Source organism: Goodfellowiella coeruleoviolacea (assembly GCF_024171785.1).
GTDB lineage: Bacteria > Actinomycetota > Actinomycetes > Mycobacteriales > Pseudonocardiaceae > Goodfellowiella > Goodfellowiella coeruleoviolacea.
In genome coordinates this window covers 340,207-452,355 of the sequence record NZ_JAMTCK010000006.1, presented here as the reverse complement: position 1 = coordinate 452,355, position 112,149 = coordinate 340,207, and the positions used below count along the sequence as shown (strand labels likewise).

The 112,149-nt window shown below is 72.0% G+C and carries 107 protein-coding genes and 1 pseudogene (1 of these 108 only partly in view); 53 read left to right on the top strand and 55 right to left on the bottom strand.

Translation table 11 applies throughout. From position 1 onward, the window contains the following. Nucleotides 1–86 precede the first annotated feature (86 nt). Both LX83_RS15940 and LX83_RS15935 read left to right on the top strand, forming a co-directional pair. The gene (locus LX83_RS15940) at nucleotides 87–830 is read left to right on the top strand and encodes a DUF5919 domain-containing protein (protein ID WP_253771961.1); all 744 of its coding nucleotides are present in this window, start codon (nucleotides 87–89) and stop codon (nucleotides 828–830) included. An 8-nt stretch (nucleotides 831–838) separates the two neighbouring features. Beyond that, on the top strand, nucleotides 839–1,309 hold the full coding sequence (locus LX83_RS15935; RefSeq protein WP_253771959.1) for an NUDIX hydrolase: 471 nt from the start codon (nucleotides 839–841) through the stop codon (nucleotides 1,307–1,309). A gap of 1,106 nt (nucleotides 1,310–2,415) precedes the next feature. On the opposite strand, the gene LX83_RS15930 is transcribed toward LX83_RS15935, so the two are convergent. From LX83_RS15930 to LX83_RS15905, 6 genes are all read right to left on the bottom strand, one after another. Next, a complete protein-coding gene (locus LX83_RS15930; protein ID WP_253771957.1) occupies nucleotides 2,416–3,021 on the bottom strand; it encodes an SMI1/KNR4 family protein in 606 nt (201 codons plus the stop codon). Between the two features lie 134 nt (nucleotides 3,022–3,155). Beyond that, nucleotides 3,156–4,463, bottom strand: coding sequence for an SGNH/GDSL hydrolase family protein (locus LX83_RS15925; protein WP_253771955.1), 1,308 nt, complete (start codon nucleotides 4,461–4,463; stop codon nucleotides 3,156–3,158). Between the two features lie 153 nt (nucleotides 4,464–4,616). Then, entirely contained in the window at nucleotides 4,617–5,159 is a 543-nt protein-coding gene (locus tag LX83_RS15920; RefSeq protein ID WP_253771953.1) for a hypothetical protein, read from the bottom strand. A gap of 249 nt (nucleotides 5,160–5,408) precedes the next feature. After that, on the bottom strand, nucleotides 5,409–6,329 hold the full coding sequence (locus LX83_RS15915; protein ID WP_253771951.1) for a DNA-processing protein DprA: 921 nt from the start codon (nucleotides 6,327–6,329) through the stop codon (nucleotides 5,409–5,411). Nucleotides 6,330–6,590: 261 nt separating this feature from the next. Then, nucleotides 6,591–7,400 (bottom strand): TrmH family RNA methyltransferase, encoded by an 810-nt coding sequence (locus tag LX83_RS15910; protein WP_253771949.1) that lies wholly within the window; start codon nucleotides 7,398–7,400, stop codon nucleotides 6,591–6,593. A gap of 107 nt (nucleotides 7,401–7,507) precedes the next feature. After that, the gene (locus LX83_RS15905) at nucleotides 7,508–8,335 is read right to left on the bottom strand and encodes a maleylpyruvate isomerase family mycothiol-dependent enzyme (protein WP_253771947.1); all 828 of its coding nucleotides are present in this window, start codon (nucleotides 8,333–8,335) and stop codon (nucleotides 7,508–7,510) included. Between the two features lie 153 nt (nucleotides 8,336–8,488). Between LX83_RS15905 and LX83_RS15900 the strand changes: the two genes are divergently transcribed. Continuing rightward, on the top strand, nucleotides 8,489–9,826 hold the full coding sequence (locus LX83_RS15900; protein WP_253771945.1) for a hypothetical protein: 1,338 nt from the start codon (nucleotides 8,489–8,491) through the stop codon (nucleotides 9,824–9,826). A gap of 84 nt (nucleotides 9,827–9,910) precedes the next feature. Here the strand turns inward: LX83_RS15900 and LX83_RS15895 are convergent, their stop codons facing one another. Further along, entirely contained in the window at nucleotides 9,911–11,437 is a 1,527-nt protein-coding gene (locus LX83_RS15895) for a sodium:solute symporter family protein (RefSeq protein WP_253771943.1), read from the bottom strand. A gap of 383 nt (nucleotides 11,438–11,820) precedes the next feature. On the opposite strand from LX83_RS15895, the gene LX83_RS15890 reads away from it, so the two are divergent. The 3 genes from LX83_RS15890 to LX83_RS15880 all read left to right on the top strand — a co-directional run bounded on the left by LX83_RS15890 (nucleotide 11,821) and on the right by LX83_RS15880 (nucleotide 15,441). Next, entirely contained in the window at nucleotides 11,821–12,660 is an 840-nt protein-coding gene (locus tag LX83_RS15890) for a response regulator transcription factor (RefSeq protein ID WP_253771941.1), read from the top strand. Between the two features lie 83 nt (nucleotides 12,661–12,743). Further along, nucleotides 12,744–13,415, top strand: a complete 672-nt coding sequence (locus tag LX83_RS15885; protein WP_253771939.1) for a LysE family translocator — start codon at nucleotides 12,744–12,746, stop codon at nucleotides 13,413–13,415. A gap of 190 nt (nucleotides 13,416–13,605) precedes the next feature. After that, entirely contained in the window at nucleotides 13,606–15,441 is a 1,836-nt protein-coding gene (locus LX83_RS15880; RefSeq protein ID WP_253772064.1) for an acyl-CoA dehydrogenase, read from the top strand. An 83-nt stretch (nucleotides 15,442–15,524) separates the two neighbouring features. Here LX83_RS15880 and LX83_RS15875 read toward each other — a convergent pair whose 3' ends face one another. Together LX83_RS15875 and LX83_RS15870 are read right to left on the bottom strand one after the other, a co-directional pair. After that, a complete protein-coding gene (locus tag LX83_RS15875; protein WP_253771937.1) occupies nucleotides 15,525–16,106 on the bottom strand; it encodes a maleylpyruvate isomerase N-terminal domain-containing protein in 582 nt (193 codons plus the stop codon). A 94-nt stretch (nucleotides 16,107–16,200) separates the two neighbouring features. Further along, a complete protein-coding gene (locus LX83_RS15870) occupies nucleotides 16,201–17,100 on the bottom strand; it encodes an NAD(P)-dependent oxidoreductase (RefSeq protein WP_253771935.1) in 900 nt (299 codons plus the stop codon). 156 nt (nucleotides 17,101–17,256) lie between these two features. Between LX83_RS15870 and LX83_RS15865 the strand changes: the two are divergent. Further along, a pseudogene (locus tag LX83_RS15865) lies at nucleotides 17,257–18,231 on the top strand (GlxA family transcriptional regulator); the annotation flags it as partial. Nucleotides 18,232–18,267: 36 nt separating this feature from the next. Here the strand turns inward: LX83_RS15865 and LX83_RS38690 are convergent. Continuing rightward, nucleotides 18,268–19,290: a YncE family protein gene (locus tag LX83_RS38690; protein WP_253771933.1), complete on the bottom strand. Its 1,023-nt coding sequence runs from the start codon at nucleotides 19,288–19,290 to the stop codon at nucleotides 18,268–18,270. 123 nt (nucleotides 19,291–19,413) lie between these two features. On the opposite strand from LX83_RS38690, the gene LX83_RS15855 reads away from it, so the two are divergent. Continuing rightward, complete coding sequence (locus LX83_RS15855; protein WP_308203984.1) at nucleotides 19,414–20,307, top strand: LysR family transcriptional regulator; 894 nt, start codon at nucleotides 19,414–19,416, stop codon at nucleotides 20,305–20,307. A gap of 15 nt (nucleotides 20,308–20,322) precedes the next feature. Here the strand turns inward: LX83_RS15855 and LX83_RS15850 are convergent, their stop codons facing one another. The 3 genes from LX83_RS15850 to LX83_RS38685 all read right to left on the bottom strand — a co-directional run bounded on the left by LX83_RS15850 (nucleotide 20,323) and on the right by LX83_RS38685 (nucleotide 21,306). After that, on the bottom strand, nucleotides 20,323–20,748 hold the full coding sequence (locus LX83_RS15850; RefSeq protein WP_253771932.1) for a DUF6010 family protein: 426 nt from the start codon (nucleotides 20,746–20,748) through the stop codon (nucleotides 20,323–20,325). A gap of 222 nt (nucleotides 20,749–20,970) precedes the next feature. Further along, nucleotides 20,971–21,156, bottom strand: a complete 186-nt coding sequence (locus LX83_RS15845) for a DUF397 domain-containing protein (RefSeq protein WP_253772059.1) — start codon at nucleotides 21,154–21,156, stop codon at nucleotides 20,971–20,973. Nucleotides 21,157–21,171: 15 nt separating this feature from the next. Next, nucleotides 21,172–21,306 (bottom strand): Scr1 family TA system antitoxin-like transcriptional regulator, encoded by a 135-nt coding sequence (locus LX83_RS38685; protein WP_407649589.1) that lies wholly within the window; start codon nucleotides 21,304–21,306, stop codon nucleotides 21,172–21,174. A 39-nt stretch (nucleotides 21,307–21,345) separates the two neighbouring features. Between LX83_RS38685 and LX83_RS15840 the strand changes: the two genes are divergently transcribed. Then, nucleotides 21,346–21,588 carry a hypothetical protein gene (locus LX83_RS15840; protein WP_253771931.1) on the top strand — a complete coding sequence of 81 codons (243 nt, stop codon included), beginning with the start codon at nucleotides 21,346–21,348 and terminating at the stop codon, nucleotides 21,586–21,588. A 94-nt stretch (nucleotides 21,589–21,682) separates the two neighbouring features. On the opposite strand, the gene LX83_RS15835 is transcribed toward LX83_RS15840, so the two are convergent. Next, a complete protein-coding gene (locus LX83_RS15835) occupies nucleotides 21,683–21,850 on the bottom strand; it encodes a hypothetical protein (protein WP_308203983.1) in 168 nt (55 codons plus the stop codon). 93 nt (nucleotides 21,851–21,943) lie between these two features. Here LX83_RS15835 and LX83_RS15830 point away from each other — a divergent pair, with 93 nt between their 5' ends. Then, nucleotides 21,944–22,510 (top strand): TetR/AcrR family transcriptional regulator, encoded by a 567-nt coding sequence (locus LX83_RS15830; protein WP_253771930.1) that lies wholly within the window; start codon nucleotides 21,944–21,946, stop codon nucleotides 22,508–22,510. Between the two features lie 57 nt (nucleotides 22,511–22,567). On the opposite strand, the gene LX83_RS15825 is transcribed toward LX83_RS15830, so the two are convergent. Further along, a complete protein-coding gene (locus tag LX83_RS15825) occupies nucleotides 22,568–23,557 on the bottom strand; it encodes a zinc-dependent alcohol dehydrogenase family protein (protein WP_253771929.1) in 990 nt (329 codons plus the stop codon). A gap of 95 nt (nucleotides 23,558–23,652) precedes the next feature. Here LX83_RS15825 and LX83_RS15820 point away from each other — a divergent pair, with 95 nt between their 5' ends. Continuing rightward, nucleotides 23,653–24,390, top strand: coding sequence for a TetR/AcrR family transcriptional regulator (locus LX83_RS15820; protein WP_253771928.1), 738 nt, complete (start codon nucleotides 23,653–23,655; stop codon nucleotides 24,388–24,390). A gap of 18 nt (nucleotides 24,391–24,408) precedes the next feature. On the opposite strand, the gene LX83_RS15815 is transcribed toward LX83_RS15820, so the two are convergent. After that, a complete protein-coding gene (locus LX83_RS15815) occupies nucleotides 24,409–25,683 on the bottom strand; it encodes a cytochrome P450 (RefSeq protein WP_253771927.1) in 1,275 nt (424 codons plus the stop codon). 195 nt (nucleotides 25,684–25,878) lie between these two features. Here LX83_RS15815 and LX83_RS15810 point away from each other — a divergent pair, with 195 nt between their 5' ends. Next, nucleotides 25,879–26,859 carry a TetR/AcrR family transcriptional regulator C-terminal domain-containing protein gene (locus LX83_RS15810; RefSeq protein ID WP_253771926.1) on the top strand — a complete coding sequence of 327 codons (981 nt, stop codon included), beginning with the start codon at nucleotides 25,879–25,881 and terminating at the stop codon, nucleotides 26,857–26,859. 209 nt (nucleotides 26,860–27,068) lie between these two features. Beyond that, complete coding sequence (gene guaD, locus LX83_RS15805; RefSeq protein ID WP_253771925.1) at nucleotides 27,069–28,529, top strand: guanine deaminase; 1,461 nt, start codon at nucleotides 27,069–27,071, stop codon at nucleotides 28,527–28,529. 66 nt (nucleotides 28,530–28,595) lie between these two features. Here the strand turns inward: guaD and LX83_RS15800 are convergent, their stop codons facing one another. Beyond that, nucleotides 28,596–29,489 (bottom strand): MBL fold metallo-hydrolase, encoded by an 894-nt coding sequence (locus tag LX83_RS15800; protein WP_253771924.1) that lies wholly within the window; start codon nucleotides 29,487–29,489, stop codon nucleotides 28,596–28,598. Nucleotides 29,490–29,571: 82 nt separating this feature from the next. Here LX83_RS15800 and LX83_RS15795 point away from each other — a divergent pair, with 82 nt between their 5' ends. After that, nucleotides 29,572–30,444 carry a LysR family transcriptional regulator gene (locus tag LX83_RS15795; protein WP_253771923.1) on the top strand — a complete coding sequence of 291 codons (873 nt, stop codon included), beginning with the start codon at nucleotides 29,572–29,574 and terminating at the stop codon, nucleotides 30,442–30,444. A 29-nt stretch (nucleotides 30,445–30,473) separates the two neighbouring features. Here the strand turns inward: LX83_RS15795 and LX83_RS15790 are convergent, their stop codons facing one another. Beyond that, complete coding sequence (locus tag LX83_RS15790; protein ID WP_253771922.1) at nucleotides 30,474–31,121, bottom strand: class I SAM-dependent DNA methyltransferase; 648 nt, start codon at nucleotides 31,119–31,121, stop codon at nucleotides 30,474–30,476. 84 nt (nucleotides 31,122–31,205) lie between these two features. Beyond that, complete coding sequence (locus LX83_RS15785; protein ID WP_253771921.1) at nucleotides 31,206–31,694, bottom strand: carboxymuconolactone decarboxylase family protein; 489 nt, start codon at nucleotides 31,692–31,694, stop codon at nucleotides 31,206–31,208. Nucleotides 31,695–31,863: 169 nt separating this feature from the next. On the opposite strand from LX83_RS15785, the gene LX83_RS15780 reads away from it, so the two are divergent. Both LX83_RS15780 and LX83_RS15775 read left to right on the top strand, forming a co-directional pair. After that, the gene (locus tag LX83_RS15780; RefSeq protein WP_407649585.1) at nucleotides 31,864–32,100 is read left to right on the top strand and encodes a hypothetical protein; all 237 of its coding nucleotides are present in this window, start codon (nucleotides 31,864–31,866) and stop codon (nucleotides 32,098–32,100) included. Nucleotides 32,101–32,202: 102 nt separating this feature from the next. Further along, nucleotides 32,203–33,297: an aminotransferase-like domain-containing protein gene (locus LX83_RS15775; RefSeq protein WP_253771920.1), complete on the top strand. Its 1,095-nt coding sequence runs from the start codon at nucleotides 32,203–32,205 to the stop codon at nucleotides 33,295–33,297. 153 nt (nucleotides 33,298–33,450) lie between these two features. Here LX83_RS15775 and LX83_RS15770 read toward each other — a convergent pair whose 3' ends face one another. Together LX83_RS15770 and LX83_RS15765 are read right to left on the bottom strand one after the other, a co-directional pair. Next, on the bottom strand, nucleotides 33,451–34,635 hold the full coding sequence (locus LX83_RS15770; protein WP_253771919.1) for an LCP family protein: 1,185 nt from the start codon (nucleotides 34,633–34,635) through the stop codon (nucleotides 33,451–33,453). Continuing rightward, the gene (locus LX83_RS15765) at nucleotides 34,632–35,153 is read right to left on the bottom strand and encodes a SigE family RNA polymerase sigma factor (protein ID WP_253771918.1); all 522 of its coding nucleotides are present in this window, start codon (nucleotides 35,151–35,153) and stop codon (nucleotides 34,632–34,634) included. The genes LX83_RS15770 and LX83_RS15765 overlap by 4 nt, the downstream gene beginning before the upstream one ends. A 442-nt stretch (nucleotides 35,154–35,595) precedes the next feature. On the opposite strand from LX83_RS15765, the gene LX83_RS15760 reads away from it, so the two are divergent. After that, nucleotides 35,596–36,090, top strand: a complete 495-nt coding sequence (locus LX83_RS15760; protein ID WP_253771916.1) for a YcxB family protein — start codon at nucleotides 35,596–35,598, stop codon at nucleotides 36,088–36,090. 48 nt (nucleotides 36,091–36,138) lie between these two features. Here LX83_RS15760 and LX83_RS15755 read toward each other — a convergent pair whose 3' ends face one another. After that, complete coding sequence (locus tag LX83_RS15755) at nucleotides 36,139–37,578, bottom strand: M20/M25/M40 family metallo-hydrolase (RefSeq protein WP_253771914.1); 1,440 nt, start codon at nucleotides 37,576–37,578, stop codon at nucleotides 36,139–36,141. Between the two features lie 445 nt (nucleotides 37,579–38,023). On the opposite strand from LX83_RS15755, the gene pdhA reads away from it, so the two are divergent. The 3 genes from pdhA to LX83_RS15740 are packed head-to-tail and all read left to right on the top strand — an operon-like array spanning nucleotide 38,024 to nucleotide 41,735. Continuing rightward, the gene (gene pdhA / locus LX83_RS15750; RefSeq protein ID WP_253771912.1) at nucleotides 38,024–39,241 is read left to right on the top strand and encodes a pyruvate dehydrogenase (acetyl-transferring) E1 component subunit alpha; all 1,218 of its coding nucleotides are present in this window, start codon (nucleotides 38,024–38,026) and stop codon (nucleotides 39,239–39,241) included. Continuing rightward, a complete protein-coding gene (locus LX83_RS15745; protein WP_253771910.1) occupies nucleotides 39,241–40,263 on the top strand; it encodes an alpha-ketoacid dehydrogenase subunit beta in 1,023 nt (340 codons plus the stop codon). The genes pdhA and LX83_RS15745 overlap by 1 nt, the downstream gene beginning before the upstream one ends. Before the next feature lie 11 nt (nucleotides 40,264–40,274). Further along, complete coding sequence (locus tag LX83_RS15740; protein WP_253771908.1) at nucleotides 40,275–41,735, top strand: dihydrolipoamide acetyltransferase family protein; 1,461 nt, start codon at nucleotides 40,275–40,277, stop codon at nucleotides 41,733–41,735. A gap of 322 nt (nucleotides 41,736–42,057) precedes the next feature. Here LX83_RS15740 and LX83_RS15735 read toward each other — a convergent pair whose 3' ends face one another. The 3 genes from LX83_RS15735 to LX83_RS15725 all read right to left on the bottom strand — a co-directional run bounded on the left by LX83_RS15735 (nucleotide 42,058) and on the right by LX83_RS15725 (nucleotide 45,191). After that, the gene (locus LX83_RS15735; RefSeq protein WP_253771906.1) at nucleotides 42,058–43,047 is read right to left on the bottom strand and encodes an alpha/beta hydrolase; all 990 of its coding nucleotides are present in this window, start codon (nucleotides 43,045–43,047) and stop codon (nucleotides 42,058–42,060) included. Between the two features lie 132 nt (nucleotides 43,048–43,179). Continuing rightward, nucleotides 43,180–44,394 carry an acyl-CoA dehydrogenase family protein gene (locus LX83_RS15730; protein ID WP_253771904.1) on the bottom strand — a complete coding sequence of 405 codons (1,215 nt, stop codon included), beginning with the start codon at nucleotides 44,392–44,394 and terminating at the stop codon, nucleotides 43,180–43,182. Between the two features lie 143 nt (nucleotides 44,395–44,537). Continuing rightward, entirely contained in the window at nucleotides 44,538–45,191 is a 654-nt protein-coding gene (locus LX83_RS15725; protein ID WP_253771902.1) for an SCP2 sterol-binding domain-containing protein, read from the bottom strand. Nucleotides 45,192–45,289: 98 nt separating this feature from the next. On the opposite strand from LX83_RS15725, the gene LX83_RS15720 reads away from it, so the two are divergent. Next, nucleotides 45,290–46,069: a TetR/AcrR family transcriptional regulator gene (locus LX83_RS15720; protein ID WP_253771899.1), complete on the top strand. Its 780-nt coding sequence runs from the start codon at nucleotides 45,290–45,292 to the stop codon at nucleotides 46,067–46,069. A gap of 9 nt (nucleotides 46,070–46,078) precedes the next feature. Here LX83_RS15720 and LX83_RS15715 read toward each other — a convergent pair whose 3' ends face one another. Then, nucleotides 46,079–47,092 (bottom strand): MaoC family dehydratase, encoded by a 1,014-nt coding sequence (locus LX83_RS15715; protein WP_253771897.1) that lies wholly within the window; start codon nucleotides 47,090–47,092, stop codon nucleotides 46,079–46,081. A 31-nt stretch (nucleotides 47,093–47,123) separates the two neighbouring features. Next, complete coding sequence (locus LX83_RS15710) at nucleotides 47,124–48,476, bottom strand: 3-oxoacyl-ACP reductase (protein WP_253771895.1); 1,353 nt, start codon at nucleotides 48,474–48,476, stop codon at nucleotides 47,124–47,126. Between the two features lie 81 nt (nucleotides 48,477–48,557). Here LX83_RS15710 and LX83_RS15705 point away from each other — a divergent pair, with 81 nt between their 5' ends. Then, a complete protein-coding gene (locus LX83_RS15705; RefSeq protein ID WP_253771893.1) occupies nucleotides 48,558–49,865 on the top strand; it encodes an acetyl-CoA C-acetyltransferase in 1,308 nt (435 codons plus the stop codon). A 419-nt stretch (nucleotides 49,866–50,284) separates the two neighbouring features. Here the strand turns inward: LX83_RS15705 and LX83_RS15700 are convergent, their stop codons facing one another. After that, on the bottom strand, nucleotides 50,285–50,911 hold the full coding sequence (locus LX83_RS15700; RefSeq protein WP_253771891.1) for an SIMPL domain-containing protein: 627 nt from the start codon (nucleotides 50,909–50,911) through the stop codon (nucleotides 50,285–50,287). Between the two features lie 177 nt (nucleotides 50,912–51,088). Here LX83_RS15700 and LX83_RS15695 point away from each other — a divergent pair, with 177 nt between their 5' ends. After that, complete coding sequence (locus LX83_RS15695; RefSeq protein ID WP_253771889.1) at nucleotides 51,089–51,247, top strand: hypothetical protein; 159 nt, start codon at nucleotides 51,089–51,091, stop codon at nucleotides 51,245–51,247. Nucleotides 51,248–51,400: 153 nt separating this feature from the next. Here the strand turns inward: LX83_RS15695 and mctP are convergent, their stop codons facing one another. The 3 genes from mctP to LX83_RS15680 form a co-directional block, all read right to left on the bottom strand. After that, entirely contained in the window at nucleotides 51,401–53,056 is a 1,656-nt protein-coding gene (mctP, locus tag LX83_RS15690; RefSeq protein WP_253771887.1) for a monocarboxylate uptake permease MctP, read from the bottom strand. After that, the gene (locus tag LX83_RS15685) at nucleotides 53,053–53,349 is read right to left on the bottom strand and encodes a DUF3311 domain-containing protein (protein WP_253771885.1); all 297 of its coding nucleotides are present in this window, start codon (nucleotides 53,347–53,349) and stop codon (nucleotides 53,053–53,055) included. Before LX83_RS15685 ends, mctP begins: the two co-directional genes overlap by 4 nt. Nucleotides 53,350–53,560: 211 nt before the next feature. Then, nucleotides 53,561–54,292: a GntR family transcriptional regulator gene (locus LX83_RS15680; protein WP_253771883.1), complete on the bottom strand. Its 732-nt coding sequence runs from the start codon at nucleotides 54,290–54,292 to the stop codon at nucleotides 53,561–53,563. Nucleotides 54,293–54,530: 238 nt separating this feature from the next. Between LX83_RS15680 and LX83_RS15675 the strand changes: the two genes are divergently transcribed. From LX83_RS15675 to LX83_RS15660, 4 genes are all read left to right on the top strand, one after another. Beyond that, the gene (locus tag LX83_RS15675; protein WP_253771881.1) at nucleotides 54,531–54,806 is read left to right on the top strand and encodes a hypothetical protein; all 276 of its coding nucleotides are present in this window, start codon (nucleotides 54,531–54,533) and stop codon (nucleotides 54,804–54,806) included. A 47-nt stretch (nucleotides 54,807–54,853) separates the two neighbouring features. After that, nucleotides 54,854–55,468 (top strand): 5-oxoprolinase subunit B family protein, encoded by a 615-nt coding sequence (locus LX83_RS15670; protein ID WP_253772057.1) that lies wholly within the window; start codon nucleotides 54,854–54,856, stop codon nucleotides 55,466–55,468. Nucleotide 55,469: 1 nt separating this feature from the next. Beyond that, nucleotides 55,470–56,507, top strand: coding sequence for a 5-oxoprolinase subunit C family protein (locus LX83_RS15665; RefSeq protein WP_301328252.1), 1,038 nt, complete (start codon nucleotides 55,470–55,472; stop codon nucleotides 56,505–56,507). A gap of 977 nt (nucleotides 56,508–57,484) precedes the next feature. Continuing rightward, entirely contained in the window at nucleotides 57,485–58,459 is a 975-nt protein-coding gene (locus LX83_RS15660; RefSeq protein ID WP_253771879.1) for a septum formation family protein, read from the top strand. 223 nt (nucleotides 58,460–58,682) lie between these two features. On the opposite strand, the gene LX83_RS15655 is transcribed toward LX83_RS15660, so the two are convergent. From LX83_RS15655 to LX83_RS15645, 3 genes are all read right to left on the bottom strand, one after another. After that, nucleotides 58,683–58,847, bottom strand: a complete 165-nt coding sequence (locus LX83_RS15655) for a hypothetical protein (RefSeq protein WP_253771877.1) — start codon at nucleotides 58,845–58,847, stop codon at nucleotides 58,683–58,685. A 229-nt stretch (nucleotides 58,848–59,076) separates the two neighbouring features. After that, nucleotides 59,077–59,796 (bottom strand): helix-turn-helix transcriptional regulator, encoded by a 720-nt coding sequence (locus LX83_RS15650; RefSeq protein ID WP_253771875.1) that lies wholly within the window; start codon nucleotides 59,794–59,796, stop codon nucleotides 59,077–59,079. Between the two features lie 66 nt (nucleotides 59,797–59,862). Further along, nucleotides 59,863–60,888 (bottom strand): alpha/beta hydrolase, encoded by a 1,026-nt coding sequence (locus tag LX83_RS15645; RefSeq protein WP_253771873.1) that lies wholly within the window; start codon nucleotides 60,886–60,888, stop codon nucleotides 59,863–59,865. 630 nt (nucleotides 60,889–61,518) lie between these two features. On the opposite strand from LX83_RS15645, the gene def reads away from it, so the two are divergent. Further along, the gene (gene def, locus LX83_RS15640; protein WP_253772053.1) at nucleotides 61,519–62,067 is read left to right on the top strand and encodes a peptide deformylase; all 549 of its coding nucleotides are present in this window, start codon (nucleotides 61,519–61,521) and stop codon (nucleotides 62,065–62,067) included. 74 nt (nucleotides 62,068–62,141) lie between these two features. Here the strand turns inward: def and LX83_RS15635 are convergent, their stop codons facing one another. From LX83_RS15635 to LX83_RS15615, 5 genes are all read right to left on the bottom strand, one after another. Beyond that, nucleotides 62,142–63,962, bottom strand: a complete 1,821-nt coding sequence (locus tag LX83_RS15635; RefSeq protein ID WP_253771871.1) for a phosphoenolpyruvate carboxykinase (GTP) — start codon at nucleotides 63,960–63,962, stop codon at nucleotides 62,142–62,144. Nucleotides 63,963–64,312: 350 nt separating this feature from the next. Then, entirely contained in the window at nucleotides 64,313–65,053 is a 741-nt protein-coding gene (locus LX83_RS15630; protein ID WP_253771869.1) for a hypothetical protein, read from the bottom strand. 124 nt (nucleotides 65,054–65,177) lie between these two features. Then, nucleotides 65,178–67,010, bottom strand: coding sequence for a dynamin family protein (locus LX83_RS15625; protein WP_253771867.1), 1,833 nt, complete (start codon nucleotides 67,008–67,010; stop codon nucleotides 65,178–65,180). Beyond that, on the bottom strand, nucleotides 67,007–67,390 hold the full coding sequence (locus LX83_RS15620) for a nucleotide exchange factor GrpE (protein ID WP_253771865.1): 384 nt from the start codon (nucleotides 67,388–67,390) through the stop codon (nucleotides 67,007–67,009). Before LX83_RS15620 ends, LX83_RS15625 begins: the two co-directional genes overlap by 4 nt. Nucleotides 67,391–67,673: 283 nt before the next feature. Then, nucleotides 67,674–69,233 (bottom strand): dynamin family protein, encoded by a 1,560-nt coding sequence (locus LX83_RS15615; RefSeq protein ID WP_253771863.1) that lies wholly within the window; start codon nucleotides 69,231–69,233, stop codon nucleotides 67,674–67,676. 289 nt (nucleotides 69,234–69,522) lie between these two features. On the opposite strand from LX83_RS15615, the gene LX83_RS15610 reads away from it, so the two are divergent. Together LX83_RS15610 and LX83_RS15605 are read left to right on the top strand one after the other, a co-directional pair. Next, nucleotides 69,523–70,680, top strand: a complete 1,158-nt coding sequence (locus tag LX83_RS15610; protein WP_253772051.1) for a sensor histidine kinase — start codon at nucleotides 69,523–69,525, stop codon at nucleotides 70,678–70,680. A gap of 57 nt (nucleotides 70,681–70,737) precedes the next feature. Beyond that, nucleotides 70,738–71,394, top strand: coding sequence for a response regulator (locus LX83_RS15605; RefSeq protein WP_253771861.1), 657 nt, complete (start codon nucleotides 70,738–70,740; stop codon nucleotides 71,392–71,394). A 114-nt stretch (nucleotides 71,395–71,508) separates the two neighbouring features. Here the strand turns inward: LX83_RS15605 and LX83_RS15600 are convergent, their stop codons facing one another. Then, on the bottom strand, nucleotides 71,509–72,531 hold the full coding sequence (locus LX83_RS15600; protein ID WP_253771859.1) for an esterase/lipase family protein: 1,023 nt from the start codon (nucleotides 72,529–72,531) through the stop codon (nucleotides 71,509–71,511). 520 nt (nucleotides 72,532–73,051) lie between these two features. Between LX83_RS15600 and LX83_RS15595 the strand changes: the two genes are divergently transcribed. From LX83_RS15595 to LX83_RS15585, 3 genes are all read left to right on the top strand, one after another. After that, entirely contained in the window at nucleotides 73,052–74,014 is a 963-nt protein-coding gene (locus tag LX83_RS15595) for an ABC transporter ATP-binding protein (RefSeq protein WP_253771858.1), read from the top strand. Nucleotides 74,015–74,018: 4 nt separating this feature from the next. Then, entirely contained in the window at nucleotides 74,019–74,780 is a 762-nt protein-coding gene (locus LX83_RS15590; protein ID WP_253771857.1) for a hypothetical protein, read from the top strand. Between the two features lie 437 nt (nucleotides 74,781–75,217). Then, nucleotides 75,218–75,733, top strand: a complete 516-nt coding sequence (locus LX83_RS15585) for a hypothetical protein (RefSeq protein WP_253771856.1) — start codon at nucleotides 75,218–75,220, stop codon at nucleotides 75,731–75,733. A gap of 81 nt (nucleotides 75,734–75,814) precedes the next feature. On the opposite strand, the gene LX83_RS15580 is transcribed toward LX83_RS15585, so the two are convergent. Beyond that, on the bottom strand, nucleotides 75,815–76,825 hold the full coding sequence (locus tag LX83_RS15580; protein ID WP_253771855.1) for an amidohydrolase family protein: 1,011 nt from the start codon (nucleotides 76,823–76,825) through the stop codon (nucleotides 75,815–75,817). Nucleotides 76,826–76,881: 56 nt separating this feature from the next. Here LX83_RS15580 and LX83_RS15575 point away from each other — a divergent pair, with 56 nt between their 5' ends. The 13 genes from LX83_RS15575 to LX83_RS15515 all read left to right on the top strand — a co-directional run bounded on the left by LX83_RS15575 (nucleotide 76,882) and on the right by LX83_RS15515 (nucleotide 91,123). After that, the gene (locus tag LX83_RS15575) at nucleotides 76,882–77,364 is read left to right on the top strand and encodes a MarR family winged helix-turn-helix transcriptional regulator (protein WP_253771854.1); all 483 of its coding nucleotides are present in this window, start codon (nucleotides 76,882–76,884) and stop codon (nucleotides 77,362–77,364) included. A gap of 243 nt (nucleotides 77,365–77,607) precedes the next feature. Further along, the gene (trmB, locus tag LX83_RS15570) at nucleotides 77,608–78,243 is read left to right on the top strand and encodes a tRNA (guanosine(46)-N7)-methyltransferase TrmB (protein ID WP_456356010.1); all 636 of its coding nucleotides are present in this window, start codon (nucleotides 77,608–77,610) and stop codon (nucleotides 78,241–78,243) included. A gap of 396 nt (nucleotides 78,244–78,639) precedes the next feature. Further along, on the top strand, nucleotides 78,640–79,869 hold the full coding sequence (locus tag LX83_RS15565) for a sensor histidine kinase (RefSeq protein ID WP_253771852.1): 1,230 nt from the start codon (nucleotides 78,640–78,642) through the stop codon (nucleotides 79,867–79,869). Between the two features lie 136 nt (nucleotides 79,870–80,005). Next, nucleotides 80,006–81,172, top strand: a complete 1,167-nt coding sequence (locus LX83_RS15560; RefSeq protein WP_253771850.1) for a VanZ family protein — start codon at nucleotides 80,006–80,008, stop codon at nucleotides 81,170–81,172. Between the two features lie 99 nt (nucleotides 81,173–81,271). Beyond that, on the top strand, nucleotides 81,272–81,673 hold the full coding sequence (locus tag LX83_RS15555; protein WP_253771847.1) for a hypothetical protein: 402 nt from the start codon (nucleotides 81,272–81,274) through the stop codon (nucleotides 81,671–81,673). A gap of 309 nt (nucleotides 81,674–81,982) precedes the next feature. Then, nucleotides 81,983–84,565 carry an ATP-dependent chaperone ClpB gene (clpB, locus tag LX83_RS15550; RefSeq protein WP_253771845.1) on the top strand — a complete coding sequence of 861 codons (2,583 nt, stop codon included), beginning with the start codon at nucleotides 81,983–81,985 and terminating at the stop codon, nucleotides 84,563–84,565. Nucleotides 84,566–84,884: 319 nt separating this feature from the next. Next, nucleotides 84,885–85,568 (top strand): type III secretion system chaperone family protein, encoded by a 684-nt coding sequence (locus LX83_RS15545; RefSeq protein WP_253771843.1) that lies wholly within the window; start codon nucleotides 84,885–84,887, stop codon nucleotides 85,566–85,568. Between the two features lie 23 nt (nucleotides 85,569–85,591). Continuing rightward, nucleotides 85,592–86,371, top strand: coding sequence for an SDR family NAD(P)-dependent oxidoreductase (locus LX83_RS15540; RefSeq protein WP_253771841.1), 780 nt, complete (start codon nucleotides 85,592–85,594; stop codon nucleotides 86,369–86,371). 432 nt (nucleotides 86,372–86,803) lie between these two features. Next, nucleotides 86,804–87,394: an orotate phosphoribosyltransferase gene (pyrE, locus tag LX83_RS15535; protein WP_253771839.1), complete on the top strand. Its 591-nt coding sequence runs from the start codon at nucleotides 86,804–86,806 to the stop codon at nucleotides 87,392–87,394. Nucleotides 87,395–87,721: 327 nt separating this feature from the next. Further along, nucleotides 87,722–88,114, top strand: a complete 393-nt coding sequence (locus LX83_RS15530; protein WP_253771837.1) for a DUF2784 domain-containing protein — start codon at nucleotides 87,722–87,724, stop codon at nucleotides 88,112–88,114. Beyond that, a complete protein-coding gene (locus tag LX83_RS15525; RefSeq protein ID WP_253771835.1) occupies nucleotides 88,071–88,724 on the top strand; it encodes a TrmH family RNA methyltransferase in 654 nt (217 codons plus the stop codon). The genes LX83_RS15530 and LX83_RS15525 overlap by 44 nt, the downstream gene beginning before the upstream one ends. A gap of 41 nt (nucleotides 88,725–88,765) precedes the next feature. After that, nucleotides 88,766–89,956, top strand: a complete 1,191-nt coding sequence (locus LX83_RS15520) for a glycoside hydrolase family 76 protein (RefSeq protein ID WP_253771833.1) — start codon at nucleotides 88,766–88,768, stop codon at nucleotides 89,954–89,956. 255 nt (nucleotides 89,957–90,211) lie between these two features. Beyond that, nucleotides 90,212–91,123: a PfkB family carbohydrate kinase gene (locus tag LX83_RS15515; protein ID WP_253772049.1), complete on the top strand. Its 912-nt coding sequence runs from the start codon at nucleotides 90,212–90,214 to the stop codon at nucleotides 91,121–91,123. Nucleotides 91,124–91,327: 204 nt separating this feature from the next. Here LX83_RS15515 and LX83_RS15510 read toward each other — a convergent pair whose 3' ends face one another. The 4 genes from LX83_RS15510 to LX83_RS15495 all read right to left on the bottom strand — a co-directional run bounded on the left by LX83_RS15510 (nucleotide 91,328) and on the right by LX83_RS15495 (nucleotide 96,231). Continuing rightward, the gene (locus LX83_RS15510) at nucleotides 91,328–91,630 is read right to left on the bottom strand and encodes a hypothetical protein (RefSeq protein ID WP_253771831.1); all 303 of its coding nucleotides are present in this window, start codon (nucleotides 91,628–91,630) and stop codon (nucleotides 91,328–91,330) included. A 412-nt stretch (nucleotides 91,631–92,042) separates the two neighbouring features. Continuing rightward, a complete protein-coding gene (locus LX83_RS15505; protein WP_253771829.1) occupies nucleotides 92,043–92,867 on the bottom strand; it encodes a YceI family protein in 825 nt (274 codons plus the stop codon). Further along, entirely contained in the window at nucleotides 92,864–95,674 is a 2,811-nt protein-coding gene (locus LX83_RS15500) for an MFS transporter (RefSeq protein ID WP_253771826.1), read from the bottom strand. The genes LX83_RS15505 and LX83_RS15500 overlap by 4 nt, the downstream gene beginning before the upstream one ends. Continuing rightward, nucleotides 95,671–96,231: a MarR family winged helix-turn-helix transcriptional regulator gene (locus LX83_RS15495; RefSeq protein ID WP_253771824.1), complete on the bottom strand. Its 561-nt coding sequence runs from the start codon at nucleotides 96,229–96,231 to the stop codon at nucleotides 95,671–95,673. Before LX83_RS15495 ends, LX83_RS15500 begins: the two co-directional genes overlap by 4 nt. Before the next feature lie 201 nt (nucleotides 96,232–96,432). Between LX83_RS15495 and LX83_RS15490 the strand changes: the two genes are divergently transcribed. Continuing rightward, nucleotides 96,433–97,845, top strand: coding sequence for an FAD-binding oxidoreductase (locus tag LX83_RS15490; protein ID WP_253771822.1), 1,413 nt, complete (start codon nucleotides 96,433–96,435; stop codon nucleotides 97,843–97,845). Nucleotides 97,846–97,886: 41 nt separating this feature from the next. On the opposite strand, the gene LX83_RS15485 is transcribed toward LX83_RS15490, so the two are convergent. Continuing rightward, nucleotides 97,887–99,104: an FAD-dependent monooxygenase gene (locus LX83_RS15485; RefSeq protein WP_253771820.1), complete on the bottom strand. Its 1,218-nt coding sequence runs from the start codon at nucleotides 99,102–99,104 to the stop codon at nucleotides 97,887–97,889. Further along, on the bottom strand, nucleotides 99,101–100,501 hold the full coding sequence (locus LX83_RS15480; protein ID WP_253771818.1) for an MFS transporter: 1,401 nt from the start codon (nucleotides 100,499–100,501) through the stop codon (nucleotides 99,101–99,103). Before LX83_RS15480 ends, LX83_RS15485 begins: the two co-directional genes overlap by 4 nt. Nucleotides 100,502–100,936: 435 nt before the next feature. On the opposite strand from LX83_RS15480, the gene LX83_RS15475 reads away from it, so the two are divergent. Continuing rightward, on the top strand, nucleotides 100,937–102,163 hold the full coding sequence (locus LX83_RS15475) for a sensor histidine kinase (protein WP_253771816.1): 1,227 nt from the start codon (nucleotides 100,937–100,939) through the stop codon (nucleotides 102,161–102,163). Between the two features lie 55 nt (nucleotides 102,164–102,218). Beyond that, on the top strand, nucleotides 102,219–102,956 hold the full coding sequence (locus tag LX83_RS15470) for a response regulator (RefSeq protein WP_253771814.1): 738 nt from the start codon (nucleotides 102,219–102,221) through the stop codon (nucleotides 102,954–102,956). A gap of 48 nt (nucleotides 102,957–103,004) precedes the next feature. Here LX83_RS15470 and LX83_RS15465 read toward each other — a convergent pair whose 3' ends face one another. Then, entirely contained in the window at nucleotides 103,005–103,466 is a 462-nt protein-coding gene (locus LX83_RS15465; RefSeq protein WP_253771812.1) for a MarR family winged helix-turn-helix transcriptional regulator, read from the bottom strand. 135 nt (nucleotides 103,467–103,601) lie between these two features. Between LX83_RS15465 and LX83_RS15460 the strand changes: the two genes are divergently transcribed. Then, the gene (locus LX83_RS15460) at nucleotides 103,602–104,801 is read left to right on the top strand and encodes an MFS transporter (protein ID WP_253771810.1); all 1,200 of its coding nucleotides are present in this window, start codon (nucleotides 103,602–103,604) and stop codon (nucleotides 104,799–104,801) included. A gap of 107 nt (nucleotides 104,802–104,908) precedes the next feature. On the opposite strand, the gene LX83_RS15455 is transcribed toward LX83_RS15460, so the two are convergent. The 3 genes from LX83_RS15455 to LX83_RS15445 form a co-directional block, all read right to left on the bottom strand. Then, nucleotides 104,909–105,598 carry a DedA family protein gene (locus LX83_RS15455; protein WP_253772047.1) on the bottom strand — a complete coding sequence of 230 codons (690 nt, stop codon included), beginning with the start codon at nucleotides 105,596–105,598 and terminating at the stop codon, nucleotides 104,909–104,911. A 171-nt stretch (nucleotides 105,599–105,769) separates the two neighbouring features. After that, on the bottom strand, nucleotides 105,770–106,519 hold the full coding sequence (locus tag LX83_RS15450) for a hypothetical protein (protein ID WP_253771808.1): 750 nt from the start codon (nucleotides 106,517–106,519) through the stop codon (nucleotides 105,770–105,772). A gap of 33 nt (nucleotides 106,520–106,552) precedes the next feature. Then, on the bottom strand, nucleotides 106,553–107,137 hold the full coding sequence (locus tag LX83_RS15445; protein ID WP_253771806.1) for a SigE family RNA polymerase sigma factor: 585 nt from the start codon (nucleotides 107,135–107,137) through the stop codon (nucleotides 106,553–106,555). Between the two features lie 193 nt (nucleotides 107,138–107,330). Here LX83_RS15445 and LX83_RS15440 point away from each other — a divergent pair, with 193 nt between their 5' ends. Further along, nucleotides 107,331–107,621 (top strand): YciI family protein, encoded by a 291-nt coding sequence (locus tag LX83_RS15440; protein WP_253771804.1) that lies wholly within the window; start codon nucleotides 107,331–107,333, stop codon nucleotides 107,619–107,621. Nucleotides 107,622–107,710: 89 nt separating this feature from the next. Here LX83_RS15440 and LX83_RS15435 read toward each other — a convergent pair whose 3' ends face one another. The 3 genes from LX83_RS15435 to LX83_RS15425 all read right to left on the bottom strand — a co-directional run bounded on the left by LX83_RS15435 (nucleotide 107,711) and on the right by LX83_RS15425 (nucleotide 110,380). Further along, nucleotides 107,711–108,604: an SDR family oxidoreductase gene (locus tag LX83_RS15435; RefSeq protein WP_253771802.1), complete on the bottom strand. Its 894-nt coding sequence runs from the start codon at nucleotides 108,602–108,604 to the stop codon at nucleotides 107,711–107,713. Between the two features lie 132 nt (nucleotides 108,605–108,736). Further along, a complete protein-coding gene (locus LX83_RS15430) occupies nucleotides 108,737–109,669 on the bottom strand; it encodes an aldo/keto reductase (protein ID WP_253771800.1) in 933 nt (310 codons plus the stop codon). A gap of 87 nt (nucleotides 109,670–109,756) precedes the next feature. Further along, on the bottom strand, nucleotides 109,757–110,380 hold the full coding sequence (locus LX83_RS15425) for a TIGR03086 family metal-binding protein (protein WP_253771798.1): 624 nt from the start codon (nucleotides 110,378–110,380) through the stop codon (nucleotides 109,757–109,759). A gap of 312 nt (nucleotides 110,381–110,692) precedes the next feature. Here LX83_RS15425 and LX83_RS15420 point away from each other — a divergent pair, with 312 nt between their 5' ends. After that, complete coding sequence (locus LX83_RS15420) at nucleotides 110,693–111,541, top strand: LLM class F420-dependent oxidoreductase (RefSeq protein ID WP_253771796.1); 849 nt, start codon at nucleotides 110,693–110,695, stop codon at nucleotides 111,539–111,541. 33 nt (nucleotides 111,542–111,574) lie between these two features. Here the strand turns inward: LX83_RS15420 and LX83_RS15415 are convergent, their stop codons facing one another. Then, nucleotides 111,575–111,859, bottom strand: coding sequence for a DUF427 domain-containing protein (locus tag LX83_RS15415; protein ID WP_253771794.1), 285 nt, complete (start codon nucleotides 111,857–111,859; stop codon nucleotides 111,575–111,577). 238 nt (nucleotides 111,860–112,097) lie between these two features. Here LX83_RS15415 and fbaA point away from each other — a divergent pair, with 238 nt between their 5' ends. Next, nucleotides 112,098–112,149: the start of a class II fructose-bisphosphate aldolase gene (gene fbaA, locus LX83_RS15410; RefSeq protein WP_253771792.1), read on the top strand. The gene runs 983 nt beyond the window's last position; the window shows 52 of its 1,035 coding nt (coding positions 1–52); its start codon is at nucleotides 112,098–112,100; its stop codon lies off the right edge, out of view.

Genomic DNA, 112,149 nt, shown 5'->3' with positions numbered 1-112,149 from the left:
CCCCAGGACAGGAGCACCACACCGCAGGACGTCTGCGGACGTCCTGATACCGTGAAGACGTCCCCAGGCGTGCGAAGGGGGTTGGCGTGCCGAATGAACGGCTACGAGATGCCCTGCTGCGCAACGGTTTGGACCTGGCGCACGTGGCCCGGGCGGCCGGGGTGGATCCCAAGACAGTGGAACGGTGGATCACCAAGAACCGCACGCCGTACCCAAAGCACCGCTACGCGATCGCATCGCTCGTGCGCGAGTCGGAGAACTACCTCTGGCCTGACGCTGCCGCTCCACAACGCAAGGCGGAAGCCGCCGAATCCGAAGTGGTCAAGGTTTACCCGCATCGCCACTCCATCCCGGCCGAGGTCTGGGACCGCCTGATCGGTCAGGCCGCGGAACGGGTCGAGGTGTTGGCGCATGCCGCTCTGTTCCTGGTCGAGCGCCCGACATTCATCAAGGACCTTGCGGAGAAGGGCAGGAACGGGGCCCGGATCAGGCTGCTGTTCGGCGATCCGGCAAGCCGGGAAGTGGCCAGGCGCAGTGACGAGGAAGGGCTGGGGAAGGGGACGCTGGGCGCTCGGATCCGCAACGCGCTGGCCTTCTACCGGCCCTTGGTGGATGTTGCCGGAGTGGACATGCGTTTTCACAAGACAACGCTGTACAACTCGATGTTCAGGTTTGACGACGAGATGATCGTCAACACCCACGTGTATGGCTGCCAAGGGGCGCACGCGCCGGCATTGCACCTCCGAAACCTGTCCGCTGGTGATCTGTTCGAGACGTACGCGGAGAGCTTCGAATCCGTCTGGCGACTGTCGAATCCGGCCACCTTTTAGGAGCTGGCATGGCTCGTGAGGATTTCTTCCATGATCCCGGTGCTCCGCAGGCCAACAGCGTTAAGCCCGCGGTGAGTGCTTTCGTTCTTGACGACCGCGACCGGCTGCTGATGATCCGGCGTACCGACAACGATCGGTACGCCATACCAGGTGGTGGCCAGGAACCTGGCGAGACCCTGTCGCAGACCGCCGTGCGCGAAGTGAAGGAAGAAACCGGGGTAGATATCGAGGTTGTCGGGCTGATCGGTCTTTACTCGAATCCGGCTCATGTCATCGCGTATGACGACGGCGAGGTCCGGCAGGAATTCTCCATCTGCTTTCGGGCCAGGCCTGTTGGCGGTGAGCTGACCACCAGCAGTGAGTCGAGCGAGGTCTGCTGGGTCGACCGCGACGCGCTTGACGGGCTCAACATCCACCCGTCCATCAGGCTGCGAATCGAGCACGGGTTCGAGCGCCGGCCGACGCCTTATTACACCTGAGCGTCGGCTCGGCGCTGCCACCTACGGCAATACCGGGTAGTGCGGCGGCAGCAGCGCCTGCTCTACCGCTCCAAATTATCCCTTGTTGGCGTTAGTAGTGTTTGGCGACGCCCAGCTTGCCACGTCATCGCCCTCAGTGTGAACGCTATTCCAGGCGAGTGCAGCAAGGGCGGGCAGGGCTGGAACGGGATCAGGAGTACCTGTGCTCTGCGCCTGGCTCTTCCTGTATTGCCCCTCCTCCTGGAGGGAACGAAGCTTGCCGTACAGAATGCGACTAAGGGGAGGAAGGGAACCCCACCTGTCAATAATAGCTTCATCGCTAAATCGTGGATCGGAAGTCAGCCAGTTTGCTAGGTCTGTCTTCGCGAAGCCCTTATTCGGGTCGCCTTCGGGCGGGTTGTTAAAGAGGCCTTTAAGTGCCTCAAGGTACGCATCAATCGGCCATTTGACGAGCTGGTATCGATCCTTCAAATCGTGACAGTCCGGGCAAGCGGGGACTGTTTGTGTCCCCTTTGCTGACCTCGGGATCGGGAAATGGTCATGGTCGTGACGGCCAATTGGTATGTCACAGTAGAAGCAGTGTGTACAGCCGCATCTTAGGCTACGTATCTGTTGGCAAGCCTCTTGTGGAGTCAACTGTACCTTTCCCGTGAAGGATGATGGAACGAGAGAGTAACTGCGCTATCGCCCAACAGTGTCGCTGGCGAGCAGTTGCGACATGATGTTGGCGAGTACGTTCCTCCGCATGCTGTGTGTGCAGCGCTGGTCCAGGACGACAGAAGAGTTACCGCCGCTGTTGCCCCCAGTAGTGGCTTGACCAGCCCCGCTAGGAGAGGAGCCCACGGAACGACCTGCTTACGCTCATGTAGTGACCAGAGAGGGTTGTGCGTAGCCCGGCGCTACGTCGCTCACAGCAACTCGCCCCTCGAACTACTGCGCTATAGCTCATGGCTGCATGCTGTCACGTCGCACTGACAATAAGGCTCGCCAAGAGGCCGGCGCAGGGTTTAGCCGTGGTTAGTGCGGGAGAACGTGTGCTGAGAAGGGTGAGCCGGTTGGTTGGGTGCGTCACGTCCGGGTGCTGGTAGCTATCTCGCTGGACGGGGTCAGTCGCGGTGGACCACCCAGCCTTCGAACTCGTTCCAGTCGTTGACCAGGGGGACGCACGGGGGTTCGTCGCCGCCCTGGGCGGCGTGGTCGAGGAGGGCGGGTTTGCCGGACTCCATGGCCTGGGCGACGTCGTCGAGCATGGTGGCCACGTCGGGCCACAGGGGGACGCGCAGGCCCCAGTTCTCGTGGTCCCACAGGAAGATCGCGCCGTGGTGCTGGTTCGGGCGGAGTTCGATGACCAGGTTGTCGCCGCCGCCGTTGGACGCGATGGGCAGCAGGCCCGGGGGGAACAGGTTCGGGTCGTCCGGGTCCTCGTCGGCGGCGGCGTTGAGCCAGATCGCGCGGTCGCGCAGGGCCGCGGCGGGTTCGATCAGGGCGGCGCCACCCTGGGGCGGCAGCCAGTAGTCGGCGCTCACGTTCTCCAGCTGCCAGAGCGAGACCAGGTCCGATGGCAGTGGCAGGCCCAGTTCCCGTGCCACCGCGTCGATGTCCGCCTGGGCCGCGGGGGACATGAGGTGGGCCGGTTGGCCATCGCTGTGGGAGCGCAGCCAGGTGTCGATCCGTTGCCACGACAGCAGGATCTGGTGATCGACAGAGTTCACGCGGGCAGCATCCCAGGCGATGCTGACGGCCCTGTCCGCGGTGGACAGACTGTGGCGTTGTGGTCATCGGAAATTGATCTGTCAGCCCGAAATCATCCCGTCAGGCGGTCGCGGCTGACCGGTTTCCGGTGTGGTCAGAGGGTGGTGAGGTCGATGGCGGCGGCGATCGCGTGGTAGCCGGTGTCGTTGGGGTGCAACCCGTCCACGAACACGTAACCGGGGCGTGGGGCGGCCGGATCGGTGGGGTTGGCCAGCACCTGGGCGATGTCCACGACCGCGTCGAACGCCCCGCTGGTGCGGATCCAGGTGTTGACCTCCTCCCTGGTCCGCTCCGCGTTCTCGTCCCAGAACGGGAACTTCGCGCCCTTGAGCGGCAGGATGGTGGCGCCGATGATCTTCACCCCGCGTGCGTGCGCCGCGCGCACCAACTCCTGGTAGCCCTCGATGAGCTGCTGGCCGGTCACCCGCGGGTTGGGCCGGATGCACCCGTCGTCCATCTGCGGGGTGCCGATGTCGTTGCCGCCGAGGTGGACGAGCACCGTGCGCACGCCGGGGCGGTCCAGCACGTCCCGCTCGAACCGGGCAAGCGCTTTCTCGCCCCCGCAGGTGGCGTCGCTGAGCAGCTTGTTGCCGCCGATGCCGGTGTTGACCACGCTCAGCGGCTGCTGCGCGGCGACCAGGCGTTCGGCCAGGTCGTCGGACAGCCGGCTGTCCGAGTTCACCGTCGAGCCGACGCCGTCCACCAGCGAGTCACCGAACAGCACCACCGTGCTCCGCGCCCGGCTGGCACCACCGGCCACGTCCACCCCGCTCAGGTAGAACCAGGAGTCCGCGGTCTCGGTGAAGGCGTCCGCGGCGGGATCGGTCAGGTGGTCACCGGCGGCGCGGTAGGACGTGGCCGTGGCCGACCGGTGGAAGGTGGTCGGCCCGGTCGGCTCGGCGAAGTGCGTGGTCACGCTGAGCCGTTCCAGCGGCGCCGTGGTCAGCTTGACCGCGTCGCTGACCACCTCCTGGCCGGGTGGGATCACCACCGACGCGGATCCGGCGAAGGCCAGCCGCTGCTGGCTGTCCGGCCACACCACCGCACCGTCACCCGTCCTGGCGATCGCCGCGCCAGCCACCTTCAGCGGCTGGGTGCCGTACTGGTTGGACAGGTGGACGCGCACGCTCGAACCACCGGTGCTGAGCCGGATGGTCTGGCGCAGGGTGTGGTCGGCGAACCCCTGCTGCGACCAGGCACTGGCCGGTGTCTGGTCGAGGGGGATGGGGAACTGCATGGCGCTGCCCCAGGCCGCGGTCCAGTTGGTCGCGGCGGCGTCCCCGTTCGGCTGGCCGGGGGCGCCCGCGTCGGCCGTGGACACACATCCCGCCGCCGTCGCGGCCAGCACCAGTGCGGTCATCACCAACATGAGCAGGCGCCTCGACAACGTGGGTACGGCCACCAGCGGGTCTCCTCGGCTGTGCGACAACGGGTCGGCGGTACGGGGAGTACATCACCGATTCCTGACAGCGCACACAGAGGCTCCCCACTGGAGTGGGAAGTTTTTGGCCCCACCGGGACCGGCGGCCGGGTCAGTGGGTGGGGCGGCGGACGGTCATTCCGACAGCAACCGGCAGGTGCCGGACGGTACCGGGCAGACGAACGGGTCGTAGGGGTCGGTGCAGCTGTCCAGCAGCGCGCGGTGTGCGGTCCACCCGTTGTCGCACCAGCGACCAACGCACAGTGCGGTGACCCGGGCCGCGCCAGCGTCGTGCAACGCGACGGCGGCCGACTGGATGTTGCCGCCGGACACCCAGGTGTCGTCGACGAGCAGAACGTGGCCGTCACGTGTTCGCGCCCGGTACTTCGCCGGCACCACGAACCGGTCGGCGCGCACGACTCGCTTGGCCGCGATGCCTGGGCCCGGGGCCAACAGCAACCGGTTGGCGGGCCCGAGACCGGCCACCTGACGGGCCAGTGCGGCGACGGGGTGGTCCGGTCCGCCACGGGTCGCCGAGGGCACGAACGTCACCGCGGTCCATTCCTGGCCCACCGCCTCGACCATGCACCGCCCGTGCAGTTCCGTGGCCGCCATGACCATCAGTTCGAGGTCGTTGGCACACCTGCGCACGGGTGGCGTGCGCTTGTAGGCGCGCACGGTGTGGGCGGACTGGTGGACACGCTGCCAGCGGCCCAGCCACGCACGTAGGTCAGCAGCACGACCAGGTCGGCCAGGCGGTCGCCGAATCTGGTTCGGCGGCCGGCGCACTGCGGGCAGAACGCACCACCACCGGTGGGCACCGCGCAGGTCGTGCACGTCTGCCCGGGCAGGTGCCGGGTGTTGCGGAAGAAGCCACCGACGCGGCGGGTGAGTTCGTGCCGGATGACCTGCGGGCGGCTCCGGTGGTCATTCACGGGGCGGCGAGAGCAGTGCGGCGATCTGCTGCTCGTCGGCGAGGACGCCCTCGACGTGTTTCACGGCTTCAGCCGGGTCACGCGCCACGAACACGTCTGGCTGGCCGAGCAGTGCCTGGCCCCAGTTCGTGCCGGCGGCCACCGCCTCCATCAGGATGACCGGCCGGCCGTGCGCCACCGCGGCCCTGGCCTGGATGCGGGCGCCGCTCAACTCGCTGGCCGCGACGACGATCGTGGCCAGCCCGTAGCCGCTCATGGTGGCGTTGCGCAGGGGGAACGACTGCCTGGTGGGCGCGGCGTCCGGCCAGAACTGCGAGATGACCAGCCCGTCCCCGGCGATGCGGTCCTGCAGCGCGCGGTTGCTCGCCGGATAGGCGCGGCGGATGCCGGTACCGATCACGGCGACTGTTCGGCCGCCGGCAGCCAGGGCCGCTGTGTGCGCGGCGGTGTCGATCCCCTCGGCGAGTCCGGACAGGACGGTGAGGCCGCGTTCGCTCAACGCGGTGGCGATTGTCGCGGCCACGTCGAGGGCCGATGCCGGTGCGCTCCTGGAACCGACGACCGAGACGGCCCGGTCCGCGTCGACCAGCCGTCCCCTGGTGAACAGGACCGGCGGCATCTCGTGCACCTCGCGCAGCCGGGCGGGGTAGTCCGCGTCGGCGAAGGTGAGGAAGCGGAAGTCAGCCGTGCGCCACGCGGCGACGTCCCGGCGGGCGGTGTCGAACTCGGCCGCCAGGTCTGTCCCGGCGTCGCCGACACCGAACAGGGCCGGCGGGCAGTACCGGTCGAACAGCGCCCGGGCGCTGCCCAGGTCGGCGACCTCGGCGGTGATGCGCGACCAGCTCATGCCCTGGGGACGCGCCCGCAGCAGCGCCACGAGTGCGGCCCGCTCGTCGTCGTCCCATGTGCTCACCCCGGCCAGGGTAGGAGACACAGCCAGGGTAGGAGACACGGCCAGGGTAGGAGACACGGCCGAGCCGCCGCCGAGCGCGCACGACCGCGGCCTGACTGGGATCACACCGGACGGCATGGCACCTCACTCTCGTCACACGGGGCCTGTCTCCGGAGCGGTAACACGGCGCACCGAAGGCGAATCCCACGGTAGGAGAACAGGTGTTCGAAAGCCAGGGTCCGCGGGCGGGTGCACCCGAAAGTGGGACGTGCGGCGGCCGGGTCAGTGGGTGGGGCGGCGTTGGCGGGCGGTCTCGTAGAGCAGGACGGTGGCGGCGGCCGCGGCGTTGAGGGAGCTGGCGCTGCCGCCGATGGGGATGCGGACGACCTGGTCGCACGCGTCCCGCCAGGCCGCGCTCATGCCGCTGGTCTCGTTGCCGATCACCAGCAGGACCGGGCCGGTCAGGTCGCAGTCGGCGATGTCCAGCTCGCCGGTCTCGTCCGTGCCGATCACCCGGACGGGGTGGTTCGGGGCCTGGGTGGCGCGCAGCCAGTCGACCACGGCCCTCGGCGCGGACTCGCGGACCGTGGGCAGGGCGAACAGCGATCCGGTGCTGGCCCGCACCGCCTTGGGGTCGTAGACGTCGGCGGCGTGGCCGGTGACCACGACGCCGGACGCGCCGAAGGCGTCGGCCGAGCGGACGATGGTGCCGATGTTGCCCGGGCTGGTCGGTCGGTCGAACACCAGGCCGAGGAAGTCCGGCCGGACGGGGATGCGGGTCAGCTCGTCCGGGCGAGTGGCGACCACGGCCAGCAGCTCCGGGGTCTGCTCGTCCTTGGCGCCGAGTTCGCGCAGCAGGTCCGGGGCCATGTGCACCCGGGTGGCGTCCGGGTGCTGGTGCAGCACGTCCCGCGCCCACCCGGACAGCCGCTGGTCGATCGGCTGGATCAGGGTGCGCACCTGCCAGCCGTGCGCGACGGCCATGCTGATCGGCCGCACGCCCTGGACCACGAACTCGCCCAGCCGCTGGCGCTTGGTGCGGTTGGTCAGCAGCGCCTGCCACTGCTGGAAGTTGGCGTTGCGCGTGGTCACCGTCAGCGCTTTCGACCCCACTGGCCACCCGTTCCTTTCCGTTCCGGCCGCCGGCTGAGCGAGCCCCGGCTGGGCGAGCCGGCCGCCGCACAGACGCTACGGCCTGCTCAGATGATGATCGACACGAGTCGGCCGGCCGCAGCGGTGAGCGCGGGGTCGCCGCTGGTGCGCAGGTCCGCGTCGGCCGGTGCGAGGTTGCGGGTGCACAGGCGCCAGAACGTGTCCGCGTCCGTGGCCAGGGTGGCGTCCGGTGCTGCCACGCCACCGCGCCGCAGGGTCCACCGCGCGTCCTGGCGGGTGGCCGTCCAGGAGCCGCCGCTGTCCCCGGTGACGGTGAACACCACGGTCGTGCCGGCAGCGGCGGGCACCGCGCGCAGGCTGTGCGGCAGGCCGCGCATGAACGTGTCCACGACCGGTGCGCGGAACTCGGGCTCGTCGAGCCGGGGCGCGCCCACCGCCTCGCGGATCTGCTGCTGGTGCACCCAGCACTCGGTGTACTCCCTGGCCACGTCCAGCCACACCGGTGCGGGCTCCGGCCCGGCCCAGGACACGCTGCCGCCGAGCGCGGCCAGGTCGAGGCCGTCCCAGTGCGCGCACAGCTCGGCGCCCGCCGAGGCGAGCAGTGCGACGAGCACGCGCGGGGACAGCCGGACGGCGGCGCGCACCCACTCGTCGTTGATCCGGTGCAGGAACGCGGTGAACTCCTCGCCCGGCCGGGGTGCCAGCGGCTGGTGCTGGTCCCGGTCGCGGGACAGCCGGCCGAGGACGTTGCCGAGCAGGTGGTTGGCGATGTCGCGGACGGTCCAGCCGGCGCAGGCGGTCGGCGCGTTCCACTGGGTCGGTGACAGGTCCGCGAGCAGGGCGAGCAGCCGCTGGTGGGTGTCGCGCAGCACCGGTCGGGCGTCGAGGGGCGGTCCCCAGGGTGAGTCGCTCATGCGGCTCAGCAAAGCGGGGCGGTGCCGGCCCGGTCCACGGCATTTCCCGACCGGGACTCAAGGTGAGAAGTTAACGAAAAATGGTGTTGTTTTGGTGATAAATCGTCCAAATGCCGCTATCCCAGCCGCTGACCACTGGATATACCCGCAGCTATGCGACTACGTCCCATCCGGACCGCGCTGGCCGGCCTGGCCGTCGCGGCCACCGCGCTCGTCCCGACCACCGGCACCGCCCTGGCCGCGGACGACCCCCGGCTGTCCCAGATCACCGCGCGCAGCGGCACCGACTTCACCATGACCGCCGACTTCGGCCTCACCAGCTACGCCAACGCGCTGGCCAACAAGATCGGCGCCGACACCGTGCACACGGTGCTCACCACGGCCAACCGGTCCACCAACGACTGCAACACCAGCCGGCGGGGGGCCCAGCCGGAGTACTACGCCCGCACCGACATCCCGCTGCCCGACGACGCGCTGCTGCACTCGGTGGACCGGTTCTGCTGGGAGGACGACGACAGCGCCAACAACAACTGGGCGCCGCAGGGCGTGACCGGCAGCTCGGACGCGGACGACGACGGGCTGTGGGACACCGACCGCGCCATGGTGGTGTCCTGGCACTACTCCGCCACCAACGCGGGCACCTCCTACGACAAGGGCGCGCGCGTGTCCCTGGTGGACCGGACCACCGGCAAGTACCGGCACGTGCTGCTGGTGGAGCCGACCAGGACGAGCACGCCGAACTTCAAGGCCGTGGGCATCCACGCCGGCGGCATCGCCTGGCTGGGCAAGTACCTGTTCGTCACGGACACCTCGGTGGGCATCCGGGTGTTCGACATGTCCAAGTTCCTCTGGGTGGACGCCAGCCAGCAGAGCTGGGTCGGCCTGCACGGCGGCACCTACTACGGCCACGGCTTCTCCTACGTGCTGCCGCAGATCGGCGTGTACAGGCAGGTGAACACCCCGGCCAACAGCGGCGGGTGCGTGCCGACCACCACGGCGCTCTGCTACGCCTCGCTGACCCTGGACCGCAGCACCACGCCGGACACCCTGGTGGTGGGCGAGTACCGGGCGAACGTGGACACCGCCAACCCGAACGTGGCCGGCGGCCGGGTGGTCCGCTACCCGGTGGCGGCCGACACCAGGCTGTTGACGCTGACCAGCGGCAAGGCCGTGCCCTACGACGCGGTGACCAGCCCCAAGTCCAACGTGCAGGGCGTGCAGACCTGGAACGGCGCCTACTACCAGGGGCGCAGTTCGGCCAGCAAGCACAGCTTCATGTACGCGGGCCGGGTGGGCGGCACGGCGATCTCGCGGTGGAGCTGGGCGATCGGCGGCGAGGACCTGTACCACGAGCACAGCGGCACGGGCGGCTCGATCAGCGCGGGCAAGCTGTGGACCGCCACCGAGCACTACCTGGACGAGAACGGCAACGTGATCGACAAGCGGATCGTGTTCGCCGTGCCGCTGGCCGAGATCGTGCCGGGCTCGTGACACCCGGGCGGCACCCCTGACAGCGGGCGGGGGCGTCCCCCGTGTCTGGGAAACGCCCCCGCCCCTGCTGGACCAGTTCGGCGGTCAGGCCGGGGACAGCGCGTCCGGCTTGCCCTTCTCGGGCACGGCGTCGCCGTCGTCGCTGTTCAGCGAGTCGACCAGGGCGTCCCGGTCGGCGCTGCGCTCCGGCCTGATCAGGCCGATGCCGACGTAGACGACCAGCGACACCAGCACCGGCGCAGAGACCAGCAGGCCCTTGCTGATGTCACCGCCGGTGTTCTGGGCGATGTAGAGCCCGGCCCACACGGCCAGCCCGACCAGCACCGAGGTGGTCGCGGCGAGCGAGCCGGAGCGCTTGAACCACGGCAGCAGGCCGAGGATCAGCGGGATGGCGATCGGGCCGACCGTGGCCGCGGTCAGGTCGACCACGACCTTGAGCACGAAGCCCTGGCCGCCAGAGGTGATCGCGATCAGCATGCTGACCCCGATGAACACGAACGTGGTGATCCGGGCCGCCTGGAGCTTGGCCTTCTCGGAGAACCGGGCCGCGCCCTTCCAGATCCTGGGCAGCATGTCGCGCGTGATCACCGCGGAGATCACGTTGGCGTCCGAGGAGACCATGGCCATGGTGTGCGAGAAGAACCCGGCCAGCACCAGGCCGATCATGCCGGCGGGCAGCATGGCCTCGCCCATGGCCACGTACGCGTCGTCGGCCTTGTCCAGGCCGGGCACGATCAGCGGCGCCGCCCACATCGGGAAGAACAGCACCAGCGGCCACACCAGCCACAGCACGCTGGACAGCGCGGCCGAGCGGCGGGCCAGGCTGCCGCTGGGCGCGGCCATGTAGCGCTGCGCCAGGTTCCACATGCCGCCGTTGTACTCCAGCGTCTTGATCACGAACAGCGCCATGAAGAAGGTCAGCGTGTAGGGGCCGTTGAGCGGCCGGCTGTGGTCGGGCGGCAGCTGTCCCCAGATCTCCCACAGCCAGCTGATCCCGCCGAAGTAGTTGATCACCGCGCCGAACATGACGATGCCGGCCAGCGCCTGGATGATGAACTGCCCGAAGTCGGTGAGCGCGTCCGCCCACAGCCCGCCGATCACCGAGTAGATCATGGTGACGCCGCCGATGATGATGATGCCCACGGTGACCGGGATGCCGGCGAAGCCCTGCAGCAGCACGGCCACCGCCGCCCACTTGGACGCGATGTCGACCACCTTGAGCACCGAGCCGGCCCAGGCCATCACCTGCTGTGACGGCACGTTGTAGCGCCTGGCCAGGTACTCCAGCGGGGAGGCCACGTCGTACTTGGCGCGCAGCCGGTTCCACCTGGCCGCGAACAGCCAGGAGCCGACGCCGATGCCCACGCCGATGGTCAGCGCCCACCAGATGTACACGGTCAGGCCCAGCCGGTAGGCCTCACCGGCGAAGGCCACGAACATCACCGCGCTGTAGCCGGACATGTGGTGCGAGATGCCGGACAGCCACCACGGCATCTTGCCGCCCGCGGTGAAGTAGTCGATGACGTTCTTGATCCGCCCGCGGGACCAGACGCCGATCGCCACCATCACGAAGAAGTACCCACCGACGACGATCCAGTCGAGGGCGCCCATGAGACCTCCCAGGTTGGCGCACAGGTGCGCCCGCAGGGCACCGGAGGCGACGAGCGGCGGTGTCGGGCGGGGCCGCCGCGCGGCAGGCTCCACCCGCGTGCGCCTCGGCGTCCGCACGGGTCTGTGACGTAGGTCTAACGAGCCCGTGACCGGCGAGGGAAGACCCGCCTCGTGAACTGAGTCATAGTTGTGACTCTTGGTCACATATGTGAACTCAGGGGTTGTGGTGGCCGCTCAGGCGTGTAACTGTTACTTGGAACACACGTAAATCCCCCAATCGGGGGTAATACCGCGATTTTTTGGACGGCGCTCCTCTCCTCACTCGACAGGAGGACGAAGGACCTCGGCCCTCCCGGCAGGCAGTGCGAGAGATCGGAGGACGGATGCGAGGCGGCACAACCCCCGGCGTCAACCCCCGTGTTCCCAGCCAGAACGGTCCGGCGGGCCACAGCGACGGCACCCGCACGGTGCAGAGCAACCTGAGCGTGGCCCTGGTTGACCCGGTTCCCCTGTTCCGAGAGGGCATGTCCGCGCTGGTGCTCAGAACACCGGGACTGCGCTGGATCGGCTCCACCGGCCACCTGCACGCGGCCATGCTGCTGCATCAGCGGTACCGGCCCGACGTGGTGCTGATCGACTCGTCCCTGGACCCCAGATGTCAACTGGCCCAGGTGCTGGTCAGCGGCGACCAGCACCTCACCGTGCTGTGCCTGGTCAACGAGCCGCAGCGGAGCGCCCAGTTCATCGGGCGCGCGCTGGGCGTTGGCGTGCACGGGCTGGTGCGGCACCGCGCCGAGCCCGGGCAGATCGTCGAGGCGATCCGCCGCACCCACGCCGAGCGCGGCTACCTGGACCCGGCACTGGCCCCGCTGGCCAGGAGCACGGCCGCACCGCGCTCGACCTCGGGCGCGCCCAGCCTGTCCCGCCGCGAGTTCGAGGTGCTGCAACTCATCGCCGACGGCATGGAGAACCAGGCCATCGGCAAGGCGCTGTTCGTGTCCGTGGAGACCGTGCGCACCCACGTCAAGGGCATCCTGCGCAAGCTGCGCGCCAGGGACCGCACGCACGCCGTGGCCCTGGCGTTCCGGTCCGGGCTGCTCACCGCGCACGGCGAGGAGCACGCCGAGGCCAACCGGGAGTGGGCGCGCGTGCCCGAGCAGGTGCCGGCGCAGTCGGTGACCGCGCTGCGCTCCATCGGCGGGGGCTCGGCCACCGCCGGCTGATCCAGTATTCCCGGCCGACCCCGCAAGGGATCAGACTCACAAATAGCTGGTCAGACACTTGGTCAACTAGTCAGACTCCGCGCATGGGTGTGGTAACTGGCGCGTTCGTCCTGACCTGCGTGCTCGTGGTGGTGGCACCGGGTCCCAGTCTCGCCGTGATCATCGACCAGACGCTGCGCGGCGGCCGGTCCGCCGGCCTGGTCACGGTGGCCGGCAACGTCAGCGGTCAGGTGGGCTGGGCGCTGGCCTCGGTGCTCGGGCTGACCGCGCTGGTGCGCACCTCCGAGATCGCCTTCGTGGTGCTCAAGGTGGCCGGCGCGGTCTACCTGTGCTGGCTGGGCGTGCAGTCACTGCGCCGCGCCCGGCGCAACTACGTCGCCCCGTCGGCCGCCGCCACGCCAGGACCTGCTGAACCGGTCAGGGTTGGGGGGACCGGCCGGCGGCGCGGTCTGGCCAGCTCCTACCGGGCCGGCCTGCTCACCAACGCGACCAACCCCAAGGCCGCCGCCCTCTACCTGGCGCTGTTCCCGCAGTTCCTGCCGGCCGACGGCAACGCGCTGCTGGACACCGCCACGCTGGCCGGCACCCAGATGCTGATCAGCGCCGTCTGGTACAGCCTGATGGTGCTGGTCGTCGGCACGGCGCGGCTGCTGCTGGCCCGCCCCCGGGTGCGCGCGGTGATCGACGGGCTGACCGGCGCGGTGCTGGTCGGCCTGGGCATCCGGATGATCACGATGAGCCGCGCCGCCGTCTGAGCGCGCGCCTCGCCCGCCTCCCCCGGGCAGGGGATGAACCGCGCACCGATCGCATGATCCTCGTCGCTCGCCGGGGCCTGCCCTTGCTGAGGTTACTGCCAGGTAATACCCTGTTGTTACCGGCCAGTAGGGGACAGCCCTGCCGGGGACCAGCGCAGACAGCGCACGCGTTTCAGGGGTGAGCGACGAGATGGGCCACTACAAGAGCAACATCCGGGACCTGGAGTTCAACCTCTTCGAGGTGTTCAAGGTCCAGGAGACCCTCGGCACCGGGCCGTTCGAGCAGAGCGACGAGGACACCGTGCGCGGTGTGCTCAGCGAGCTGAACAACCTGGCGGTCGGTCCGCTGGCCGACTCCTTCACCGACGGCGACCGCAACCCGCCGACCTTCGACCCGAAGACGCACACGGTCACCTTGCCCGAGTCGATCAAGCGCTCCTACCAGGCGGTGTGGGACGGCGAGTGGTACCGGCTGAGCCTGACCAACGAGCTGGGCGGCTTCGGCATCCCGTCCACGGTGAAGTGGGCCGCGGCCGAGCTGATGCTCGGCGCCAACCCGCCGGTGTTCATGTACATGAGCGGCCCCAGCATGGCCACGGTCGTCTACCGCAACGGCAACGAGCAGCAGAAGCACTGGGCCCAGCTGATGATCGACCGCGCCTGGGGCAGCACCATGGTGCTGACCGAGCCGGACGCCGGCTCCGACGTGGGCGCCGGCCGGACCAAGGCGGTGCTCCAGGAGGACGGCAGCTGGCACCTGGACGGCGTGAAGCGGTTCATCACCTGCGGCGACCAGGACATGACCGAGAACATCATGCACCTGGTGCTGGCCCGGCCCGAGGGCCCGGGCATCGAGGCCAAGCCGGGCACCAAGGGCCTGAGCCTGTTCCTGGTGCCGAAGTTCCACTTCGACCCGCAGACCGGTGAGCCGGGCGAGCGCAACGGCGTGTTCGTCACCAACCTCGAACACAAGATGGGCCTGAAGGCGTCCAGCACCTGCGAGGTGACCTTCGGCCAGCACGGCGTCCCGGCCAAGGGCTGGCTGCTCGGCGACGTGCACAACGGCATCGCGCAGATGTTCGAGGTCATCGAGCACGCCCGGATGATGGTCGGCACCAAGGCCATCGCCACCCTGTCCAGCGGCTACCTCAACGCGCTGGAGTACGCCAAGGAGCGGGTGCAGGGCGCGGACATGACCAGGATGACCGACAAGACCGCGCCCCGGGTCACCATCACCCACCACCCGGACGTGCGGCGCAGCCTGATGCTGCAGAAGGCCTACGCCGAGGGCCTGCGCGCGGTCTACCTGTACACCGCCACCTTCCAGGACCAGATCCTGCTCGGCGGCGAGAACACCGAGCTGGCCGAGGCCGTCAACGACCTGCTGCTGCCCATCGTCAAGGGCGTCGGCTCGGAGCGGGCCTACGAGCAGCTGGCCCAGTCCCTGCAGACCCTGGGCGGCTCCGGCTTCCTGCAGGACTACCCGATCGAGCAGTACATCCGCGACTCGAAGATCGACTCGCTGTACGAGGGCACCACGGCCATCCAGTCGCTGGACTTCTTCTTCCGCAAGATCGTCCGCAACAACGGCCAGGCCCTGACCCACGTGGCCGGCGAGATCCAGAAGTTCCTGGAGTCCGAGGGCGGCAACGGCCGGCTCAAGGAGGAGCGCGCCCTGCTCAAGAGCGCGCTGGAGGACTTCCAGGGCATGCTCGGCGCGATGATCGGCTTCCTGACCGCCAGCCAGGAGGACGCGCGCAACATCTACAAGGTCGGCCAGAACACCGTGCGGCTGCTGATGAGCGCGGGCGACCTGCTGGTCGGCTGGCTGCTGCTGCGCCAGGCCGAGATCGCCCTGGCCGCGCTCGGCGGCGAGGTGTCCGACAAGGACCGCGTCTTCTACGAGGGCAAGGTGGCGGTGGCGTCGTTCTTCGCCAAGACCGTGCTGCCCGAGCTGGCCGGCCGGCGCAAGGCCACCGAGCTGACCGACAACGCCCTGATGGACCTGCCCGAGGCCGCGTTCTGATCGGCTGAGGTGACCTGAGGGCACCGGAAACCCGGCGGGGCGCGCACTGCCCCCGCCGGGTTTCTGCTGTGTTCGACGGGGAATCAGCGCACCCGGCCGTCCCACTGCCACTGCCGCCGGCGCGGCAGGCCGGGCAGGGCGGTCCGGCCGGTGCACCACAGCAGGGTCTGCGCCGGGGCGTGTCCGGTCGGCGCGTCCGGGAAGATCCGCTCAACCACGGGCGCGCACAGCTCGTCCGGTGGTGTCCAGGCCACGCCCAGGGTGGCGGCGATGTCGTGGGTGTGCATCAGCAGCTCGGTCACGCCCATGGCGGCGAAGCCGGGACCGTCCGAGTGCCCCCACGGGTGCCAGGCGCGCGTCTCCGGCGCGGCGTCGCGCACGGTGCTGGCCAGCAGGGTGGCCGCGATCCGGATGCCCTCCAGGCACGCCGGGATCGGCGCCTGCGGGTCCAGTGAGCCGAACAGGGTGATGTAGCGGTCGACGGGCCGGGCGATGAGCAGGCCGGCGTAGCCGAGCACGCCCAGGGCGAGGTGGTCCAGCGTGGCGCGGCAGGACCAGTCCAGGCCGCCCGCCGGGCGGACCCAGTCCTGGTCGGCGCCCTTGACCAGCACGTCGGTGCTCACCGCCGCGGCCGAGGTGACCAGCTCGGGCCAGGAGAGTGTCATCGCGGGATGTCCTCGCGTTCCTCAGTACCTTGTGGACAGTCAAGACAGGACAGTCGGGACAGGACGGTTGAGTTGGGACGTTCGCCCCTGGCTCTCAGGCCGAGGCCGCCGGCCGCAGCACGTCGATCAGCCGGGCGTAGCTGTCCTGGTTGTGCCCGTCGGCGGCGGCCCGCTCGATCATCGACAGCAGCAGTTCGGGCAGGCTCCGGTCCACACCCCGCGCCTCGCTGGCGTGCACCAGGTGCTGGATGGCCGCCACGTGCACGTCCAGGCTGGCGTCGTCACCCGGGTAGCTGCCCTGGTCGACCTGGGGCGCGTAGGTGGTCATGAACCCGGCGATCGCGGTCATCCAGCGCAGCGCGATCGGCGTGTACGCGGTCGCGGCCACCCCGTCGGCCCCGGCCACCGCCACCCCGTGCAGCCACCCGGTCAGCGTGGACCACATCAGGCCGAGCAGGGCCGTGTCGTACAGGCACGCCAGACCGGGGTCGGTGCCCAGGTTGATCGGGTCGCCCAGCGCGGCCAGGGTGTCCCGGTGCGCGGCGAACGCCGCCGCCGACCCGCCGTAGAGGAACATCATGTCCTGGCCGCCCACCCCCGGCGGGGTCGTCATGATCGCGCCGTCCAGGTACTCGGCGCCGTGCCCGGCCGCCCACTCGGCCATCTCCCTGGCCTGCTCGGGCGAGCCCGAGCACAGGTTGACCAGCACCCGCCCGGCCAGCGTCTCGGCCACCGGCTCCAGCTGCTCGCGCGCGGCGGCGTAGTCCAGCACGCACACCACCACCAGCTCGCTGGCCGCCACCGCGTCGGCCACGGTCGCCGCCCTGGTCGCGCCCTTGGCCACCAGGCTGTCGGCCCTGGCCGCTGACCGGTTCCACACGGTGGTGGCGTGGCCGCGCGCCAGGAACGCGCCGGCCAGCGCCGATCCCATGGCGCCGAGGCCGATGACGGACACCGGGGTGCGGGCGGCGTCGGCGGAACCGTGCTCGTTCATGTCCTGCTCCAGTTGGTCGTGCCTGATCGGCTGAACGGCGCTGATCCGGTGTCCCGGATGGCCGTACCACGACCCTCGCACCGCGCCGGAACCGCGACCAGTGGCAGGACTGACCACATTCGCAAAATTCCTGCCGACCCACGTAGGGTCGCGGTCATGCGCCCTGGCTCCGTCGCGGTCGCCATCACCGCCGACATCCACCCGTGGGACCTCTACGAGCTGAGCATCGTCTGCGCGGTGTTCGGCACGCCCCAGCCCGACCTGGCCGACCCCTGGTACGACCTGCGGCTGTGCGTGGCGGAGCCGGACGGCGCGCCCACCCAGGTCGGTTTCGGCTTCGGCCTGCGCACCACCCACAGCCTGGCCGAACTGTCCACAGCGGACACCGTGATCGTGCCGTCCGTGCCGAACGCCTGCGTCGAGGGCGATCGGGAACTGCCGCCCGAGCTGATCGCCGCGCTGCGTGCGGCCAGTGCCGCCGGCGCGCGCATGGTGTCGCTGTGCAACGGCGCGTTCGCCCTGGCCGCCGCCGGCATCCTGGACGGCCGCCGCGCCACCTGCCACTGGATGCACGCCGGCATCCTGGCCAGCCGGTACCCGGCGGTGCGGGTGGACGACTCGGTGCTCTACGTGGACGACGGCGACGTGCTCACCAGCGCCGGCGTCAGCGCCGGACTCGACCTGTGCCTGCACCTGGTGCGCCGCGACCTGGGCGCGCACCTGGCCAACCAGTTGGCCCGGCGCATGGTGGTGCCCGCGCACCGGCCCGGCGGACAGGCCCAGTTCGTGGACCTGTCCGTGCCGGTCGATGACGACGACAGCCTGGCTCCGGTGCTGGAGTGGGCTCGGGAATGCCTGGACCAGCCGCTCACCGTGACGGATCTGGCCCGCCGGGCCGGGATGAGCGCCCGCACGTTCCACCGCCGGCTGCTCGCCGCCACCGGGACCACGCCGTTGCAGTGGCTGCTCAACCAGCGGCTGGCCCGGGCGCAGCTGCTGCTGGAGACGACGAACCTGCCGATCGAGCAGGTCGGCGAGCGCAGTGGGCTGGGCAGCGCGGCCAACCTGCGCCGGCACTTCACGCTGCACGTGGGCGTGTCGCCGACCGAGTACCGCCGCGCCTTCCCGGCCGCGGACCGCAATGCCGACCGCGGGTCGGGCCGGGACTCAGTCCGCCGCGCCGATGTGGGCGAGCCCGTGCGCGCCGGCTCCGGTGGCGAGTTCTTTGATCACCTGGAAGGTGGTCAGGTCGACCACGGTCACCGTGCCCGAACCGCTGTTCGCCACGTAACCGACCGTCCCGTCCGGCGACGAGCCGATGGTCAACGGAGTCCGGCCGATCGGGACGCTGGCCAGCGGCTCGAACGTGCTGGCCGAGTGGACCAGCAGGGAACCGTCGTGCACCACGAACTCACCGTCCACCATGTCCAGCCTGGCCTCGCCGACCAGCAGCGTGCCGGTTGACGTGACGTGCACGCCGGCCAACCGGTGTTGCGCGGGAATGGTGTGGACCACGGTGTCGGTGGCCGTGTCGATCACGCGGACCCCGGGTTCCCCGGCTGGCGCGCCCGGCACGTTCGCCGGCCCGGCGACGAAGACGTGCCGCCCGTCCGGTGCGACCGCGATGCCCTCGCTGCCCGGCACCGCGACCTTGGTGACCAGCCTGCCCGCCGCGATGTCCACAACGGACACGAACGGCGCTTCCTTGTTGGCGGTGTAGCACTTGGCGCCGTCCGGCGTGACCGCGAACCAGTGCGGCCCGTACGCGTCCACGTCGATCCGCTTCAGCACCGTCCGGCGTTCGGGGTCGATGACCAGCACGGCGCCGGAGTGCGTCCCGTTGTCCTCCACGCTCACGTACAGCAGGCCCCGATCGCCGTCGTAGTACAGGCCGTGCGGCCCGTGCTCGGGCGAAAGGTCAATCAGGTCAACGACTTTTCGCCGGTCCGCGTCCACCACCGAGAGCACGGTGCCCCGGCCGGTGTTGCCCGCGTACCAGCCCGAGTGGTACGTGTGACTGACGTAGAGCAGCCGCCGCTTCGGGTCGAAGCACATCTCGTGCGGCTCCGCGGTCACCTCGACCACGTCCAGCCGCTCACCCGTGTCCAGGTCGTGGAACCCGAGTGCGCAGTCGCCCTGGCTCACCACCGCGAGCACCGTTCCCGTGAGTGCTCCCGTTCCCGTGGTCATCACAAAATCCTCCTGAGCGTTGACGTCCCGAGGGGTGCTCGGTGATTCCGACGCTAGGGAGTGGAGCCGATTAACTCCAGTGCAAGCTCGGTAATGACTCGTTCCACCTGTGATAATCGGCGGGTGGAATCGCTGGACATGAACCTGTTGGTGGCACTGGACGCGCTGTTGGCGGAGAACAGCGTCACAGCCGCGGCCGACCGGCTGCACACCTCCGCGCCCGCCATGAGCCGCACCCTCGCCCGCATCCGGCGGGTGCTCGGCGACCCGGTCCTGGTGCGCGCCGGCCGCCACCTCGTGCCCACCCCACGCGCCCTGGAACTGCGCGCCGAAGTGCGCGCGCTGGTCGAGCGGGCCCACGCGGTGCTCACCCCGGCCGGCGACCTCGACCCGGCCACGGTCACCCGCTCGTTCGCCGTGCAGGCCAACGACGGCCTGGTCGCCGTCGCCGGCACCAGGCTGATCGCGGCCGTGCGGGCCGAGGCGCCCGGGGTGACGCTGCGGTTCCTGTCGGAGAGCCTGGAGGGCACCAGCGCGCTGCGGGACGGGCGGGTGGACCTGGAGATCGGCGTGATCGGCCACGTCGAGCAGGAGGCCCGCGTGGAACAGCTGCTCACCGATCGGATGGTCGGCGTGGTGCGGCCGGAACACCCGCTGGCCAGGGGCCGGGTGACACCCCGGCGGCTCGCGGCGGCCGATCACGTGGTGGTGTCCAGACGGGGCCGGTCGCACGGCCCCATCGACGACCGCCTGGCCGAGCTGGGCCTGCAACGGCGGGTCGTGGCCACCATGCCGAGCCTGTCGGCGTCCCTGCTGATGGCCCGCGACATGGACGTGGTCTGCCTGGCCTCGGCCAGCCTCGGCAGTGCCACGGTGAAGGCGTTGGGGCTGCGCATGTTCGAGCTGCCCCTGGACCTCCCACCACTGGCGATCGGCATGGCCTGGCACCCCCGCAACGACGCGGACCGCGTGCACCGCTGGCTGCGCGACCGCGTCCGCCAGGTGCTCCGCCCCTGACGCGGGCGCCCGGGTTCAGGCGGCGGGTTGGTCGCTGGTGGCCGCGCGCCGCGAGAAGCGGGCGCGGATCAGCGCGAACAGGTTCGGGCCACCGGCGAAGCACCAGATGGCGATCACCGGGTCGCAGATCGCGCAGCCGAACGAGGAGTCGTGGGCGAACGGCAGGATCGGCGTGCCCTTGATGTGGTGGACGACGTCCCAGGCGGTGTGCATCAGCCAGGCGATGCCGATGAACGTCCACGACTTCAGGCCGATGTAGGCGACCACGGTCGCGGCGACCGTGAACGCGGCTTCCCACGGACCCACCCCGCCGCTGCTGAGGTAGGCCGCGCCCGCGCCACCGACGAAGACGGCGTTGAACGGCCGGCGGTGCTTGTCCGGGATGAACGAGTTGACGAAGGCGTAGACGATGCCGATCAGGATCGGCGCGATGACGGACATGGTTCTCCTCAACTGACTGGAGAACCCGACGCTAAGCATCCCCAGGCCGGGCCGGAACTGGCTGGATTGCCACATTGCAACGGATTCTCGCCAGCGCGCGGCGGCCACGCCCCGGCATCTGCGACCATGCTCGACGACACCAGGACGACCAGCCCCAACCCCCAACCCCCGACCACCTCATCGCCCGTTCAGGGGTTCGCGAACGTGCTGGACTGCCGGTGGTCAGCCGTTGAGGCGGCCGGCCTTCACCGCGTGGCGGAACCTGGTCAGTTCGGTCTGGCTGAAGGTCAGCACCGGTCCTTCGGGGTTCTTCGAGTCACGCCCGGCGGTCATCGTGTGTGCCAGTTCGACGCAACTCGACTCCTGTCCGCTCCGGCTGGACTTCTTCCAGCGGGTTGACGCGGGCAGCTTGTCTCCATTCGATCAGACCAACTTGGCTATGAAGTCGTCTGACTCCTGTGGGTTCACAGCCAGGGCGCGAACCTCGGCTTCCGCGGTCTGGTACGCCCGCACGTCGTCCTCTTCGGTCAGGAAGACCCCGGAACGGTGGTGCTCCAGGTGAACCGCGCCGGTGGGAACCGCTAGTCACCGAGGAACGTGACGGTCTCGGCGAGCGGGGCGCGCAGCGTCGCCGAGGAGATCGTCCTCTGTGGACAGAGCGCGGGGTTCGCGGAGCTGGCGCTGGTCAACGGGGTGGTGGGGATCGTGGTCGCGCCGCGCGGTCAGCTGGTGCTCGCCCGCACCGTCGCGGTCGAGGGTGAGCGGATCACCGAGTACGAACTCGTCGCCGACCCGAACCGGCTCCGGCGACTCGAACTGGCCGCACCCCGCTGGCCGTAGCTGTCCTGGCCGGGCCGGAACCGTTGGCTCACCGTTGTTCCGGCTTGTCAACGACCAGCGGCCCGCCTGGTGGGCCGAACGAGACCGGGGTGGGTCAGGCGGCGGCGCGCAGGTGCTCCCGCGCCCACTGCGCGAAGCTGGTGAGCGGGATGCCGAGGTCCCGCGCGAACTCCGGGCGGGCCGGCTGACCGACCACGTTCAGCCACTCGTGCGAGGCGCCCATCGCCGGCATGCCGGCGGCCAGGGCTTCCGCCTCGGTCATGTCCGGCGAGGACGCTAAACGGCGGGGCCCGCCGTTTTGGTTGCCGCTACGATATGGCGGGGTTCGCCACTTAGCAACCTCGGAGGTGACGCCGTGTCCGACCACCAGCGCGCCGACGCCAGGCGCAACTACGCGCGCATCCTGGCCGTGGCCGAGGACGAGGTCGCGGCCCACGGCGCTGGCGCCTCCCTGGAGCAGATCGCCCGCGTCGCCGGGGTGGGCTCGGCGACCGTGCGCCGGCACTTCCCCACCCGCCAGGCGCTGTTGGCGGCGGTCTCGCACAAGCGGATCGAGGCGCTGTGCGCCCGCGCTCGCGAGCTGACCGGCACGGGCGACAGCCGGGCCGCGCTGCTGGAGTGGCTGGGCGAGGTCGTCGCCTACTGCGTCGCCGCCCGGGGGCTGGCCGAGGCACTGGCCTACGAGCCCGCCGAGGGCGACTCGCTGTACGAGAACAGCTGCTCGGCGGCGCTGGAGGAGGCGGGCGGCCCGCTGCTGCGCCGCGCCGCGCGGGACGGCGCGGTGGCCCCGGACGTCAGTGTCGCGGACCTGATCACGCTGATCGTCGGCATCGTGCTGGCCACCGAGCACCACCCCGATCCCGGCGCCCAGGCCGACCGGCTGTTCCGGCTGGCCGTGGCGGGACTGAGTCCGACGGGCTGACCGGGGGCCGGGGGTCGGCGGCGGTCAGCCGCGTGCGGCCTGGGCGCGTGGGTCGGGTCAGTGCTGGACGGTCACCACGATCTTGCCGAGCTGGTTATTGGCCTCCAGGTAGCGGTGCGCCTCGACGATGTCGACCAGGTCGAACGTGCGGTCCACGATCGGGGCCAGCGTGCCGGCGCGCAGGCCCGCGTTGATGAACGCCTCACCGCGGCGGCGCTGCCCCTCGTCCTCCAGCAGCAGGTTGAGGCCGTAGCCGACGATGTGCAGCGGCCAGTTCAACGGCAGGGGCGCGGGCCGGGTGTCCAGCCAGCCGTAGACGATCAGCATGCCGCCGCGCGCCACGGTGGTGGCCAGTTCGGCCAGGCCGGGGCCGGCCACCGGGTCGAACACCAGCCGGGCACCCTGGCCGTCGGTGAGTTCGCGGACCCGCTCGGGCAGGTCGCCCTCGGCCGTGGTGAGCACGTGCGCGGCACCGGCCGCCAGCAGCCGGTCCCGCTTGGCGTCGGTGCGGGTGACGGCGATGGGCACGGCACCCACGTGGTTGGCCATCTGGATGGCGGCCACGCCGGCCGCGCTGGACGCGGCGGTGATCAGCACGTGGTCGCCGGGCGCCATCCGGCCGACCTCGACCAGTGCGCCGTACGCGGTGAGGTAGGACAGCCACACGGCCGCGCCGGTGACCGCGTCCACCTCGGCGGGCCGGTGCAGCAGGTCGTTGGCGGACACCACGATCCGCTCGGCGTACACGCCGCGGTCGGACATGGACCCGGACACCGCCAGCACGCTCACGGTGTCGCCGGGCCGGTGGTCGGTCACGCCGGGGCCGACCGCCTCGACCACGCCCGCGGCCTCACTGCCGAGCCGGGAGTTGGGCAGGGTCGCCGGGTAGTAGTAGCCGCCCGAGCGGAACAGCGCCTCGGCCCGGTTCAGGCCGATGGCCTCGACGCGCACCAGCACCTCGCCCGGGCCGGGATCGGCCACGGGCACGTCCACGACGCGCAGCACCTCCGGCCCGCCCACCTCGTCGAACAACACGGTCCTGGTCATGGTCGCCGCCCCCTCGCTCGTGCGCCGCTCGTTTTCTATACGGCGTGCAGAATTCACAGCAGTGCACTCTAATCGAACCCTGTAAGGTGTCAAGGGTGGACGAGCACACGCAGCGCAGACGGGCCCGGCTGCGGGCGCGAACCACCGCCGAGATCAAGGAGACGGCGCTGCGGCTGCTGGCCGAGGGCGGTCCGGACGCCATCTCGCTGCGGGCCATCGCCCGGGAGATGGGCATGAGCGGCAGCGCGGTCTACGGCTACTTCGCCACCCGGGACGCGCTGCTGCGCGAGCTGATCAACGACGTGTACGCGTCCGTGCTGGACCGGGTGGAGGCCGCGCGGGACGCCGTGCCCGCCGACGACACCGGCGGCCGGATCGCGGCCTGGGGGCTGGCCCTGCGCGAGTGGGCGCTGGCCAACCCGACGGGGTTCCGGCTGATCTACGGGGACGTGGCCGCCACCGTGCAGGCCGGCTCGTTCTCGGCGGCGGCCAAGCGCGCCTGCGTCGGGCTCACCGAACTGGTGGCCGCCGCCTGGCCGCACGTCCGGGACGGTCAGGCCGAGCACGCGCACGAGTGGTCGGACTTCGCGGCCACCTCGGCTGCGGTGGTCCAGGAGGCACTGCCCGGCCTGGACCCGGGTGTGTTCGGCCTGGCCCTGCGGGTGTGGGGGCGGATGCACGGGCTGATCAGCCTGGAGGTCAACGGCCACCTCGGCCCCCAGCTCGAACGGTCGGACAAGCTCTACCGCGCGGAAATGCTCGACCTGGTCAGGTCACTGGGCCTGTCGCCGCGGGCCCTGCCGGTGGTGGGACCCACCTCGGCGGAGCGGTGACCACGGCGGTGGAACCGCTCACCAGCTGACCGGCAGCCGGTACACGCCGTAGATGCCCCGGTCCACGCGCAGCGGCACCTCCTCGGCCGGCACGGCCAGGCGCAGCGCGGGGAACCGGCGGAACAGCGCGGTGAAGCCGACGCGCAGCTCGACGCGGGCCAGCTGCTGGCCGAGGCACTGGTGCACGCCGTGCCCGAAGGCCAGGTGGCCCCGTGCCGAGCGGGTGATGTCCAGTTCGTCGGGGCGCTCGAACCGGTTCGGGTCGCGGTTGGCCGCGGGCAGCGACACGCACACCGCCTCGCCGGCCCTGATCAGCTGGCCGCCCAGCTCGACGTCCGCCAGCGCGGTCCGGTTCATCTCGTACTGGACGATGCTCAGGTGGCGCAGCAGCTCCTCGACCGCGCCGCCGGCCAACCCGGGATCGGCGCGCAGCGCGGCCAGCTGGGCGGGGTGGCGCAGCAGCGCGAACGTGCCGAGGCCGAGCATGTTGGCCGTGGTCTCGTGGCCGGCGACGAGCAGCATCATGGCGATGCCGGCCACCTCGGTGTCATCCAACCCGGTGTCATCCAACCCGGTGCCGTCCAGCCCAGCGGCATCCAGCCCAGTGCCGTCCACCCCAGCGGCATCCAGGCCGGTGCCGTCCGGTCCGCCCCTGGTGACCAGGTCGCTGATCAGGTCGTCGGCCGGGGCGGCCCGCCGGCTGGCCGCCAGCCCGTGCAGGAAGCCGAACATGGCCTCGCCGGCCGCGTCCGCCGCCGGGCCGGCGGCCAGGCTGAGCATGGCGCTCGCCTGCCGCTCGAAGGTCTCGTGCTGCTCGTAGGGCACGCCGAGCGGCTGGCAGATCAGCTGGGTGGCGACCGGCAGCGCGAACACGTCCACCAGGTCGACCGGCGGGCCGTGCTGTTCCATCGCGTCCAGCCGCTCCTCGACGATCCGGCTGACCTCCGCTTCGAGCTGGTTCATCCGGCGCACGGTGAACTGGCCGGTGAGCAGCTTGCGGTAGCGGTGGTGCTCGGGCGGGTCCATGAAGATGAACATCCCGGGCACGGGTGGCTCCGGCTCGCGCTGGCGCAGCGGGGAGCGCAGCAGGTCGCCGCGCGAGCTGAACCGGGGATCGGCCAGCACCTGGCGGGCCAGCGCGTGGTCGGTGACCAGCCAGCCGGCCGAGCCGTCGGCGAAGACCAGGCGGCTGACCGGCTGCTCCGCCCGCAGCCGGGCGAGTTCGGCGGGCGGGTCGAACGGGCAGGTCCTGGTGGTGGGCAGTGCGGCGGGCGGGGACGCGGTGTCGGACATGAGTACACCGTACAAATACTGCGTACATCGTCAACTGTACTAGTTCGCCGGCATTGTCGCGGCGAGCCCGCCCCAGGTGGATGTCCCGGGAAAGCAATCGGAAACCTCGTTGGTGACCGGGGCGGGCGGGGGCACGCCCGAGTCGTGCCGCTCGCGTTTCCGGCCAGGCTGGTGTACTAGTACTGGGGTGTGCTGGTGGCGGGACGGGGAGGCGACGTGAACCGGGTCGACGAGCGGGGCGAACCGCCCTACCTGCGGATCGCCGGTGAGATCCGGCGCCGGATCAGCGACGGCGAGCTGCGGCCGGGCGACCGGGTGCCCTCGGCGCGGCGGATCACCCAGGAGTGGGGCGTGGCCATCGCCACCGCCACCAAGGTGCTGGCCACCCTGCGCCAGGAGGGGCTGGTGCGGGCCGTGTCCGGGGTCGGCACCGTGGTGGCCGACCCCGCGTGCCACCGCGCGCCGGCGGCCCGGCGGCAGCCGCGTGCCCCCGAGGGCGAGCTGTCCAGGGACCGGATCGTGCACGCGGCCCTCGGTCTGGCCGACGCCGAGGGGCTGGCCGCGCTGTCCATGCGGCGGGTCGCCACCGAACTGGGCGCGGCCACCATGTCGCTGTACCGGCACGTGTCCGGAAAGGACGAACTGGTGCTGCTGCTGGCCGACACCGCGTTCGGCGAGGCCCGGCTGCCGGAGCACCGCCCGGCGGGCTGGCGCGCGCAACTGGAACTGGCCGCGCGGCTGGAGTGGGAGCTGTACCAGCGGCACCCGTGGCTGGCGCAGGTGATCTCGGTGGGCAAGCCGCAGCTGCTGCCCAACATGATGCTGCACGGGGAGTGGCTGGTCCGCGCCCTGACCGGGGTCGGTCTCGACGCGGCCACCATCACCTACGCCTACATCACGGTGTTCAACTACGTGCGGGGCGTTGCGGTGAACCTGGCGACGCAGACCGAGTCCGAACGGGACACCGGCATGCGGGACGCGGAGTGGATGGAGGCCAACGGCGACGCGGTGCTGTCCGCGATGGCCAGTGCGGGCACGGTGCCGTCGCTGGTCGGCCTGTTCACCCGCAACGAGGTCGACTACAACCTCGACGGCCTGTTCGAGTTCGGCCTCGGCCGGCTGCTCGACGGCATCGCCGCGCTGATCGGCACGCCCGGACCGGACGCGGCCGGCTGATCGGCACCGCCGGCCGGGCCGTGCCGGCTGATCGGCACCGCCGGCCGGGCCGTGCCGGCTGATCGGCACCGCCGGCCGGGCCGTGCCGGCTGATCGGCACCGGTCAGGTGAATCAGGGCGCCCAGGTGTGGCGTTGCCCGGCACAAGATCGAATTCGCCTCGATACTGGCGCCGTGACTCCTGGTAACCGCTTGGCTACGCTCTCCGCAGTGGGACGCAGGCACTTCCTGGCCGGCCTCGGCCTGGCCGCCACGGCTGATCTGATGACCTCCATGGCCACTGCCAACGCCAGCCCCCGGCAGCCCACCGACCGCGCGGCCGACCCGGACGCCGACGCCGCCGACCCGAGCGGCTGCGACCGCACCGTGGTGTACGGGTGCCTGCTGCACTTCCTGGACGATCCCGGTGACCCGCCGGCCGAGCAGGCGTGGGAGCTGTTCGAGGACGGCGCGCTGGTCATCGAGAACGGCAAGGTGGTGTGGCTGGGGCCGGTGCAGCGGCTGTCCGACCAGCACACCGCCGACGCCAAGGTGATCGACCACCGCGGCCAGCTGGTGCTGCCCGGTTTCGTGGACACCCACGCGCACTACAGCCAGGTCGACGTGATCGCCAGCTACGGCGAGCAGCTGCCGCAGTGGCTGGACAAGTACGTCTACCCGGCCGAGTCCCGGTTCGACCAGCCCCGGCACGCCGAGCTGATGGCCAGCTTCTTCCTGGACCGGATGCTGGCCGCCGGCACCACCACCGCCAGCGTGTTCCCCACCGTGCACGCCAACTCGGTGGACGCGTTCTTCGCCGAGGCCGAGCGGCGCAACCTGCGCGTGCTGTGCGGCAAGGTGCTGATGGACCGCGAACCCCACGCGCCCAGCCACCTGCGCGACCTCAGCGTGGCGCAGGCCAGGGAGCAGACCCTGGACCTGATCGCGCGCTGGCACGGCCGGGGCCGGCTCGGCTACAGCATCACGCCCCGGTTCGCACCCACCTCCACCGAGCAGCTGCTGCAGATGGTCGGCCAGCTGCGCCAGGAGCGGCCCGACCTGTGGCTGCAGACGCACGCCGCCGAGAACCGCGCCGAGGTCGACCTGGTGCGCACGATGTTCAACGCCCGCTCCTACATCGACGTCTACGACCGGTTCGGCCTGCTCGGGCCGCGCTCGGTGTTCGCGCACTGCGTGCACATCGACGACCAGGACCGCACCCGGCTGGCCGCCACCCACTCGTCCATCGCGCACTGCCCCACGTCCAACCTGTTCCTGGGCAGCGGCCTGTTCCAGCTGGCCGAGGCGCGCGGCGCCCGCGTGCAGGTCGGGCTGGGCACCGACATCGGCGGCGGCACCAGCTACTCGCTACTGCAGACCCTGAACGAGGCGTACAAAGTCCAGGCGCTGCAAGGAAAACGGCTGTCCGCGGCGCGCGGCTTCTACCTGGCCACCCTGGGCGGCGCGCGGACGCTGCAACTGGACCAGCAGATCGGCAACTTCCAACCGGGCAAGGAAGCCGACTTCGTCGTGCTGGACTGGGCCGCCACCCCGGTGCTGGCCCGCCGCACCGAGGTCGCCACCAGCTTCCAGGAGCGGCTGTTCGCGCTGATGACCCTCGGCGACGAGCGCGCCGTGGCCGCCACCTACGTCATGGGCAAGCGCCACCACTCGGCACCCGCCCGCTCGTGACCCGCGCACCGGTGGCCGGGACGCGGCAGGTCCCGGCACGGGCGGTGCGGCCGGGGGCCCGGCGGGTCAGCCGTGCTCCGCACAGAAGCAGCCGACGCCCCTGCTGATCCAGTCCCGCCCGGTCCACTCCGGGTGCCGCTGCACCATCAGCGCCTCGACCTCGGCGGCGATCGTCTCCTCGCTCATCGCCGAGTCCCGCCGCGCCCACGTCTCGTCGAGCAGCAGTTCGAGGTAGTCGCGGACGTCGGCGAGCACCCCGGGGCCGGCGACGGCGCCGTGGCCGGGCACCACCACCCTCGGGTCGGTGGCGATCAGGCGGTGCATCACCTCGATCCACCCCAGCCCGGAGACGTCCACGTCGTGCGGCGGGAACCACGGGAAGATCGAGAACTGGCCGGCCTCGACCAGGTCACCGGTGAACAGGACACCGGCGTCGGGCACCAGCACCACCTGGTCGCCCCTGCTGTGCGCGCGTCCCGTGGCGCGCAGGCGCACCACCCGGCCGCCCAGGTCCAGGTCGTGGTGCTCGGCGTAGACCACGTCCGGCGCGACCAGTTCGACACCGTCCAGCGCCCGCGCGACCGGCGCGCCCAGCCCGCGGAACATCTCCAGGTAGCCCGGCCCCCTGCCGGCGAGGTCCTCGGCCTGCGCGCGGTTGACCAGGTAGGTGGCCGCGCCCGCGAAGACCTGCGCGCCGAACGCGTGCTCGGGGTGGAAGTGCGTCGTGGTCAGGTACAGCCTGCGGCCCCTGGCGTACTCGGTGGCGAAGGTGAGCAGCCGCTCGGCGTTGCGCGGCCCCAACCCGGTCTCGACGACCAGCACCGAGTGGCTGCCGCCGATCACGCCGACGTTGGGCACGAGGCCCACGCCGCCGTCGGGGATCACCACCAGGTCGCGGTCGAGTTCCTCGGCCCGGTTGACGTCGACGACCGGATCGTGCGTGAGTGGTGCGAAATCCATGTCCCGACTGTCACGCCGCCGCCCGGCCGGCGTCCAACACCCATCCGGGCAACCCGATGCCGCACGGGTATCGTCGCTGGTCGTGGAGTTCCGGTTGCTGCACTACTTCGTCGCCGTGGCCGAGGAACGCCACTACGGGCGCGCGGCCGCCCGGCTGCACATGACGCAGCCGCCGCTGAGCCGGGCCATCAAGCAGCTGGAAACCGACCTGGGTGTGGTGCTGCTGCACCGGTCGGCCGCGGGCGTGGCGCTGACCGCCGCCGGGCAGACCCTGTACGCGGAGGCCACCGCCCTGCTGGAACAGGCGGAGCGGGCCCGCGCGCGGGTGACCGCGGCGGCCGGGGCGGCCACGCTCACCGTCGGCACGCTCGCCGACACCGGCCGGGAACTCGGCACCAGCGTGGCCGCGGCGTTCCGCCGCCGCCACCCCGAGGTGGCGATCCGCTTCCGCGAGGCCGACTTCACCGACCCCACCACCGGGCTGCGCGCCGGGCTGGTCGACGTGGCGCTCACCCGAACTCCCTTTGACGACACCGGGATCAGCACGCGCGTGCTGCGCTCCGAGCGGGTCGGGGCGGTGCTGCGCACCGACGACCCGCTCGCCAACCGCGGTCCCCTGCGGCTGGCCGACCTCGCCGACCGGCCCTGGTTCCAGCTGCCGGACGGCACCGACCCGATCTGGCGCGCCTACTGGAACGGGGCGGCACCGGTCGGGGAACGGCCCGCCGGCCCGGTGGTGCGCACGGTCACCGAGTGCCTGCAAGCCGTGCTGTGGAACGGCATGGTCGGGATCGCGCCGCTCAGCCACGCCCTGCCCGACGGGCTGACCGTGGCACCCCTCACCGACATGCCGCCGAGTCGCCTCGTCGTCGCCTGGGCGAGCGCGCGGGAGAACCCGCTGGTCCGCTCGTTCGCCCAGCTCGCCGGCACCGCGCACCGGTCGGCGCGGGCGTAGCGCCCGCCCACACCGGCCGCAGGCGTTGGTCAGCCCTGGGGCGGCTTGCGCATCAGCAGGTGCGCCTGGTGGAACTGCCGCTCGCCCTCGCGCGGCTCCCGCCGCAACCGGCCCACCTCGACGAACCCGGCCTGCCGCAACAGCTCCGCGAGGCTGTCCGGCGACCACCGGTAGGCGAGCGTGACCTTGTGGTCGAACTCCTGCGGCCGCGGGTCGTCGCCGGCGAAGAACCCGAGCAGCAGGTGGCCGCCTGGCGCGAGCACCCGGTGGAACTCGGCGAACACCACCGGCAGTTCCGCCGGCGGGGTGTGGATGGTGGAGAAGTGCGCGAGGATGCCGCCGAGCACCCCATCGCCGATCTCCAGCGCGGTCATCGTGCCCTCGTCGAACCGCAGGTGCGGGTGGTCCTGGCGGGCCCGGGCGATCATCGCGGGGGACAGGTCCACCCCGAAGGTGGTGAGCCCGAGGTCGTGCAGGTGCGCGGTCAGCTGGCCGGGGCCGCAACCGAGGTCGGCGACGGGTCCGGCGTCGTGGGTCCGCACGAGTTCGGCGAACGCGGCCAGCATCGCGCGTTCCAGCGGCAGGTCCGCGAGGAAGTCGCGGACGAGTTCCGCGTAGACGGTGACGACGGCGTCGTAGGCAGCCCTGGTGGTGGACTGGGTGGTGGATTGGGACACGGCCGCACACCGTACCCGCGGCGGCGGGCCGCGACCCGGCCCCGGACCGGGGTGGTCCTGGGCCGGGCCGGGATCCGCCCGTGATCAGTTCGCCGTGGCGGTGGCGAACATGCCGGGCTGGTAGGAGCCGCCCTGCTGGCGCGTGATCACGGCGAGCCGGTTGGCCGCGTTGATCTGGGCGACCAGCGCGACCAGCGCGGCGATCTGGTCGTCGGTGTAGTGCTCGCGCACCCGGGCCCAGGTCTGGTCGGACACGCCGGGGTGGGCGTCGGCGAGCCGGGTGCCCTCCTCGGCGAGCGCCAGCGCGGCCCGCTCGGCGTTGGTGAACACAGTGGACTCACGCCAGGTGGCGACCAGGTTGAGCCGCACCGCGGTCTCACCGGCGGCGGCGGCGTCCTTGGTGTGGACGTCGGCGCACCAGCCACAGCCGTTGATCTGGCTGACGCGCAACTGCACCAGTTCCTGAGTGGACTTCGGCAGCGCCGACTGGATGATCACCAGGCTGGCGTTGCCGAACCGTTTGGCGAACTTGCCGCCGAGTTCGTTGTCGAACAGGTTGAACCGGGAAGTCATGGCACTGTCCTCACGTGGTGGTGTCGGGTGGGCTGGTCCGCGGCGGCGCCGCGCGACGACCACCAGATGCCGGCGGCGCGCGCCGTGTGACAGCACGGGACCGGTGACGGCCACCACACGCGGGCCGACCACTCGCGCGACCGGACCGGGCGGTGGCACAGCCCGGGCGGTGTCACAGACCGGGCGGGTCCGGTGTCTGGCGGCGAGCGTGGCCCCGGTGCTGGCCCGGATCGCCGCGGCGGCCCTGCGGCCGGCGCAGGTCAACGGCCACCCGGCGCTGGTGCTGCGGCGGGACGGGGAGATCGACACCGTGGTGGCGGTGCGCGTCGAGGGCGGCCTGATCACCGGGCTCTACGCCGTGCGCACCCCGAGAAGCTGGCGCACATGCGGCACGAGACCAGCCTGAGCCGCTGAACCCCGGGGGCGCTGAGCTGGTGAACCGAGGGGGCACCGCGGGCCGGCACAACTCGCGGGCCCGGCCGGCGGTGCTGGTTATACGCTCGCGCCCATGACCCCGGATGCGTTGATCCCGTTCACCCGCGGCGCCCCGTCGCTGGACATCATCGACACCCAAGGGCTGGCCGAGGCGACGCAGAAAGCGTTCAGCACCGACCCGGCCGGCACGTTCGGCTACGGCACGGCCGGCGGCTACCTGCCGCTGCGCGAGTGGATCGCGGAGCAGCACGGCGTGGACGTGGACCAGGTGCTGGTGACCAACGGGTCCATGCAGGCCGACGCCTTCCTGTTCCAGACGCTGGTGCGGCCAGGCGACGACGTGGTGGTCGAGGCCCCCACCTACGACCGCACCCTGCTCAGCCTGCGGCAGCGCGGCGCCACCGTGCACGCGGTCGACCTGGAGACCGACGGCGTCGACGTGGCCGCGCTGCGGTCCCTGGTGGACGGTGGGGTGCGGCCCGCGCTGGCGCACATCATCCCCAACTTCCAGAACCCGGCCGGCTACACGCTCAGCGCGGCCAAGCGCACCCAGCTGCTGGCGCTCGCCGCCGAGCACGGCTTCGTCGTGTTCGAGGACGACCCCTACGTGTCGATCCGGTTCGAGGGCGAGCCGCTGCCCACCATGCTGTCCCAGGACACCGCCGACACCGTGGTCTACGCGTCGTCGTTCTCCAAGACGGTCGCGCCCGGCCTGCGCTGCGGCTACCTGGTCGGCCCGAAGAAGGTGCTGGCGGAGGTCATCAAGCTGGCCACCAACACCTACATCTCGCCGAACATGGTGTCCCAGTCGATCGTCAACGAGTACTGCCGCTCCGGCCTGCTCGACCGGTCGATCAGCGTGGTGCGGACGGCCCTGCGCGAGCGGCGCGACGCCCTGGTCGCCGCGCTGCGCCGGGAGCTGCCCGAGGCGCGGTTCACCCCGCCGCAGGGCGGCTACTTCATGTGGGTCGAACTGCCCGAGGGCGTGCTGGTCGACCGGCTCGCCCCGGTCGCGCGCGAGCACGGCGTGGCCTTCGTCAACGGCACCGACTTCCTGCTCGACGGCGGCCACAACGCGGTCCGGCTGGCCTTCGCGGGCCTGTCGCCCGAGCAGATCGACACCGGCATCACCCGGCTGGCCGCCGCCGTTCGGGCACTGGCCGGCTGACCCCGAAGGCGGGCCGCGCGCCCGGGTTCCGCCCGCCGTGACCGGCCGGTGCCGCGAGGAGTGCCCCCGCGGTTGCCGGCCGGTTCCGGTTCTCCCTGGTGCGCCAACCGTTTTCGGCGTCCGATCTGTCCGATGTGGTCGGTTCGCGGGCGGTCAGTTCGCGCAGGGCACGTACTCGGTGGTGCCGGGCGCGGCGGTGTCCCCGGGTGCGGTGTTGCCGGGTGCGGTGTTGCCACCGGACGGGGTGCTGCCACCGGGGTCGGCGGTGCCACTGGTGCCGGCGGTGTTGCCGGTTCCCGCGGTGCTGCCGGTACCGGTGGTGAACGCCTGGACGAACGAGCGCACCTGGTCGGGCACGACCTCGACGGCATGGCCGCCATCCGGCACCACCAGGCTCTGGTCGCCGACCGGGATGGTGGCCATGCGCAGCGAGTCCACCCGGAGGCCGCGCACCTGCTCGGCGAACCCGATCAGGTCCCAGCCGGGGTCCACGCGCACGCTGTCCCGGACCGCCGTCAGCAGGGCGGTGCGGCTCTGCTCGTCGGTCAGGACCGTCCCGGTCACCAGCTTGCGCACCAGCGCACCGGTGAACGCCTGCAACCGGGCGATCCGGTCCAGGTCACCCCGGGGCAGGTCGCGGCGCTGCCGGAGGAACTCCAGGGCCGCCGGCCCGGACAGCTCCTGGCGGCCACCCGAGACGACCTGGCCGGAGCCCGGGTCCACGACCACGGTCCGCTCGCACACCGCGACCCCGCCCACCGCGGTGCTCAGCCGGTCGAAGCCGGCCATGTCGACCAGGGCGTAGTGGTCGACGCCCACCCCGGTGAGGTCCCGCACGGTCTCGATCAGCTTGCCCGTGCCGGCCTGGGCGGCGGCCGTCTCGTCCCGCCCCTGGGCCAGCGCGTCCTCCCGGGCGCGGCGGTAGACGGAGTTCAGCTTGGCCATGCCGTGGCCGGGCACGGTCACCCACGAGTCGCGGGGCAGGGACACGACCGAGGCCGATCCGTCCGCGCCCAGGTGCGCCAGCATGATCGAGTCGGTGAGGCCGAACTCGTCGAACCCGGCCAGCAGGATGTTCTGGTTCACCGCTGACCCGTCCGCGCCGGCCACCGCGCCACTGTGCGCCACCCCCAGCCGGGGCAGGGCGACAACGCCGAGTGCCGCGGCGGCGACGGCCGTGACCGCCGTGGCCACCAGGACCGGGCCGCGGCGCCACCAGCTCGTGGCGTGCCGCCCGCGCCGGTGCAGCTCGTCCCGGACGAGTTGGGGGTCGACGGCCCGGGCGGCCTCCTCGGCCAGCGCCTCCCGGACGAGGTGTTCGGTGGGGTCGAAGCTCATGTGATCGCCTCCCGCAGCCGTGGCGTTCCCACGGCGGTGTCGGCCGCGCGCAGGGTGCGGAGCGCGCGGGAGATGTGGCTGCGCACGGTGGCGGCGGTGCAGCCGAGGACGGCGGCGATGTCCGCGTCACTGCGGTCCTCGTAGTAGCGCAGCACGAGCGCGGCCCGCTGCTTGCGCGGCAGCACCGCGATGCGGGCCCGCATGGCGTCCCGCTCGGCGCACCGGTCGGCCGGATCGGCGGTGGGGGTGCCGAGCGCGTCGAGCGTGCGGTGCTCCGCGGCGACGTCCCGGCGGGCCCGCCGGCGCCGCCAGGACAGGTACTCGTTGGTGATCATCCGCCGCACGTACAGGTCGGGCGCGGCCATGGCGCCGATCCGCGCCCAGCGCACCTGCGCGCGCACCAGCACCTCCTGCACGATGTCCTGCGCCAGGTGGGGATCGCAGGCCAGGGCGGTGGCGTAGCCCAGCAGCCGGTCTAATCGCTCGGCGACGAACTGGTCGAACCCATCACGCACCATCGCTCCCTTCGCAGCCCAGTGGTTGCCGGACCGGAAAACGCCCCGCCGCACCCCGGATGTGCACTCCACCCGCGATCAATTCCCACAAGCAAACCCGCGAGTCGACGTTGCAAACCCCGCGAGTTGCACGTTCAGGCAGCGCGAGTCGACGTTGCAAACCCTGCGAGTTGACATCTCACGCAGGCCCAAACGGGTGACGCCGCGTTGATCGGCCCAGCTCAGGGCCGCCCCAGGGCTGCCAACACCAGCAATTAGCCCATTGGTTGGATTTTCCGCCCAGGCCATTGACAATGATCGCACCTTGTCGGGGGCGACTGATCACCACGGCTCCGGGCGGCGGGTGCCGAGGGACGGGGCCGCGACGACCGGGCCGCCCCTCGGGGCCGAGCTGCCCGCGCCAGGCGTGCCGACCAGGCCCCCACGGCCGACCGGAGACACCAGCATGTACGTGACCACCACCTACCAACCGGACCGCAAGGAGATCAGCCGGGGCGTGCGCCGCACCCTCCGCCCTGCCCGGGTGCTGGTCTGGTCGGCCTGCGGCCTGCTCGTCGTGCTCACGGCGCTGAGCGTCGCGCTCTTCGAGCGGTACCAGGTGGTCGTCGTCTGCCTGGCGGTGGCGGTCGCGGGCGCCGTGGCGCTGGAACTCGTGCCCGGGCTGGTCATCCGCAGGATGGCCGCCAGGTTCATCCGCCCCACCCACGTGCTGATCACCGAGCACAGCTACCGGGTGGAAACCGACCTGGACAAGGCCGAGTACAACTGGCGGGGCTTCCACAAGGTCGAGGAGACGCCGGAGTTCTTCGTGCTCCACCAGACCAGGCGGACCATCGCCACGCTGCCCAAGCGGGCCTTCCACCCCGCGCAGGTGGCCGAGCTGAGCGCGTTCTTCCGGCAGCTGCCCACCGCCACGAACCCGGCGCGGCCGGTCGCGTGAGTCCCGCCCGGCCAGCCGGGTGAGCGCCGGCCGGGCGGGGGTGGCCGGTCAGGCCGTGGCGCCGGCCCCGGCGTGGGCGTCGAGGATGCGGGCCACCGCCTCGGTGACCTGGACCGCGTAGTCGACGTGCAGCCACTCGTCCGGCACGTGCGCGTTGCTGTCCGGGCCGAGCACGCCGGTCACCACGAACTGGGCCTTCGGGTAGGCCTCGTGCAGCAGGCCCATGAACGGGATGGACCCGCCCAGCCCGCTGGCCCGCCACGGCGCGCCGAACACCTCGTCGCCGGCCTGGTCCAGGGCGGCGCGCAGCCAGGGCGCCAGCGTCGGGGCGTTCCAGCCGGCGCCGGTCTCGGTGTGGCTGATCTCCACCTGCGCGCCGTAGGGCACGTCCGTGGTGAGCGCGGTGCGCACCGCCTCCAGCGCCCGGTCCGCGTCCACCGTGGGCGGCAGCCGGAAGCTCAGGCACAGCGTGGTGAACGGGCGCAGCACGTTGCCGGCGTTCTCCGGGCTGGGCAGGCCGTCCGCGCCGATCACCGACAGGGTGGGCCGCCAGGCGTTGTTCAGGGCCAGCTCGACCTCGTCGGTGGCGACCAGGGACACCCCGGGCACCACCGGCCAGTTGGTCATCGAACCGGGCGCGGTGGCCACGGCGTCGCGGATCTCGGCGAGCCGGTCGGCGGGCACGTCCGTGTGCATCTCGGCCAGCCGGACCTCGCCGGTGCCCGCGTCCTCCAGCCGGTCCAGCAGCTGCCGGACGATCCGGAACGAGCTGGGCACCAGGCCGCTGGCGATGCCGGAGTGCTGGCCGACCTCCAGCACCCGCACGGTCAGCCGCACCTGCACCAGGCCGCGCAGCGACGTGGTCAGCCACATCCGCTGGTAGTCGTTGCCGCCGGCGTCCAGGCAGACGACCAGGGACACCTCGCCCAGCGTCGCGCGCAGGTGCTCCAGGTAGGCGGGCAGGTCGGGGCTGCCGGACTCCTCACCGGTCTCCAGCAGCAGCACGCACCGGGCGTGCCGGCCACCGGCCGCGCGCACCGCCTCGATGGCCGCGCTCGCCGCGAACCCGGCGTAGCCGTCGTCGGCCGCGCCCCGGCCGTAGAGCTTGCGGACGCCGTCCTCCTCGCACAGCACCGGGCTCCACGGCCCCAGGCCCTCGGACCAGCCGCCGACCGGGGGCTGCTTGTCCAGGTGGCCGTAGAGCAGCACGGTGCCGGCGTCCTCGGCGCCCGCGCTGGCCGGCACGTCGACCACCAGGACCGGGCTGCGACCGGGCAGCCGCACGACCTCGACGCTGGCGTTGGGCAGATCGCGGCCTGTCAGCCAGGCGCGCATGTGCTCGACGGCGGCGTCCAGGAAGCCGGTCCGCTCCCACTGCGGGTCGAAGACCGGGGACACCGCGGGCACGGCCACCAGGTCGGACAGGCTCGGCAGGATGTCGTGATCCCACAGACGGCGGACGGTCTCACGCAGCACAGGTCGGTCCATGGCCCGATCCTAGGTTCCCCCGAGGGCGCCAACCGCCGCTGCCGTCCCACGTCCCGGACGCCATGACCGGCTGTCACCGCCGTTGACCGTGTGTGTTTGACCACAGCCGATCCGGTCGCCATCCCACCGTTCCGGGGTGCCGGAACGGGTCCGCGGAGCGTGTGCGAATGCGAAAACGGCCCGCCCGAGTGAGTGCTAGCGGTCCCGAAGATCGGACTCCCTACGGTCGCTCTTCCTATTGTTTTCCCAGCTCAGGGGCATGTTCAGGGGATGAAAACCAAGGCTGGACCTGACTAAGGTGACCGGGACCATGCCAGGATGGTGGCGAGAACCGTCAGCGCTGACGGTTGCTGCTCGCTCCTACCTGGGCGGCGGTAGCCGGCGGCGTCGCCGTTTCCGGACCGTCACAAGCGGCTGGAACGGCCTTGACAGAGGAGAAGGCGCTATGTCGTCCCCCGAGCAGTGGACGCGACCGCACCCGGATGGTGCGCCTGCCGCTACCGCTGGCACACCAACAGCGGAACAGGTGATCGCGGGCTTGCGAGCAACAAGCGAAGGCGGTGCCGAGCTGGTGCAACTGCTGACCCCGGAAGGGGAGCGGGTGCACCACCCGGACTTCGACATCGACATCACGGCCGAACAACTGCGCGGGCTGTACCGCGACATGGTTCTGGTCAGGCGGTTTGACCGCGAAGGCAACGCCCTCCAGCGGCAGGGGCAGCTCGGCATCTGGGTGCCGCTGCTCGGCCAGGAAGCCGCGCAGATCGGCGCGGGCCGCGCGCTGACCGACCGCGACATGGCCTTCCCCAGCTACCGGGAACACGGCGTGGCCTGGTGCCGCGGGGTCAAGCCGACCGACCTGCTCGGCATCTTCCGCGGCACCGACCACGGCACCTGGGACCCCTACGAGCACCGGTTCCAGCTCTACGTCATCGTCATCGGCAACCAGGTGCTCAACGCCACCGGCTACGCCATGGGCCAGCGCTTCGAGGGCAAGGTCGGCGACCAGGACGGCGAAGCCACCATGGTGTTCTTCGGCGACGGCGCCACCAGCCAGGGCGACGTGCACGAGGGCTGCGTGTGGGCCGCCGTGTACGACGCGCCCGTGGTGTTCTTCTGCCAGAACAACCAGTGGGCCATCTCCGAGCCCACCGAACGGCAGAGCCGCCTCCCCCTCTACCAGCGCGCCCGCGGCTACGGCTTCCCCGGCATCCGGGTGGACGGCAACGACGTGCTGGCCACCCTCGCGGTCAGCAGGTGGGCGCTGGACCAGTGCCGCACCGGCAACGGCCCCGTGCTCATCGAGGCGTTCACCTACCGGATGGACGCGCACACCACCTCCGACGACCCCACCCGCTACCGGCTCGCCGACGAGCTGGAGGCGTGGAAGCTCAAGGACCCGATCGAGCGGGTCCGGGTGCACCTGGTCAAGCAGCAGTGGGCCGACCAGGCGTTCTTCGACGAGGTGCAGGCCGAGTCCGACGAACTCGCCGCCGGGTTCCGGGAGTTCTGCGTGAACATGCCCGACCCGCCGCCCGGCCGGATCTTCTCCGAGGTCTACGCGGACGAGCACCCGGTGCTCGCCGCGCAGCGCGACGAGTTCCTGGACTACCTGCACGGTTTCGCCGACGCCTCGACTGGTGCACAGGGTGGTGAGCACTGATGGTGGCTCCTGCGATGGACCGCACGGTGAAGACAGCGTCCGCGACGCAGAAACTGACCATGGCCAAGGGCCTGAACATGGGGTTGCGCGCGGCCATGGAGGCCGACCCCAAGGTGCTGGTGATGGGTGAGGACGTCGGCAAGCTCGGCGGCGTCTACCGGATCACCGACGGCCTGCAGAAGGACTTCGGCGAACAGCGCGTGCTGGACACCCCGCTGGCCGAGTCCGGCATCGTCGGCACCGCCGTCGGCCTGGCCATCCGCGGCTTCCGGCCGGTGTGCGAGATCCAGTTCGACGGGTTCGTGTTCCCCGCGTTCGACCAGATCGTCAGCCAGCTCGCCAAGCTGCACTTCCGCAGCCAGGGCAGGGTGAAGATGCCGGTGGTGATCCGGATCCCGTTCGGCGGCGGCATCGGCGCGGTCGAGCACCACTCCGAGTCACCCGAGTCGTACTTCGCCCACACCGCCGGGCTGCGCGTGGTGTCCTGCTCCAACCCGCTGGACGCGTACTGGATGATCCAGCAGGCCATCGAGTGCGACGACCCGGTGATCTTCTTCGAGCCCAAGCGGCGCTACCACGAGCGCGCCCAGGAGGTCGACCTCAGCGTCCCGCCGCAGCCGCTGTTCAGCTCGCGGGTGCTGCGCCAGGGCTCGTCGGCCACCCTCGTCTGCTACGGCCCGATGGTGCGCACCTGCCTGGACGCGGCCACCGCCGCCGCCGAGGACGGCATCGACCTGGAGGTCATCGACCTGCGCACGCTGTCGCCGCTGGACCTCGACCCGGTGTTCGCGTCGGTGCGCAAGACCGGGCGGCTGATCGCGGTGAGCGAGGCGCCGCGCGAGTCGTCGCTGACCGCGGAGATCGCCACCCGCGTGCAACAGGAGTGCTTCTACTCGCTGGAGGCCCCGGTCCTGCGGGTCACCGGCTTCGACACGCCCTACCCACCGAGCAAGCTGGAAGACGACTTCCTCCCGGACCTGGACCGGGTGCTGCACGCCGTTGACCGTTCGCTGGCCTGGTGAGGGGGCTTCACATGCCGCAGATCAAGCACTTCCCCCTGCCCGACGTCGGTGAGGGGCTGACCGAGGCGGAGATCCTCACCTGGCACGTGGCCCCGGGTGACACCGTCACGGTGAACCAGATCATCGTGGAGATCGAGACCGCCAAGGCCGCGGTGGAGCTGCCCTGCCCGTACGCGGGCGTGGTCACCGAACTGCTCGCCGAGGTCGGGCAGACCGTCGAGGTCGGCACGCCGATCATCAACATCGACGTGGACCCGGGCGGCGCCGCCGCCCCGGCCGGTGCCGCCGCCAACGGCACGGCCGCCGGTTTCGCGGTCAACGGCACCACCACCGAGGCCGGCCAGCAGGCCGGCGCCGAGCAGGTCCTGCCCAACCTGGTCGGCTACGGGCCCAAGTCGTCGTCCGCCACCCGGCGGCGGCCCCGCAAGGACGCACCCGCGCCAGCGGCGGCGCCGGCAGCGGTGCCGGCCGCCGCGACCGCGACCGCGGCGCCGGTGGCCCCGCCGGCTCGGGTGGCACCACCACCGCCGCCGGTCGCACCACCGGCCCCGACCCCCGCACCGGCGCCGGCCCCGGCCGCGCCGGCCGGTGGGCCCGGCCTGGTCCCGCTGGCCAAGCCGCCCGTGCGCAAGCTGGCCAAGGACCTGGGCGTGGACCTGCACGCGCTGGCCGGCTCCGGGCCGGGCGGCGTGATCACCCGGGAGGACGTGCAGCGGGCCGGCGAGCCGACCTCGGGCGCGGTCCAGGGCGCGCCCGGCTACGACGCCGCCACCCGGGAACGGCGGGTGCCGATCAAGGGCGTGCGCAAGGCGACGGCGCAGGCCACCGCGGACAGCGCGTTCACCGCGCCGCACGTCACCGAGTTCCTGACGGTGGACGTGACCCCGATGATGGAGCTGCGGGCCAGGCTGAAGAACCACCCGGAGTTCCGCGACGTGAAGCTGACCCCGCTGGCCTTCGCGGCCAGGGCGGTCTGCCTCGCGGTGCGCCGCACCCCGGACGTGAACGCCACCTGGGACGAGGCCGCTGGCGAGATCGTCTACAAGGACTACGTGCACCTGGGCATCGCCGCGGCCACGCCGAGGGGCCTGATCGTGCCCAAGGTCCGCGACGCCGACCAGCTGTCCCTGGCCGAACTGGCCCGCTCGATCGAGGAACTGGCCACCACCGCGCGGGCCGGGCGCACCACCCCGGGGGACATGGCGAACGGCACCATCACCATCACCAACATCGGGGTGTTCGGCGTGGACACCGGCACGCCGATCATCGCCAGCCCCAGTGAGTCGGCGATCCTGGCCCTCGGCGCGATCCGCGACATGCCGTGGGTGGTGGACGGCCAGGTGGTGCCGCGCAAGGTCTGCCAGCTCGCGCTGAGCTTCGACCACCGCGTGGTGGACGGCCAGCAGGGCTCGCGGTTCCTGGCCGACGTGGGCGCGCTGCTCGCCGACCCGGCCCTGGCCATCACCTACTGAACACCTACTGAACAACTGGGGAGGACCGGGCACGTGCGAGTGCGTCAGCCACGTGCCCGGTGCCCGGGACGAGACGCGGTGCCCGACGAGACGCGGCGCCCGACGAGACGCGGCGCCCGGCCCACAAGGGGGAGGGGGACCGGGCACCGCGAGTGAGCTGTGGTGGGCGCACACCACAGTTCACGTCATCCGTATCGCCGGCCCGGTGCTTTCGTGTACACCGCCGAAATCCGGCGCACACCACCCGTGCTGGGCAATCGCCAGATCATCGCATGCCGTGTGTTGAGCGCCACAACTGCCGGTGGCTCGGGGTGTTCGGCGGTCAGGCGGCCAGGACACGGCGCAGCCAGTTGATCCGGCTGGCGCGGGCCTCGCGGGCCAGCGGGGTGTGCGGCACCACGCCGTCGAAGTTGTGGCAGCCGCCGGCCCAGATGTGCAGCTCGGCCTGGCCGCCGGCCTGCCACAGCCGGGAGGCGTAGGCGACGGCCTCGTCGCGGTAGGTCTCCACCGAACCGGCCTCGACAAAGGCCGGGGGCAGCCCGGACAGGTCGGTGGCGCGGGCCGGCGCCGCGTACGGGGAGACGTCCGGACCACCCGCGGCGGCGCCGAGCAGGGCCGACCAGCCGGTGGCGTTGGAGATGCTGTCCCACACGCCCTCGCCGACGAGTTCGGTGCTGGACGGGGTGCTGGCGCGGTCGTCGAGCATCGGGCACACCAGCAGTTGCCCGCGCAGGCGCGGGCCGACCCGGTCCCTGGCCAGCAGGGCGGTGGCCGCGGCGAGCCCGCCGCCCGCGCTGCCCCCGGCGACCACCAACCGGTCGGGGTCGATGCCCAGCTCGGCCAGGTGCTCGCCGACCCAGACCAGCCCGGCGTAGCAGTCCTCGACCGGCGCGGGGTGCGGGTGCTCCGGGGCGAGGCGGTAGTCCACGCTGACCGCCACCAGGGGGATCGCCGCCATCCACGCCAGCACCCAGTCCAGGCCGGTGTAGTTGCTGCCGGCGACCATGCCGCCGCCGTGGATGAAGTACAGGCCGGGCAGCGGGCCGGCCGGGTCGGTTCCCCCGGGGTGGCCGGTGTCCTTGGGGCGCAGCACCAGCAGCGGCACCTCGGTGCCGTCCGGCCCGGGAGCGGTCAGCTCCTCGGCGTGCACGTGCTCGCGCAGCTCGGCCAGGCCGCTGCTGTGGCCGGCCGAGGTGACCTCGCGCAGCCGTCCGATCAGGTCCGGGGTGATCGACGGCGGCAGCACCGCGTTGACCGCCGGCAGCGCCTTGGCCACCTCGGGATCGAACGGGGGATGCACCCGTCGTGCCATGTCCACACTCCTCCTCGGGTGCGCACGCCCGGTCGTCGGGCGCGCGCCAGGGCCGCCGCCGCGATTGTGCCGGTGCGGCGGCGGCGTGGCCGAGCGGATTACGCCGGGCGGATCACGTCGGGCGGATCACGCCTAGCGGATGTGCCTGCCGGAGATCGCCCGGGAGATCACCAGGCGCTGGATCTCGCTGGTGCCCTCGAAGATGGTGAAGATCTTGGCGTCGCGGTGCATCCGCTCCACCGGGTGTTCGCGGGTGTAGCCGGCGCCGCCGAGGATGTGGATGGCGCGTTCGGTCGCCCAGACCGCGACCTCGCCGGCCTTGAGCTTGGACATGGAGCCCTCGCCCGCGGTGAACGGGACGTCGCTGCGGCCCATCCAGGCCGCCCGCCACACCAGCAGACGGGCCGCGTCGATCTCCATCCGCATGTTGGCCAGGTCGAAGGCGATCGACTGGTGTTCGACGATGGGCCGGCCGAACGCCTCGCGCTGCTTGGCGTAGTCCAGCGCGTACTCGTAGGCGGCGCGGGCCACGCCCACGGCCATGGCGCCCACGGTGGGCCGGGTGGTCTCGAAGGTGGCCATGGCGGCCTGGCCGCCGGCGCGCTGGCCCTCCCTGGCCCTGGCCAGCCGCGCCGCCAGGCGTTCCCGCCCGCCCAGCACGCAGCGGCCGGGCACGCGCACGTCGTCGAAGAACACGTCGGCGGTGTGCGAGGCGCGCAGGCCGTGCTTGCGGATCTTGCGGGTGCTGTGCACGCCCGGGGTTCCCGGCGGGACGATGAACCCGGCCTGGCCGCGCGCGCCCAGTTCCGGGTCGACCACGGCGGTCACCACGTGCACGTTGGCGATGCCGCCGTTGGTGGCCCACGCCTTCTGGCCGTTGATCACCCACTCGTCGGTGGCCTCGTCGTAGCGGGCCCTGGTGCGGTAGCCGGCCACGTCCGAGCCGGCCTGCGGCTCGGACGCGCAGAACGCGGCCAGCTTGGGGTCGTCCTCGTCGCCGAAGCAGGCCGGCACCCACTCGACCAGCTGCTCGGGTTCACCGGCGGCGAAGATGCCGGCCACGGCCAGTCCGGTGCCCATCAGGGCGAGGCCGATGCCGGCGTCGCCCCAGAACAGCTCCTCGGTGGCGATCGGCAGGGACAGGCCGGTGGGGTCGGAGAACCAGGTGGCCAGCGACTCGAAGCCGTAGACCCCGAGCTTGGCCGCCTCCTTGATGACCGGCCAGGGGGTTTCCTCGCGCTCGTCCCACTCGGCGGCGGCGGGGCGGATGACGTCCTCGGCGAACCCGTGCACCCAGTCGCGCAGGTCTGTCTGGTCCTCGTTCAGTTCCAGGGAGAAGCCGGCCATGGTGTTCTCTCGCTCCTTGGTTGGCGGCAGCCCGCTCGGCGTGGCTCGGGCGGCCGCGCCTCGGCGACCGCGCCGTGGGGGGACTGTGCCTCGGTGGGACTGTGCCTCGGGGGACTGGGCATTGGGGGGACTGGGCCTGTGGGCTAGGCCTTGGGGATGGTGAACAGGTTGGTCAGCCCGGCGGCGAAGGCCAGGTCGCCGGCGACCTTGAGCTTGCCGGTCATGAACAGCACGGGCGCGGACGCGTTGCCGGTGACCAGCTTGAGGAAGTCGACCGGGGTCAGGGTGACGGTGGCGCGGGGTTCGCGGGAACCGTTCTTGCTGACCGCGCACGTCTCGTTCTCGATGACGGTCTCGTAGCGGTCGTAGCCGTCGTCGGTGGCCGCACCGCTGATCCGCCAGTGCACCACCGCCTTGGTGGACCCGGCGCGGTCGGCCCGGAAGTGCACCTCCATCCGGCGGAACACCTCGTCGAGGATGCGTTCCCGCAGCACCGGCTGACTGGTCACGGCCTCGATCTGGTCCTTGCCGGCGCGGGCGATCAGCCGGGCGAAGTTCTGCGGGTCCAGCTGGCTCAGGTTCACCGCGGCCCCGGCGTCGGCCAGGTCGCCGAGCACGGCCAGCAGGTCGACGAACTGCTCGCGGCTCAGCTTCTTGGGGTCGATGGCCCTGGCCACCACGTCGATGTCGAGTTGCCTGGCCGCGTCCGAGGCCGGGTCGAGCCGGCGCAACGTGGTGATCAACTCGTCGGGGCTCAAGCGCGCAACGGCGTCGGGGCTGAGATCGATGTTGGTCATGGCAGCACCTCCATACCTACTGACGAGTAAATCTACTGGCGAGTAGGTAGGCTTGCAAGCTGCTGTGGATAATCTGACCTCAGCCTTCAGGGGGTGCCATGCACACCGACACGCGGTCCGTCGGGCACGCACACGCGCGAACAGCAGAGCTGACAGACCTGGGAGGGGACACGAGCAGGGACGACACCACCGCCGACCCGCCAGCGGCGCACGCCGCGCCACCGAGACGGCCCCGGGCCAAACGGCTGCCCCGCGCGGTGCGGGAACGGCAGATCCTGGACGCGGCCGTGGCCGTGTTCTCCCGACACGGCTTCCACGCGGCGTCCATGGACGAGATCTCCGAGGTGGCCGGGATCTCCAAACCCATGCTCTACGCCTACCTCGGCTCCAAGGACGAACTGTTCGCCACCTGCATCCGCCGCGAGGCCACCCGGCTGATGGAGACCATCGCCAGCGGCGTGGACCCGGCCGACGCGCCGGACGTCCAGCTGTGGAGCGGGCTGCGGGCGTTCTTCGGCTTCGTCAGCGAGCACCGGGACAGCTGGCGGGTGCTGCACCGCCAGGCCAGCTCCCAGGGCGGCCCGTTCGGGGAGGAACTGGCCGAGATGCGGCGCAGGGCGATCACCCTGGTCGCGGCGCTGCTCGTGCGCTGCGCCAGCAACCAGGGCGCCGCCTACACCCAGCGGGACACCGACAGCATGGCCGCCGCACTGGTCGGCGCCGGCGAGTCGCTGGCCGACTGGTGGCTGGACCACGCCGAGGAGTCGGCCGGCGCCACCGCGGCCCGGCTGATGAACATGATGTGGATGGGCTTCGGCGACCTGGTCGAGGGCCGCGTGTGGCACCCGCCCGCGCACAGGAGCACTGGCGAGGACTGACCGGCGGCGCTAGCCGGGACCGACCGGGCCGACCGGGCTGACCCGCCCGAGCAGGTGCGGTGTGGCCGTACCGGCCTGGCGCAGCGCGAAACCCCAGCCGCGGTCCGGGTGCTCGCCTCGGCTTTCACCACGGCCGTTGTCACGGCCGTCCCCGGGGCCGTCCCGGTGGTCCTCCCGGTGGTTGTCCCCTGACCAGCGGGACAGGGTCACGGTGGCGGGCAGCAGCACCGGGCGGGCGAACCGCACGTCCACGGTGCAGGCGTCGGGCAGGCTGTCCTGGAGCGCGGCCAGGCAGCGGGCCGTGGTCCACATGCCGTGCGCGATGGCCCGGGGGAATCCGAACAGCCGCGCGGTCACCGGGTGCAGGTGGATCGGGTTGCGGTCACCGGAGACCGCCGCGTACCGCCGGCCGGCGTCCCCGGCCACCCGCCAGGTGCCGACCACCTCCTCGGTGCCGTGGCCGGTCGGGTCCGGCCCGGGTGCGGGTGCCTGGTCCGGTGCGGGTGGCGCGGCCCGCCCGGGGACGCGCTCGCGTTTCAGGTAGGTGCTGACCTCGCGCCACACCACCTGCCCGGCCACCGCGCACTCGGTGAGCACGTCGAACTGGCGGCCCCGGCGGTGCGGCCGCAGGTTGTCCGCCCGCACCGACAGGGTCAGCGGCTCGGCCACCCGCAGCGGCCGGTGCTGGGTGACGCGGTTGGCCACGTGCACCAGCCCGGCCAGGGCGAACGGGAAGGTCCGCGCGCTCATCAGCTTGATCTGCACGGGAAAGGCCAGCAGGTGCGGGTAGGTCACCGGCAGCCGGCCGGCCACCGCGAACCCGCACACCTCGGCGTAGCGGGCCAGGTGGCGCTGGTCGACCAGCAGGTCGCGCCGGACGTACTCGGTGTCCGGCAGCCGCTGACCCCGCCGGGCGAAACCGGTCAGCACCGCCCTGGGGTAGAGCAGCGCCAGGCTCGGGGTGGTGCGCAGGACGCGGGTGGTGGTGCTGTTGTCCGTGGTGGTGCCGTTGTCCGCGGTCATGGCTGGTCCTCTCCGCCAGGTCGGGCCGGGCTCACGCGCCGAGCAGGCTCTGCCCGCAGACCCGGACCACGTTGCCGGTCACCCCACCCGAGGCCGGGTGCGCGAACCAGGCCACGGTCTCGGCCACGTCGACCGGCAGGCCGCCCTGGGCCATGCTGTTCAACCGCCGGCCCGCCTCCCGGAAGAACAGCGGCACGGCCGCGGTCATGGCGGTCTCGATGAAGCCCGGCGCCACCGCGTTGATCGTGGCGCGGCGCTCGGCCAGCCGGGGCGCGAGCGCGGTCACCATGCCGATCACCCCGGCCTTGCTGGTGGCGTAGTTGGTCTGCCCGGCGTTGCCGGCGATCCCGGCGATCGAGGACACCCCGATGATCCGGCCGCGCTCGCGCAGGGTGTTCCCGGCGAGCAGGGCCGCGTTGATCCGCTCCTGGCTGGTGAGGTTGACCGCGAGCACCGCGTCCCACCCGGCGGCGTCCAGCCGGCCGAGCGTGCGGTCCCGGGTGATGCCGGCGTTGTGCACCACGATGTCCACCCCGGGGTGCGGCCGGCCGCCCGCGTGGTTGTCGAGGTGGTCGACCAGCTGGCGCGGCGCGTCCTCCGCGGTGATGTCCAGCAGCAGGGCGCTGCCACCCAACCGATTGACCACAGTGGACAGTTCGGCCCGCTGGGCCGGCACGTCCAGGCCCAGCACGTGCGCGCCGTCCCGGGCGAGGACCTCGGCGATGGCCGCGCCGATGCCCCGGGACGCGCCGGTCACCAGGGCGACCCGGCCGGCCAGCGGACGCTCCCAGTCGTCCGGCGGGGCCACCGCGCCCGCGCCGATCCGGATCACCTGCCCGGAGACGTAGGCCGATTTCGCGGACAGCAGGAACCGCAGGGTGGACTCGATGCCCTGCTCGGCCCCGGCGGCGACCCGGACGAGCTGGACCGTGGCACCCCGCCGCAGCTCCTTGCCCACCGAGCGGGTGAACCCCTCCAGCGCGCGTTGGGCGATGTGCTCGGCGGTGTCCCCGGCCTGCTCGGGTGGACTGGCCAGCACCAGCACCCGGCCGCAGTCGGCCAGCGCGCGGATCACCGGGTGGAAGAAGGCGTGCAGCTCGCGCAGCTGGTCGCCGCGGGTGATGCCGGTGGCGTCGAAGACCAGTGCGCCGTACCGGCGGCCCGGCTCGGCCGCGGTGTGGACGTCCGCGGGCAGGGCGCTGAGCACCGCGCCGACCGGCTCGCCGAGCCGACCGCCGGGCGCGCCGCCGACCAGCACCGGTCCGGTCAGGACCGGCTGGCCGGGCCGGTGGCGGCGCAGCGGGTGCGGATTGGGCAGGCCAAGGGCGTGCACCACCCGGCGGCCCAGCCCGGAGGTGGCGAAACGCTGGTATCGATCGGTCATCCACGCCTCCCTACTCGCTGGTAAGTCTACTGAGAAGTAGGTTATTGTCGATGGTGTCGTGAGGTTCAGGAGGAGGGCGACATGACCGGGGCAACCGTGCCAGGTGTTCGCCGTGTGGCCGTGGTCGGCGGCAACCGCATTCCGTTCGCCCGGTCCAACGGCCCCTACGCGCACGTGTCCAACCAGGAGATGTTCACCGCGGTGCTGGACGGCCTGGTGCGGCGGTTCGACCTGGCCGGCGAGCGGTTGGGTGAGGTGGTCGCCGGCGCGGTGCTCAAGCACAGCCGGGACTTCAACCTGGTCCGCGAGTGCGTGCTGGGCAGCGGGCTGGCCCCGGACACGCCAGCGCACGACATCCAGCAGGCGTGCGGCACCGGCCTGCAGGCCGTGCTCGGCGTGGCCAACAAGATCGCGCTCGGCCAGATCGACGCGGGCATCGCCGGTGGCGTGGACACCACCAGCGACGCGCCCCTGGCCCTCAACGACGACCTGCGCCGGGTGCTGCTCGACGCCAACCGGGCCAGGGGCGTCGTGGCCAAGCTGCGCCAACTGGCCCGGTTGCGGCCCCGCCACCTGGTGCCCGAGCAGCCCCGCAACGCCGAGCCGCGCACCGGGCTGTCCATGGGCGAGCACGCCGCCCGCACCGCCCGGCAGTGGGGCATCGGCCGCACCGAGCAGGACGAACTTGCGGTGGCCAGCCACCACAACCTGGCCGCCGCCTACGACCGCGGCTTCTTCGACGACCTGGTCACCCCCTTCCTCGGGTTGACCAGGGACCACAACCTGCGGCCGGACACCAGCGTGGCCGCGCTGGCCCGGCTGCGGCCGGTCTTCGGCCACGGCCCGGACGCCACCATGACGGCCGGCAACTCCACGCCGTTGTCCGACGGCGCCTCGGCCGTGCTGCTGGCCAGCGACGACTGGGCCGCCAGCCGGGGCCTGCCGGTGCTGGCCCACCTGACGTTCAGCGAGACCGCGGCCGTGGACCACGTGCGCCCCGGGCCGGACGGCTACCAGGAGGGCCTGCTGATGGCACCCGCCTACGCCGTGCCCAGGATGCTGGCGCGGGCCGGGCTCGGCCTGGCCGACTTCGACTTCTACGAGATCCACGAGGCGTTCGCCGCCCAGGTGCTGGCCACCCTGCGGGCCTGGGCGGACCCGGACTTCTGCCGCGACCGGCTCGGCCTCGACCAGCCGCTCGGCCCGATCGACCGGACCAAGCTCAACGTTGCCGGCTCGTCGCTGGCCGTGGGGCACCCGTTCGCGGCCACGGGCGCGCGGATCGTGGCCACACTGGCCAAGCTGCTCGCCGAGCGCGGCTCCGGCCGGGGCCTGATCTCCATCTGCGCGGCCGGCGGGCAGGGCGTGACCGCGATCCTGGAACGCTGACGCGCTGTGCGGCTCGGCGGGTAGCGCGCATGCCCCGGCCGGTCAAGCAGGTCACCCGGTTCAGCGACGTGGTTGTGCACAGCCGCCCGGGTTGTCCACAGTCTCCGTCGACCGCGCGTCCCGCGCGGGGGGCGTGGGTAGGCTGGACCTGGGGTCGCCCCCCTGGGAGGGCGGGGGTGGGTCCATCGGGCGTTGTGGTTCGCCGGCCCCGCCCCGCGCGGTGGTCTCGGCAAGGGGCCTCGCCGTCTCGGGGTTGTCCGGTGGTCGTCGCCGGTCGTCGCCGCGGCCGAGCGGTGCCGCGCGGTCGGCCGGGTGCGGTTGGCCGGGTCCGTCGGCCCGGTTCCGTCGGGTGGGTTCCGTGGGCCCGGTTCCGTCGGCCGGGTTCCGTCGGGTTCCTCGGCGGGGTCAGTCCAGCGGGGTCAGTCCAGCAGGGTCCAGGTGGCCGTGCAGGTGGCCGAGACGGTGACGGGCTGCGGCGCCAGGTTGAGTTCGCGGATGTCGCGCACGCTCTCCCACGCACCGGCACCGCCCGGAACCGGCATGGCACTGCCGTAGCCCACGGCCACCTCGGCCGCGTCGCCGTCGGTCAGCCGCAGCAGCGGCCCCAGGCGGGCGGCCAGCGCCTCGGCGTAGCCGGCCGCGCGGCGGCGGGCGTCGACCACCGCGTGCCGCTGGGCCTCGCGCACGGCCTCGGTGGTGTCGGCCAGTTCCCAGAACGGGCCGTGCAGGGTGGCCGGCTCGGCCGCGATCAGCTGCCCGAGCACCTCCTCCAGCAGCGTCAGCCCGTCCACGCGCAACTCGTAGTACTGCTCGGCGCGGCAGCCGACCTGCCGGCCGTTCTCCCAGGCCGCGTTCACCGACAGGCGTCTGGCCCGCACCTGGACGCCCACGGCGGTCAGCGACTCCTCCACGGGCGTCACCCGACGGGACAACTCGGCGATGGCCGCGCCGCGGCTGGCGGCCGGCGCCGAGTAGGACACGGACAGGCCGGCCCGGTCGGGGGCGCGCTCGACCCTGCCCACTCCCCTGGTCACCACTTCAGCCACGCGGCCAAGCCAACCCGGGGCACGCACCGGACGCAACGGGACAGGACGACTTGGGGGCGAAGCCCATTGACTGCCGATGAATCATCGGCTTGTGCGGGAGATCACCGGATAATCGGGTGCGATCATCAGGGTTGGCGGCGCATACTTGAGGCACACAAAAAACTCATTGTGAGAGGGATGGCAGACCCGATGAACATCGCTGCGAGGATTCGCGCTCGCCGTGCCAACGCCCGCAACCGCAAGGCCGTGGCTCGTGCGATCGACAGCGCGGCCACGCCGGCCATGCGCCACGAGCTCATGGCCATCGCACAGGCGCAGCTCAACAACCTTCGGTGATCTGACCGGCCACCGACCACGGGTGGCCAGCTCCCCGGCGTGAGACCCGCGGCGGCTCCCCAACCCGGCCGCCGCAGCACAGGGGGAACAAAAAACGGCTCGGCCCCGGCGAACCTCCCGCTCGCCGGGGCCGAGCCGTGTCCCACGCCCGTGTCAGTGGCTGGCCACCGGCTTGAGTCGGTCGCTGTTCTCGTCCACGTGGTAGTCGTCCGGGTCGGTCTGGTCGGTGCCGTTGAACACCCTGGCCCGCCGGGCGATCAGCGTGACAACCACCGCCACCACCAGGTTCGCCACCACGGCGACCGCGCCCACGTAGATCTGGGTGCTGGAGCCGGCGAATGGGTGCCAGCCGAACAGCGAGATCTTGTCCAGGGTCAGCGCGGAACCACCGAAGTGCGCCTTGTTCGCCGCCGGGTTGGGGATCGTGTAGAGCAGGTACAGGCCCCAGCCCATGCCCACGACCCAGCCGGCCACCAGGCCCCAGACGTGGAACCACCTGGTGTAGAGGGCGATCGCCACCGCGGGCAGCGTCTGCAGGATCATCACCCCACCGATCAGCTGCAGGTCGATGGAGAACTGCGGGTCCACGAACACGATGAAGGCGACCGCGCCGAACTTGACCACCAGCGAGGCCAGCTTGGCCTGCTTGGCCTCCTGCGCCGGGGAGGCGTCCTTCTTCAGGTACTCCTTGTAGATGTTGCGCGTCCACAGGTTGGCCGCGGCGATCGACATGATCGCGGCCGGCACCAGCGCGCCGATGCCGATGGCGGCGAAGGCGATGCCGGCGAACCAGGACGGGAACTGCTGGTTGAACAGCTCCGGCACGATCGTGTTGGAGTCGGCCCTGCCGGTCGCCTCGTTGGTGATCGGCTTGACCCCGGCCACCAGCGCCACGTAGCCGAGCAGCGCCAGCAGGCCCAGCAGCAGCGAGTACGCGGGCAGCGCGACCATGTTGCGCTTGATCACCCGGCGGCCCTTGGAGGCCAGGATCCCGGTCAGCGAGTGCGGGTAGAGGAACAGCGCCAGTGCCGAGCCCAGCGCCAGCGTGGCGTACTGCAGCTGGTTGGTCGCGCTGAGCACGATGGAGCCCTTGGGGTTGCCGTTCGCGCCCGGCTGGGCCAGCAGCTCGGCGGACCGGTCGAAGATCGAACTCCAGCCGCCGAACTTGGCCGGCAGGTAGAACACGGCCACCAGGATCACCACGTAGATGAGCGCGTCCTTGACGAACGCGATCAACGCGGGCGCGCGCAGGCCCGACTGGTAGGTGTACAGCGCGAGGATGAGGAACGCGATGAACAGCGGCAGGTGGCCGAGCAGGCCGCTGCCGTTGAGGCCCATGGTGCGCAGCACCGCCTCCAGGCCCACCAGCTGCAGCGCGATGTAGGGCATGGTGGCGACGATGCCGGTGAGCGCGATCAGCAGGGCCAGGATCCGCGAGCCGTAACGGCCCCGGACGAAGTCGGCCGGGGTGACGTAGCCGTGCACCCGGGACACCGACCACATCCGCACCAGCGGCAGGAACACGATCGGGTAGAGCACCACGGTGTAGGGCAGCGCGTAGAAACCGAGCGCGCCGGCGCCGAAGACCAGGGCGGGCACGGCCACGAACGTGTACGCCGTGTACAGGTCACCGCCCACCAGGAACCAGGTGATCCAGGAGCCGAACTTGCGCCCGCCCAGCCCCCACTCGTCGAGGTGGTCCAGGGTGTTGCCGGCCTTCCACCTGGCCGCGACAAAACCCAGCACGGTCACCAGGACGAACAGGGCCGCGAACACGGTCAGCTCGACCCACTCCAGGCCGCCGTTCACGCCTTGCCCCCCTCGTCGAGGTCGTCAACGCCGAGCCGGTCGGGCTGGTCGGTGCGCACGGGTTCGTCCCTGGTCTTCAGGTAGACCAGACCGACGCAGATCACGCCGACCGGGACGAAGGCGAACTGGTACCAGTAGAAGAACGGCATCCCGAGCAGCCGCGGCTGGTCGAGGTTGAACCACGAGGTGATGAGCATGAGCAGGGGAACCAGCAACAGCAGGTTCCAGGCGTTCCAGCGCAGGCCGGAGCGGCGGGCGCCGCTGTCGGCCTGACGCGGTGGAGCTGACGGCATGAGAGTTGTCCTCCGACGGCCCGTGGGGCGGCCCCTGATAACGGGGCGTGTCCGGGATGTTAGGCCGACGGTGGGACTACGTCACCGTATCGTGACGGTTAACGTCGGATGCGGTGCTCAAATCGTGACTGATTTTCCCAACATATGGGAGAAATAGCCGCTTTTCGGGCATTACGCCGCGCTACCCCGCGTCATGACATCGGATCTCGGCTCAGGGCTGGCCCGCACCGTAGGCCACGACCACCCGGCCGTCCCGGTAGGCGGTCACTATCTGTTCCTCGGCCGCGTTCAGGTACTCGGCCATGGCCCGCTCGGCCCGGTCGACCGCCCCGCTGGTGAGCAGGCCCAGGATCTCCTCGTTCCACGGCAGGTACCGCTCGTGGAACCGCCTCGGATCGCCCATCACGTGGAAGACCAGCCGCAACTCGGCGAGCAGCCGGTCAACCGCCTCGTTCACCCGCTCGCTGCCGGCCAGCCCGGCCACGGCCTCGTGGAAGCGCATGTTGGCGGTGCCCAACTGGACCCAGCGCTGCTGCTCGGCCGCCTGCCTGCCCTCGTCCACGGCGGCGCGCACGGCCGCGCGCGCCGCGTCGGCCGCCGTCGGCCAGGCGCGCAGCGCTCCGCACTCGATGATCCGCCGAGCCTGGTAGAGGTCTTTGACGTCCTGCTCGGTGGGGATCCGGACGAACACCCCCCTGCTGTACTCGTGCACCAGCAGGCGGTCCTGGGTGAGCAGCCGGAACGCCTCGCGCAGCGTGTTGCGGGAGACGCTGAGCGCCCCGCCGATCGCCTCCTCGGACAACCGCAGGCCGGGGGCCAGGTCGCCCTCCAGCACCCGGGCGCGCAGCAGCCTGGCGACCCGTTCGGCCGTGCTGGACCGGCCCAGGTCCACCCTGCCCCTGGCCAGGGAACCCAACCAGTCGTCCGTCCGCGCGGTCGTCATCGCCACTCCAGGTGAAAGCGGATCACCGGGTGCGGCCCGGTGGGAGCCGTGTTGCTGCGCCCACCGGGGCGAGCCGGTGAGCCTGTCAACAGCTTCCCATCTTCGGCAGGTTCCCATCTTCGACGCGGTGGACCGCGGTGGCCAGCAACGATCAACAACAGCGGTGAACCGGGGCAGTATTGAAGGATTGTTCAACGATCCCTACATTGGCTGCTGTACTCGACCACGGAGGTGAGTCGTGGACGTCACCGCCGATCGCGGCGCGCGACCCCGCGCCCGGTCCGGCGCGGTCCCGCGTGACCAGGCCGGTCCCACCGGCGGCTGTGTCAACCTGGTCGCGGCCGGGCACACCACCACCGATGACCGGCCCAGCCGGGCACGCACCACCGCGGACCGGATGTCCGGGGTCAGCCCCAGCGCCGTGACCACGGCCCGCGCGACCCGGGACGCGCCGGCCGCCGCGGGCGGGCCAGCACCGGCGTTCGCCCCCGACCCACCAGGACTGCCCACATGACCCACCCCGATCAGCCGTCCGACGCCGGGCGCCCAGCAGCCCCCGACATGCGGGTGCTGCCCTGCGGGAGCCACGCCCTGCTGGTCGAACTGCCCGACCTGCGGGCCGTGCTCGGGCTCTACGACAGCCTGCGCGCCAACCCGCCCGCCGGGGTGCTGGACCTGGTGCCGGCCTCCACCACGCTGCTGGTCAAGGCCGTGCCCAGCGCTGATCTGGCCAGGCTGGCCCAGGCCCTGCGCGAGGTCCGCTACCTGCCCAGGCAGCAGGCCGACGCCCAGGCCGAGACCGTGCGGATCAGCGTCCACTACCAGGGGCCCGACCTGGCCGAGGTCGCCGCGCTCACCGGACTGACCGAGCGCGAGGTGGTCGCCGCGCACACCGGCACGCTGTGGCGGGTCGCCTTCTGCGGTTTCGCCCCCGGCTTCGGCTACCTGGTCGGCGGTGACGACCGGCTGCGGGTGCCAAGGCGGACCACCTCACGGGTGCGGGTGCCGGCCGGCTCGGTGGCCCTGGCCGACCGGTTCACCGGGGTCTACCCGGTCGCCACGCCCGGTGGCTGGCAGCTCATCGGCCACACCGACGCCGTGCTGTGGGACACCGACCGACAACCCCCCGCGCTGCTCCGCCCCGGGGTGCGCGTGCGCTTTGTGGAGGCCACCTGACATGCCCGGACCCGCCGACAGCACCGCGCACCCCGCGGGCCCCGCACACCCCGAGGGCACAGCGCCCGCTGGTCCGGTGCCGGCCAGCGCCGCGGCTTCGGCTTGCGCCGCGGCTCCGGCTTGCGACGCGCCGCAGCGGGGCCTGCGCGTGCTGGCCACCGGCATGCTCGCGGTCCTGCAGGACCTGGGGCGGCCCGGCCAGGCGTCGCTGGGCGTCGGACACGGTGGTGCGGCCGACCGGGGGGCGCTGGCGCTGGCCAACCGGTTGGTGGGCAACCCGGTGGCGGCCGCGGGCATCGAGGTGACCTTCGGCGGCCTGGGGGTCCGGGCGATCGGCCACCTGGTGGTGGCGGTGACCGGCGCGCCGTGTCCGCTGCGCACCACGGCACCGGACGGTCGTGCCCGAGCCCGTGCGGTCAACGCGGTCTTCCACCTGCGGCCCGGCGAGGAGCTGTGGCTGGACCCGCCGGCCAGCGGACTGCGCTCGTACCTGGCGGTGCGGGGCGGCATCACCGTGCCCCCGGTGCTGGGCTCCCGGTCCACGGACACGCTGGCGAACATCGGACCGGACCGGCTCAGCGCGGGCGCGGTCCTGCCGGTCGGTGTCGCCGCCAACCCGCTGCCCGCCATCGACTTCGCCCCGGTGCCCGGGCCCGGTGGCGACGAGGTGTGGCTGCGCGTGCTGTTCGGCCCGCGCGACGACTGGTTCACCGCCGAGGCCAGGGAACACCTGGTGACCGAGCCCTACCTGGTGACCTCGGAGATGGACCGGGTGGGCATGCGGCTGTCCGGACCGGCGCTGGCCCGCGCTCGGACCGGGGAACTGCCCAGCGAGGGCATGGTGCGCGGCGCGCTCCAGGTGCCACCGTCCGGCCAGCCCACCCTGTTCCTCGCCGACCACCCGCTGACCGGCGGGTACCCGGTGATCGCCGTGGTGGTCGACGCGGACATCGACCGTGCCGCCCAGGCCCGACCGGGCCAGCGCATCCGGTTCCGCGCGGCGTCGAGTCCCGGCGCGAGTCGGCCGGCCGGTGGCTGAGCGCCGCCCGGCGGCGACTCGCCAACACTGGGAAAGGTCAATGCGCGCCCGCCGCACGAGTCGTGGTCAGCTTTTGCCGAGAATTCGAGCGAATCCGTGGCCGCCTTTCTCGACGGCGCGCGGTTGCGGGTTGGTGAACCCGAGTGGCGAAATCGGCAACCGGTCAGTAGGCCGGCAAAGCGCGAGCTGAGCGACCACGGAGTGACACGTGGCGCCGATGTGGAAGGGCACGACACCACCACAAGAGTGGCGTGAGTCGTGGTGAAGAAACGCGGGCTACTACTGGTAGACGCATAAACACCACTGGTGGAGGTACTAACTCACCTGTTTTGGTGTACGCCTCGGGGGTACCGTGCGGGGGCGGGACCAGCCCATCACCGGGGCAACAGGAGGGGGTACCCCGTGAACGAGCCTGCCAAACCACGCGTCCGCCGGCAGTGCACCACGACCGCGGCCAGGCAGCGACCAGCACCATCCGACACCACCGCACCGCGACCACACCGCAGTCGCGAACAGCTCTTCCACCAGCCCAATCCCAGCCCCCACCCACCACCGGGGGGCGTGCCCTGCTCCAGCCTATCGGCGCTGGCCTGGAAAACCAGGGGGATGGCGGAAGCTGTGGACAACTCGGGTGGCTGTGGACAACTCGCGCCACGATCGGGTGGAAAACGGGCGCGCCAGCCACGTTGTGGCATCCTCCGGCGGCCCGCGTGCATTCACCACCGGACCACGCGCGTCCACCTGCTCTGGTTCGGAGTTGTCGCGGAATCCGGCAGGCCCGGCAACAGTGGTAGGCCCGGAGAAACCGGCAGGACCGGGAGAACCGGCAGGCCCGGCAACGGTCGCGGCCCCGCCCGAGCCGGCCTGCCCACCAGCACCGGCGGCGCCGCGGAGAACGGCCGCGCCCCCGTCGCCCGGGACGGTGCTTTCGCGGGCGCTGGCACAGCTCAGCTGAGCTGTGCCGACGAGGTGGGGACATGAGCGGCTCGCGGCGTCCGCGGCTGACCCTGGCGGTTGTCGCGCTGTCCGCCGTGGCAACGCTGACCGCGTGCACGCAGTCGACTGTCGCGGGAACACCCCTTGCGGCGCCCGCCCTGAAGTCCGGCGCTGACCAGGCAGGTCAGGCCGGCCAGGCGGACCGGTCGGACAACCCGGACCAGGCCGACCAGTCGGCCGCCGGTCAGCGGGCACCGGGCAACCGCGTGCCGGCTCCGCCCGGGCTGACCGGGGCCAGTGGTCTGCCCACGCCCGGGCAGTGCTTCAACTCCGCCGAGTTCGTGCCACTCGACTGCGCCCAGGCGCACGAGGCGGAGAGCATCAGCAGCGGCCAGTTGCCGGCTGACCTGCCCGCCGAGTATCCCGGCGAGGAGGTCCTGCGCTCGGCCGCGGTGCCGCCGTGCCGCGCCGCGCTCACCGACTACCTGGGCGGTCAGGACGCGGACGCCACCCGGCTGCAGGTCTGGGCGTTCTGGCCGAGCCAGCGGGGCTGGCGCGACAGCGACCGCTGGCTGCTCTGCTCGGTGATCGAGGTGGGCTCGGACGGCCAGCCCGTGCGCCGCACCGGATCGCTGCGCAACGCGCTGGCCGACGGCAAGTTCAACGCGTTCCAGCGCTGCTCGGCCGGGTCGCCGTCCAAGGACGCGCAGCTGACCATGACCGGCTGCGACCAGCCGCACCTCGGTGAGGCCCTGCCCAGCGTGCTGCCCCTCGGTAAGCCCACCGACCCGGTCCCCAGCGCCGAGGCGATGAACAACGCCGCGCGCGAGCACTGCGACCGGGCGATGACGGCCTACCTCGGGGCGAGCGGCCGGCAGGACGTGTGGACCACCTGGCGCATGCCCAACGCGATGAGCTGGGCCGAGGGCTTCACCAACATCACCTGCTACGCCGAGGCCGTCCGCCTGGTCACGGGCACCATGCGGGGCATTGGCACGGCGCCGCTGCCCGGCTGACCTCGGCCTGGTTCCGGCCGCCCGCCACGGCCCGGCCGGAACCGGGCACCGGCGACCAGCCACCCACCACGACCAGGAACAGCCGAGCAGCGACGCGCGGACCCCGCGTGCTGATCACTCCACAGTGGACCGGGTTCGCGCGGTCACCGCGCGCCCCGGCCCCAGCCACCGGTCCGGCTGGCCAGGTCGGTCATCACCCGTCCGGCGGCCTCGTCGGCCAGGTTCACCCCGGTAGCACCGTGGTGCAGCCGGACACCTCGTCGGACTCACCCGACGACGCCTCCGGCGTGTCCGCGGTGGACTCCTGCTCCTGCTTGCTCGGAACAACGAGCACCATCACCACGGCGGCCAGGGCCAGAAACATCATCGCCACCCCTGCGACGCCCACAGCACACCTCCCCCTGCGCTGCCACGGCACCGGTCCTGTGATCGGCGCCACTACTTGGACGCGCTTCCACGGTCCCGGGTTCCTTCGCTCTCCGCAAGCGCTTTTCCACAACCTGTGCACAGATTTATCCACAGGCTGTGGACAAGTGGCGTTGTCGCTGGTCCCCAGGGTCCCTATCGGGGCACGGAGTTATCCACAGGTGGACGGACGCTGGTGCGGTCCCGGGTGGTCACTGCTCCGGGCGGGTCAGGGCGTCCAACACGTCAGCCGGTTTGGTCTCCTCCGGCAACACCGCGGCGAGATCGGCCAGTTCGTGGGCGGGCGCCGGTTCACCGGTGAGGCGTGCGGCCCTGATCCGGTCCAGCCGGAAGCCCCGGCCGGCCTGGCGGAGCCGGCACCAGCCGATCAGGTACCAACTGCCGCGCGCGGTCAGCAGGCCGGCCGGTTCGACCTCGCGCTCGGTCTCCTCACCCGCGGCGTCGCCGTACCGCAGCCACACCACCTGACGCTCGGCAATGGCCCGCTCCACAGTGGACAGGATCTCGTCGGGCAGCGGCGCGGGCACGACCTGGATGCGGCGGGCCAGGTCCCGGGCTGGTGCCACCGAGCCGGCCGCGATCGCCGCGGTCAGCTTCTGCATGGCGCTCCGCGCCGCCGCCGAGAACGGTGCGGCGCTCTCGGCGGCGGCCAGTGCCACGGCGATGGCGGTGATCTCGGTGGCGGTGAAGTTGATCGGGGGCAGGGTCATGACCGGATCGACGAACCAGCCGCCGGTTCGACCGGCCGCCGCGCGCAACGGGACACCGGCGTGCATCAGCGCCTGCAGGTCGCGTTGGATGGTGCGGGAGGACACCTCGAAGCGCGCGGCGAGCTGCGCGACGGTCCGTGGTCGGGGTGCCGCCGATCGGAGTTCCTCGACGAGCGCGTACAGCCGGTCAGTTCGGGTCATGGCAAGCGAAAACCTTATTGCACACCACCCGATCGGGTGGCCGGCACCGCCCGGTTGAGCGATCTACTAGGCGACCGCCGCGGCCACGAACCGCTCCTGCCGGACCAGCTCCTGTTCTGCCACGGTGATCGGGAACAGGGGGAACCCGTGCGGCGCCTCAGCGACCACGTCGAGCGTGGCGGCGTTGCCGGCGGCCTGCCACCGGGCGGCCATGAACAGCGAGTCGTCCAGCACCGGGTCGTTGGTGCCGACCACGAACCGCGCCGGCGGCAGCCCGGTGAGGTTGGCGTACAGCGGGGAGAGGGCCGGGTCGCGGCGGTCCTCGGCGGACCACCCGGGGGTGTAGTTCTCCCGGAACCAGGCCAGCGTCGGCGTGGACAGCAGCAGGTTGCGCTCACCCCACAGGCGTTGGCTGGGCGTCATGGACAGGTCGTAGGAGCCGAAGACCAGTTGCGCGGCCAGGAACGCGCCGGCCGCGTCGTGCCGGTCGCGCAGCCGCAGCAGGGTGGCCGCGGACAGGTTGGCGCCGGCCGACTCGCCCCCGATGACCAGCCGGTCGGTGCCGAACTCGGCCTCGGCGTTGGCCACCAGCCAGCGGGCGACCTGTTCGCAGTCGTCGTGCGCGGCCGGGTAGGGGTGTTCGGGCGCGAGCCGGTACTCGACGCTCACCACCGCCACCCGGGCGCGCTGCGCCAGCCGCCACAGCCGCGGGTCCTGCTCGCCGGCCGAGCCGAAGGTGAAGCCGCCGCCGTGGATGTGCAGGAAGACCCCGCGCACCTCGGGCGGGGTGAACACGCGCACCGGGACCTCCCGGTCCGGGCCGGGCACAGCGCGCCAGCTGCCCTCGGCCAGCTCGACCGGGCCGGAGTTGCCGCCGATGCCCTGCCGCCACCAGGTTCTGGCCGCGACCGCGTCGTTGAGCACGTGCAGCGGGACTCGCTCGGCCAGTTGGCGCTCCAGTTGCTCGTTGAACGCACGGGTTTCGGCTGCCTCGGCAATGCCGGTGGTGGCCGCGCCCATCACGGCCGCGCCGGGAGCGGCATCGCTGAACTCGCTGTGCGGAAGGCTGCTACCAGGGGTTTTGTGTGTCACGCGGTCAGCTTGGCGCGGCTGCGCGACAACCGCATGTCACCGTTGCGCTGTGGCGCCGATCACAACTCGCTCGGGTGCTGGCGGCGCGAGCGGCGCTGCTGCCCTCCTGGGTGGACCAGGGCGGGACGCGTGCCAGGGCGGCGGATTTTAGGCGCTTCCCGCCGGATTCCACCCAACATCACCCGGTCGGGGCCCGGGTTGTCCACAGCCCGCGGAGTTGTCCACAACCGGGCCCAATGCCGGGCACCCGCACCGCGTGCGCGGATAGGCTGGCGCAGGGCTCGCCCCCCGGTGGTGGGTGGGGGCTGGGCGTGTGGGGCGAAGGGGCCGCCAGCAGCGGTCGCGCCGGTCGCGCGCGCTGGTGTTGTCGCTGGTGGGGGCGTCCCCGACGAAGTGGACCTGGTCGCCCTGCGGCTCCGGTCCGGCCGGAGCACCGTGCGTGGCAGCCGACCGCCGGGAGCGCGCCGGCGGTCGGGCAGCCGCCGCCAAAGCCGCTGGCCGGTGACACCGTCCGCATCGACTTTGCAAAGTCTGCTATTTTGCAAAGCGTTCAGCAAGATCACGGCACGCCACCCGTTCCGGCCGCGAGGGCGGCAGGGACCGGCCGTGGCGAAGGAAGTGGGGAACCCGATGACCGTCCAGCCGGTCCGCCTGTTCGGAGACCCGGTGCTGACCACCCCGGCCGCCGAGGTCACCACCTTCGACCGGGAACTGCACAAGCTGGTCAAGGACCTGCGCGACACCCTGCACGACGAGCGCGGCGCCGGCCTGGCCGCCCCGCAGATCGGGGTGAGCCTGCGGGTGTTCACCTTCCACGTGAACGACGTGGAAGGCCACCTGGTCAACCCGGTGCTCGACTTCCCGGACGAGGAGGAGCAGGACGGCCCCGAGGGGTGCCTGTCCATCCCCGGGCTCTACTACGACACCAAGCGGCGGTTGAACGTGGTCGCCAAGGGCTACACCATGCACGGCGACCCGGTGCAGGTCGTCGGCACCGGCCTGCTGGCCCGGTGCCTGCAGCACGAGACCGACCACCTGGACGGCGTGCTGTTCATCGACCGGCTGGACACCCAGACCCGCAAGGAAGCGCTGCGCGCGATCCGCAACGCCGAGTGGAACAACCAGCCAGGGCCGCGGGTCAAGGTCAGCCCGCACCCGATCTGGGGCAAGCTCGGCTGAGGGGGGTCCGGTGGGCGACGCTGACCACCGGACCCGGGCGCGGCCGGGCGGAAGGGGCGACAGGACGAGCCCGCTCAGCCCAGCCGCTGGCGCAGTGCCTCCAGTTCGTCCCGCAGGGACGTGGGCAGCTTGTCGCCGATCTTGTCGAACCACTCCTCGATCAGCGGCAGTTCGGCCTTCCACTCCTCGGCGTCCACCGCCAGCGCGGCCGCGATGTCCTCGGTGGACGCGTCCAGACCGGACAGGTCGAGGTCCTCGGCCCTGGGCACCCAGCCGACCGGCGTGTCCAGGGCGCCCGCCTTGCCCTCGATGCGCTCGATGGCCCACTTCAGCACGCGCGAGTTCTCCCCGAAGCCCGGCCACAGGAAGCGCTTGTCCTCGCCGCGCCGGAACCAGTTGACGTAGAAGATCCTGGGCAGCTTGGTCGCGTCGGCGTTCTTGCCCAGCGTGGTCCAGTGGTTGAAGTAGTCACCCGCGTGGTAGCCGATGAACGGCAGCATGGCCATCGGGTCGCGCCGCACCTCGCCCACGGTGCCGGCCGCGGCGGCGGTCTTCTCGCTGGACAGCGTGGCGCCCATGAACACCCCGTGCTGCCAGTCCCGGGACTCGGTGACCAGCGGGATCGTGGTGGCCCGCCGCCCGCCGAAGAAGATCGCCGAGATCGGCACGCCCTGGGGGTCGTCCCACTCGGGGGCCAGCACCGGGCACTGGGCCATCGGCGTGCAGTACCGCGAGTTCGGGTGGGCCGCCGGCACCCCGTTCTCCCCGTCGGCCGGGGTCCAGTCCCGCTGCTTCCACGAGGTCAGGTGCTCGGGCTGGTCCTCCATGCCCTCCCACCAGATGTCGCCGTCGTCGGTCAGGCCGACGTTGGTGAACACCGAGTTGCCCCGCTCGATGGTGCGCATCGCGTTCGGGTTGGTCTGCCAGTTGGTGCCCGGCGCGACACCGAAGAAACCGAATTCCGGATTCACCGCGTACAGCCGGCCGTCCGCACCGAACCGCATCCACGCGATGTCGTCGCCCAGCGTTTCCACCTGCCAGCCCGGAATGGTGGGCTGCAACATGGCGAGATTTGTCTTCCCGCATGCCGACGGAAATGCGGCGGCAATGTAGTAGACCTTCTTCTCCGGCGAGATGAGCTTGAGGATGAGCATGTGCTCGGCGAGCCAGCCCTCATCACGGGCGATCACCGAGGCGATTCGCAGCGAGAAGCACTTCTTGCCCAGCAACGCGTTTCCGCCGTAGCCGGACCCGTAGCTCCAGATCGTCCGCTCCTCGGGGAAGTGCGTGATGTACTTGGTCTGGTTGCACGGCCACGGCACGTCTTTCTCGCCGGGCTCCAGCGGTTTGCCCACCGAGTGCAGGCACGGCACGAAATCCGCGTCCTCACCGAACTTGGCCAGTGCCTTGCTGCCCATCCTGGTCATCACCCGCATGGAGACGACCACGTATTCCGAGTCGGTGATCTCCACGCCGAGTTTGGGGTCCTCCGCCTCCAGCGGACCCATGCAGAACGGAATCACGTACATGGTCCGTCCACGCATGCAGCCCCGGTACAGCTCGGTCATCACCGCCTTCATCTCGTCCGGCGCCATCCAGTTGTTGGTCGGCCCGGCGTCGGCGGGGTCCTGCGAGCAGATGAAGGTGCGCTCCTCGACCCTGGCGACGTCGTCCGGGTCGGAGGCGGCCCAGAAGGAGTTCGGTTTCTTCGCCAGTCGGACAAAAGTCCCAGCCGCCACCAACCTGGACGTCAAGCGCTCCCATTCCTCGTCGGAGCCGTCCACCCAGACGACCTGATCCGGGGTTGTCAACTCGGCCACCTCGCGCACCCAGGACAGGAGGCGTTGGTGGTTGGTGGGTGCCTGATCGAGACCCGGAATGGTCACTGCCGTCATCTCGTCTCCTGACTGAGCGCCACTGGCCCGCACCAGACGCCGCTGGTTCCGCTGCGGGACGGCGACGTCCTCGAAAAATGGCTGAGCCCGCCCGGCTGGACGGGCGTGCCGTGAAAAAGGGATGGCCCGAGGTTAGCGGGGTTAAACATTGAACGCCGACCCGAAACGTGTAGCTTCTCTCACAGGAACGATTCGGTAATCGATTCAGCACCCGTTTACCCACAGCTGCCGAGCCGTTCACCTCCACCCGATCGGGGGTAAAACGGGGTGACATAAACAAAACGGCCCCGCCACGGGTAACCGTGACGGGGCCGGCTCGGGCGTGGCGCGCACCACGCGCCGGGGCGGGCTCAGTTCGGGCTGATCCACTGGCCGGTGGCCGAGTCGATGCGCACCACGCCGCCGAACGTGGCCCCACCGCTGCTGGACTGCCCGGCCGAGGTGGTCTCGTCGTCCCAGCCGATCTCGTCGCTGGACCGCCCGCCCGTGCTGTCCGTCACGTACTTGCCCTGCTCGTCGATGTGCCCCTGCTCGACCACGGTCCAGTCGCCGTCACCGGTGTGCTGGCTGGTGGTGACCTGGCCGTCCCTGGTCATCTCGATGGCGCTGTCCGCCTGCCCGTCCCCGTCCACGTCGGTGAACAGCCACACGTCGCCGTCGTCGTCGCGCACCACCGCGGTGTCGGCCACGCCGTCGCCGTCGCTGTCCTCGGTGGCCGGGCCCACCTGCTGCGGGCCGTCCCCGGTGTCCACGGTCATGCCCTGGCCGGCGCCGCCGGTCGTGCCCTGGGCGTCGGCGTCCTGGGCGGTCGGGTCCGAGGAGGCGTCCACGGTCACCCACTCACCGGACTCGGCGTCGAAGCGGGCCTGGCTGACCAGGTCGCCGTTCTCGTCGAACTCGGTCATCAGGTCGGCGTCGCCGTCGCCGTCGGTGTCGCTGAACGCGAGGTGCCCGCCGTCGTCGGTCTCCACCACCGCGCTCTCGTTGACCCCGTCGTCATCCAGGTCGTAGTTCTCCTGGGCGGTGTACTCCTCGCCGTCGACCGTGACCTTGATGTCCGTGTCCGCGCCGCCGCTCTCGTCGATGTACACCGCTAGCACCCCTTGTCCCAACTCGTCTCGCAAGCTCCGGTTGGACTCACGGTAGGCCCGTCGGGTTCCGCGACGGAACCCACACCGGAAACGATCACCAGCCGGAACAGGGCGGCCGGCGGGCTCAGGCCCGGTCGCGCACGCCCCGGATGCGGCCGAGCAGCTGGTCGATCTTCTCCCGACCGGACCTGACCTCGGCCAGCCGCTTGACCACGCTCTGCGCCTCGCGGTTGCGCTCGCCCGCCTCCATCTTCATGGCCCGGTCCACCTCGCGCAGCTCGGCCTCGATCGCCTCGATGCGCTTGCCCAGCGCCTCGTCCAACGCCAGCATCAGCTGCTGCTCGGCGTCGATGAGCTGCTCGGACACCAGTTGGTCCAGAGTGGACCTGGCGTCGGCGATGGCGTCGCTGAGCCACTGCTTCATGTGCTGCTTGTCCGCGCTGTGCTTGCGGGTGCGCGCCATCCACCAGCCCGCGCCCAGCCCCAGCACGATGGTGACCGGCAGCACGATCGGGTTCAGCGCGGCCACCCCCAGCCCGGCCAGCGGCAGCGTGGCGATCCGGCCCAGCCCCATGCCGCCGGACAGACCCATGAACACCAGCAGCTTGTCCTCGGCCGTGGCCGGCCGCCGCTCCGGGGGCCGCAGCACGATCGGCGGTTGGCCGGCCCTGGCGAACTGGGACCGGATCACCGCCAGCTCCTCGGCGGAGAACAGGTCGGCCAGCCCGGCCTCGGCGACCCGGCCCAGCCGCTCGGTCAGGCCGGCGCTGACCTGGCCGGACACCAGGTGCAGGGCGGCGTCCACCTGCTGCGGCAGCCCGGCCAGCGCGTCCCGGTCGGCCGCGTCGATGGCCTGCCGGAACCAGGCCTGCATGTCCCGCATGTGCCGGCCCACCTCGTGGCTGGTCTCCAGCCGGGCCCGCTGCACCTCGCCGCGCAACCGCACCTGCCAGCCCCGGGTGGACGAGCGGCGCTGGCTGGCCAGCTCCTCCTTGCGGGCCCGCAACGACGCGGCCTCGTCCTCGCCCGTGGTCAGCGCCCGGCGCTCACCCTCCAGTCGGGCGGCCAGCCCGGCAAGCGCGGTGTCCAGCGCGCGCAGCACGTTGGCCTCACCCAGCATCGCCGCCCGGCCGGTGACCTGCTCCTGCAACAGGGTCTGCAACTCGGCCACGCCGGAGCGCTCGCGCAGCATGGCCGCCGCCTCCGGGCTGGGCGCCTTGGCGGCCATCTCGAACATCCGCGCCGACACCGGCAGGAACCGCGCGTCGGCGAACCGGGGCGCGTGCTCGGCCAGCAGCGCCTGGTCGGCCTCCAGCACCTGGCGCCAGCCCCGGTAGTGGTCGGTCTTGGTGAGCGCGAACAGCACGGTCTCCACCCGCTCGCCCACCCGCTGCAGGAAGGCCAGCTCGCCCCGGGTCAGCGGGGCGGAGGCGTCCACGACGAACAGCAGCGCGGTGGCGCCGGCCGCCGCCCGCATGGCCAGCTCGCCGTGCACCGAGTCCAGCCCGCCAACCCCCGGGGTGTCCACAAGGGACAGTCGGGTCAGCAGTGGGTTGGGTGCCTCCACCTCCACGTGCCCCGGCGGCAGCTGGCCGGCCGGCAGCTCGTGGCTGGCCGAGATCCAGTGCACCAGCTCGGTGACGGGGAACGGCACCGGCTCGCGGCCCGGGTAGCAGGCCCGTGCCGCCCACTCCGGACCGTGCCGCAGCACCAGGTAGCTGGCCGTGGCCACCTCGGCGTCCACAGGGGACAGTCCAGGCGTGGCCAGCAACGCGTTGACCAGCGAACTCTTCCCGCGGTTGGTTTCCCCGACCACCACAACGGTGGGCGTGTCCGGCCGCTGCTGGCGCACCTGCGCCACCCACTCGGCCGCCTGCGGGTCGGCCTCCCGCAGCAACCCGGTCAGCCGGTCCCCGGTCTGGCGGACCAGTTGGGCCAGGGGCAGCGCGGTGGTCACCGGGTGTCCCGGTTGGCGCTGGTGTAGACGGTGACGATGGGCGCGCGCAGGGACCGGCCCCGGTCCACGAAACCGACCACCTCGGTCTCCGCGACCACCCCGTCCAGGCTCGGGTCGTCCGTGAGCAGCGTGCCGCCGGCCTCGTGCAGGGCCGGATCGAACCGCTCGCCGTCCGGCCGGACCGCCACCACCCCGATGCCGGCCAGGCCGTCCTCGATCCGCTCGGCCACCCCGGAGCTGCGCGCCCGGTCCAGCGCGTACAGGCACAGCTGCACCAGGGCGCGGCGCTCGGCCAGCGCCTGGTCCAGCAGTTGCTCAGGGCCGGGGCCGGCCCCGGCCGCGGCCGCGACGTCAGCCGTCGGGCAGGAGAAGTCCGTCATGGGCGCCACGCCGTGGTTCGACGCGGGTGCGGCCGGCTCGGTTCCCGCCGGTCCCGGAGCGGCCGGCGGCGCAGGCGGGGCCGCGGGCTGGGCCGGTGGGTGCTGGGCCGGCGGGTGCGGGACCGGGAGTTGGGCCGGCGGGCTCGGTTCGGGTTGCCGCCCCCGCGAGCGGCGAAACCAGGACGCCACCGCACTCACCCCGTTCCCACGGCAGGACCGCCCTGCTCGATTCCGCGCTCGGTGTGCTCCTCGGGCCTGGCGGCCCTGCGATGCTCCCTCGCTGTCATCTCGCGGTCCGCAGCTGCTGCCACATCAGGAAGTACGCCCGGTGCACCACGTGCGCCACCCGGCTCTGTGCCGGGGTGGCGCCGAACGAGGCGAACGAGCGCCACCAGTTGGCCCGCTCCAGGGCGTAGCCGGCCAGCTCCGCCTGGGGGCGGCCGGGCATCTGCAACTGCTCGGCGATGTCAGCGCTGCCACCCACCGCAAGCACCTCGTTCACCAGGTCCTCGGGCATGGCCACCGCACCCGACGCCACCAGCGTCAACGCCTCCAACAGCCGCAGCTGGTGCGCCTCGGGCCTGGCCAGCAGCACCTCGATGGCGTCGTGCACCCGCTGCCGCTCGGCAGGATCACCCGAGGCGTGCGCCAGCGCGGTGACCGACGCGAGCGCCGCCGCCGCCTTGATCCCGTCGGCCCTGGCCCGGAACAGGGCGTCCAGCCGGCCCCGCACCCCGGCCAGCCCGGAGCGGTCCAGCAGGATGCGGCGCAGCGCCCCGGCCGAGAGCGCCGGCTCGGCCCGCAGCGCGCTCACCGCCCGGCCGATCCCGTACAGGTCCAGTCGCTCCAGCAGGCGCATCCGGGTGCCGGCCGGCACCGGGCAGTCCCAGCTGGTGAAGATGTCCGCGGACATCAGCAGGGTGTCGACCGTGGCCTCGTCCAGCTCGGCCAGCTGCCGCAGCGCGTCCGCGTCGGCCGAGGTGAACCCGCCGGTCTCGGCGGTCTCCGCGAGCAGGCCGATCACCGGCAGCACCGCGGCCACCCTGGGCCTGAGGTTCTGCGCCTGCTTGTCGGCCATCAGCAGGGCGGCCCGCCACACGTCGCCGTCCGAGCCGGGCACCGACTCCGGCGGGATGGTGTCCACCTTGTTGAGCACGGCGATCGCGTTGACCGGACCCGCGTCGCGGCGCGCGGTCGCCGCGGTGAACGCGGCCAGCGCCTGCTGGTCGTCGGCGCGCGCGCCCTGGGTGAGCACGTAGAGCACGGCCTCGGCGCCGGCCACCGCGCTGCGCGACACCGGGTCGAGTTCGTCACCGACCGGCGCGGCGTCCGCGGCCGGCGGCGGGCTCACGCCGAGCACCTGCTCGGTCCTGGCCACCGACGCGGTGTCCAGCGAGCCAAGGCCCGGCGTGTCGATCACGGTGAGATCACGCAGCACCGCGTTGGTCAGGAACGCCTCCAGGTGGGACACCTCGGCGATGTCCACCCCCAGCGAGGCCGGGATCATGCCGTTGGCGTCGAACGGCAGCACCTGCTTGCGGCCGGACCGGAAGACCACCTCGACCCGGTCCACCGTGCCGTACTGGAACCGGGTGACCAGCCGGGTGCACTCGCCCACGTCGGTGGGCGCGACCCGGCGCCCGATCAGCGCGTTGACCAGCGTGGACTTGCCCGACTTGATCCGCCCGGCCACCGCGACCTGGAGTGGGGCGGCCAGCCTGCGGGTCACCTCGGCGAAGCCGTGGGCCGTCGCCGGCGAGACCTGGGGCCGGAGCCGGTGGCACAGGTTGGCCACGGCCGCCGACAGCGGGCCGGCCAGATGCTGCTCGGACCCAGTCGTCACCCTCACCCCCTGCGCTGTCCCGGCGAGCCGCCGCCACGGTGAGTCGAATCGTGCCATGCGCGGCCCAGCGCCGGGGACACCCGTACCCGCCGGCCGAACCGGTGACCCAGGCCACCGAACGGGTGAGACGCCGCCCACGTCCGGGCGCGCACCAGCGGAGATGTCAGTCACGCGTGGGGGGACGCGGCACGGGTAGCCCCGAGGTCGTACACGGAGTCAACCTCCAGCCCGACGCCGACGCCGGGCCGGACTACCTACCCTCGACGGCGTGCGGCGGCTGAGCCTGTGGATGCGTGCGCACCCGGTCTTCGGGGACACCCTGATCGCCGGGTGCCTCCTGCTGCTCGACTTTCCCCTCTCCCTGGGTTCGGAGAAGTACTGGCTGCCGTACGCGCTGATCGGCCTGCTGCTGGTCGGGCCGCTGCCGTTCCGCCGGCAGCAGCCCTTCCTGACCGCCTACCTGGTGCTGGCCGGCGCCACCCTGCAACTGCTCACCGTGTTCGCGCTCGCCGGTACTTACAACAACCACGCGCAGGTGCGCGTCGGCGACCTCGCCCTGGGCATCGCCCTGTACACGCTGGTCGCCTTCGGCAGGCCGGCGCAGGCCTGGCTGTACGCGCTCGCGCTGACCATCGGGCTGGTCGGGGCGGGCCTGGCCGGCATCCCGGTGGTCCTGGTGTTCACCGGCGGCACGGTGCTGGCGTTCTGCTGGTTGCTTGGCGGGTTCGTGGGCGCGCGCCGCGCCTACCACGCCGAGGTGGAGCAGCGGGTGCGGATGCTGGAGACCGAACGCGACCAGCAGGCCAGGCTGGCCGTGGCCGACGAGCGTGCCCGGATCGCCCGGGAACTGCACGACGTGGTGGCGCACGCGGTCAGCGTGATCATCGTGCAGGCCGACGGCGCCGGGTACGCGATCCGGACCAACCCGCAGCTGGCCGAGGCCGCGGTGAAGACCATCGGCGAGACCGGCCGGGAGGCCCTGGGGGAGCTGCGCCGGCTGCTGGGCGTGCTGCGCAGCGAGCAGGAGCCCGGCGGCGCGCTCGCCCCCCAGCCGGACGCGCGCGCCCTGGTCGAACTGGTCGAGAAGATCAGGACGGTGGGGCTGCCCGTCGAACTGGAGACCCGGGGCGACCTGGACCGGCTGCCCGCCGCGGTGGGCCTTGGCCTCTACCGGATCGTGCAGGAGGCGCTGACCAACACGCTCAAGCACGCGGGCGTGGGCGCGCGCGCCGTGGTGCGGGTGGCGCGCGAGGACGACCGGGTGGAGCTGGAGGTCGCCGACGACGGCTACGGCAAGCCCCGCGAGGTGGTGGCGGTGTCCGGCGGCAACGGGCTGATCGGCATGCGGGAACGCGCCAGCGTGTTCGGCGGCACCCTCACCGCCGGCCCCCGGCCGGGCGGCGGCTGGCGGGTGCGCGCCACCCTGCCGCTCGCCGACGGTGTGTGACCTCCCGCTGGTGAGTGGCGCCCGAAGCGGTGAACAGCGGCGTTTAAGCTGACCGCCGTGATCCGAGTGCAGCTGGTGGACGACCAGGAGCTGATGCGGATGGGGTTCCGCATGGTGCTCGACGCGCAGCCGGACATCGAGGTGGTCGGCGAGGCCGGCAACGGCCTGGACGCGGTCGAGCTGGCCGCCCGGATCCGGCCCGACGTGGTGCTCATGGACGTGCGCATGCCCGTGCTCGACGGGGTCGAGGCCACCCGGCGGATCACCGAGGCCGGCACGGCCAAGGTCCTGGTGATGACCACCTTCGACATGGACGAGTACGCGCTGTCCGCGCTGCGCAACGGGGCCAGCGGGTTCCTGCTCAAGGACACGCCCCCCAACGACCTGGTGTCCGCGCTGCGCTCGGTGGCCAGTGGGGACGCCGTGGTCTCGCCCAGCGTGACCAAGCGGCTGCTCGGCCGGTTCCTCGGCTCGGCCGGCGGCGAGCTGCGCGACGCCAGCGTGCTGGACGCGCTCACCGAGCGCGAGCGCGAGGTGCTGGTGCTGATCGCCAAGGGCCTGTCCAACACCGAGATCGCCAGGAAGCTGTTCCTGTCCGAGGCCACGGTCAAGACCCACGTCGGCCGCATCCTGGCCAAGCTCGACCTGCGCGACCGGGTGCAGGCCGTGGTGCTGGCCTACGAGACCGGCCTGGTCCGCCCCGGCGACGCCTGACCAGTGCGGTCCGCGGTGCCGGGGCGGGTGCGCCGGGGCCGGGTCGGGCCGGCCAGCGGTGGGCTGGGCGCGGTGACCCCGTGCCCACCGGTGCGGTTGGTGTTCGGGGCCGGGTCAGCCCAGGCAGCCGGGGGTGCGCGCGGTGCTCGGGTCCAGCGCGTTGCGCACCAGCCGGATCGCGATCGGGTTGTAGGAGATGCCCAGGTGCTCGGTCAGGTCGAGCAGGCAGTGCTGTTGCAGGGTGGTGTTCACCACGTTGCCGCCGGCCGCCAGGAAACTGGACGTGTAGGGGGTGACCACCTCGTCGGTCCTGGTGGCGATCACCGTGTAGCGGACCGAGGGGTGGGTCTCGCCGCCGGCGTTGAGCCGGGTGATGAACGCCGAGGACGCCTCCTGCTCCACACAGGACGTGCAGACCAGGCCGAGGATGTCCGAGCCGCCGGGGATCGCGGTGATCGCGGTCAGCAGCTTGTTGAAGTCGGTGCCGTGGTTGGACGGCGCCAGCGCAACCAGTTTGTCCACTGTGGATGAGCCGCCCAGGTTCCTGATGTAGTAGCGGGGCATCATGCCGCCCTGCGAGTGGCCGACGATGTCCACTTTGGACGCTCCGGTGCTGGCGAGCACCCTGGTGACGAACTCGCCGAGCTGCCTGGCGGACTCCGCGATCGGCCCGAGGCCCTGGAGCGGGCTGCCCGCGGCGCCGCCGAGGTTGGGGGCGAACACGCAGTAGCCGTCGGCGGCGAGCTTGCCGGACAGGCCGGCCCAGTTGTCGTAGGCGTTCTCGGCGGTGCCGTGCACCAGCACCACCGGGTTGGGGTGGCGGGCCGAGGGCCGGCAGGACCAGTCGTTGGCCCCGGGCGGGGACGCGGTCGGGTGCAGCAGCGAGTAGGCCGCCGCCGCCAGGAAGTTGTACTGCGCCGGCCCGCTCGCGGCGGCTGCCGCGTCCGCTGCGGCCCCTGTCGTGTCGGGTGCGGCGGCTGCCGTGTCGCGTGTGGTCGGTGCGGTGTCGCGTGTGGTCGGTGCGGGTTCGGCCAGCGCCAGTCCGGAGCCGGCCACGCCCAGGCCGATCACGGCGGCCAGTGCGGCGATGCCCCGCAGCGGCCAGCGCCGCGCCGGTGTGTCGGTCAGTCCACCCATCGGACCTCCGTCGTGCGGTGCGCCGGCCTCGTTGCTGGCGCCTGCTTCCGGCAACGACCAGTCTCGGAACAGGTGACGTGCCACCCCGCAAATACCTACTCGTGGCGTAACCACCACTCGCCAAACGCCTCACCACGGGGTGATCACCCATCCCCCATTCCCGCGAGTCGGGACTTCGCGCAGCGCGTGTTGCACGTTCGCGCACCGCCACCCAGGTGTCTCAACACCCACACGAGTGAGACCGGGGCACGGGGTGTGTCGGGGGTGGGTTCACCCGAACGGGCCTGCGTGAGATGTCAACTCGGGGGGTTTGCAAAGTCGACTCGCGCGGGTGTGGTGGGGAAATCAGGGGTGAGGTCAGGGGGATCACGGATCTGGTCATCCCCGGGGATGAGCGACCGTAGTCCCGCAGGGGGGCCGTGACCGTAGACCACGGGCCGATGTGCCCACGACACGACCACGGGCACTGTGGTGTGGCGCGGTGACACGGCTGCGAGCAGTCAGGGGACGAGGAGCGACGATGATCGAGGCAGTGGGCCTCACCAAGCACTACGGCAGGACGGTGGCCGTGGACAACCTCTCGTTCACGGTCAAACCCGGGCGGGTCACCGGATTCCTCGGGCCCAACGGCGCTGGCAAGTCCACCACCATGCGGATGATCCTGGGGCTGGACCGGCCCACCGCGGGGCAGGTGCTCATCGACGGCACGCCGTACCGGGACCTGCGCCGGCCGCTCACCACGGTGGGCGCGCTGCTGGACGCCAAGTGGGTGCACCCCAACCGGTCGGCGCGCGCCCACCTGCGCTGGCTGGCCAAGTCCAACCGGCTGCCCGAACGCCGGGTGGCCGAGGTGCTCGACCAGGTCGGCCTGACCAAGGTGGCCGGCCGCCGCGCCGGCGGGTTCTCCCTGGGCATGGCGCAGCGGCTGGGCATTGCCGCCGCCCTGCTCGGCGACCCCAAGGTGCTGCTGTTCGACGAACCGGTCAACGGCCTCGACCCCGAGGGCATCCTGTGGATCAGGCAGTTCATGCAGGGGCTCGCGGCCGAGGGGCGCACCGTGCTGGTGTCCAGCCACCTGCTCTCCGAGATGGCGCTCACCGCCCAGGACCTGGTGGTCATCGGCCGGGGCCGGCTGATCGCCCAGTCCAGCACCGCCGAGTTCGTCGAGCGGGCCACGGAGAACACCGTGCGGGTGCGCAGCCCGCAGTTGGACCGGCTGCGCGTGCTGATCGAGCAGCGGGGGCACGCCGTGCGCGAGGACGACGGCGCACTGGTCGTGGCCGAGGCCACCAGCGAGCAGATCGGCGAGATCGCCGGTGCGGCCGGGGTGGTGCTGCACGAGCTGAGCCCGCAGCGCGGCTCGCTGGAGCAGGCGTTCATGCAGCTGACCGGGGACTCCGTGGAGTACCGCACCGAACTGGGCAACGGACTGAACGAGATCGTCGCCGGCACCGACCAGCGGCTCGTGTCGGCAGGTAGGTGAACCGATGACTCTGCTCGCTGTCGAACGCATCAAGTTGTTCTCCACCCGCTCGCCGTGGCTGTGCGTGCTGCTGGCGCTCGGGCTGACCGTGGGCTTCGCCGGGCTGCTGAGCCTGAACGCCCCGGCCGACTACCTCACCGTGTCGGCCACCCAGGCCGGCTACCAGTTCGGGCTGATGGTCATGATGGTGATGGCCGCGCTGGCGATCACCACCGAGTACCGCTTCGGCACCATCCGCGCCACGTTCCAGGCGGTGCCCAACCGCACGGCCGCGTTGCTGGCCAAGACCGTGCTGGTGACCGTGCTCGCCGGACTGATCGGCGAGATCGCGGCGTTCGGGTCGTGGGGCGTGGCCACGGTGTTGCAGCCGGACGTGGACCTGGCGCTGCACACCGAGCAGCAGTGGCGCAACGTGGCCGGGGTCGGCCTGGTGTTCGCGTTCGGGGCGGTCGCCTCGGTCGGGGTCGGCCTGCTGATCCGGCACAGCGCGGGCGCGCTCTCGGTGCTGCTGTTGTTCCCGATGCTGGTGGAAGAGCTGGTTCAGTTGATTCCCCGGGTGGGCAACGACATCCACGACTGGATGCCGTTCGTGAACGCCGAGCGGTTCCTCACCGGAAATCCGGCTGACGGTTCGGCGGTGTCGGATGGAATGTCGGCGATGCCGGCCCCGCCGTTGAGCCCGTGGGGATCGATGGCCTACTTCGCGGCCGCCACCATCGCGGTGTTGGTCGCGGGACTGGTGGTGGCGAACCGCCGGGACGCCTGACCGTCCACTTGAGACGACCGGGGAGCAGCCCGGTCCAACCGCGGGGGAATCGAGTCCGGGCCACCGTTTCGGGGGGTGGCCCGGACTCCTCGTGTGCGCGCTCTGGTCACCGAAAACGGTGTGGGGCAGCGCACAACAAAATGCGTCGAGAGTTTGTTACTTCCTCACCCGTTAGTGCGGATGGCGTAAGAGATGCGTGAAGGAGACGTGAACTCCGGCACAGCGGCATGACATTACCGGCGGAAAGCGCTCATATCGAACCTGACACGAGCGTTCGGCCCCAGCACAGCGCCGTGGTTCGGTGTGCTGGACGTTCAGATCGACGTCACATCCGCCGTCTGGAACCCGTATGGAGGTGAACCATGACGGTGCTCGATCCGAACCTGGCAACCGACTCTCCGCTGTCGGTGCCGCCACAACGAAAAGACTGGGTGCGGGTGGAACCGATTGTGGGCCTGGAGTGGTCCCGCGCCCTGGAACCGTCCGGTGACATCGGACTGGCCACCTGCCCCGCCGACACCCGCCGCGCCTGGATCCACCAGGCGCACGAGGACCAGGTCCGCGCGCTGTACCGGGCGGTGCTCAGGGTGGACGCCAGAGCGCGCGCCCCGTGGTGGGTGCGGGCGCTCGACTCCGGCCGGCTGGCCTCGCGCGCCGCCGGCTTCGCGGTGGAGGACCAGGTCAACGGCCTGCTCGCGATCCGCCCCGGCTGGGTGTACGTGCCGGGCACCGGCTACGGCGAGGACGGCTACTGGGAGTTCGTCCCCTCGGAGAGCGGGCTCACCGGGCCGATGGCCCCCACCACCGTGCAACTGACCGACGCGCACGACGGCTGGGTCGAGATCGTCCCGGCCCACCTGGGCGAGATCGCGCCCACCCCGCGCTGGCTGGACGGCGTGGCCGAACTCGGCGCCAGACTCGACGAGGTGGAGGCCGTCGACCAGCCCGACTGACGGGTGGCATCCGCTGACGGTGTTCACCAGCTCAGGGGCGCCCGCCCGGCCGTGCGCGGCCGGTGCCGCCGACCGGGCGCCTCAGCCGGCCGAGGCCAGCCGGGGGAACAGCTGCTCGGCCGTGCCGCGCTCGATCGCCTGCCGGGTTTCGGCGTCCAGGTCGTGGGCGTCCAGCTGCCCGGTGAAGAACTCGACCGCCGCGGTGGGCGCGTAGGGCCAGTCGCTGCCGTAGAGCACGTGGTCCGGCGCGGCGAAGGCCAGCAGGCTGGGCAGGCTGACCGGGCTGGCGGTCAGCGCCGTGTCAAAGTAGAACCTGCGCAGTTCGGCGAGGGTGTCCTCGGGTGAGTGCCCGCCGGCCATGCTGAGCGTGGCCGCGATCCGGAAGGCGGCGTAGGGCACGAAACCACCGCCGTGCGACAGGATCACCTTCAGGTCGGGGTGCCGGCTGAGCGTGTGCGTCCTGGCCAGGTTCACCGCCGCCCTGGTGGTGTCCAGCAGGAAGTCCACGACGTAGTCCGGCACCCCCGGACCGGACCCCCCGGGCAGCGCTCCCGGGTGGACGAACACCACGGCGCCGCGCCGGCCCAGCTCGGCCATGAGCGGCTCGAACTCGGGATCACCCAGGTAGCGGCCGTTGCTGTTGGCCAGCAGCACCACGCCGTCAGCGTCCAGTTCGTCCAGTGCGTGGGCGGCCTCGGCCAGTGCACCGTCCACATCGGGCAGGGGGAGCGTGGCGAAGAAGCCGAACCGGTCCGGCCGCCCGGCCCTGCGCTCGGCGGCGAACTCGTTGACCCGCCTGGCCCATGTCCGCGCCTCGGCGTCGTCTCCGAAGTGGACACCCGGGGTGGACACGGACAGCACCGCGGTCTGGATGCCCTGATCGTCCATCACCGCCAGCGCCTCGGATTCCGTCCACTGCGGAATAGGAAGCCCGCCGGCCGCCCAACCGGCGTCGAGCAGGTGGGCGCGGTAGTCGGGCGGGACGACGTGGCTGTGGGTGTCCACGCGATGCGTGTTGGCCCTCGGGGTGTCGGCGCTGGGGGTGTCGGCGCTGGAGCTGCTGGCGCTGGGGGTGTCGATGCGGTGTGCCACGGGAACCCCTTTCAAAGCTAACCTTTAGCTAGCTAACAAAGGTTAGGTTAGGAGCCGTGGCAGCAAAGTCAAGTGATCCGGTGGGCGAGCGGACGCCGTCCACCGCCGACCCGCAGTTCGCGGCGTTCGCCCAAGCCGCCGACGCGCTGTTCACCGCGGCCAGGCGCAGCCGGGGCCGGCTGGCCGGCCGGAGTCAGCCCGCGCTGTCCCTGTCCCAGGTGCTGCTCCTGGCGGCACTGGCCGAGCACGCCGAGCTGAGCGTGAGCCAGCTCGCCGACCAGGCCGGCGTGGCCGTGCCCACCGCCACCCGCATGCTCAAGCAGCTGGAGCGCGACGGCATCGTCACCCGCACCCGGTCCACCGCGGACGAGCGCCGGGTGAGCGTCAGCCTGACCGAACACGGCAGCGCCCTGCTCACCGCGCACCACGACCAGCTGCGCGCCGAACAGCTGCGCGCCTTCCAGGAGATCGAACCCGACCAACGCCAGTTGACCATCGAGCTGATGCGCCGGCTGACCGCCCTGATCGACGCGGTCTGACCCGCTGGGCGCGGGCGGAGTCGGGGTGCTGTTCCGCGGATCGGCACCTGGTGGGCGGGGCCGCGAACCGGATGAGAAGGTGGGGGAGTCCACCCCGACCGCCCCCGGACACCGGAGGTCACCGGGCATGCCCGGCGGTCGGTGACGTCACCTCGGATGGCAGGCTCGACACCCGTGAACCCGACCGACCAACGTCCACCACATCACCGCACGGTAGTCAGTTACGTCCAGCGCGGCGAGCGCATGACCGTCGGCCAGCAGCGCGCCTGGGACCGGCACTGGGCCCAGCTCGGCCGGGAGGTCACGGAACTGCCCGCCGGTCCGCTGGACCTGGACGGCTGGTTCGGGCGGTCCGCCCCGGTGCTGTTGGAGATCGGGTCGGGGATGGGGGAGACCACGGCGGCGCTGGCCTCGGCCGAACCCGAGGTCAACTACCTGGCCGTGGAGGTCTACAAGCCGGGACTGGCCCAGCTGCTGCTGCGCGCCGAACAGCTCGGGCTGCGCAACCTGCGGCTGCTGCGCGGCGACGCGGTCACCCTGCTCACCGAGCACGTGCCGCCGGCCACCCTGGCCGGGGTGCGGATCTTCTTCCCCGACCCGTGGCCCAAGAAGCGGCACCACAAGCGCCGGCTGGTGCAGCCGGGGTTCATCGCGCTGGTCGCGTCCAGGCTGGCCCCGGGCGGGCTGCTGCACCTGGCCACGGACTGGGAGAACTACGCCGAGCAGATGCTGGCGGTGTGCTCGGCCGAGCCGCTGCTGCGCAACCGCTACGCCGACTGGGCGCCTCGGCCGGACTGGCGTCCGGTGACCAAGTTCGAACGCCGCGCCCAGGAAGAGGAGCGGACCAGCCACGACCTGATGTTCGAGCGGGTTGGCTGATCGGCCCACCGGACCCAGGACCGGCGCAACCGCTGTGCGCGGCCACGACCGGTCAGTCCACCGGCGCGGCCTCGCACAGGCCCGACTCGGCGAGCGGCCCGCCCAGCGCCATCAGCACGATCAGGCCCAACCCCGGCAGTGCGCCGACCCAGCTCAGCACGGTGTCGATCACGGTGTCCCTCCTCGGTTCGGTGGCCCCGACCGCGGTGGCCGGTGCTCGGTGCGTTGGCCACACCAGAGTCGGTCACCGGCACGTCATCGGGCATCGCCCGCAGGGCCGGTCCGCCCGGGTCGCGGGTCAGCCCTGTGGTTGACCCGCGACCAGACCGAGGTCGGACCCGGCCCGCGACCCAACGCCGACGCGCCGGCCAGCGGCGCCGCCTACTGTCTTCAGCCGTGAACAGCACCTACCTGGGTTGGCGGGCCCTGGGCCGGCGGCAGTGGCCACTCGTGTTGGCGCTGCTGGTCCTGCTCGGGGTCGAGCTGATGACCTGGCCGACGGCGCTGCACGCCGAACGCCTGTGGGTGCTGCCCGGTGTCCTGGTCGTCTCCGCGCTGGCCGTGCTGTCCCCGCGCCGCCCGTTCGACGCGAGCCTGTCGGCGGGGGCGGCCCTGGTCGTCTCGACCGCGCTGTGCCGGGTGATGAACGCCCCGGTGGTGGACAGCCTGTGGGGGCTGACCCCCACCGAGCTGGGCGCGCTGATGGCGCTGGTCGCCATCCTGGTGCGCCAGGAGTCGGCCTGGCGCGCGGTGTTCGGGGTGGTCGCGGTGGTCGTCGGGGTGGGTGTGGTGTGCGCGTTCCGGCCCAGCTACTTCGACCGGTTCGTGCCCGCCGAGTTCTCCGGCGCCTACGCCGGGTTCGACCTCTCGGAGCTGCTGAACGGCGGCGCGCTGCTGGTGGTCTCGCTGGGCACCGGCCTGTACTTCCGCGCCAGGGACCGGGACCGGGCGCGCGCCGTGGCCGCCGAGGTGGCCAAGGCGCAGCAGGACGAGCGGATGGCCCTGGCCAGGGAGCTGCACGACGTGGTCGCGCACTACGTCACCGGGATCGTGGTGCACGCCCAGGGCGCGCAGGCCATCGCCGAGGTGAACCCGGCGGCCGCCGGTGAGGTGCTGCCGGTGATCGCCACCAGCGGCACCGAGGCGCTGGCCGCGATGCGCCGGCTGGTCGGCACCCTGCGCGGTACCGAACCCGCCGCGCCGGGCGAGGACGCGCCAGCGCCCCACGACGATCTGGCCGCCGACCTGCGGGCCACCGTCGAGCGGGCGCGCGGCGCGGGACAGCCGGCCGAGCTGACCGTGGACCTGGCCGAGCCGGTGCCCAGGGAGCTGAGCCGGTCGGTGCTGCGCATCGTGCAGGAGTCGCTGACCAACTCCGGCAAGCACGCGGTCGGCGCCACCCGGGTCGACGTGGTGGTGACCGCCCGGGACGGCAAGGTCGACCTGCGGATCACCGACAACGGCCGCGGCCAGCAGCACGACCCGGCCGGCGGGTCCGGCGGCTACGGCCTGGTCGGCATGCGGGAGCGGGCCGCCCTGCTGGGTGGCCGGTTCGACGCCGGCGCCGCGACCGGCGGCGGCTGGCAGGTGCACGTCGAACTGCCCATCGGCCAGCGCGCCCCCTGACCGCCCGCGCTCACCGCTACCGCACACCGCCCGGGAAACCCACCGCGCGGGCCGGCTGACCGCCCGGCCCGGCGCGCCGCCCTGCCCTGCCCTGTTCTGCCCTGCCCGCGTGAGTTGGAGAATCGGGAAACCCGAGATGGCCACCGCATACCTGGACAACATCCGCACCGGCCTGATCACCTTCCTCGGTGTTGGCTTCGCCCTGGTGCTGCCCGTCATCGGGGTGCACTACCTGCGCTACGGGCGGGTCGAGCCGCGCCGGTCGCTGGTGCTCTACGCCCTGATGGCCTACGGGATCGTCACCGCGGCCCTGGTGTTCCTGCCCTTCCCGGATCCGGCCACGGTCTGCCACGGCCAGCAGACCGTGCAGCCGTGGCCGCTGCAGTGGATCAGCGACCTGAACACCGAACTGGCCAAGCACGGCCGGTCGGGGGTGGTGGCCGTGCTGACCTCCAACGCCGTGCTCCAGGTGGCGTTCAACGTCGTGCTGTTCGCGCCGCTGGGCGTGTTCCTGCGGCGGGCGTTCGGCCGAGGGCTGGGCTGGGCGGCGGCCGCCGGGTTCACCGCCTCGCTGCTGGTGGAGATCACCCAGTTGACCGGCAACTTCGGCATGTACGAGTGCGCCTACCGGATCTTCGACGTGGACGACCTGATGGCGAACACCCTGGGGGCGGTGCTGGGCTGGCTGGTCGCGCCCGTGTGCGTGTTCGTGCCGCGACTGCGGCCGCTGACCCACGTCAAGGCGCTGCCGAACGCGGTGGGCGTGCCGCGCAAGTGCTTCGCCCTGCTGGCCGACGTGCTGCTGGCCACGCTGCTGGGTGAGCTGGTGTCCGAGGACGACGCGCTGTCCACCCTGCTGGTCCTGGTGCTGTTCCGGGTGTTGATGCCCGCGCTGACCGGCGGCTGGACCCCGGGCGGGTGGCTGCTGCGGTTCCAGTTGCGGCGGGTTGACGGTGACCGCGCCGGACTGGCCCGCATCGCACTGCACGAGGCGTTGGGACCGGTGGGCCTGGTGGTGCTGGCGTTGCCGTCGTTGGTCGCGGTGTCGCTGTGGCCGCCGCTGCTCCTGCCGACCCTGGCGCTGGACGGGCTGGCCCTGATGTTCGTGGGGCTGGGCTGGGTGGTGGTTCCCGCGTTCCGCCGCGACCAGCGCGGCTGGTCGGAGCTGCTGGCCGGGCTGCGCGCGGTGCGCGCGTCCCCAGGCCGCGCGGCTCGACCGGCTCAGCCGGCTCAGCCGGCTCGACCGGCTCAGCTGGCTCGGACAGCGCCGCCGACCACCCGGCCGAGGCCACCACGACCGTGAACAGGTCGGCACTCTCCGTGGCGGGCATACCCTGAGCGGGGGTAGTGATGGGCCTGTTCGGTTGAGCCGCACTACGCCATCTGTCGCATAGTGGACGGCGTGAGTCGTACGACGCGGGACGTGCTGGCGCTGGCCGGGCTGCTGGCCGTCCTGGCCGCCGCCGGTGTGGTGGCCATGCGGGCGCTGCAGTCGCTGCCCGGTCCCGCGCTGCGCCCCCAGCAGCAGGTCGCGGTGCTGGTCGACGCCGCAGGGGAGGACGGCACCCTGCGACTGCGCACGCTGCACCCGGTGACCGTGACCTCGGCCGGGTCCAGCCAGCAGGTGCCGGCGGGCACCGTGCTGGAGACCAGCGTGGCCGTGCTGGCCGGGGACGAGGCCGAGCCCGCGCCGGTCGCGGGCAGCCACCTCACCTGTGAGCTGCGGATGAGCACCCCGGCCGGCAAGCCGGCCCTGGTCGACGTGGCCGGCTGCCAACCAGCCGACGTCAACCAGAACTCCTGACCCGCCCCTCCCGCGAGCTGTCTTTGCAAACCCCGCGAGTTGCACGTTCACGCAGGGCCATGTGGGTGACGCGGCGGTGTCGCGCCCCGCTCGCGTGCCGGGGCCGTGCCGGTCGGGCGGGGCCGTCGTCCCAGGCGGCTCGGTGGGGGTGGATCACCACATGCGGTGAACTGTGTGACGGCCATCACGGGGTTGCGCTAGGTTGAGCGGAACACGCTCAACTTTTCTGACGTTGTTCTTGGTGACTGCCAGGCGTGTGCGGGCGAGCGCGGTGCCTGCCGGCCGCGACGACGTGCGATGAGGTGAAGGATGGACGCTTTCAACCCGACCACCAAGACTCAGCAGGCGGTTTCCTCGGCGGTGCAGGCCGCCACGGTGGCCGGCCACCCGGACGTGCGGCCGGAACACCTGCTCGGGGCGCTGCTCGCGCAGACCGAGGGCCTGGCCGCGCCGCTGCTCTCGGCCGTCGGCGCGGACCCGGGCCAGGTGCGCAAGGAACTCGACCAGCTCGTCAGGGCGCTGCCCGCGGCCTCCGGCGCCACCGTGTCCGCGCCGCAGTTCTCCCGCGAGACCGGGCGGGTGCTCGCCTCGGCCCAGCAGCTGGCCAGCGAGATCGGTGACGAGTACGTCTCCACCGAGCACCTGCTGGTCGGGCTGGCCAGCCACGGCGGGACCGTCGCCGACCTGCTGCGCCGGCACGGCGCCACCGCCGAGGCACTGCGCGAGGCGTTCACCAAGGTCCGCGGCTCGGCCCGGGTCACAACCCCCGACCCCGAGGACACCTACCAGGCGCTGCAGAAGTACGGCGTCGACCTGACCGAGCGGGCCAGGGGCGGCGCGCTGGACCCGGTGATCGGCCGGGACGCCGAGATCCGCCGCGTGGTGCAGGTGCTGTCCCGCCGCACCAAGAACAACCCGGTGCTCATCGGCGAGCCGGGCGTGGGCAAGACCGCCATCGTCGAGGGCCTTGCCCAGCGCATCGTGGCCGGCGACGTGCCGGAGTCGTTGCGCGGCAAGCGGGTCGTGGCGCTGGACCTGGGGTCGATGGTGGCCGGCGCCAAGTACCGGGGCGAGTTCGAGGAACGGCTCAAGGCGGTGCTCAAGGAGATCACCGACTCGGCCGGCCAGGTGATCACGTTCATCGACGAGCTGCACACCATCGTCGGCGCCGGCGCCACCGGGGAGAGCGCCATGGACGCGGGCAACATGATCAAGCCCATGCTGGCCAGGGGCGAACTGCGCATGGTCGGCGCGACCACGCTGGACGAGTACCGCGAGCACATCGAGAAGGACCCGGCCCTGGAGCGGCGGTTCCAGCAGGTGCTGGTGGGCGAACCGAGCGTCGAGGACACCATCGGCATCCTGCGCGGGCTCAAGGAGCGCTACGAGGTGCACCACGGCGTGCGCATCACCGACACCGCGCTGGTCGCCGCGGCGTCGCTGTCCGACCGTTACATCACCGCGCGCTTCCTGCCGGACAAGGCGATCGACCTGGTCGACGAGGCGGCGTCGCGGCTGCGCATGGAGATCGACTCGCGCCCGGTGGAGATCGACGAGGTCGAGCGGGCCGTGCGGCGGCTGGAGATCGAGGAGATGGCGCTGGCCAAGGAGAGCGACCCCGCCTCGCGGGAGCGGCTGGCCGCGCTGCGCGCCGAACTCGCGGAGAAGCGCGAGGAACTGTCCGGGCTGACCGCCCGCTGGCAGAACGAGAAGGGCTCGATCGACAAGGTCCGCGCCCTCAAGGAACAGCTGGAGCAGCTGCGCGGCGAGTCCGACCGGGCCGAGCGCGACGGCGACCTCGGTCGCGCAGCCGAACTGCGCTACGGCCGGATTCCCGCGCTGGAGAAGGAACTCGACGCGGCCACGCAGTCCACACAGGACCGTGAGGTGATGCTCAAGGAGGAGGTCGGCCCGGACGACGTGGCCGACGTGGTCAGCGCGTGGACCGGCATCCCGGCCGGGCGGCTGCTGGAGGGCGAGACCGCCAAGCTGCTGCGCATGGAGGACACCCTCGGCCAGCGGGTGGTCGGCCAGGACGAGGCCGTGCGCGCGGTCTCCGACGCGGTGCGCCGGGCGCGCGCCGGCGTCGCCGACCCGGACCGGCCCACCGGGTCCTTCCTGTTCCTCGGGCCCACCGGGGTCGGCAAGACCGAGCTGGCCAAGGCGCTGGCCGAGTTCCTGTTCGACGACGAGCGGGCGATGATCCGCATCGACATGAGCGAGTACGCCGAGAAGCACTCGGTGGCCAGGCTGGTCGGGGCGCCGCCCGGGTACGTCGGCTACGACCAGGGCGGCCAGCTGACCGAGGCGGTGCGGCGCCGGCCGTACGCGGTGGTGCTGCTCGACGAGGTGGAAAAGGCCCACCCGGACGTCTTCGACGTGCTGTTGCAGGTGCTCGACGACGGCCGGCTGACCGACGGCCAGGGGCGCACCGTCGACTTCCGCAACACCATCCTGGTGCTGACCTCCAACCTCGGCTCGCAGCTCACCGCCGACATCACCATGGGCGACGAGCAGCGCAAGGACGCGGTCATGGCCGTGGTGCGCGGGCACTTCAAGCCGGAGTTCCTCAACCGCCTCGACGACGTGGTGGTCTTCCACGCGCTGACCACCGAGGAACTCACGTCCATTGTGGACATTCAGGTGGACAGGCTGGCCCGGCGGCTGGCCGCGCGGCGGCTGCACCTCGACGTCACCCCGGCGGCCCGGGAATGGCTGGCGCTCACCGGTTTCGACCCGGTCTACGGGGCGCGCCCGCTGCGCCGGCAGGTGCAGACCGCCATCGGCGACCAGCTGGCCAAGGAGTTGCTCGCCGGGGAGATCCGGGACGGCGACACGGTCCGGGTGGACGTCGTCGACGACAGCTCCGGGCTGATCGTCGGCAAGGCCTGACCCCCCACCTGGCCGGGCTGCCCGGCCGGCCCGCCGAGCCGGCCGGAAACCCCGGGTGGGCCGGGAAGCGCCCGGCCCACCCGCCAGCCCTCCCCGCCGGATCCCCATGCCGGCCCACCGCATCGGTCCCACCAGGGAAAACCAGCGGTGGGCCGGCGATCGCGGTGGTGGCTACGCCACCGGGGAGATCACCGGAGCGTGGTTGTCGTGCACTGGCCGTGACTCCACCGGTGCCGGGGAGGTAACAGCTTGATCTGTTCGTGCGAACAAGCCCGTTCTTGATCTTCGCCGGGACGGTTCACCCGGCTACCCTCGATGCGTGGGCATACCGGCGTGGGTCTTCTTCACCGTTGCCGCGATCGCTGGGGTGGCGGGGTTCATCCTGCTCGCCACGGATCGGGCGCAGAGATCCGCTCGGAACCGCGAGCGGCGGCGGTGGGCCGCGCTGCGCGGGTGGCAGTTCGAGGAGACCGACCACGTCCTGCCCACCCGCTGGAACGGTGGCGCGATCGCCTACTACGGCACCGGGGTGGCCAAGGACGTGGTGGCCGGCTCCACGTTCACCGCGGACGGCCGCCGCCAGGTCTACGTGTTCGACCACGAGAACAACGGCAAGGTCAACTCCGTGGTGGCCGGCGTGCGCTGCCGCCGGGAGCTGCCGGTCATCGTCGAACTGTGGTTGCCCAGCGTGCCCTTCCAGCGGGACCAGATGCCCGACCTGCTCGGCCCGGTGGGCCAGCGCTACGCGTTCGTCTCCGACCTGGCCGAGGCGCGCCGGCTGATCACCCCCGACCTGGTCGAGGCGGCCGAGGAGATCGGCGGCGACGTCACCGTGGTCTGGCTGGAGGACGACTGGGTGGTGGCCGCGGCGCCGCCGAACTCCAGCCCCGCCCGGCTCGAACGGCTGCTGCGCGACCTGGGTGAACTGGCCGACGTGGTCGACCCGTTCCACGCCGAGAGCGACACCGACACCGAGGGCGAGGTCTACCGCTCCTCGCAGTGAGCGGCGGCAGTAGCGTTTGCGCCATGCCAACCGCGCTCGTCACCGGACCCACCGCAGGACTCGGCGCCGCCTTCGCCCGGCGCCTGGCCGCCGAGGGGTACGACATGGTGCTCGTCGCCCGCGATCTGACCCGCCTGCACGCGCTTGCCGCGGAGCTGCGTGACCGACACGGGGTGGATGTGGAGGTGCTGCGCGCCGACCTGGCCGACGCCGAGCAGCGTCTCCAGGTGGAAGTTCGGCTGAGGGCGTCGGACCGACCGGTCGACCTGCTGGTCAACAACGCCGGGATCGGCCTGTCCGGGCAGGTGTGGTCCACCGGTGTCAGGTCGCTCCAGGCCCAGTTGGACATCAACGTGACCAGCGTGCTGCGGCTGACCTGGGCGGTGTTGCCGGGCATGCTGGAGCGGGGACACGGCGCGGTGATCAACGTCGCCAGCGTGGCCGCGTTCGTCCCCGGTGGCGGCTCGACCTACAACCCCAGCAAGGCGTGGGTGGTCTCGTTCTCCGAGGGCCTGGCCAGTGCCGTCGCCGACCAGGGGGTGCGGGTGCTGGCGCTGTGCCCCGGGTTCGTCCGCACCGAGTTCCACCAGCGCGCCAAGCTGGACATGAGCGCGCTGCCGGCGCCGCTGTGGCTGGACGCCACCCAGGTGGTCCACGAGTGCCTGGCCGACCTGCGGCGGGGACGTGTGGTGTCGGTGCCGGGCATGCAGTACAAGCTGCTGATGGGGTTGATCCGGGTGCTGCCGAGGCCGCTGCTGCGCCGGATCACCGCCAAGTTCGCGACGGCGCGCGATCGTACCTGAACCGGCCGGATCGCCGCCCGAGTTGTCCACAGCCCGCCGGAGTTGTCCACAGGTTCGGAAAACTTCTCCGGTGACCGGTTCTGCCCGCCGGTTCTCGATAGGCTGGCCAGGGGCCGTCCCCCCGGAGAGGGTGGGGGCTGGAGTGGTTGGCTGAAGTGGTTGGCGGGAATGGCCGGCTGGAGCGGTCGGTGGGGCGGCCGGCTGGAGCGGTTGGTTGGGGCGGTTGTGAGTTTCGCCGAACTGGTCCGCATCACCGGGGGCACGCCCGTCGACGTCACCTGATCCCGTGTGCCGCGCCGCCGCAGCTGTCATCCGCGGCAGTCGTCTTCAGCCGCCTCCAGCCGGTGTCAGCGGCCGTCGCTGGTGGCCGTCGCCCAGCCGGCGGACGTCGGGTTCGCGCCGGTCAGCGGGCGTGAGCGGGTGTCGGCGGGTATGAGAGGCTGGCGACTTGTGCGAGACGTAGTCGTTGTCGATGCCGCCGCCAAGGCGGAGCTTGCCCGTCTGGTGAGCGAGTTGGCCGTGGTGCGCGGTCGCGTGGTGTTGTCCTCCGGAGCCGAGGCCGACTACTACGTGGACCTGCGGCGGGCCACGCTGCACCACTCGGCGGCGCCACTGATCGGCCGGCTGCTGCGGCAGCTCACCGCCGACTGGGACTATGTCGCGGCCGGTGGGCTGACCCTCGGCGCGGACCCGGTGGCCTGCGCGATGATGCACGCCGCCGCGGCCGAGGGCCAGGTGCTGGACGCGTTCGTGGTCCGCAAGTCCACCAAGCAGCACGGCCTGCAGCGGCGCATCGAGGGGATCGAGGTCGCCGGGCAGCCGGTGCTGGCCGTGGAGGACACCTCCACCACCGGGGGCAGTGTGCTCACCGCGGTGGAGGCGCTGCGCGAGGCCGGCGCCCACGTGGTCGGGGTGGCCACGGTGGTGGACCGGGACACCGGGGCCAGGGAGGCCATCGAGGCCGCCGGGCTGCCCTACCGCCACCTGCTGGACCTCGCCGACATCGGACTCGCCGAGCGGTAGGGCGTGCACCGAAGTCGTCGTTCGGTCAGGGAACGGCGCGAGCCGGGCGGATGGCTCTGCCACCCGCCCTTGCCCCACCCGGCGCTGACCAGCGCCGCAACCACCGACACCGGCCGGGTCGGGTGGTGCGCGAACCCCGGCACCCCCGCCCGGCCCGACCCGCCGGAACCCGGTGACAGCCGCGGCCGGTGGGGCGGCCAGCGCCCTGGAACACCGCTGAAGTGCGCGCGACGCGCTGCCCGCGTGCGGCGAACAGAGTGAGGTTTTCGACAGACATGGCCCGCACAACCCTCTCGGGTCGGCATATTCTGGCCTGGGGAGGTCACCATGATCGCACAGTCGCTGGTCGTGATCACGACAGCGGTGCACTTCGCCGTGCTCGGGTTCATCGTGTTCGGCGGGTTCCTCGCCTGGCGCTGGCGCGGTCTGTTCTACGCGCACCTGGCGCTGGCCGCCTGGGGGCTGCTGGTGATCACCTTCCCGGTGGCCTGCCCGCTGACCTCGCTGGAGAACCTGTTCCGCCGCCAGGCGGGCCTGCCCGAGCTGGGGCCCAGCGGGTTCATCGACACCTACATCGACGGCGTGTGGTACCCGGAGCAGTACGGGCGGGTCGTCCAGGTCGTGGTGGCCGCGCTCGTGCTCACCTCCTGGATCGGCCTCTACCTCAGGAGGCGTGGTGACCGAGGAGCCAGTCGGTCCCACGGAGTGGGGGCCAGCTGAACCGGTCGGCGTCGGACCGTGGGAAGGCCCGTGGCCCACGGACGAGCGCTACGACCCGGAACTGCTGGCCGGCGGCGACCGCCGCAACGTGGTGGACGCCTACCGGTACTGGCGGCGCGAGGCCGTGGTGGCCGACCTGGACCGGCGGCGGCACGACTTCCACGTCGCCATCGAGAACTTCCAGCACGACCACAACATCGGCACGGTGGTGCGCACCGCCAACGCGTTCGCGGCCAAGGCCGTGCACATCGTGGGCCGGCGGCGGTGGAACCGGCGCGGCGCCATGGTCACCGACCGCTACCAGCACGTGCTGCACCACCCGGACGTGACCGCACTGCTGGACTACGCCGCGGCCGAGGACCTGACCGTGGTGGCCGTGGACAACACACCGGGGTCCCGGCCGATCGAGCGCACCCCGCTGCCGGCCCGCTGCCTGCTGCTGTTCGGCCAGGAGGGACCCGGGCTGACCGAGCAGGCCCGCCAGGGCGCGGCCGTGGTGGTCTCCATCGCCCAGTTCGGGTCGACCCGGTCGATCAACGCGGGGGTCGCGGCCGGCATCGTGATGCACGCCTGGGTGCGTCAGCACGCCGATCTCGACACGGCCTGGTGATTCAACGAGCGTGAGAACGATCTAGTGCGCACCATGTGCCCGTGACCGACCAGAAGCCAGGTGCGGAGGTTCCCCACAACCCAGGTGCCAGCTCCAGGTTGTTGGCAGCCAGGGCCCGGGTGGCCGAGCGCGGTATCGAGACCAGGCACCTCCGCAGGATGTGGGGACTGCCCACGACCACGCTCGGGCTGACCAGGTGGCCGCCGGGGCTGACCGACCGGCTGCGCCTGCGGTGGAGCTACTGGTGGCAGGCCCAGCTGCTGGACTGCCTGGTGGACGCGCAGATGCGGGCGCCGACCCAGACCAGGTGGACCAGGATCGCCAACCTGACCCGTTCGATCCGGCTGCGCAACCTGGGCAGCTGGACCAACGAGTACTACGACGACATGGCCTGGCTGGGGCTGGCGCTGGCCAGGGCGGGCAAGGAGATCGGGCTGCGCCGCCCGGACGCGCTCAACGTGATCGTCGCCCAGTTGCGCGACGCCTGGTCCGACCACGGCGGGGGCGGCATCTGGTGGCGCCGCGACGACGACTTCAAGAACGCGCCGGCCAACGGGCCCACGGCCATCCTGTTCACCCGGCTCGCCGCCGACGGCGGGGACCCCACCGACCTGCGCCGCGCCGAGGCCATCGTCGACTGGATGGAGCAGCACCTGCTCGACCGGGAGACCGGCCTGATCTTCGACGGGCTGCACGTCACCGAGTCCGGTGAGGTGCGCGAGGTCGAACGCACCGTCTACACCTACTGCCAGGGCGTGTTCCTCGGCGCCTGCATGGAGCTGGCCCGGGTGCACGGCACCCCGCAGTGGCTGGACCGGGCCGAACGCACCGTCACCGCGGTCGCCACCCACCTGACCACCATCGGCGGGGTGCTGCGCGGTCAGGGCGGCGGGGACGGCGGGCTGTTCGCCGGCATCCTGGCCCGCTACCTGACCCAGGCGGCGATCATGCTGGTGTCCCTGGCCCCGGACCGGACCGCGCTGGCCAGCCGGGCCGCCGAGCTGGTCTACAACTCGGCCGAGGCACTGTGGAAGAACCGGACCGTGGCGCCGGGTGGCCCGCTGTTCGGCCCGGACTTCAACCAGCCGGCCCTGACCCCCGGCACCCTGGGCGCCCGGGCGGAACTGCCGGAACGCGACCTGTCCGTGCAACTGGGCGGCTGGATGGTGATGGAGGCGGCCGCCCAACTGGAGCGCAGCGGTGATTTTCCCCGCCCACTGCACCGCCGCTGAACCGGGCGCGGCGAAACCCGATTTCGGACCGGAAACTGTTTAGCTTCGGCCCGAATGTTGGTGGGCTGCCCGTTCGCGGTCGACTGCGCGCGGTAAAAAGGTGGTGTTTTCGCCCCGCTGGTTTTCCGGTGCGTTCGTCCCGTGCGGCGGACGGGCATTTCGCGCGCGGGAGCTTGCGGCGCTGGCGGGCGTGGGCGAGGCTACGCGTTCGTGTCCAACCACGACGAGCCGGCCGACGCCACGCGCGCACCCCGCGTGGTGCTGGCCGGGCTGTGCACGGTCGACCTGGTGCAGCGGGTGGCCGAGCTGCCCGGCCCGGGCGGCAAGACCCAGTCCACCGGCATGGCCGTGGCCGCGGGCGGCCCGGCCAGCAACGCCGCGGTCACCGTGGCCGCGCTCGGCGGCCACGCCAGGCTGCTCACCGTGCTCGGCCGCCACCCGCTGGCCGAGCTGGCCCGCGCCGATTTGACCCGGCACCGCGTCGAGGTGGTGGACGTGCTGCCCGAGCGGGCTGATCCGCCGCCGGTCAGCGCGGTCGCCGTGCGGGAACGCGACGGCGAGCGCAGCGTGGTCTCGCCCAACGCCGCCGGCGTCGACCTGCCCGCGCCAGTCCTGGCCGGCCTGGCCGACCAGCTGGCCGGGGCGGACGCGGTGCTGCTCGACGGCCACCACCCGGCGCTGGCCGTGGCCGTCGCCTCGGCCGCCCGCGCCCTCGGCGTCCCGGTCGTGCTGGACGCGGGCAGCTGGAAACCGGTGCTGACCGAGCTGCTGCCGCTGGTGGACGTGTGCGCGTGCGCCGAGGGCTTCCGGCTGCCGGAGCACCCGGACGGGCCGGCCACCGAGGCGGCCCTGCACCGGATCGGGATTCCCGTTGTCACCCGGACGGGCGGCCCCGCACCGGTCCGCTGGTCGTGTCGCCGGCCCGGGCCGACAGGTGCCGAACTGGTCAGCGGCTGCTGTCCGGTGCCGGCGGTGACCGCCAGGGACACCCTCGGCGCGGGGGATGTGTGGCACGGCGCGCTCGTCCACGGGGTGGCCCGGCGGCGCGGCGTGCCCGGGCCGGGCGTGCTGCCCGAGCTGGTTCGGGCGGCGAACCAGGTGGCCGCGGTGCGGGTGCGCCGGATCGGGCCCCGGGCCTGGCTGGCCGACCTGCCGGCCCGGCCCTAGCCCGCCGGGCCGGCTCCTGGCCCGGCGGGTGGGCAGAAAAGTGGGCATCCGCCGTGGCCCGGCGAATGCCCTTGTCCAGACAGATGGACTTCTGACTACTTGACTAGTGACTTCTGACTACTCGGGTACCACTGGTCAGCGATCGGTGCCGCTGGTCAGCGGCGAGTGCTGCGCTGGTGACCAGGTGCTCAGCAGCACCTGGGCTCACCGGCCGTGACCGCCGTGGCCGCCGTGCCCGCCGTGGCCGTGGCCGCCGTGCCCACCGTGGTGGCCGTGGCCGCCGTGGTCACGGTGCCCGTAGCGGTCGTGGTGATGCCGGCCGTGGCCGTCGCAGTCGTCCCACCAGCCGCCGTCCCAGCAGTCGTCGTACCAGCTGTGGTGGTAGCCGCAGTCGTTCCCGCCGGCGCTGGCCACGCCGGTGCCCAGGGCACCGCCCACACCGGTCAGCGCCAGTGCGGTGATCCCAGCCGCGGCGGCCATGCGCACCACTCGACGTGACGTGTTCATTTGCTTTCCTCCTCGTTGAGGTCTGCATCTGTACGGATCAGCAGGCAGCGATCATTTCCGGATCTTTGCTCTCTTGATTGTTTTGGATCCGACTGCCTACCGGTGTGACGTCACGACGACGAGTCTAGGGCAATTGGGCCATTGTGCCCAACGCGAGCGCTGGAATTCGCGAGAAAAAATTCGGGCCAGTTAGCTCTGTGTGCGATAGTTTAAATCTTTTACGCGACTGGTTGAACTGTTCGGATTTGTTCTTGTCGGGCACCGACACGATGCCGGCGGGCCGGCCGGCGCGCGGTCCGGACAGCCAGCGGCCCCGGGACCGCGGTGCTGGTCCCGGGGCCGTGCGCACGTCCTCCGGCGGCTCGCCGCCGGCTGGGTCACCGTGCCGGCTGGGGCAAACCGCTGAACTGGGTCAGGCCTCGGGCAGGGCGTCGCCCTGCACGGCCTGGATGTCCAGTTCAACCTTGAGCGTGGTGCCGACGGCGGCGATGCCGGCCCGCACGATCGCGTTGTAGTTGATGGCGAAGTCGTTGCGGTGCAGCCGGGTCTCCGCGTGGAACGCCGCCCTGGTGCCGCCCCACGGGTCCGGGCCGGTGCCCAGGTAGGACAGGTCCAGCACGACCGGCTTGGTCACCCCGTGCAGGGTGAGGTCCCCGCTGAGCGAGTACCGGTCCGGCCCCTGCTGGGTCAACCCGGTGCTGACGAAGTCGATCGTCGGGTACTGGTCGACGTCCAGGAAGTCGGCGCTGCGCAGGTGGTCGTCGCGCATCTTGTTGCCGGTGTCCACGCTGGCCGCCTGGATGGCCGCGCGCACCCCGGAGTGCTCCGCCGGCTGGCCCACCTCGATCTGGCCGCCGAACTCGGTGAACCTGCCCTTCACGCTGGACAGGCCCAGGTGCTGGGCGGTGACCGTGATCGACGAGTGCGCCGGGTCGATGGTCCAGGTGCCCGCGGGCGGCGGCGGGTTGCCGCCGCTGCGGGACAGCGTGACCACACCCAGTGACACGCCGCCACCGGCGGGCACCACGGCGGTGCGGGCGGTGGGCTCGAACCCGGCCGCCGTCAGGATCGCCGTGTAGGTGCCGGCCGGCAGCGGCTCGGTCGCGGTCACCCCGTCGGCGTCGGCCTCGACCCGGGCGACCTGCTGGCCGCGCAGGTCGGTGACGGTGAGCACCGCGTGCTGCACGGCCCACCCGTCACCGGTGCGGACCTGTGCCCGCAACCCCTCAGCGGTCACGCCTCCTCCTCATAACCGAGCCGGACATCGTGCTGACCGTGCTCGCCGGCTGCGATGCGCAACTGGCTGGCCGCTGGAGGGTATCCGCTCGCGATCACGGTGTACTCACCCTCGGGCAGATCGCTGATCACGTACTGCCCGGCGCTGTCGGTCCTGGTCACGCCGACCACGTTGCCGTTGGCGTCGATCACGGTGATCCGGGCGTCCGCCACGGTCAGGCCGCCGTCGGTGTGCGCGACACCGGACAGCCGGGCCCCGCCGACCAGTTCCACGTCCTTGCGGACGTCACCGGTCTCCGGCACCACCACGGTGGCCGCGGCCGGTCGGTAGCCCTCGGCGTTGACCACCAGCGTGTAGAAGCCCGCGCCCAGCTCGGTGAACCGGAAGTCGCCCTCGGCGGTGGTGGCCTGCGCGCCCACCACCTCGCCGTGCGCGTCGGCCAGCGTGACCGTGGCGCCGGCGATCGGGTCGGCCTGCCCGTCCTGCTCGCCGCCGGCCCGGCGCACCGCGCCGTACAGGCCGCTGGAGCCGGCCAGGATCACGTCCACCGTGGTCGGGCCGCCGCCCACCAGCAGGCTGGACGCCTGCGGCTGGTGGCCGGGGGCCGAGGCGATCAGCACGTAGCTGCCCGCGGCCGGGGCGGTCAGCGTGAAGCCGCCGTCGTTGCCGGCGCTGCCCCGGCCCACCTGCCGGCCGACCTGGTCGATCAGGGTGAGCACCGCGCCAGGCACCGGGATGCCGTCCTGCCGGCGCACCGAACCGTGCACCGACTGGCCGCCCGGCTCGGCCGGGGTGGCCGGGGTGGCCGCCCCGGTGGGCGCGGCGGCGCGCAGCACGTCCTGCGCGGCCAGGGAGTGGCCGTTGCGGCTGTGGTTGGCCTCGGACCGGAGGTGGTTGGGGGCGGCGTGCCGGCCGGCGCCGACCAGCTCGGGCGCTGGCTGGGCTGGCTGCTGCAGGTCACCGGTGAACGGCGCCATCCGGCCGGACCCGGCCGGGCTGTCCGCGCCGGCCTCGGCCCGGCTGGCCGCCGCCTGGGCGGTGGGAACCGACGGGGTGGTGCTGGCGGGCTGGGCGGCCGGCGCCTCGGCGCCCTCGGTGGGCGCCAGCGCCTCAGCGCCCTCCATCATGGCCGCCTGCACGCCACTGTGCGTGCGCAGGGGAATCTCCTTGAGGAACAGGCTGAGTACGAAGGCCACGACGGCCACGGCCGCCCCGGCCAGGAACACGGTGTCGATCGAGTCGGCGAACCCGACCAGGAACGGCCTGGCCAGCCGGCTGTCGATCTGCTGGAGGAACGAGGAGTCCTGCAGCACGCCGCCGGCGTCCGAGCCGCCACCACCGGACTGGAGCATGTCCAGCACCGGCTTGTTCACCGGGTCGCGCAGCACCGCCGGGTCGCGCAGCGCCGCCTGGAACTCGGGCGTGGGCACGACGCTCTGGAACGCGTCCCTGATCCGGTCGCCCACCGTGCTGAACAGGATGGACAGGAACACGGCCACGCCGAGCGTGCCGCCCATCTGCCGGAAGAACGTGGTGGACGCGGTGGCCACACCCATGTCGCGGAACGGCACCGCGTTCTGCGCGGCCACGGTCAGGGTCTGCATGCAGCTGCCCAGGCCCAGGCCGAACACCACCATGCACAGCATGGTCTGCCACAGCGGGGTGTCCACGGTGACGTTGTGGAACAGCAGCAGACCGCACACCATCAGCGCGGTGCCGATGATCGGGAAGATCTTGTAGCGGCCGGTGCGCGAGGTGATCTGACCGGAGGTGATGGACGCGGTCATCATGCCGACCATCATCGGCAGCATCAGCAGGCCGGCCGCGGTCGGCGACTCGCCCTTCACGATCTGCAGGTACTGCGGGATCATCGTGATCCCGCCGAACATGCCGAGGCCGATCACCACGCCGAGGACGATCACCATGCTGAACACGCCGTTGCGGAACAGCCGCAGCGGGATCAGCGCCTCGTCCTTCATCAGGAACTCGACGAACACGAAGGCCAGCACGCCCACGGCGCCGATGGCGTAGCAGATCACCGAGCGGTTGCTGTCCCAGCCCCACTCGCGGCCCTGCTCGGCCACGATCAGCAGCGGCACCAGGCCGACGGTCAGGGTGAGCGCGCCCCACCAGTCGATCCGGTGGTCCCGCCGCTGGTGCGGCACGTTCAGCACCTTGGCCACCACGAACAGCGCGACGACCCCGATCGGCACGTTGACCAGGAACACCCAGCGCCAGCCCGTGATGCCGATGATCTCCGACTGGCCGGCGAAGAAGCCGCCGACCACCGGGCCGAGCACGCTGGAGGTGCCGAACACGGCCAGGAAGTAGCCCTGGTACTTGGCCCGCTGCCGGGGCGGCACGATGTCGGCCACGATGGTCAGCGCCAGCGACATCAGACCGCCGGCACCCAGCCCCTGCAGCGCGCGGAACGCGGCCAGCTCGTACATCGACTGGGAGAACGTGCAGGCCAGCGAGCCGATCACGAAGATGGTGATGGCCGAGATGAAGAACGGCTTGCGCCCGTAGATGTCGGACAGCTTGCCGTACAGCGGGGTGGTGATCGTCGAGGTGATCAGGTAGGCCGTGGTGGCCCAGGCCTGCAGGCTCAACCCGTTGAGGTCGTCGGCGATGGTGCGGATCGCGGTGCCGACGATGGTCTGGTCCAGCGCGGCCAGGAACATGCCCAGCATCAGGCCGCTGAGGATGGTGAGGATCTGGCGATGGGTCAGGCCGCCTGGCGCGCTCTGCTCCGACGCTCGTGGTGGCGGTGCCGCCGCCGGACTGTCGACGGTAGAGCGTGTCATCGGCTCTCCCCCTTGGCTGTGCTCGTGCGTAACGTCTTCTCGACCATGGCGCTGCTCTCCAGGTCGCTGTTCAACCGGTCCAACAGCGCGACCAGTTGGGTGCGGTCCGCCTCCGGCCACCAGGCCATCAGCTGGGCCAGTTGCTTGTTGCGCGCCCTGCGGTTCTCGTCGAACACCCGCAGTCCCTGGGGTGTCGCGGCGAGCCGGCACGCCCTGCCGTCCACCGGATCGGCCTGCCGCTCGACCAGCCCGTGCTGGACGAGCCCGCTGACCTGTCTGCTCACCGTGGAGGGGTCGGAGTGCACCAGTTCGGCGAGTGCCGTGGTGCGCTGCGGTCCCTCCTGGACCAGACAGGCGAGCAGCGCGTAGCTGGAACGCTCGATCCCGTCCTTGTGCGCGCCGGCCAGGTGTGCCTTGACCCGGTGGATCAGCCGCACGAACCGGACCAACTCGCGGCCGAGCTGGTCGGCGATGGCGAGTTCGCGTTCCTCGGTGGGCGCAGCGGAAGCGCTGGCTGAAGGCGTCGGACCGACCGGCGTCTGAAAGTTGTCCGCCATGATGGTCTTCCGTGTGAATGTCTTATTTGACCTGTACAACTAGTTGACTAGCACAAGCATGTATCCACGGGGCCGCCTTCTGCAAGCCACCGCGCTGTGAACTCTGTCCCAGATCACTACGGCGTTCGGGGTAGTGCGGCTAGGGTGGCCCGCCTTGTCGGGTACCTCGTGCCGCGGCGTTCACGCGGCTAGCGTGGATCCGTGACGACGACGCACACAGCTCAGCCCGATGACGCGTTGGTGGCCGCGCTGCGCGCGGCGGTGGGTGCGGACGGCGTGCTGACCGACACCGAGGTCACCGCCAGCTACAGCCGGGACATGATGCCGCTGGCCCCGTCCGCCACGCCGGTGGCCGTTGTCCTGCCCAGCAGCACCGAGCAGGTGCGGGCCGTGGTGCGGGCGTGTGCGGCGGCGGGCGTGCCGATCGTGCCCAGGGGCGCCGGCAGCGGGCTGTCCGGCGCGGCCAACGCCGTGGCCGGGTGCGTCGTGCTGGTCACCACCAGGATGAACCAGATCATCGAGGTGGATGCGGACAACCGGCTGGCCGTGGTCGAGCCCGGGGTGGTCAACCTCGACCTGCGCGCGGCCGTGGAGAAGCGCGGCCTGTTCTACCCGCCCGACCCGTCCAGCTACGACTGGTGCACCATCGGCGGCAACCTGTCCACCAACGCCGGCGGCCTGTGCTGCGTGAAGTACGGGGTGACCACCGACTCCGTGCTGGGGCTTGAGGTGGTGCTGGCCGACGGCGAACTGCTGCGCACCGGCCGGCGCACGGTCAAGGGCGTGGCCGGCTACGACCTCACCAAGCTGTTCATCGGCAGCGAGGGCACCCTCGGCGTGATCACCAGGGCCACCCTGGCGCTGCGGCCGCTGCCCCAGGCCCCGGCCACCCTGGTGGCCGCGTTCGACTCCACGGCCGCGGCCGGCGCCGCCGTGGCCACCATCGTGCGCGAGGGCGTGGTGCCGTCGCTGATGGAGATCATGGACCAGACCTCGATCAGCGCGGTCGAGCAGCACCTGAACACCGAACTGGGCGCCGAACCGGGCTGTGCCGCGCTGCTGATCTGCCAGTCCGACAGCGGCGGCGACGCCGGCCGACGGGAGCTGGCCGTGATCGAACAGGTCTGCCGGGACAGCGGCGCCAACCTGGTGCACGCCACCGACGACCTGGCCGAGGGGCGCATGCTGCTGGCCGCGCGCCGGTCCGTGCTCACCGCGCTGGAGGTGTACGGCGCCTGGCTGACCGACGACGTGTGCGTGCCGCGCACCAGGATCGCCGAGCTGATCAGCGGCTGCGAGCGGATCAGCCGGGAGTGCGGCCTGCGCATCGCCGTGGTCGGCCACGCCGGCGACGGCAACATGCACCCCACGATCGTCTACGACCCCACCTCCGAGCGGGAGTTCGCCCGCGCCCGCACGGCGTTCGGCGACATCCTGGCGCTGGGGCTGCGCCTGGGCGGCACCATCACCGGTGAGCACGGGGTCGGCAAGATCAAGCAGGAGTGGCTGGCCAGGGAGATCGGCCCGGTGGGCCTGCGCGTGCACCGCGGCATCAAGGCCGCCCTGGACCCGGACAACCTGTTCAACCCCGGGTCGATGTTCAGCATGTCCTGATGACCTGGTGCTGGCCCGAGGCCCCGGCACCGGCGCCTGGCTCACCTCACGGGCGGGAACTCGGGCAGGGTGAGGGCCGAGTGGGCCGGTCGTGGCGCCGCCGAGGGCATGGCGCTGAGCTGGCGCAGCCGGTCGTTGCGCTGCTCCAGGGCGTGGGCGGTGGTCGGGAACAGGGTGGCGCCGCCCGCGCCGACCAGCGCCTGGTTCACGGCCACGAACTCACGCGTGTCGTGCTCGTAGGCGGCGAAGCCCGCGGTGTGGTCCCGGCCGGCCAGGGAGGCGGCGAGCATGTACGCGCCGACGAGCGCGAGGCTGGTGCCCTGTCCGGTGAGGAACGAGGGCGCGTACGCGGCGTCGCCCACCAGCGCGACCCTGCCGCTGGACCAGCGGGGCATGCGGATCTGGCTGACGCCGTCGAAGAACACGTCGTCCGCCTCGCGCATGGCGGCCAGCACGCCGGGGACCTCCCATCCCGCGTCGGCGAAGACCGCGGCGACGAGATCCCGGTGGGCTCGCGGATCCGCGAACGCGTCGAACGGCGGTTGCGGTGCGGCGAAGGTCAGGAAGGCGTGCACGTCGGCGTCGCCCACGGCGTAGAGCGCCGCGGCCCGGCCCGGGGTGTTCCACATGACGGCCTCGTTGGCGAGCCCGAAGGTGTTGCGCGTGGTGAACACGGCGAAGCAGTAACCGAGGTAGCGGTGGAACCGCTCCTCGGGGCCGAACACCAGCTCCCGGGTGCGCGAGTGCACCCCGTCCGCGCCGAACACCAGGTCGAACGTGCGTTCGACGCCTCCCCGGAAGGTGACGTCGACCCGGTCGCCGGACTGGTCGAGGGCGGCGATGGAGTCGTTGAACAGGAACTCCACGTCGTCCCGGACCGCCGCGTGCAGGGCGTCGGTCAGGTCGCCGCGCCGCACCTCCAGGTCCCGTCCCTCGGCGCCGCCGGTGACGGCGTGCGGGCGGACCGAGGCCACCTCGCCGCCGTCGCCGTCGAGGAAGGTCAGCCGGCGGAGGTCGATGTGCGCGTCCCGCAGCCGGGGCAGGATCCCCATCCGCCGGACGACCTCCAACGCGGTGCCGCGCACGTCGACGGGATAGCCACCGCTGCGCACCGCGCCCGCCCGCTCGACGACCGTGACCGCGTGTCCGCGGCGGGTCAGCCAGTACGCGAGCGCTGGGCCCGCGATGCTGGCCCCGGATATCAGGACCGTGCGCCTCGGCGTCGCACGGACACCCGTCAGCTGGTCGGTGCGGGTCATTCCGCGACTCCCTTGCTCATGGTGCGGGTGACGAACAGGGACAGCGCCGTGACGGCGCCGGCGATGACGAAGCCGGTGACAAAGGCCGACTCGGCGGGCACGTCTGAGCCGGAAGGGGTCCCGGCGGCGAGGAGCGCGCCGCTGAGCTGCGCGCCCACGGCGTAGCCGACCACGCGGGTCACCAGGACCAGGCTGCTGGCGATGCCGGTCTGGTTCGGGGCGGCGGACGTGGCGACGCCGGTCATCATCGCCGTCAAGCACAGGCCGTTGGCCAGCGCGATCAGCGCCTTGCCGAGGACGAGGTGCCAGACCTCGGAGTGCGCGGCCGCCACGGCGATCAGGGCGACGACCAGGATGACGACCCCGACGCTGACCACGGCACGAGAACCGAGCCGCCGCACGCCGATCCCCCCGATCGGCCCGGCCAGTGCCGCGGCCACGGCACCGGGCAGCAGGAAGAAGCCGATCTCGGTGGCGGTGGCCCCGAACCCGTAGTCGACGGCGGCGGTGACCGCGAACAGCTGCGGGACGAGGAAGGCCGCCACCGAGGTGCCGGCGGAGATCAGGAACGTCAGCACGCACGACCTCCACACCGAGGGCCGGGCCAGCATGCGCGGATCGATCATCGGCGCGGCGGCCCGGCGCGCCACGGCCACCCACCCGGCCGCGAAGGCGGCCAGGAGCACGACGAGGGCGCCGAGCACGAGTGGCCGCGCGGCGACGCGGGCGGCCAGCGAGAGCACGAGCATGAGCGTGATCAGCGTCCCGCTCAGGAGAACCAGACCGGGCCAGTCGACCCCGGCGTTGTCCGACCGGTCCGGGGGATCGTGCGGCACCAGCCAGTTCACCAGGACGGTGGCCACGACGACCGCGATCGTCGGCAGCGCGAACATCCAGTGCCGGGACAGCTCTTCGGCCACGGGCCCGGCCATGAGCGTTCCCGCCATCCCGCCACCCACGAACAGCCCGCTGACCACCCCGATGGCCACCTTCGAGTCGCCCTCGGGGAGGTGCTTGCGCACCACGATGAACGACAGCGGCAGGGCGCCCACCATCGCTCCCTGCAGCACCTGGCCGGCCAGCAGCACCGGCAGGTTCGGTGCGGCGGCGGACACCAGACCACCGGTGCAGACCACCGCCATCAACCCGATCAGCACTCGTTTTCCGCCGTGGCGATCGCCGAACCTGCCCGCGATCGGGGTGACGAGCGCGCCGGTGATGAGCAGCACGATGCTCAGCAGCGCCCCGTCGGCCGGACTCATGTCCAGTTCGCGTTGCAGGAGCGGGAGCGTCGGCGTCACCACCGACTCCAGCGCGCCGGTGGCAACGGCCAGCAGGCCGAGGGCCCCGATGGCGGCCTTCCCGATGCCGACCGGGGGAGCCAGCGTTGTGGTCATGGGCGTTCTTCCTGTGGTCGCGCGGCGGGCGCGGAACCGGCTGTGCGCACCGGTGTCGCGCCCGGTGTCGCGCCCGGTGTTCGTCGGCGCGCCTTCCCGCCGCTTGGCCGTCCGACCCGGTGCCGGACGTGTCAGCTGCCAACCCTGTCGTCCACCCCGGTGCCGCACATCGTTCGCCGAGACCGTCTTCGCCTGGTGCGCCCGGACCAGGCCGGCCCGCTCCTGGTGCGGACGCACTATCCGCGCGCGGTGGCCCGCGCCCGGGGTGGCCGTCCCGCTAACCTGATCGCGTGGTGCGGTGGCTGGACGTCGAGGACGAGGCAGGACACCGGCCCGTCCCCCGCTCCGCGATCAGGCAGCCCGTGATCAGGCATCCCGCGATCAGGCAGCGGCACACGGCAGTCCCGTGGCCGCCACCGGCCCGCCTCGCCCGCCGTGGCGAACAGGGGTAGTCCGCTCCCGCCACCGGGCAGGTGGCGGCGGGAGGCAGCGGTCGTCGCGGCGGCGTTCCTGATCTGCCTGCTCGGGGGTGTGCTGCACGTCGACGGCACGGTGGCGCCGCCGCTGCCGCCGGCCTACCTCATCGCCGCGGTGTCGTCGGCGATGCTCCTGGCGCGGCACCGCGCGCCCGTGGCCACCACGATGGCCACCGCCGTGTGCGGCGTGCTCGTCGCGCCACTGGGCCTGCTGCCGAACCCGCTCATCGTGGCCCCCGCCGTCATCAGCGCCTACTCGCTGGCCGTGCGCCGCGACCGGTGGGTGGCGGTCGCGGTCCTGGTCCCGTCGGTCGTGCTGCTGGTCGCCCTGCTCCCCTTCGTCGAGGCCGACTTCTCATGGGAGGACGCGAGCAGGCTGGTGGTCGTGGCCGCGTCACCGCTCGTGGCCGCCGCGTTCGGTCGCTCGACGCGGCACCGGCGGGCCTACCTGGCGGTCGTGGAGGAGCGGGCCCGCCGGGCCGAGGAAAGCCGGGACAGGCAGGCGCGCCAGAAGGTGGCCGAGGAACGGGTCCGCATCGCCCGCGAACTGCACGACCTGGTGGCCCACCAGATCACCCTGGCCAACGCGCAGGCCACCGTCGCCGCCCACTTCTTCGACAGCAACCCGGAGCAGACCCGCACGAGCCTGGCGGAACTGGTCAGGACCACCCGCAACGCCCTCGACGAGCTGCGGGCCACGGTCGGTCTGCTGCGCCAGCCCGACGACGCAGCCGAACCCACCGGCCCGGCGCCCGAGCTGGCGCAGGTCCCCGCGCTGCTGGAGTCCTTCCGCCGCGCGGGCCTGGCGGTGTCGATGCACGAGGACGGCACGGCCAGGCCGCTACCGCCGGCGGTGGACCTCACCGCCTACCGCATCATCCAGGAGGCCCTGACCAACGTGACCAAGCACGCCCCCACCGGTAGCGCCCAGGTGCGCCTCGCCTGGCACCGCGACCACGTGGCCGTCACCGTCACCGACGACGGCGGGGGCTCCCGCACGCAGCCGGAGCGGCCACCCGGCTACGGCCTGATCGGACTGCGTGAACGGGCTACCGCGGTCGGCGGAACCCTCACCGCGGGCGCGCGCGCCCAGGGGGGCTTCGTCGTCGCCGCCCGCCTGCCTCTTCCCGCCGCCGAGAACACGGCCAGGAGAACTGACGGAGCGACCACCAGTGAGGGCGGATGATCCAGCGCGCACCACACGACGGGCAGAACACCGGCGCGGCGACCACGGAAGCGCCGTGACGGCGCTCCGGGTTCTCCTGGTCGACGACCAGGCGCTGCTGCGCGGTGCTTTCCGCACCCTCCTGGACAGCGCCGACGACATCAGCGTGGTCGGCGAGGCGGGCAACGGCAGACAGGCGGTGGCCCTGACCCGCCAGCTGCGCCCGGACGTGGTGATCATGGACATCCGGATGCCCGACGTGGACGGCCTCACCGCCACCTCGGAGATCTGCGCCGATCCGGAGCTGCGGGCCACCCGCGTGCTGATCCTCACCACCTACGAGACCGACGAGTACATCGCACAGGCCCTGCGCGCGGGGGCCAGCGGCTTCATCGGCAAGGGGATCGAGGCCCGGGACCTGCTGAACGCCGTGCGCACGATCGCCGACGGCGAGACCCTGCTGTCCCCGGCCGCGACCCGCTCCCTGGTAGCCCGGTTCCTCGCCACGCCGGACGACCCCGCACCACGCCACCCCGAACGACTCGCCGCGCTCACCCCGCGCGAACGCGAGATGGTCGCGCTGGTCGCGACCGGCCTGTCCAACCGGGAGATCGCTGATCAGCTGTACCTGAGCCCGTTCACCGTCCGCGCCCACGTGCAGCGCGCCATGACCAAGCTGGGGGCACGCGACCGCGCGCAACTCGTGGTCATCGCCTACCAGACCGGTCTGGCCCGCGCCACCTCCCACAGCGCCACCTCCCACAGCGCCACCTCCCCCGGTGCCACCTCCCACGGCGGCACCGACCAGGTGTGACGGCCAGGTGTGCCGTTGTGTTCGGCCGGTCCGGGGTGGCGCTCGTGCTCAGGCCGGGGTGACCGGCTGGGCGGTGAGCTGGGTGACCGCCGCCACCAGCGGGGCCAGTTCGGGCAGCTCGGCGGCGTCGGCCAGGGCTTCGCGCAGGGCGGTGTCGTGCGTGGGCCTGGCCGCGGCGAGCAGGGCGCGGCCCTGTTCGGTGACCTCGGTGTAGATGCCCCTGCGGTCGTCCTCGCACAGGTAGCGCGACAGCCACCCCTGCTTCTCCAGCCGGGCGACCAGTCTGGTCGTGGCGCTCTGGCTGAGCACGACCGCGTTCGCCAGCTGCTGCATCCGCATGTGCCAGCCGGCCTGGCGGGAGAGCACGTCCAGCACGGAGTACTCGCTCACGCTCAGCTCGTGGTTGGTGCGCAGCGCGCGCTCCAGGCGGTCCTCGATCCGCGCGTGCAGGGCCGCCAGGGTCCGCCAGCCCTGGGCGCGCGCCTCGACGGCGTTGTCGGGTAGTGGCACGACTCATACCTCCCGGGATTGCACGCGCGTTCGTTGCGTGCTGCACTAGTGGGCGTCTGCAATATGCGGCGTGTGCAAATAAATCGGACGCCTGTTGTTGTGCACGCCTACCACTACAGTACTCGGAGCACCCTCATGCCTCTGGCCCTCATCGCGCTGGCGATCAGCGCGTTCGGCATCGGCACCACCGAATTCGTGATCATGGGCCTGTTGCCCGAGGTCGCCACCGACCTGAGCGTGTCCATCCCCACCGCGGGCCTGCTGATCTCCGGTTACGCCCTGGGTGTGGTGGTGGGCGCGCCCCTGCTCACCGCACTGGGCTCCCGCCTGCCCCGCAAGACCATGCTGGTCGCGCTGGTCGCCCTGTTCATCGCCGGCAACCTGCTGTCCGCGCTGGCCCCCGGCTACGGCCTGCTGATGGCCGGCCGGATCGTGGCCGCCCTGTCGCACGGCGCGTTCTTCGGCGTCGGCTCGGTCGTGGCCACCAGCCTGGTCGCCGCCGACAAGCAGGCCAGGGCCATCGCCCTGATGTTCACCGGCCTCACCGTCGCCAACGTGCTCGGCGTGCCCATGGGCACCGCGCTCGGCCAACACCTGGGCTGGCGCTCCACGTTCTGGGCGGTCACCGCGCTCGGCGTGGTCAGCCTGGTCGGCATCCTCACCCTGGTGCCGGCCCAGCCCCTGGACCGCAGCGGCGGCCTGCGCCGGGAACTGGCCGTGTTCCGCCGCCCGCAGGTGTGGCTCGCCCTGGCCATGACCACGCTCGGCTTCGGCGGCGTGTTCGCCTCGTTCAGCTACGTCGCGCCGATGATGACCGAGGTCGCCGGCTTCTCCAGCGGCGCGGTGACCTGGCTGCTGGTGCTGTTCGGGGTCGGCCTGTTCGCCGGCAACCTGCTCGGCGGCCGGCTGGCCGACCGGCGGCTGATGCCCAGCCTGGCCGTGATCCTGGCGGTGCTCACCGGTGTGCTGGTGGTGTTCGTGTTCACCGCGCACTCGGCCGTGCTCGCCGCGATCACCCTGCTGGTGTTCGGCGCCGCCGGCTTCGCCACGGTGCCGCCGCTGCAGACCCGGGTGATGGAGCAGGCCGCCGGCGCCCCGGCACTGGCCTCGGCCGCCAACATCGCCGCGTTCAACCTGGGCAACGCCGGTGGCTCGTTCCTCGGTGGACTGGCCATCGACGCCGGGCTCGGCTACACCGCGCCCAACTGGGTCGGTGCCGCCCTGGCCGCGGCCGGCCTCGCGGTCACCGTGCTCTCCGGCCTGCTCGACCGGCGCCGGCGGGTCGGCAGGCGCCCGGTCGCGGCGCACCCCGTGACCACGTCCGCCGCGGCCTGAACCGGCCGCGCGCAGCAGAACGCCCGGCTGGCCTGGTGGGGCCAGCCGGGCGTTGGGCACAGCCGATCCGGTCGCGCGGGTGGTGCGGGGGAGAGCGCCCGGGGCGGTCAGGGCTGCACGCGGTCGATCCGCTGGGTGACCTCGTTCGCGTTCTCCACCAGGTTGTCGGTCCGGGCGGCGGCCACCTTCTTCTCCTTGCGGGAGCGCAGCACCTCGAACACGATCGGGATGACCGAGACGAGCACGATGAGCACCAGGATCATCTCGACGTTGCCGCGCACGAACTCGATCTGCCCCAGGAAGTAGCCCAGCACGGTCACGCCCGCGGCCCAGGCCAGGCCACCCACGGCCGAGTAGGTGAAGTACTTCTTCGGGTCCATCCGGCCGACACCGGCCATAGCGGTGATGAACGTCCGCACAATGGGCACGAACCGCGCCATGACGATGGCACGCGAACCGTACTTGTCAAAGAATTCGTGCGTCTTGTCGACGTACTCCTTCTTGAACAACTTCGAGTCGGGCTTGCTGAACAGCGAGGGCCCGGCCTTGTAGCCGATCCAGTAACCCGCGACGTTGCCGGCGAACGCGCACAGCGTCAGCACGGCCGCCACCAGCCACAGCGGCGTCGAGATGTAGCCGTTGGCCACGAACAGCCCCGCGGTGAACAGCAGGGAGTCGCCAGGCAGGAAGAAGCCGACGAGCAGGCCGCACTCGGCGAACACGATGAGCGCCAGGCCCAGCAGCACGTAGGGGCCGAGTCCGCGCAGAATGCCTTCCGCGCTGAGCCAACTCGGCATGATCGAGGCAAGTGTGGAAGTGGTGAACGCGACCGTCACGCGGACCAAGGTACAGGGCACACCTGTTAACGGCCTTTGGGCAACCGCGTTCACCACATGCGGTCACGGCCGGTGATTCCGGCTGTCACCAGCGGTGTTTTCGGTTGTGCCGGTGCGGAATTGTTCGTCCGATCAGAGCAGCGTGATCAGTCCGGCCACGGTTCCGGCGGCCAGCCCGAGCAGGACGGCCAGCGCCAGGAGCCAGACCGCGCTCAGCCGGGGCCCGAGACCGGCGGCGGGCCCGGCCTCGGCGGTCGGGGCCGGTGGCGGAGGGGCCTGCGGCGGGGTGAGCCCGTCGTCGTCATCGTGGCCGCCGTGACCGGACAGCAGCCCGTAGCCGAAGCTCGCCAGCTCGGCCACGGACGGGGCCACGCCGCCGGCCGGGTAGTCCGCGTCGCCGAGCGGCTCCAGCCCGCCGGCCGGCGCCCCGCCCGCCACCGGCCCGGTGGGCACCGTCCCCGAACCGCCGGTGCTGGCCGGCCCGGCCGAGGCGGCCGAGGGACCCGGGCCGGATTCCTCGGACTCGCCGACGTCCTCGGGGGCCTCGGCGTCCTCGGGCTCGACGGGATCACCGGCCGCCTCCCCGGCGGACCCGAGACCGGAAGACACCGGATCAGACGTCGCGACCCCGCCGGAACCAGCGGCACCCGTGCCGGTATCCGTGCCGGCATCGGCGTCGGCGTCGGTGTCGGTGTCGGTGTCGGCGTCGAACTCGGCGTCGGTGGCACCGGTCGGGTCAGCCCCGGCCCGAGCCGTGGTGCCCGGCGGTTCCGACGCGGCACGCGACAGCAGCCCGCCCATGCCGGCCGCCGCCGGCATGCACATGCCAGCGGCCTGCGCTCGGAGTGCCTCGGCCAGCAGCCGTTCCGGGTCCTTGCTCACGATCGCGACGCTAGCCGACAACCGGTTCGTGGCTCAGCGGCCCGCCATGATCTTCTGCAACGCGTCCAGCGCCCGGCTGGCCGTTGACTTCACCGTGCCCTTGGAGATGCCGGTGGCCTCGGCGATCTCCGCCTCGGACAGGTCGCCGTAGTAGCGCAGCACCAGGACCTCGCGCTGGCGCGGCGGCAGCTTGGTCAGCGCGGCGACCACGGCCTGGTGCTCCGCGGTGAGCATGGCCAGGCTCTCGGCCGACCGGGCGTTCACCACGTGCGGTGGCGTGTAGTCGCGGGCGGTCTTGCGGCGCCGCAGCACGCTGCGCGAGCCGTTCACCACGGCGGTGCGCAGGTAGCCGAGCGCGGCCTGGGCGTCCCGCAGCCCGCTCCAGTTGCGGTGCAGACCGGTGAACGCCTCCTGCACCACGTCCTCGGCCGTGGCCGGCTCGTCCACCAGCAGCAGGGCCAGGCGGACCAGCCGCATCCGGTGCTGCCGGTACAGGTCCTCCAGGGTCAGCGGGCCGGTGGGGGCCGGCGGCTTGCCGTCGAGCGCGCGGAGTTGGGTGAGCGTGTTCTCCACGCTCTGTCCGACGCCACTACCCGTGTTCCACTGCTGCCCCACCACAGTGATGACCGTACCCAACGGGCCGGCGCGTGGATCGTGTGGACGGCACGCCGCTGTTGGGCCGAACGGCGGCGCCGACGGCGGCCGAACGGCCGCCCCCGCCCCGTCTCCGATGCTGGGAATCCACGGACCTGGGGCCGCCGCGCAGTAGCGTCAGCGGCGTTGCCGTCCGGCGTGTGCGAGGAGGAGACAGATGGCCCGCTATGCGGTGCTGTTGGAGTTCGGCGAGAACACCGCGGAGCGGCTGGCCGTGCGGCCGGCCCACCGCGAGTACCTGGGTGGCCTGGTTGAGCAGGGGAAACTCCTGCTGTCCGGGCCGTGGGCGGATGACACCGGTGCGCTGCTGGTCTACGAGACCGCTGACGAGGCGGAGCTGCGCGCCCTGCTGGCGGCCGACCCGTACACGGCGGCCAACGTTGTCGCGCGCACCGAGATCCGGGAGTGGAACCTGGTCCTCGGCAGCTGGTTGGCGGCGATCGGCTGACGCGCGGCCGGGGCCGTTCGGACCAGCACCCGGCCACCCACCGGCCGGGCTAACGATTAGGTCGCGAAAAGCAACCGGTCGCGAACGCCTCAGCTCGCGGCGGCCCCGCCCGGTCCGACCGGGCGGGAGGACGCCTCGGCGCCGCGCGCGGACACGTCGGCCACGGCCGCCCGGTCCATGGCCGGGACACCGCGCGCGGCCACCAGGTCGACCAGCCCGGCCAGCGCGCCGCGCAGCAGCTTGACGCCGCCCACCCAGCCGGGCACGTGCACGGCGCGCGCCCGCCGGCTGATCGCCCGCACCAGGGCCTCGCCGACCATGCCCACCGGGTAGGTGCGGCCGGCCGGACCGGGCAGCCGGCGGCGCGCCGAGCCGAACACCGGGTGCTGGTCGGCGGCGGTGACCATGTCCGTGGCGATCCAGGAGAAGTAGCCGACGCCCACGGCCACCCCCAGGTGCCTGACCTCGGTGCGCAGGCAGTCGGCGAACGCCTCGCACCCGGCCTTGCTGGCCGCGTAGGCGGCCATGCCCGGCGCGTGCTGGATGGCGGCCAGCGAGGACACCACCAGGCAGTAGCCCCTGCTGGCGATCAGGTGCGGCAGGCAGGTGCGCACCGTGCGCCACACGCCGAGCAGGTTGACCTCGACAGTGCGCTCGAACGCGGCCGGGTCCACCGACCGGACCAGGCCGGTGGCCGCGATGCCGGCGTTGGCGACCACCACGTCGATCCCGCCGAAGTGCTCGGCCGCGGCGCTGACCACCCGCTCCAGCGCGGCCCAGTCGGTGACGTCGGCCTCCCACGCCCTGGCCGCCGGCCCGCACAGCGCGGCGACCCGGTCCAGTTGCGCGCCCTCCAGGCCGACCAGGGCCAGCTTGGCGCCCTGCCGGGCCAGCCGCTGCGCGAGGTCGGCGCCGATGCCCCGGGCCGCCCCGGTGACCAGCACGACCTTGCCGGCGAGGGCCGTGGCCCCGCGTCCACCCATCGCGACCTCCCCGGTGCTCGGATCTCCACGCTGAGTACCCGAGACATCACGGTATCGAACCCTACCGGCGGTAAGCTACTGGCAAGTTCAGCAAACGCCGGTCCGGTCCGGGACGGGGCTGGGGCGGTGGGCTCAGCCGGCCGCGGTCAGCCGGGCCACCTCGGTGTCGGTCAGGGTCAGCTCGGCCACCGGCAGCAGGTCGGTGAGCTGGTCGATGGAGCGGGCGCTGGCGATGGGGGCCACCACCGTGGGCTGGGCGCGCAGCCAGGCCAGGGCGACCGCGGCGACCGTGGTGTGGTGGTCGGCGGCGATCTCGTCCAGCACGGTGAGCACGCGCAGGCCGCGCTCGTTCAGGTAGGCCGTGGCGCCCTCCGCCCTCGGGCTGTCCACAGTGGAGCTTCCCGGCCGGTACTTGCCGGTCAGGAAGCCCTTGGCCAGGGCGTAGTAGGGCAGGGTGGCCAGGCCTTCCTTGGCGACCAGGTCGGCCAGTGGGCCTTCGAAGTGCTCGCGTTCGACCAGGTTGTAGTGCGGTTGGATGGCGGCGTAGCGGGTGAGGCCGTCGCGGTCGGCGATGGCCAGGGCCTGGGCCAGTCGGTCGGCGGTGTAGTTGGACGCGGCGATGTGGCGGACCTTGCCGGCGCGGACGAGTTCGTCGAACGCGGCGAGGGTTTCTTCCAGTGGGGTGTCGGGGTCGTCGCTGTGGGCGTAGTACAGGTCGATGTGGTCGGTGCGCAGTCGGCGCAGGGAGTCCTCGGCGGCGGCCTTGATGTTGGCGGCGCTCAGGCCGGGGCGCTGGGGCCACCGGCCGACCTTGGTGGCGATCACGATGTGGTCGCGGTTGCCCCGGGCGGCCATCCAGTTGCCGAGCACGGTCTCGGATTCGCCGCCGGAGTTGCCGGGGACCCAGGCCGAGTAGGCGTCGGCGGTGTCGATGAAGTTGCCGCCGGCTTCGGCGTAGGTGTCGAGCACGGCGAAGGAGGTCTGCTCGTCGGCTGTCCAGCCGAAGACGTTGCCGCCGAGGTTGAGGGGGAAGACGTCCAGATCGGTACTGCCTAGTTTCGCCATACGGCGAAACTACTCCCGGCCCGGTGCACTCCGCGGGGACGGCGTGACCGGGATCAACATCCGGGATTGTGGCGGGTTCCGCGGTCGTCAGGCGGGGAGTTGGTCGGGGAGTTGGCCGGGCGGGGTCCAGTTCGGGTCGCGCCCGATGAAGCCGAGCAGCCGGTCCTGGAGCGGCGCGTCCTCGGCGACCGGGACCTCCGGGCCGAACACCTCCACGCCCGGGCCGAACGCGCCCGGTGTCCGGTACTTGGCCATCAGCTCGGCCGGCACGGCCGCGTTGGCCGCCCAGAGCCGGGCGACGTCCTCGGGTGGCATGGTGTCGTCCTGCCCGGTGGCGCGGGCCAGGTCCCAGCCGTGCAGCACGAGGTCGTTGGTGAGGACCCCGTCGATCTGCCGCTCGACCGTCATCCGGCCGGCGGGGGTGTCGCACTCGGTGCCGGCCAGTTCTGGATCGTCGAGCACGGCCGCCACCTCGGCGCGGGCCAGCCGGAAGGCCCCCAGCGGGTCGTCCCGCACGGCCGGTTCGGGGTGGAGCGTGCGGCCCGCTGGCCGCAGCACGTGCCCGTGCATGTCGAGGAGGTGGCCGACCACGTCCCGCGCGGTCCACGCCGCGCACGGCGACGGGTTGGCCCACTGGTCGTCCCGCACGCCCGCGATCGTGCGTTCGACGACATCGGCGCACCTGCGGTAGCGCTGGGCGATCTCGGTCATGGTGACGGCTCCGATCGGGTGGTCGAGGCGGCTGGAAAGCCCGTGGCGGCACCGGGCCCGGTGTGCTGTCCGAGGTACCCGAGGATAGCCGGAATCGAACAGAAGTTCGATGGGGGAACGGGGATCGCCTCGGGCACCGAGGTGCGGTGCTCCCGGGTTCGCCGCGGCTGGTTGCGGGAATCCGGAACGGGCGGGGGTGCGGCGCTGCCGGTGGGTGCGGTGACGGGGCCAGGATCAGGGGTCGGGAGCCGGGAGCAAAAACCGGGGACGCGGTGTTGTCCGGTGCGCCAGTGTTGTTCGAAGGGAGACGAAATGGCTGTGGACGTGGGCAGGGTCGGGGTGTGGGCGACTGGTCCGCACTGGGGTGGTTCCGCCGGTCAGGAGGCCGTGGCCGAGCTGGAGGAGCTGGGCTACGGCGCGTTCTGGCTGGGCGGCTCGCCCAGCGGTGACCTGCGGCAGGTGGCGGAGCTGCTGGCGGCGACCAAGGCGATGCCGGTGGCCACGGGCATCGTCAACGTGTGGCAGGACGCCGCCGACGTGGTGGCCGCCTCCTACAACCGGGTCGTCGCCAACCACCCCAACCGGTTCCTGCTCGGCATCGGCGCCGGCCACCCGCAGGCGACCGCCGAGTACACCCGCCCCTACGACAAGCTGGTGAACTACCTGGACACGCTGGACGCGGCCGACCCGCCGGTGCCAGCCGACCACCGGGTGCTCGCGGCGCTCGGGCCCAAGGTGCTGCACCTGGCCAGCCAGCGCACCGCCGGCGCCCACCCCTACCTGGTGAACCCGGAGCACACCCACCGGGCCAGGACCGTGCTCGGCCCGGAGCCGCTGCTGGCACCGGAGCAGAAGGTGGTGCTGGAGACCGACCCGGACCGGGCACGGGCGATCGCCCGCGCCGGCGTGGCCATGTACCTGGCGCTGACCAACTACACCAACAACTTCCGCCGGCTCGGCTACACCGACGAGGACTTCGCCGACGGCGGCAGCGACCGGCTGATCGACGGCCTGGTCGCCTGGGGCGACGAGGCGGCCGTGCTGGCCCGGATCAGCGAGCACCACCAGGCCGGCGCCGACCACGTGGCCATCCAGGTGCTGACCGAGGACGGCAACGCGCTGGCGCCGCTGCGGCGGATCGCCAACGCGTTGTTCACCTGATCCCCAGGACGCGTGCCCGGACCCCGCCGCGGCTCAGTCGGTGATCTCCACACCCCGCCAGAAGGCCACGTGGTTCTTGATCTCGGCGGCGGCCGGCTTGGGGTCCGGGTAGTACCAGGCGGCGTCGGTGTTCTCCGCGCCGTTCACGTGCACGGTGTAGTAGCTGGCCTCACCCTTCCAGGGGCAGGTGGTGTGCGTGTCGGACGGGCGCAGCAGCGGCATGCGCACCGAGTCCGGTGGGAAGTAGTGGTTGCCCTCCACCACCACGGTGTGCTCGCTCTCGGCCAGGACTTCACCGTTCCAACGTGCGATCGCCATGACTCCAGTGTGCGCCCGCGCCCGGGTCGGTGCGGCGAGTGATCGGGAAACCGGTAAATCACCTGCCCGAGGGAGCGGCACGGCCGGTCCTCGGCGGCCGGGCTTTCGGTGTTGTGCCTGGTGTGGTTGGTGTGGGGGAACACCGCCGCCGCCGTGTGACCGGGGTGACTCCCCGCCTCGTAGGATGGTTCGGACACGGCCGTGCGCCAGTCTTGCGGGCACCTGAGGAGGACGACCGATGCCCATCGCCACCCCCGAGGTCTACGCCGAGATGCTTGACCGCGCCAAGG

What these genes read in the sequence shown, in the direction of transcription:
- LX83_RS15650 (WP_253771875.1), bottom strand. Translation starts at nt 59,796, where the DNA reads ATGACCCGAACTGACCGGCTGTACGCGCTCGTCGAGGAACTCCGATCG.
- LX83_RS15935 (WP_253771959.1), top strand. Translation starts at nt 839, where the DNA reads ATGGCTCGTGAGGATTTCTTCCATGATCCCGGTGCTCCGCAGGCCAAC.
- LX83_RS15870 (WP_253771935.1), bottom strand. Translation starts at nt 17,100, where the DNA reads ATGAACGAGCACGGTTCCGCCGACGCCGCCCGCACCCCGGTGTCCGTC.
- LX83_RS15760 (WP_253771916.1), top strand. Translation starts at nt 35,596, where the DNA reads ATGTACGTGACCACCACCTACCAACCGGACCGCAAGGAGATCAGCCGG.
- LX83_RS15770 (WP_253771919.1), bottom strand. Translation starts at nt 34,635, where the DNA reads ATGAGCTTCGACCCCACCGAACACCTCGTCCGGGAGGCGCTGGCCGAG.
- LX83_RS15610 (WP_253772051.1), top strand. Translation starts at nt 69,523, where the DNA reads ATGCGTGCGCACCCGGTCTTCGGGGACACCCTGATCGCCGGGTGCCTC.
- LX83_RS15540 (WP_253771841.1), top strand. Translation starts at nt 85,592, where the DNA reads ATGCCAACCGCGCTCGTCACCGGACCCACCGCAGGACTCGGCGCCGCC.
- LX83_RS15560 (WP_253771850.1), top strand. Translation starts at nt 80,006, where the DNA reads ATGGCCACCGCATACCTGGACAACATCCGCACCGGCCTGATCACCTTC.
- LX83_RS15705 (WP_253771893.1), top strand. Translation starts at nt 48,558, where the DNA reads ATGACCGGGGCAACCGTGCCAGGTGTTCGCCGTGTGGCCGTGGTCGGC.
- LX83_RS15755 (WP_253771914.1), bottom strand. Translation starts at nt 37,578, where the DNA reads ATGGACCGACCTGTGCTGCGTGAGACCGTCCGCCGTCTGTGGGATCAC.
- LX83_RS15500 (WP_253771826.1), bottom strand. Translation starts at nt 95,674, where the DNA reads ATGACACGCTCTACCGTCGACAGTCCGGCGGCGGCACCGCCACCACGA.
- LX83_RS15435 (WP_253771802.1), bottom strand. Translation starts at nt 108,604, where the DNA reads ATGGGTGGACGCGGGGCCACGGCCCTCGCCGGCAAGGTCGTGCTGGTC.
- LX83_RS15480 (WP_253771818.1), bottom strand. Translation starts at nt 100,501, where the DNA reads ATGACCACAACGCTGGCTCCCCCGGTCGGCATCGGGAAGGCCGCCATC.
- LX83_RS38690 (WP_253771933.1), bottom strand. Translation starts at nt 19,290, where the DNA reads ATGACCACGGGAACGGGAGCACTCACGGGAACGGTGCTCGCGGTGGTG.
- LX83_RS15425 (WP_253771798.1), bottom strand. Translation starts at nt 110,380, where the DNA reads ATGACCGAGATCGCCCAGCGCTACCGCAGGTGCGCCGATGTCGTCGAA.
- LX83_RS15720 (WP_253771899.1), top strand. Translation starts at nt 45,290, where the DNA reads ATGCACACCGACACGCGGTCCGTCGGGCACGCACACGCGCGAACAGCA.
- LX83_RS15420 (WP_253771796.1), top strand. Translation starts at nt 110,693, where the DNA reads ATGGCTGTGGACGTGGGCAGGGTCGGGGTGTGGGCGACTGGTCCGCAC.
- LX83_RS15430 (WP_253771800.1), bottom strand. Translation starts at nt 109,669, where the DNA reads ATGGCGAAACTAGGCAGTACCGATCTGGACGTCTTCCCCCTCAACCTC.
- LX83_RS15680 (WP_253771883.1), bottom strand. Translation starts at nt 54,292, where the DNA reads ATGACGACCGCGCGGACGGACGACTGGTTGGGTTCCCTGGCCAGGGGC.
- LX83_RS15590 (WP_253771857.1), top strand. Translation starts at nt 74,019, where the DNA reads ATGACTCTGCTCGCTGTCGAACGCATCAAGTTGTTCTCCACCCGCTCG.
- LX83_RS15730 (WP_253771904.1), bottom strand. Translation starts at nt 44,394, where the DNA reads ATGGCCGGCTTCTCCCTGGAACTGAACGAGGACCAGACAGACCTGCGC.
- pdhA (WP_253771912.1), top strand. Translation starts at nt 38,024, where the DNA reads ATGTCGTCCCCCGAGCAGTGGACGCGACCGCACCCGGATGGTGCGCCT.
- LX83_RS15800 (WP_253771924.1), bottom strand. Translation starts at nt 29,489, where the DNA reads ATGGATTTCGCACCACTCACGCACGATCCGGTCGTCGACGTCAACCGG.
- LX83_RS15455 (WP_253772047.1), bottom strand. Translation starts at nt 105,598, where the DNA reads ATGCCGAGTTGGCTCAGCGCGGAAGGCATTCTGCGCGGACTCGGCCCC.
- LX83_RS15485 (WP_253771820.1), bottom strand. Translation starts at nt 99,104, where the DNA reads ATGACCCGCACCGACCAGCTGACGGGTGTCCGTGCGACGCCGAGGCGC.
- LX83_RS15835 (WP_308203983.1), bottom strand. Translation starts at nt 21,850, where the DNA reads ATGACCGAGGCGGAAGCCCTGGCCGCCGGCATGCCGGCGATGGGCGCC.
- LX83_RS15890 (WP_253771941.1), top strand. Translation starts at nt 11,821, where the DNA reads ATGCGAGGCGGCACAACCCCCGGCGTCAACCCCCGTGTTCCCAGCCAG.
- LX83_RS15495 (WP_253771824.1), bottom strand. Translation starts at nt 96,231, where the DNA reads ATGGCGGACAACTTTCAGACGCCGGTCGGTCCGACGCCTTCAGCCAGC.
- pyrE (WP_253771839.1), top strand. Translation starts at nt 86,804, where the DNA reads ATGAGAGGCTGGCGACTTGTGCGAGACGTAGTCGTTGTCGATGCCGCC.
- LX83_RS15880 (WP_253772064.1), top strand. Translation starts at nt 13,606, where the DNA reads ATGGGCCACTACAAGAGCAACATCCGGGACCTGGAGTTCAACCTCTTC.
- LX83_RS15725 (WP_253771902.1), bottom strand. Translation starts at nt 45,191, where the DNA reads ATGACCAACATCGATCTCAGCCCCGACGCCGTTGCGCGCTTGAGCCCC.
- LX83_RS15595 (WP_253771858.1), top strand. Translation starts at nt 73,052, where the DNA reads ATGATCGAGGCAGTGGGCCTCACCAAGCACTACGGCAGGACGGTGGCC.
- LX83_RS15620 (WP_253771865.1), bottom strand. Translation starts at nt 67,390, where the DNA reads ATGACGGACTTCTCCTGCCCGACGGCTGACGTCGCGGCCGCGGCCGGG.
- trmB (WP_456356010.1), top strand. Translation starts at nt 77,608, where the DNA reads ATGACCGTCGGCCAGCAGCGCGCCTGGGACCGGCACTGGGCCCAGCTC.
- LX83_RS15660 (WP_253771879.1), top strand. Translation starts at nt 57,485, where the DNA reads ATGAGCGGCTCGCGGCGTCCGCGGCTGACCCTGGCGGTTGTCGCGCTG.
- LX83_RS15665 (WP_301328252.1), top strand. Translation starts at nt 55,470, where the DNA reads ATGCCCGGACCCGCCGACAGCACCGCGCACCCCGCGGGCCCCGCACAC.
- LX83_RS15670 (WP_253772057.1), top strand. Translation starts at nt 54,854, where the DNA reads ATGCGGGTGCTGCCCTGCGGGAGCCACGCCCTGCTGGTCGAACTGCCC.
- LX83_RS15510 (WP_253771831.1), bottom strand. Translation starts at nt 91,630, where the DNA reads ATGAACACGTCACGTCGAGTGGTGCGCATGGCCGCCGCGGCTGGGATC.
- LX83_RS15905 (WP_253771947.1), bottom strand. Translation starts at nt 8,335, where the DNA reads ATGAGCGACTCACCCTGGGGACCGCCCCTCGACGCCCGACCGGTGCTG.
- LX83_RS15415 (WP_253771794.1), bottom strand. Translation starts at nt 111,859, where the DNA reads ATGGCGATCGCACGTTGGAACGGTGAAGTCCTGGCCGAGAGCGAGCAC.
- LX83_RS15815 (WP_253771927.1), bottom strand. Translation starts at nt 25,683, where the DNA reads ATGTCCGACACCGCGTCCCCGCCCGCCGCACTGCCCACCACCAGGACC.
- LX83_RS15740 (WP_253771908.1), top strand. Translation starts at nt 40,275, where the DNA reads ATGCCGCAGATCAAGCACTTCCCCCTGCCCGACGTCGGTGAGGGGCTG.
- LX83_RS15530 (WP_253771837.1), top strand. Translation starts at nt 87,722, where the DNA reads ATGATCGCACAGTCGCTGGTCGTGATCACGACAGCGGTGCACTTCGCC.
- LX83_RS15735 (WP_253771906.1), bottom strand. Translation starts at nt 43,047, where the DNA reads ATGGCACGACGGGTGCATCCCCCGTTCGATCCCGAGGTGGCCAAGGCG.
- LX83_RS15900 (WP_253771945.1), top strand. Translation starts at nt 8,489, where the DNA reads ATGCGACTACGTCCCATCCGGACCGCGCTGGCCGGCCTGGCCGTCGCG.
- LX83_RS15745 (WP_253771910.1), top strand. Translation starts at nt 39,241, where the DNA reads ATGGTGGCTCCTGCGATGGACCGCACGGTGAAGACAGCGTCCGCGACG.
- LX83_RS15765 (WP_253771918.1), bottom strand. Translation starts at nt 35,153, where the DNA reads ATGGTGCGTGATGGGTTCGACCAGTTCGTCGCCGAGCGATTAGACCGG.
- clpB (WP_253771845.1), top strand. Translation starts at nt 81,983, where the DNA reads ATGGACGCTTTCAACCCGACCACCAAGACTCAGCAGGCGGTTTCCTCG.
- LX83_RS15895 (WP_253771943.1), bottom strand. Translation starts at nt 11,437, where the DNA reads ATGGGCGCCCTCGACTGGATCGTCGTCGGTGGGTACTTCTTCGTGATG.
- LX83_RS15695 (WP_253771889.1), top strand. Translation starts at nt 51,089, where the DNA reads ATGGCAGACCCGATGAACATCGCTGCGAGGATTCGCGCTCGCCGTGCC.
- LX83_RS15785 (WP_253771921.1), bottom strand. Translation starts at nt 31,694, where the DNA reads ATGACTTCCCGGTTCAACCTGTTCGACAACGAACTCGGCGGCAAGTTC.
- LX83_RS15600 (WP_253771859.1), bottom strand. Translation starts at nt 72,531, where the DNA reads ATGGGTGGACTGACCGACACACCGGCGCGGCGCTGGCCGCTGCGGGGC.
- LX83_RS15850 (WP_253771932.1), bottom strand. Translation starts at nt 20,748, where the DNA reads ATGTCCGTCATCGCGCCGATCCTGATCGGCATCGTCTACGCCTTCGTC.
- LX83_RS15715 (WP_253771897.1), bottom strand. Translation starts at nt 47,092, where the DNA reads ATGACCGCGGACAACGGCACCACCACGGACAACAGCACCACCACCCGC.
- LX83_RS15685 (WP_253771885.1), bottom strand. Translation starts at nt 53,349, where the DNA reads ATGCCGTCAGCTCCACCGCGTCAGGCCGACAGCGGCGCCCGCCGCTCC.
- LX83_RS15440 (WP_253771804.1), top strand. Translation starts at nt 107,331, where the DNA reads ATGGCCCGCTATGCGGTGCTGTTGGAGTTCGGCGAGAACACCGCGGAG.
- def (WP_253772053.1), top strand. Translation starts at nt 61,519, where the DNA reads ATGACCGTCCAGCCGGTCCGCCTGTTCGGAGACCCGGTGCTGACCACC.
- LX83_RS15710 (WP_253771895.1), bottom strand. Translation starts at nt 48,476, where the DNA reads ATGACCGATCGATACCAGCGTTTCGCCACCTCCGGGCTGGGCCGCCGG.
- LX83_RS15460 (WP_253771810.1), top strand. Translation starts at nt 103,602, where the DNA reads ATGCCTCTGGCCCTCATCGCGCTGGCGATCAGCGCGTTCGGCATCGGC.
- LX83_RS15635 (WP_253771871.1), bottom strand. Translation starts at nt 63,962, where the DNA reads ATGACGGCAGTGACCATTCCGGGTCTCGATCAGGCACCCACCAACCAC.
- LX83_RS15885 (WP_253771939.1), top strand. Translation starts at nt 12,744, where the DNA reads ATGGGTGTGGTAACTGGCGCGTTCGTCCTGACCTGCGTGCTCGTGGTG.
- LX83_RS15775 (WP_253771920.1), top strand. Translation starts at nt 32,203, where the DNA reads ATGACCCCGGATGCGTTGATCCCGTTCACCCGCGGCGCCCCGTCGCTG.
- LX83_RS15875 (WP_253771937.1), bottom strand. Translation starts at nt 16,106, where the DNA reads ATGACACTCTCCTGGCCCGAGCTGGTCACCTCGGCCGCGGCGGTGAGC.
- LX83_RS15825 (WP_253771929.1), bottom strand. Translation starts at nt 23,557, where the DNA reads ATGACCAGGACCGTGTTGTTCGACGAGGTGGGCGGGCCGGAGGTGCTG.